This window comes from Sorangium sp. So ce1014 (assembly GCF_051521505.1).
Taxonomy (GTDB): domain Bacteria; phylum Myxococcota_A; class Polyangia; order Polyangiales; family Polyangiaceae; genus Sorangium.
In genome coordinates this window covers 4,072,230-4,187,572 of sequence record NZ_CP150356.1, presented here as the reverse complement: position 1 = coordinate 4,187,572, position 115,343 = coordinate 4,072,230, and the positions used below count along the sequence as shown (strand labels likewise).

Genomic DNA, 115,343 nt, shown 5'->3' with positions numbered 1-115,343 from the left:
CCCGGGTCACATCGAGCAGCTGCTCTCGACGCCGGGCGCCACCGACCAGCTCGGTCATTTCCTCGTCCAATGGTTGCGGTTGCACACGTTCGAGGCCGAGGTGGAGAAGTTCGAGGACGTGTTCCCAGGCTTCGCGGAGGTGAAGGCGGCGATGTTCGCCGAGACGCAGAGCTTCCTCCGTACGAACGGAGGTATGGAGAGCTCGATCGCGAGCCTGTTCACGGCGCCCGTGACCCAGGCCGATCCCGCGCTCTCGGCGTTCTATCGCAGCGACGCCTCGGGCGCGACGGACACCACGCGGAGCGGCCTGCTCTCGCTCGGCTCCGTGCTCGCCAAGACAGCCAAGCAGTACCTCACGTCTCCGACGCTCCGCGGCCTGTTCATCCGCGATCAGCTGCTGTGCCAGCACATCACGTTGCCCGAGAATTTCACGCCGCCGCCGATCGAAGAGAGCGAGCAGCGCATGGCCCCGAAGACCACGCGCGAGCTGTACGAGACGCACGCCGCGCAGTCGGCCTGCAAGGCCTGCCACGCGCTGACCGACAACGTCGGTTACATGCTCGAGAACTTCGACGGCGCGGGCCGCTATCGGACGCTCGAGCAGTACACGAGCCCGTCGCTCACCGCGCCCGTGGCCGGGCCACAGCCGATCAACGCGGCGGGCCGGCTGCTCAACACCGACGTCGACGGCGAGTACGACAGCGCCGCCGAGCTGGGGGAAGCGCTGTCGCGCAGCTCCTGGGTCCGCGAGTGCGTGGCGCGGCAGGCCTTCCGCTTCTATTTCGGCCAGGCCGAGTCCGCGCGCGGTATTCCGCCGGTCGTGCAGGGCACGGCGGCGCTGGATCGCACCGGTCTCCTGCGCGACCTGCTCGTGGCGCTCCTCTCTTCGCCGAGCACGGTGGAGCGCGTGCGTGAATAGCTTCAACCATCGAGGATCGAACATGCCCAGGCCCTTCGACGTATCCAGACGAGACATCCTGAAGACGGCGCTCGGCGCGATGTTCCTGGCGCCGCTGCTGCGCCACCGCGAGGTGCAGGCGCAGACCATCGTGCCCAGGCGGCTGGTGCTGGCCTTCACGCCCGACTCGCACCCGCCCGAGTGGTGGCCGACCGGCAGCGGGTCGACGTTCCAGCTCCAGGAGCCGCTCGCCGATTTCCGCGGCCTCGAGAAGGACATGTTGTTCTTGCGGCGGCTCGACCACGCCTGGACGGTCGATAACCATCACGAGGCGGGCATGGCGCAGCTGTTCACGGGCGCGCGCTTCAGCGACAACAGCTCACGCCACGCGAACGGCCCCTCGCTCGATCAGATCCTGCTCAAGAACTCCGACCTGCGCGGCGGCACGCCGATCGCGAGCATCCACCTGTGCGTCGCCGATCGCGGCGGCGCCGACAAGCGCCACATCATCTCGTACAGCGGCCCTGGCCAGCCCATGACGCACACGGCCGACCCCGCGCGCGCGTTCAGCACGATCTTCGGCGGCGTCAGCTTCGACGGCGCCGGGTCGACGTCCACGCCCGACCCGATGTCGGACGCCGTCGCGGCCGCGAAGCGCAGCGCCGACCAGCGCATCCTCCAGATCAACACCGGCGAGCTCAAGACCATCCAGCGCTTCCTCGGCCAGGCCGAGCGCCAGAAGCTGGAGCTCCACGTGGAGTCGCTGTTCGAGCTGCAGCAGCGCATCGCGGGCATGGGCGGCGGCACGTCGGAGCCGGTCGGCGGGGCGTGCGAGCGCGTGGACACCTCCGGCTACAACAACAGCACCAACAACGCGACAACGATCACGCGCTGGGCGCAGATCCAGGCCGACCTCATCGCCAACGCGTTCACGTGCGATCGAACGCGGGTCGCGGACTACCACTTCAGCTTCTCCGGCGGCCATCACGAGGGCCTGCTCGGCTTCGGCCAGAGCTGGCACGACAATGTCGCGCACGTCAGCCGCACGAACGACAGCGTCCGCGTCGACGGTGAGTCGATGACCACGCGCCAGGCCTTCATCACGTTCGATCGCTTCTGGGCGAGCCACATCGCGTACCTGGCGAAGAAGCTCGCGAGCATCCGGGAGGGCAACGGCACGATGCTCGACAACACGATCATCCTCTGGGGCGTGGAGAGCGGCACGAACCACAATCACAGCCCGCGGGACATGCAGTACCTGGTCGTCGGCGGGAAGAACCTGGGCGTGAACGTGGGCCAGTACATCAACAACACCACCGCGCAGAGCGCGAACAAGCTGCTCACGTCGGTGATGAATGCGCTCGGCCACGCCGCGACCGGCATCGGCATCGAGCCGAACTGCGGACCCCTGCCGGGCTTCCTCGCCTGACGCGGCAGCGCGCCGGCGGCCGCGCGCCACCGAAACGAGGCGCGCCGACCGCCGCCTTCGCCGCCCTGCCCGCGATGGCCCGATGGGAGCGGCGGCCGGGCCGGCGCCCTCAGCGCACGCACTTCACCCATGCGGCCGTGAAGTGGTTCCACTTGCCGCTGGCTCCGGCGTTGAAGCCGGTGAAGCCATCGTCAAAGTTGAGCGCCCAGGCCGCCGGGGCGTTCCCCACGGCGGCATGAGAGCCCCAGTACCAGTCGTTGCTGCGGGCGCCGTACTGCGTGTCCGGGAACATCGTCCGGTGGATCGACGGCGCCACCTGGGCCTCGTCGACCAGGGTCGCCAGCTCCCGGATGCTCGGCAAGCGCCAGGCGTGATCGTTGAGGGCGAGCGTCGCGCAGTAGGTCTCCGCCTCGTCCCAGGTCATCGTGGCCGGCGAATAGCCCTGCTGCCAGACGAGGCCTGTGTAGTTGTCCATCACCTCACGGGGCGATACGGCGGTGTACTGGTCGGGCGGAGGCACGGCCGGGCTGCTCGGCGCCTCCCCCTCGCCGTTGCCTCGCACGCAGCGCAGGCTCGCCGCGGTCGCCTTGGAGTAGGCGTTGCTGACGATCCCGTCGCTCATGTTGAAGGCCCACGCATAGTCGCGACCGGCGCCGGCGCCTGCCTGTCGGATCGTGAGGATCCAGTCGGAGGACGTCTTGTGGAAGCCCCCCCGCGCCCCCGGGAATGCGGCCCTGTCGATGGCCGGGCTCCGGGTGAAGTCCGCGATGGACGTCATCTCGATGCGCGTCGGCAGGCGCCAGTCCGAGAATCCGCCGAGCGTCAGGCCCTCGCAATAGCTGATCGCCTGGTCCCACGTGTACGCCTCGGCGGGAGGGCTCTGCTGCCACTCGAGGCAGGTGACGTTGTCGCGCACAACGCCGTCCCCCACCTCGGTATAGCTCGCGGGGTTGGGCAGGTCGCTGCCCGCCGGATTGGGCATCGGCCAGCACGCCCACTTGTGCGTGCCGCAGGCCGCGGCCCTGCCGCACGTGTCGGGCGCGCCGCCCGCGCCGCCCTCGCCCGCGCCGCCCGGACCGCCGCCGCCCTCCCCCGGCGCGCCGCCCTCCCCCGGCGCGCCGCCCTCCCCCGACGCGCCGCCGCTCGCGGTGCTGCCCGGGCCGCCGGCCCCGGCGCCCGTCTCGGAGGCTCCGCCTGTCGCGAGCGCGCCGCCCATCCCCGACGCGCCGCTCTCCGTGAGCGCGTCGCCCCGGTCGCCGCCGTCCACGCCCGTCCCCGTGTCCCCGCTGGAGCACGCCGCGGCCGCGAGCGCCACGCCGAGCACGACCCCCGTCCTGGCACGCGCTGCCGTGACGGACATCGCCCACGTCGCGTGAAGGACCCACCGCTTGCTTCGATTCACAGGCACCTCCGTACGCTCAAGCCAAAGCCGCAAGATAAAATGTTCGGACCGCGCCAGCCTATCACACGCTGCGCGATGATCGTCGATGCACGCAGCGGAAGCAGGGCCTATTTGGGGCGATCGACAGAAACATCCAGCGCTGTCACCTCAACCCATCTCCGATGTTCCGTGTCGCATGCCTTCCGCGCTTTCCGCACGAACAACGACCCCGAGCGTGGTCGACGGCCGCATCGACGAGCAGCGCACTGGGGCGTTGCGCCCCGCTCAGCGGGCGGCGCCCTCATCGAGCGCCGCGGCGAGGGCCGCGAACTCTTCCTGGCACTCGCCGCAGATCGCCAGGTGTTCCTCGACGAGGCGAAGCGCTTCGGGCGTGGGCAGCCCCGCCAGATGCACCTCGGCATAGGCAGCCACCCGATCGAGACAGGTGTCACAGCCGATTTCCTGCTCACGCGTGACGAGCGTGGCCTGCACGAGCAATTTCAGGTCTGACGGCTTCAAGAGCATGAGATTTTCCTCTCGACGAGTCATTCAAAGGCCCAACGCACGGTCTCCGCGGAGTAGCCCGCCTGCTCGAGCGCTCGTTGCAAGCCACGACGTGCGTCGTGGCACAGTTTGTAAATGGCATTGCGATTGCTTCCGAGCTGGGCTGCGATCTCTTCCTGCGGCATCCCCCGCAGCTCGGCCAGCACGACCTGACGCTGCCGCTCGGTGAGCGTCTCTGCCACGCAGCGCTGCAACAGCGTCAAGATCTCACGCCTCGCGATCGCCTGCTCCGGCGTCGCGGAGGTGTCGTCGAAGGGCTCTGACATGCCGGATGCGCTGGTAGCTTCGATCGGGGACCCGTCGGTGAGCGCATCGAGCGGCACGTCCCCCCAGTGCCGGCGCCGCAAGGCGCTGAATGAAACCCGCAAGGCAATCGCAATGGCCCAGGTCGAAAATCGGCTCTCTCCTCGGAATGAATCGAGCTTGGCCAGGATGCGCAACATGCTCTCTTGCGCGAGGTCCTCGATCAGAGCGCTGGCCTGCGGCCGCCGCGCGAGCCCCCGACGCAGCGCCCGCACGATGAGCTCGCGCAGCTCGCGCTGGGCCAGCGCACCCTTCGGCCCTGGATCCCGCAGATCGAGCCACCACGCGGCGTCAGTTCTTTCGAAAGCGGTCATGCACTCTCCGGGGGTGAGTCTGGCTGATCGTGACCGAGCCTCTCGCCTCTTCGCCTGAGGTGGCTTGTGCGCCACGTCGGTTCGGGTGGCTCGCCGCCGGCGTTCAGGAGGCAGCTCGCGCCGGCCGAGACGCGGCGAGGGCTTCGGCAGCGCTGAGCAGTGCTGCGCCGAGCAAGAACACATCCTTGAGCACGAAGGCGCCGAGCTCGTTCGGCACGCGCAGCGCGAAGCCCGGCACGTCCACCCAGATGCCCGGCGTGGTGAACAGAAAGCTCAACGTCATGACGAATGTCGGTACCGCCGCCAGACTGCCGATCGCGCAGGCCCCGGCCGACCATGGGCGCAGCGCGATCAACGACGCGATGAGGATTTCAGTCACACCTATCACGATGGAGACCCCTTGCACACCCATGAACGCATAGGTCCAGCCGAGCAGCGGGCTCGGCGCGATCAAGGGTTCGATGGCGCGGGCCTCGACCTCCGTGAACTTGAAGGCGCCGAAATACAGCAGGATCAGGATGAGCCCGTACCGCAGCGTCACAAGAGCCGCGCGGCCGAGCCACGCGTCGATCGCCGTTCGTCGCGCGGAACCGAGAGCTCGTCGCAGCGACGCTGCGGCCGTGGAATGTAGAGCGTTCATGCTGGCCTCCTCGACAGGTTGAAAGCGGCACTCACGCCGCCTCCATGAGACGCCGCCAGGTCCTCGGCTCTTACCCTCGAAGTGAGGCAGCGGAATTTTTGGAGTCGGATCTGCCCCGCCCGTACCTGCGCGAGCGTGCCCGCGATCTGCGTCGGCGTCCTCGGCCTCCAGCTCCGAGCCGAGGTGGCGCAGCTCCAGGGTCATCGCTTCGCCCGCGGGTCGGCGGCCGCAAGAGCGTGCTCTATAGGGGGCGGGGGCGCGCCCTGACGACGTCTGGAGCGAGGCGAGCCGACCCCCTCACCGGCCCCGCGTCTCCTCGGCCTTCTGCCGCCGCACCATCTCGGCGATCCAGACCGGCGCGAACGGCGGCGTGCAGCCCGGCGATGCCGGGTAGTCCTTGAGCACCTCGAGCCGCTCGCCGATGGCGATTGCGCGGGCGCGCAACCCGGGGTTGTGAATGCCGATCTCGGCGAGGCAGTGGTTCATCGACCACTGCTTCGGGCCCGGCGCCGCCTTCATCTCCGCCTCGATCTGGTCGAGCAGCGCGGGGAGATCGAGGCCGGCAGGGCTCTTCACGACGCGGTCCGTCGTCAGGCTCCAGCCAGCGCGCCCGACCAGCTCGCTCGCGGAGTCCTTCCAGCGGACACGCAGCTCCTCGACGTGGCGCGACGCTTTCACCACGTTGACGAGGAACCAGTCGAGCAGCTTCGGGTAGCCGATCTCCCGGACCATCGCGTCCAGCTCGTCCGCCGAGAAGGCCTTCGGCTTGAACACGAGCGTCGCCAGGAGGCGGGCGTCGGGGTCCCCGGTGCGCCACAGCTCGCCGGCCAGGGCGTGGTCGGTCTTCAGCTGCTTCGCGAGCGCGCGGAGCTGGGTGAGGTTCACGCCGTGGGCGTCTCCGGCGCGGGCGTTGACCTCGCGCATCCTCTCGTTGCACAGCGCGCCGAGGTCCCGCATGACGTGGGTGAGGTTCATGGACTGGAGCTAGCCGTATCCGCGGGCATCGTCCAGCGCCGCGGCGTCGCCTCGGGTTTGAACTTCCTTCTCCCCAGGCGCGTCTGGTAGGTTCAGCACCGATGCCTCTGGACCCTGTACGAGCGACAGAGCTTGTCAGTCAGCTCGACGCAGCGCATGAGCCACGCCAGCTTGCTGCCTCAGCGGACGAGGCGCTGAACTTCCTGCTGACGCAACTGGAGCAACTCCGTGACCTCGCGAATGGCTACCCGCGGAACCCTATTTCCGTAACGGTTTGGTCGGACGGTCGGGCACTCACGCTTGTCTGCGACGCCCTCACCGACGCACTGGCTGATCGCAACGAGGCCGCTCGGCAGGAGCTCGCGAGCCGCCTCGCCGTCGGGATGGCTTGCCAGGTGATGGGTCACTACCCAGAAGAGATCTTTCCACGAGTTGTTCGAAACGCGCGCCATCGCGAGGCGATTCAGCAGGCTGACGACGCTGCTGGATCGTACCAGGCAGTTGTCGACGATTTCAGGTCCCTCGACCTGGAATACACACTTGACGAAAGCGAACCCCTCCCGGAATCCGAGCGCTACATCCTCGAAGCACTGAGCATGGCACTCGAACGACTCATCGCTCTTCGGAGCGACCCGGACCATCAGCTCAGCGAGCTTCGGCAGAGAGTGTACGCCAGACTCCGAGCGACGCCCCGGTGACCCCGTCGCAAAGCCGCCCAACCAGCCGTCTTCGGACGCTTCTGCGTCCACCCCGGCGGGGCGGCAGCGTCGCCCGGGCCAGCGCCTGACGGGGCGGCACCGAGTCGACGGTAAAGGCGAATCGCCACGCTCACCTCAGGTGACAGAAGGTTCCTTACGCGATCCACCTACCTCGTGGAAGAGTGACGCTGGCCGCCATCGCCTCGGTCGGTGACTACATCGACAACTTCTACAACCTGAAACGACGGCACTCACGGCTCGCCTACATGAGCGCGACCGCGTTCGAAATGAGGACCTACGTGGCCGCGTTCGCGGCATGGTGAGACTGTCCGCGGAAGCGGGGGAGGACCCGTCTTGGCCTGCGATCAGCTGCCCTTGCAGACGTCGGCGCAGGTGCCCGTCGCATCACCACACGCGAAGGACGCGCAGTCCGAATCGGAGGAGCAGGGCGCGCCGGCGGCGCCGAGCGCCGCGCACGTGGCGCCATCGCACGTCGTGCCGGCCGCGCAGTCTCCGTCCGACGCGCATGGACCGCCAGCCTGCTCGCGCGCCTGGCACGTACCGTCCTGGCCGCAGCGAAGCTCCTCTTGGCAGTCGAGGCTTCCCTTGCACGACCCGCCCACGGCGAGCCGTGGCGCGCACGTCCCCGCGTTGGACGGCGAGGGCTGGTCGCACCGGAGCTCCTCGTCGCAGTCGAACGTCGACGAGCATCGCTCTCCGGCCGCCGCCCTCGCTTTGCACGCCGACGTCCTCTGCCCGCTCGCGTCGGCGGTGTACACGCAGCGATCCCGGACGCAGTCCCAGTCCGTGCTGCACGTCCCCCCCTCGGGCACGGAGCCGTCCCACGCATCGAGGCAGGACGGCGTGAATTTGTCGTTCACCCCTAGAAGCACGCCCAGGATTTGAATTTCGGCACAGGGGGCCGCGTCCACCTCGGCGAGGCACGCCTCCGCCTTTTCCGCGACGAAGGTGCCCTTCACCTCGCCTCCGCCGCTGACGGCAACGAGAATCGCTTCGAGCTCCGAGGCGCACGCGTCGGCGGAGCTCGCGTCCAAGTCATGCGCGGCCCGGGTCGCCGCGTCGCAGCACGCGAACGTGCGGTCGCAGAGGGCCTTCGCGTAGCTCGAGAGAAAATCGCTGCCTGTCCGCTCCGGGCCTCCGCTGCTCGCCCGCGTCTCGCCGTCCCCGCATCCGGGCACGGCGGACATCGCGACGGCGAGGGCCGATAGGAGCGTCGCGAACAAGACAGGTCGATGCGTGCGCATGAAGAACCTCCTCGGTCCGATCGTAGTTGGATCACCGGAGCTAAGCCAGCGTGAGTGCCATGACAAACTTCGGATCATTCTCGCCGAAGCGGGGGAGGACCAGACGTCGAGATGATGCGCAAGAGCCTCAGGGAGGCGGAGGTCACGGGAGGTTGTGCCGAGCGCTACCAACCGACCGACGAGGTGCTCCAGATCCTGGAGAACGTCTGAAGAAAATGGGTCGGAGCCTTCCGCACCGAGAGCAGTGAAAGGTCCCACCAGCCCACTCGCCGCACACTGGCGCGCCACATAACGAACCACGACACATTCGTCCCTCGGGTGCCACCGGCAACCCGAGCAGCCGACCGATCGCTTCGCAAACAACCCGGGCCGCCACCTCATCCCCGAGGGCGACGGCGCGGCTCAAGGTGCCAGCAAGCTCGGCAACCACGGCGGCCCGAGGTGACGGGTCGGCCGTCGCGATCTCTCCAGCCTCCGGGCTCGCCGCAACTGACGCCGGCCCCCTGTCACCGGGCCCGCGACGGCGCCACGGATCGGCCCATGTCATTGCCGACGAAGAAGACGTCTATCGGCCTCTCCAGCAACAGCAGGCCGAAGAACAAGAACAAGCGACACCACTGGAAGCGCTACCGAGGCCAGGGCAAGTCGCATCACGGCTAGCCGCCCCGGCGAGCTCCGCGGCTCGCCGGCGGCGACGGCGCCCCCTTCGCCCCTGCGCCCCCCCGTCCCCTCACGATCGCGGCCTGCTCCCCCATGCGCCCGCCGCCCGCCCCACGAGCGCGGCGGCCCCCACCACGGCGCGCGCCCGCAGCGTCGCCCGGGGCAGGCGCGGCTCGATCGGCGGCGCCACGAAGGCCTCCAGCCAGGACTCGGCCGGCGGCCGCGCCAGCACCCCGCCGAGGTCGAACAGCGAGAGATCCTGGACGCCGGCCGCCTCCGCGACGGCCACGTCCTCGCGGAGCTCGGCGACCGAGCGGTAGACCGGCTCGTCGCCGAGCGCCCCCTTCCCCACCGCGCCCACCGAGACGCCTGCCCTCGGACCGAACCGCCGGGCGGCGGCGCGGCACCCCAGGGCGAGCAGCGCGACAGCGTCGTCCCGGCCGAGCGCGCCGCGCGAGTAGCCCTCGAGCAGCGAGGTGTACAGCATCGCGCTGACCCGCCCCCACGGCGGCACCGACACGGGCGTCCCGAGGATCCGCTCCCAGCCGCCCGCCGGCCCATCGGCCAGGACGAGCGGCACGATCGCGGCCGAGGTCGCCACCCCGCGCGCGTGGATCGCGCCCGCCACCTCGACGTACGCGCGCTGCGCGTCGCGCCACCGCGCCCCCCGCTCCCCCGGGCTCCCCCGCGCTCCGCAGGGGCCGCCGCCGAGCAGCTCGAGCGCGCCGCGGCCGCCCGCGAGCGCCCGGCGCACCTCCTGGATCGGCGGCTCCAGATCGACCGCGACCTCCGCCGCGGCCAGGCCGCGGGCGTCGAGCGCGTCGAGCAGCCGCGCGACGAACCCGCCGAACGCCGCCGCGTTGCCGGCGCTCGCCCACCGCCCGTCCTCGTCCGCGATCATCGGCCACACAGCGACCGCCACCCCCGCGTCCGCGCACGCCGCCGCGAGATCCGGCAGGCCCGCGGCCGTCTCCGGCCGCACGGCGATCGCGAGCTCCAGCGCGTACCGCCGGAGGAGCGCGAGCGTCTCAGGCGCACGCACCGCCTCGAGCGGCAGGAGCTCGCTCCAGATCCGGCGGCGCGGCGTCACGCCCGCCGCCCGCGGCGCGGCGGCGGCTGGACGCCCGCGACCCCTGCGCCGCCCGCGCCCCGGCGGCGCCGTTTCCTTCCGAACCCCCGGCAACCGCCGCTACACTCGCGCTTCATGAAGATCCTCTACGGCGTCGTCGGCGAAGGGATGGGGCACGCCATGCGCTCGCGCGTCGTCATCGAGCGCCTGCTCGAGCTGGGACACGAGATCGAGATCATGGCGTCCGGCCGGGCGACCGACTTCCTGTCGAAGCGCTTCGCCGGGGTGAACCGCATTCACGGGCTCCACATGATCTACGAGGAGAACCGGGTCCGCCGCGGCAAGACGCTCTGGTCCAACGTGCTCTCCGGCGCGACGGGCACGCCGAAGAACATCGCCGCGTACTTCGAGCTCATCAAGGACTTTCGCCCCGAGCTCACGATCAGCGACTTCGAGTCGTGGACGTACCTCTACGCCAAGCTCCACCGGCTGCCGATCCTCTCGATCGACAACATGCAGATCATCAACCGGTGCACCCACGACCCCGAGATCGTCGCCGGCCACGAGGCGGGCTTCCAGCTCACGCGCGCGTTCGTGAAGAGCAAGCTGCCGTTCTGCAAGCACTACGTCATCGCCACGTTCTTCCGCCCCCCGATCCGCAAGCAGGAGACGACGCTCGTGCCGCCGATCCTCCGGCCCGAGGTCGTCGCCGCGAACCGCCGCCCCGGGGAGCACCTGCTCATCTACCAGACCGCCGAGGGGAACGAGGCGCTCGCCGAGACGCTCGCCAGGACGGGGCTCGAGTGCCGCATCTACGGGATGCGCCGGAGCATCACCGAGGAGCAGGTCGAGGGGAACCTGCGCTACCGCCCCTTCAGCGAGGAGGGCTTCATCGACGACCTCGCCTCGTGCCGCGCCGTCATCGCCGGCGGAGGGTTCACGCTGATGGGCGAGGCGGTCTACCTGCGCAAGCCGATGCTCGCCGTCCCCCTCGGCCGCCAGTTCGAGCAGGTGCTCAACGCCCGCTACCTCGAGCGCGAGGGGTTCGGCCGCGCCGCCGATTCGCTCGACGACCCGGCGGTCATCACGGACTTCGTGAAGGCCATCCCCGGCTGCGAGGAGAAGCTCGCGGGCTACTCCCAGGACGGCAACCGGCGGCTGTTCGAGGTGATGGACGAGCTGCTCGACCGCGCGCACGCCGGCGTGCTCTGAGCGCGGTCCGCGGCGGCGCGCCCCCTCGGAGCACGCCGCCTCCGCCGAGACCTGCCCTACTTCGGCCTGCAGCCCTTGAGGCTCGACCCGGAGACGCCGTTGCACTCCTGGTCCGCGGAGCAGTCCGTCTGCTCGACGCACGTCTTCAGGCACTCGAGCGCCGCGCTGTCGTCGGGCTTGCCGCAGATCGACCCGTCCTCGCACTCGCCGTCCACGCCCTCCTCTTCGCACGCCTCGCCGAGCGCCGCCTCGCCGCTACAGCCCCAGGCGAGCAGCGCCCCGACGACGAGCCCCATCCCGATCCACGTGGTTTTCATGCCATGACCTCGCATTGTTACATCACAACTGCACACGACAGAGGTGCAGGCGACCGCCGCGCCGCCGCTGGCGACCTGCGCGACGATGCGTCGTCCTTCCTGGCCCCCTCCGACCGTCTCCGGAGACTACCGCGCGTTGCGGCTCTTCGCGCCCTGGCGCTGGCTCTGCGACGCCGAGGCGGTCTCCTCGATCCGGACGAGGACGGCGGTGATGTTGTCGCGGCCACCGTTCTCGTTGGCGCAGTCGATGAGCTTCCCGCACGCCTCGGCGAGCACGGCGTTCTCCTCGATGATGCGCGCGATCTCGAGATCGTCGACGAGCCCGTGGAGGCCGTCGGAGCAGAGGAGGAACACGTCGCCGGCCTCGACGCTCTCGGCGCGCAGGTCGACGTCGACGCTGGGGCTGATGCCGAGCGCGCGCGTGATCACGTTGCGGGGCAGGTACGCGAGGTCGCTCTCGGTGAGGTCGGGCCGCTCGAGGAGCGCGTCCGCGATGAGCGAGTGGTCGCGGGTCAGCTGCGCGAACTCGCCCCCGCGGAGCAGGTAGCAGCGGCTGTCGCCGGCGTGCGCGACGTGGAGCTTCCGCTCGCGCGGCGCGAACGCCGCGGCGACGACCGTGGTGCCCATGCCGCGGTAGAACCGCGAGTCGTCGGCGTGCGCGAAGATGCGCGCGTTCGCGTACGTCACGGCGGCCCGGAGCCTTTCGCCGGTCGACGCCTTGCGGCGCTTGCCGTTCGCCTCGCGGAAGTAGCCGGCGATGGCGCTGGCGGCGATGCGGCTCGCGACCTCGCCCGCCTCGTGCCCGCCCATGCCATCCGCGACGACGTAGACGTTGAACTCGGGGAGGAGGATGTATCGGTCCTCGTTGTGGATCCGCTCCCTGCCGACGTCCGATAGCCCTGCCGCGGTGGCGCGCATTCGCCCCGAGTCTAGACGACGCTTGGCCCCTCAGGGAACTGAGTTAATCTCCCCCGCCATGCCCGACCTGGTGATCGACAACCCGTATACCCTCGAAGAAGCCGTCCGCCGGCCTCTCGCCGGCGAGACCGAGGTCAACCGGCTCCTCGACGCCGCGACCGCCGCCGCGCGGAGCTCCTCGCGCACATCCATCGCCGAGCGCGCCGCCCTGTGCCTGCGCGCGGTCGAGCGCATCGAGGCCAGCGCGCCCTCGATCGCCGCCGACATCACCCGCATGATGGGCAAGCCCCTGCGTCAATCCCGCAATGAAGTCGCGGGGATGGCCAAGCGAGCCCGGCACATGATCTCGATCGCGGAGGGCGCGCTCGCCGAGGTGGTCCTCCCGGAGCTCCCGGGGTTGGAGCGGCGGATCGTGCGGGCGCCGCTCGGTGTGGTGTTCAACCTCCCTGCCTGGAATTACCCGCTCCTCACGGCCGTGAACGTGGTCATCCCCGCGGTGCTCTCGGGCAATGTCATGCTGCTCAAGCACTCGCCGCGCTCGCCGCTCTGCGGGGAGCACTTCGCGGCCGCGTTCGCCGAGGCCGGCGCCCCGCCCGGCCTCGTCCAGGCCTTCCACTGCGACCACGCCACGTCCGAGCGCATCGCGTCGGACCCGCGCGTGAGCTTCGTGGCGTTCACCGGTTCCGTCGAAGGCGGACGGAGAATCTACGCGGCCACGTCGAGGAAGGTGGCCGTCGACGCCGGCCTGGAGCTCGGTGGGAAGGACGGCGCCTATGTCGCAGCCGACGCGGACCTCGAGAAGGCCGTGGACGGGATCGTCGACGGCGCCTGCTACAACGCCGGACAGAGCTGCTGCGCGGTCGAGCGCGTGTATGTTCACCGCGATCTCTATCCGAGGTTCGTGGAGGCCGCGCTGGCGCTGATGAAGGGCTACGTCCTCGGCGATCCGACCGACGAGCGCACGAACCTGGGTCCGATGGCGCAGCCGCACGCGCCGGCGTTCCTGGAGGCGCAGGTGAATCAGGCGCTGTCGCGGGGCGCGCGGGCGCTCTGCGGCGGCCGGGCGACGCAGGTCGACGGGCGCGGGCGCTTTTTCCAGCCGACGCTGCTTGTCGACGCGGCGCCGGATCTCGACGTGATGCGCATCGAGTCGTTCGGGCCGGTGCTGCCGATCGTGCCCGTCTCGTCGGACGAGGAGGCGCTGGCGCTGATGAACGACAGCGATCTCGGCCTCACCGCGTCGGTCTGGACGCGGGATCGCGAGCGCGCGGCGCGGCTCGCGCGCGAGCTCGAGGTCGGCACGGTCTTCATGAACCAGTGCGACACCCTGGATCCGGCGCTCCCGTGGACGGGCGCGAAGAACAGCGGCAAGGGCGCGACGCTCTCGACGCTCGGGTTCCTGCACCTGACGCGGCCAAAGTCGATCAACTTCAAGATCGGCTGAGGGCCCCGGCGCGCGGCGCAGGTGCGCTGCGGGGCGCCCGCGCCCGGCGCCCGGTTCGACGAGCACGCGTCGTTCGGGCTTGCCATGCGCCACGGTCGTGGGGATATCCGGGAGTATGGAAACCCAACAGATCTACCGCGGGCGTCTCATCGATCACATCCAGCTCGTCGTGGCGGACATTGCGGCGAGCAAGAAATTTTACCAGGCAGTCTTCGGCGCGATCGGTATTCCGATGGGCGGCGAGGCCGACGATTACTTCTGGGCCGACGAGCTCTTCGTATCGAGCGTGAGCTCAAAGGCCGCTGCGGGCGTCCTCACCGGCCGGACGCACCTCGCCTTCCAGGCGAACGACCGCGCCACGGTCGAGCGCTTCCACACTGTCGCGCTCGCCGCGGGCGGAAAGGACCAGGGCGCTCCGGGCGAGCGACCGTACCACCCCGGCTACTACGCGGCGTTCGTGCTCGATCCCGACGGAAACAACATCGAGGTCGTCCATCACGGCCCGGCGAGCAAGTCGGCGGACGCGATCAAGATCACGTTCTGACCTGCAAAGACCCAGCTGGTGCCCGGAGAGAGAGTTCACCTGAGAAGAAACCAAGGGCCCAAGCAATGCCATGAGCCCTCTCTCTTCTGTACACTCCTCCTCTCTTCTCCCTTGGCGCCTTGGCGCCTTGGCGTTTTATTCTCTTCTCATCCACACGACCGCGGCGCCGGCTCCCCCTCGATGCAGATCCGCTTCCTGGCGACCGGCCTCGCCGCGATGTCGTTGAGGACCACGCCGAGGATGCGGCGATCGCCGAGCTGCTCGGCGGCCCTGGTGAGCGAGGATGCCCGGGTCAGCGAGGCGCGAGCGACAAGGACGATGCCGTCGGAGGCGTCCTCGATGACGTTGGCGTCGCCCGACCCGAGGACGGGCGGGCCGTCAATCACCACGTAGTCGAAGTAGCGCCGGAGCGTGCGCATCGCGGCCTCGAAGTGGACCGAGTGGAGCGCCGCTGGATAGCTCGCCTCGAGCGACGGCTCCGCCAGCACCGACAGCGAGGGGCTGAGGGCGATGACGCCGAGAGGACGGGACTCGCCGGCCATCCGCCGGCGGAGCTGCTCCGAGAAGCTCGCGTGCGGGGGCAGCCGGAGGCCGAGGAGCGCCGCGACGCGGGGGCGCGCGAGGTGGCCCTCGACGAGCAGGACCCGCGCGCGCTCGGCCTCGGCGAGGGTCATCGCGAGGCGCACCGCGAGCGCGGTCTTGCCCTCGGCCCGGCCGGGGCTCACCACCGCGATCGCGAGCGGCTCGCCCCCCCGCCGCTGATCGAGCCGGTGCCGGAGGACCCGGAGCGCCGCGAGCGCCGGCGCGGGCGCATCCCTGAGCAGCTCGAACACGCCGTACCCCTCGGGGTCGATGTCGGCGCCGAGGATCTCCACCTCGGGCTCGCGAAACCCGGAGCTCGCGGCGTACGCGAGGTGGCGCGGGCCCACGCAGGCGAGCGACCCGCCGGGCGCGCTCCACGACGGCTCGGGCGCGCTCCACGACGGCTCGGGCGCGCTCCACGACGGCTCGGGGCCGACGTCGCCGTCGTCGAGCGCCAGGCCGTCCGGGAGCGTGTCCTCCAGGGCGAACCCGGGTCGGGCGAACCCGGGTCGGGCGGACGCTGGCTCCGCCGGGGCGCCGGGCCCCGCGATGCGGTCCCCGGGCGCAGCAGGGGGCTCCGCGCCGTCTCCGGGCGCGCCGGGCCGCTCTGCTTCGTCGTCGGGCGCGCCGGCCGGCTCGCCGCCGGTGCCCGGCGCGCCGGTCGGCGCGGCGCCGTACGCCGGCACGATCGCGCGCTCGCGGAGCGGCGGGCGCGGCGGGAGCTCCGGCATGGCGGCGAGCAGGGCGGGGCCGCCGAGCGCGTGGATGTCGCCCCCGTCGTACACCGTGTCGTTGAGCAGCACCCGGGCCCCGGCGACGCCGAGCGCGAAGAAGAACGTCACCGCGGCGCCCGCGAAGAAGACACGGCCCCGCCCGCGATCAGGGCGGCTCGGCAGATAGGCCGGATCGAGGACGTCGAGCTCGGTCTCGCTCTTGTTCTCGGCGGCGTCCGCGGAGAGGTTCGCGGCGCGCTCGTTGGCCTGCACGGTCTTCAGGTACTCGCGCGCCCGCTCGAGATCGAGGCGGAGCCGGTGCCACTCGGTCTCGAGCTCGATCACGCGCTCCTCCGCGCCCCCACCCGGCCCCGCCGGCGCGCGCCGCGCCTCGTCCACCACCGCCGTCCTGCCGCCGCCATGGCGCGCGCGCAGGCCCGCGATCTGCCGGAGCAACGCGCTCCGCTCGGCCGCCAGCGCCGCGCGCCGCGATGGCGTGAGCGCGCGCGCCTCGCCGCTCGGCACCTCGGTGAGGCCCGCGCGCACAAGCCGGAGCGCGCTCTCGGCGGCCGCCAGCTGGCTCCTGGCCGTCTCGACGCGGCGCTTCGCGCCGATGGCGTCCGGGTGGATCGGGGTCACGGTCGCCAGCTTCTCGGCGAGCGCCGCCTCGGCCGACGCGACCGCCGCGGCGGCCGCGTCGCGGGCCCGCTGCGCCTCGAGGACGCTCGGCGGCAGCGGCCCCCCCGGCGCCGCCGCCGGCGAGCGCGCGGCCCCGAGCAGCGCCTCGACCCGGGCGAGCTGGCGCTCCAGCGCGGCGAGCTGCGGGTCCGAGGGGCGGGCCGGCTGCGGGGGCACGGCCCGGGCCGCCGCCGGCGCGGGGGCGCCGGGGGGGCCGAGCGGCTGGGGCACCGGCGCGTACGGCGAGTCGTTGAGACCCCACTGGAACTGCGGGTTCCTGGCGAGGAACGTCGCCAGCGCGCGGCTCGCCTCCTCGACCTTGGCGCTGGCCTCGTCGAGCTCCCGCCGCAGGAAGTCGCGGGTCATCGTCGCCGCGCCGAGGCTGTCGCGGCGGTAGTCGTCGACAAGGATCTGCGTGAGGCGGGCGGCGACCTCCTGCGCCGTGAGCGGGTCGTCGTGGGTGAACGAGATGACGTACGTGTCGCTGCTCTGCGCGCGGAACCCGACGTGGTTCTTCATCTCCTCGACCGCCTCGACCATCGAGCGGGCGGACTTCTCCGGGTACAGCCCGAACGCCTCGATGACGCCGGCGAGCGTCCCGCGCGCGATGAGCGTGTCCTTGAGCTTCGGCCCGAGGCGCGCCGCGCGCGCGGTGCTGCTCTGGGGATCGCGGCCGGTCTGGATTGTCTCGCGGTAGAGGATGGTGGCCTCGCTCCGCCACACCCGCTTCGTGGCGAGCGCCAGGGCGAGGGAGATCGAGAGCCCGACGGCGATCATCGCGGCCACGCTGCGCCAGTACATCCGGATCCGGCCGAGGACGCTGATCGCGCGATCCAGGCGCTCCCGGGGTGTGCTCTCCGTGCTCAGGCTGGACATGATGCTCCCCGCCCCCTGGGCAGCGCCTCCGGCGCCGTGCGGCGCAACGGTCGCGCGCAGGGGCGCTCCGCCCCCGCACGGCAAGTCGCGTGCTCGCGGGCGCGTCACCCAGGGACGCACCCGCGCGAGGGGACGGCGCGAGGCGGCGTGGAGGCGTGGAGGGGTGAGGAGGACGAGCGCTGTGGACGTTTCGCATCCGGCGGGCGCGAGGAGCTTCGCGGACATGCGCAGGGGGCTCGGCGGTCCCCACCGGGCGCGGAGGCTCAGCGGTCGAGCGTGCACTTCCACCTCTGCATTCAACCCTTCATCGCACCACACCTCCGAACGCGCCCAAAGCCACGTCCGTGCACATCGGGCACGCGGAGGGGTCATGTGGGTCGCAGGACGTCGGCTCGCCTCCTGAACGATCTTGAGGTCGGGAAACGCTTGACCTAATCTGCACGTTGCGCTCGACTGGCACGGAGGGCGCGGGGGGGGGTCGACGCAGAGCTCTTCTGCAGACCGCTCGTCTGGCGAGTGGCGTCCATGGAGGGTGCGCCGGGGAGCTCGCGCGGCGTCGCGCCGCGGGGGACCGCGCGGTGTTCCATCGAACCCAGGGCGCCGGCGGGAGCATTGTGCGGAGGCGGAACGTGACAATGAAATCTATCGAGCACGTCGTGCTCGTCATCCTCGAGAATCGCTCCTTCGACAGCATCCTCGGGTGGCTGTACGCAGATCCGAGCGAGGGCCCGGCGCTGAACATCCCGGAGCCCGCGCCGGGCGCGCGCCGGTTCGAGGGCCTGGCGGGCCTCGATCTGGCGGCGTTCGCCAATGTCGCGGAGGGGTTCAGCTGCGCTCCCGTGAAGGGGGCATCGGCCATGAACGTGCCCTGCGTCGCGCCGAACGAGGAGTTCGCGCACGTGAACGTCCAGCTCTTCGGAAAGGAGGACGTCCAGCCCGGCGAACCTCCCACCATGAAGGGTTTCCTCCAGGACTACGTGGCGGCCATCAAGAAATCGGGCGTCGCTCACGACAACCCGGACGCGCTCCGGGCCCTCGCGGGCGAGGTCATGGAGAGCTACACCCCCGACCAGCTCCCGGTCATCAACGGGCTCGCAGAGCATTACGCCGTCTGCGATATGTGGTTCTCGTCGGTGCCGTCCCAGACGAACCCCAACCGGGCCTTCACCTTCTGCGGCACATCCCTGGGGCTGACGGACAACGGCTGGCTCGAGAAGGACCCGAGGGCCAAGCTGATCGAGCAGAAGGTAGGGTATGGCCTTGGCGACGACCAGTTCGACGCGAAGACCCTCTGGAACGCCCTCCACGACGCCGGCCACGACGACTGGAAGATCTTCTGGCAGACGAGCACCCTCCCCGAGAAGATCTCGTTCGCCCTCACCGGCGGAAAGACCCGCCTTCAGCCGATCATCGAGCACGTCGTCCAGTTTGCGGAGCACATCGACGCCGATCACCAGAAGTACGTGATCGATCTCTCGTCCGGCGAGCTCCCGTCCTGCTACACTTACCGGCTGTTCCGCGGCCTGCACGCGATCCCGGGCGTCGAGAGCCGCTTCGCGCGCCTGGAGCAGTTCCACGAGCAGGCGCGCGCCGGGACGCTCCCGCGGTTCAGCCTCCTCGAGCCGTTCTGGACCGTCTCGGAGGTGTCGACCGATCTGACGTGGGAGCAGAGCCTCGCCACCGCGATGGGGAACGACTATCACCCGCCAGGGAACCTGAGCGCGGGGGAGGCGTTCTTGCAGAGCGTCTACATGAGCCTCATCGCGAACCGAGAGGCCTGGGAGAAGACGCTGCTCATCGTGACGTTCGACGAGGGCGTGGGCACCTTCGACCACGTGCCGCCGCCCGCCGCCACGCCTCCCTGGGGGCGCGGCAGCCCCGGGTTCGAGACCCAGCATGGCTTCAACTTCGATCGTCATGGCGTCCGGGTGCCCGCGATCCTTGTCTCGCCGCGCATCCAGCGAGGCACCGTGTTCCGATCGACGCGAGAGCAACCGTACGATCACACCTCGATCATCGCCACGATCCTCAAATGGTACGGGGAAGAGCGGCAGCTGCCCACCTTCATGGAGCGCGCGATGGGAGCGCCCACGTTCGAGGAGGTGCTCACGCTGGACGAGCCCCGCCGCGATGAGCGCGACGTCCGGTTCCTCAAGGTGCAGCGCGAGCCGGGGCAGCCGTTCAAGTACCTGGAGCGGTTCTATCTGAGGAGCGACGCCGGCGCGCGCGTCTCGACCTCCGCCAGCAAATCGACGATCCTGGGCCTGCTCTCGCTCTCGGACCCGAAGGTCGCGGAGTACTTCCCGACCCTCGGCGGCGAGGCTGTCCAGCTCTTTCTGGAGAAGAGCGCGCGGGAGGCCAGCTCGGGCGAGGTCCGCGACGGCGACGACGTGGCCCTCGTCTCGACCGAGGTGGAGATCGGCGCCTACAACACGCTGGGCGCGTGGAGCCTCGTCGGGGACTGCTACTACTTCAACGATTACGACCCGATCCTGGACAAGGACAGGTACGAGAAGCAGACCTGGACCCTCGAGGGCGCGGTCAAGGGCCGACCCGTCCGGTTCGGCGACGCGGTGGCCTTCAAGAACAAGCGCTCCGGGGCGTACCTGGCCCCGGACGGGGACGGCGTGACGACCCAGAGGCACGCTTATTGGTGGACCATCGAGCCGATCGCCTCCCCGACCGAGAGGCCGGGCCGGTGAAGATCGCGAGCGTCACCGGGGATCGACGTGCAGCGCGACAGTGCGGCCGCGGCGTGCGCCGCGGATCGTCCATGAACCCGAAACATCCAGGGAGAAGAGCATGAATCGCCTTTCGTCCGACATCGAAGAGATTGACGGTGAATACGACGTCGTCGTCGTGGGATCGGGTTACGGCGGCGCGATCATGGCGTCCCGGCTCGCGCGCGCCGGCATGAAGGTCTGCGTGATCGAGCGCGGGCGGGAGCGGCAGCCGGGCGAGTATCCGAACACGGCGCTCGAGGCCGTCGCCGATGTGCAGATGAACCTGCCGGTCGTGGGCCATGAAGGCTCGCGCACAGGGCTGTTCGATCTGCACATCAACAAGGATATCGGCGTGCTCGTCGGCTGCGGCCTCGGCGGCACCTCCCTCATCAACGCCAACGTCTCGATCCGCGCCGAGCCGCGCGTATTCGACGACCCGCGCTGGCCGGCTCAGCTCCGGGGCGAGAACATGGAGCACCTCAACACGGGATACAGGCTCGCCGAGCGGATGCTCTCGCCGAAGCCCTACCCCGAGACCTACCCGCCGCTGCCCAAGCTGACGGCGCTCCAGCGCTCGGCGGAGGCGATGGGGCAGCCGTTCCGGCGCACCAACATCAACGTGACCTTCCAGGACGGCATCAACGCCGCCGGGGTCGAGCAGAAGGCCTGCAACAACTGCGGCGACTGCTGCTCCGGCTGCAACTTCGGCGCGAAGAACACGGTCTTGATGAACTATCTGCCCGACGCCAGGCGCCACGGCGCCCACATCTTCGCCGAGGTGAGCGTGCGCCACGTCGAGCGCCGGAGCGACGGGAAGTGGAACGTTCATTATCAGGTGCTCGACACCGGACGCGAGGCGTTCGACGCGCCGACGCTGGTGGTCACCGCCAAGCTCGTCGTCCTCTCCGCCGGGACGCTGGGCTCGACCGAGATCTTGCTCCGATCGAAGGAGCTCGGATTACCCATCTCGGACCAGGTCGGCAAGGGGTTCAGCGGCAACGGGGACATGCTCGGGTTCGGCTACAACTGCACGCCACAGCTCGACGGGCTCGGCTTCGGGCACCGCGCGGTCGGCACGACGGCGCCCGTCGGGCCGTGCATCACCGGCGTGATCGACATGCGCAACCAGGCCGACATGAGGGACGACATCATCATCGAGGAGGGCGCGATCCCCGGCGCCCTGGCGCCGTTGCTTCCGCTCATGTTCAAGGTGGCCTCCTGCACCGGCGGCTCGAACACCGCGCCGCAAAACGCCGTCGCCCAGGGGCTGCGCGAGGCCGAGTCGCTCCTCTTCGGGCCGTACCACGGCGCCACGATGCACACGCAGACGTACCTCGTGATGGGGCACGAGGCGAACAGCGGCACGATGAAGCTGGAGAGCAATCAGCTGCGGATCGACTGGCCTGATGTGGGCACCGAGCCGATCTTCGAGCGGATGAACGCGCGCCTCTTCGAGGCGACGGCGGCGCACGAGGGGATCTCGGTCAAGGACCCGATCTGGTCCCCGAAGATCGGCGACAAGCTGATCACCGTGCACCCGCTGGGCGGCTGCATGATGGCCGAGTCGGCCGAGTCGGGCGTCGTGAACCACAAGGGCACGGTCTTCGCGTCGAGCGCGGGCACCGCGGTCCACGAGGGGCTCTACGTGTGCGACGGCTCGATCATCCCCGTCTCGCTCGGCGTCAATCCGCTGCTCACGATCTCGGCGCTGGCGGAGCGCTGTGCGATCCACCTCGCCCGCGACCGCGGGCTCCAGATCGATTACTCGGACAAGGGTCCGATCGCCCCCGAGCCCCAGGCGCGCAAGCCGGGCGTCCGCTTCACCGAGACGATGAAGGGCTACTTCTCGAAGGCGGTCGACAGCGACTTCCAGACCGCCGCCGACCTGGGCAAGCAGGAGGATTCGAGCTGCAAGTTCATCCTCACGATCGTGTCGGAGGACGTCGACGCCATGATCGCGAGCCCCGAGCACGCAGCGAGCACGCTCGGCACGGTGAACGCTCCGGCGCTCTCGGGGCGCCCGCTCACGGTGACGCACGGGACGTTCAACCTCTTCGTGCAGGACCCGGACGCCGCCGACACGCGGCTCATGAAGTACAAGATGAGGATGCAATCGGAGGAGGGGCGCTCCTTCTATTTCTACGGCTTCAAGGTGATCACCGACCGCCCGTTCTGGGACGCGTGGCACGACACCACCACGCTCTACATCACCATCCACGAGGGCGAGGACGAGAAGGGCCCGGTGATCGGCAAAGGCATCCTGAAGATCGAGCCGGAGGATTTCATCCGGCAGCTCGGGACGCTCGACGTGACGAACGCGAAGAACGCCGAGGAGCGCATCGCCACGACGGTGAAGTTCGGGCGCTTCTTCGCGGGCGTGGTCTACGACTACTACGGCGGCGTGGCGGCGCCGCTGGAGTTCGCCGACTCGAGCAGCCCGCCCCAGAAGCGCAGGCCGCTGCGGGTGCCCGGTCCACGCTTCTACCCGTTCAAGAGCAGCGATGGAGTCGACCTCCTCCTGACGCGGTACCAGGGCGGATCGAAGGGCCCGGTGATGCTCGCGCACGGGCTCGGCGTCTCGAGCCGCATCTTCTCGACCGACGCCATCGAGACGAACCTGCTCGAGCACCTCGCGGCGCACGGCTACGACGTGTGGCTCCTCGACTTCCGGGCGAGCGTGCTGCTCCCCGCGTCGAAGACGCAGTACACGGCCGATCAGATCGCGCTCTGCGACTACCCCGCCGCGGTGGCGAAGGTGCGTGAGTCGACGGGCGCGGCGAGCGTTCAGGTCGTCGCCCACTGCTACGGCGCGACGACGTTCACGATGGCGATGCTCGCCGGGCTCGAGGGCGTCCGCTCGGCGGTGATCTCGCAGATCTCGACGCACGTGGTCACGCCCGCGATGGTGCACCTGAAGGCGGGGCTGCACGCGCCCAGCGTGCTCGATGCGCTCGGCGTCGGGTCGCTCACGACGAACGCCTCCTCGCACGAGGGGTTCTTCTCGCGCCTCTACGATCGCGCGCTCACGCTCTACCCCGTCGGGTCCGATGAGCACTGCGACAGCGCGGTGTGCCATCGGATCTCGTTCATGTATTCGCTGCTCTACGAGCACGCGCAGCTCAACCACGCGACGCACGAGCGTCTCTACGAGCTCTTCGGCGAGGCCACGATGCGCGCCTTCGAGGGCCTCGCGCTGATGACCCGCAAGGGCTACGTGGTCGACGCCGAAGGGAAGGACGTGTATCTGCCGCACCTGGATCGGATGGCGATCCCGATCCGCTTCATCCACGGCGCGGAGAACCAGTGTTTCCTGCCGGCGAGCACCGAGAAGACCGTCGAGGTGCTCTCGGCGAAGAACGGCGCGGGCCTCTATTCGCGCGACGTCATCCCCGGGTACGGCCATATCGACTGCATCTTCGGCAAGACCGCGTCGACCGACGTGTACCCGTTCATCGTCGAGCACCTCGACCGCACCTGAGCGCGGAACCTGCAGCTCGGGAGCAGCGCTCGCGCTGACACGCGGATCACCTCCGCGACGTCAGCGCTCTCCGGCGCGGTGAGGCGTGCTCTTCGTCACAGTCGCTGCGAGTAGAACTCGATGATGAGCTGAACCTCGATCGGGAACGGGATGCTCGTCTCGTCCGGCAGGCTGGTCATGCGCGCCTGCCGGGTGTCCTTGTCGACCGCGAGCCACGCGGGGGCTTCCATGTCCGCTCTCGCGAGGCCGGCCACGACGGTCTGGTGGTCGCGGCGCTGCTCGCGCACGCTCACCGTCTCTCCGGCGCTGACGCGGTAGGAGGGGATGTCGACGCGCTTTCCGCCGATGAGCACGTGCCCGTGCGCCACCAGCTGTCGCGCGGCCGGGATGGTGCGCGCGAAGCCCGCGCGGAAGATGACGTTGTCGAGCCGCCGCTCGAGCAGCTCGATGAGCTTCGTCCCGGCGGCCAGCTTGCTCCTGCGCGCCTCGAGCATGAGCGTTCGGAGCTGCGTGTCGGTGAGGCCGTAATTGAGCCGGATCTTCTGCTTCTCGCGGAGCCGCAGGGCGTACTCGCTGTGCTTCTTGCGGGCCTGGCCGTGCTGCCCCGGGGGGTAGGGTCGGCGCTCGGTCTTCTTCGCCGAGAGCCCGGGGAGCTCGACGCCGAGCGCGCGCATGACCTTGACGCGAGGTCCGGTGTAACGGCTCATGTCCGGGCCCTCCCCCGGGACGCGCGCGCGGCGTGAGGATCGAGCTCGGCGCCGTCCGGCGCCGGTGCGTCAACATGTTCCTGAATGTTCATCGAGCTCCTTTGTCTTCTTTCCTGGTCCTGTTCTTGAGGGCTCACACGCGCCGGAGGTGACGGAGGATCGGTAAGTGCGATCTGCGAAGGACGCGAGCGAGCCCGTTCGCGGCCCGGACGCGGGCGTTGAGCGGCTCGGGGTAATCGTCTTCATCGAGGACGCGTAACCACGGGAACGTCTCGACGCCGCCGCCAGGTCGGCGGAGCTCCGCGTGGCGCGCGCCCCTCGCCGTGGCGGGGCGAAGGTGGAGGCACGGTGTCGCGTCGAGCAGGAGCTCCACGTCCTTGGCGAGGCGCAAGGAGGCCTGGGTCAAGAAGGCGGAGATCCGCTCGGGACCGAGCTGGGAGAAGAGGCCGAGGCCGATGATCAACGTGGGGAAGCCCTGCGCCTTGGAGAGCTGATCGATCCAGTGATCGCAGCCAGGGGACGCGGCGGTCAGCGCGTACCGCGACGTCCGGGGGGCTCGGCGGAGCTTCCATGCGATCACGCGGGGGACGTCGAGCTCGACCCAGTGGAGCCGCCCGTTGTCAACGCGCGAGAATCGAGTGCACGGCCCGGAGAAGAGCCCGATGGCCAACCCGTCCGGGTGGCGGCGGAAGAAGTCGTGCACGACGTCGTCCACCAGCCGCGTGCGGGCCGCGAGCGGGCGGAGCTCCTGTTCCGTGAAGCCCGCGCGCTCGACGTCGAGCACGCGGGCGAGATGGCGCGCTTCGTCGTCGTGGAACCCGAGGTCTGGAAAAGCGTCGGTTGCGTAGGCGCACGCGGCGACGCCCGCGAGCTCGCGCCGAGCAAAGGAAGGGGCGGCGTCGATACTGAAAATCATTTTCATTTTCATGACACATTCCTGCGTGCCATGTCAAGCGGAGACGGAGATGGAGCCGTGACTCACCCAGCCGTGACTCACCCAGGTTGGCCCTCGCGACCTCACCCAGGTTGGCCCTCGCGACCTCACCCAGGTTGGCCCTCGGCACCCCACCGCAACCTCACCCAGGTTGGCCCTCTAGGTGCCAGCCACCGGGGCCGCCGCTACCGGCCCCTCCCAGCAAGGGCGACCGCACCGAGGCCTCGTTCGCCCTGTCGTTCACCCCCACTGCGCGCCAGACGCGTCGGACGGGTCCAACGCGACGCGCTGGCCGTCCTTATCGAAATCGCCATGGCCCGGATCGCGCGCAGTTCGACATCGTCGGCGATGCGCTCTTCGAGGAAGCGCATCGGCGAGCCTGGTGCTCGCGCGCTCGTCCAAAGGATCGCCGCCGCCTCCCTCGCCGACGCTGCCGCGCGCGCTCTCGTCCAGCGCGCCGTGAGCTCCGAGACGCAGAGCCCGCGGTAGCTGCACGCCTCGCTCACGAGGGCTGCGTCGAGCGCGCGCGCAAGCCGGCGCGCCGCGCGAGCGTTCGTCAGCACGCGGTCGATGAGGACGCGCAGCGCCTCGCCGGACGGCTCGTCCGCGGCCTCATCGACCTCCGCGCCCGCCACGGCGCTCACCACGGCGCCGATCTCTTCGCACGAGAGCGCGAGCGCGACGATCAGCCGAAGAACGCGCGGCGAGCAGTGCCAAGGGGGCGAGCCGACCAGCGCGAACGGTCTCCTCCCCCCCAGGAGCGAGCCCTCGTGCGCTGCGCCGAGCCGCAGGTCGTCGCTCCCCCAGCGCCGAAGAGCTGCCTCGCGCTCGCGGCCGATCGATCCCGGCGCCGCCGGGCCCTTCACGACCGCCTCCGCCCACCGCATGCGACACCGCGAAATGCACGGCAACCAGCGCCGCGAAACGAAAGCTGCCGCCAGAGGGCGCCAGCGACCAGCCCGCTTTCGGAACCCACCAGAGCGCGCATCGAACTGATAATGATCTTCATTTTCAACAAATGTACGGTGGTACAGCTGTAATCGTCAAGAAATTTCGCGAGCGGCCCCCCGACCGTGGTTGCGCGACCTGACCGGGGTTGGGTCAACCCGGGTCAGGTCGCGCAGATCGACGCCGCAACCCAAGTCGGGCCAACCCGGGTTGGGTCGCTGCTCAACCTGGGTCGGTTCAACCTGGGTCGGTTCAACCTGGGTCGGTTCAACCTGGGTCGGTTCAACCTGGGTTGGGTCGCTGTGGGCGGATCGCCGCTAGGGTCGGCTCAACCCCGGTCGGCTGCTCAACCCAACCCCGGTCGGCTCAACCCAACCCCGGTCGGCTCAACCTCGGTCGGCTCGCTGCGCGGATCGCCGCGCCAACGGACGCCTAGGCGGACAGCAGCGCGCGCATCGCCGGGGTGACGACGTCCGCGATCGCGCGGCGCCTGGAGCCGACCAGCACGGCGCCGTCGGGGCGCCCGTGCGCGGCGAGGGCGCTGGCAGCGGCATCCGCCGCCGTGGCGGTCAGCGGAGGCGCGTCCAGGCCCGCCTCGAAGGCCGCCGCGACCGCCCGGCGCACCGCGTCCCCGCCCGTCTGGAGCGCCCAGGCCACGAAGCGCCACGCGAGCTCCGCGTGCCGGGCCTCATCGTCGGCGATCGTGGCGAGGACGCTCCGGACCGCGGCATCGGTCGCGTGCGCGAGCTGCTCGCTGGCCTGCACCGCGGCGAGCGTCTCGCCGATGCACCCTTCACGGACGGCGCGCGCCGCGAGCTCCGCGAGATCCGAGGTGACCTCGACGAGGCCGCCGAACGCAAACGGCGCCGGCTCGAGCGCCGCGCCGGCGTACGCGCTCGCCAGCCCGAAGCAGAGCGCTGCATGGCGCACCTCGTCGCGCGCGGCCTCGTGCGCGGCCGCGAGCATCTCGGCGGGGGCGCCGACCGCCATCATCTCCAGCGCGAACCGCGAGAACGAGGCGACCGACGCGTGCTCGAGCAAGGCGTCGCGGAGCCACGCCTCGGCCAGCGCAGCGCGGGTCGCCTGCTTCAGCTCCGCGAGGTCCGGACGCGCCGCAGCCCCCCACCCGCCCTCCGCTCTCCGCTGCGCCCGCGCGGTGCGGGCGCGCTCGCCCACAAGGAAGGGGCGGCCCGCGCCGGCGCTGCAGTTCGCGGTGAACTCGTAGCAGCACCACTGGCCGTCGAGAAGGAAACCATCACCGAGGGTGTCGGGCCAGCACCCGGCGGGCTCGAAAGGGATGTTCGGGTCCGAGAGGTCGAGAGGAGGGCACGCCCCCCCGTGCGCGCCGCCGGAGCCCCCTGAGCCGCCGTGTCCGCCGTCCCCCTGGGGCTCCCACGCGACACAGACCCTCGTCGTGTCGGGCGAATCGTAGCTGCCGCCTGCCTCGACCGACGAGGCGGCGTCGTCGCCGCCGTCCCCGCCCAGCCCGCCCAGCACTCCACGCGTTCCCGAGCTCTCGTCGCTCGAAGCGCCGCCGCCACCCTCGCTCGACGCGCCGCCCTGCATGACGCTTCCGCCGCACGCGACGCCTTCAACAGCCAGGCCGAGTGTCGCGGTCGCGAGAATGGCGCGAGTCAACCGGCGACCCAGCGCGCTTCGAAACTGAGACGCAGAATAAGGTGTGATGGTCATGCCACCACTTCGAAGCAGCATGCATACCAGCGCAAAATTCGCAGAATTCAGAGCTTCCGTGCCGGAATGACCGGCACAGCGTGGCACAGCACACCGGCATGGCCCTCCTCCGATTCAGCCCAGGAACCCCCGCGCCCGGGCGATCGCCTCGATCGCCGGCCGCCGCCGCTCCAGCTCGTCGATATCCTTGACGGGGAGGAACCGGGCCGCGAGGCCCTCTCGAGGCACGCGCAGGAACCTGGCCGGGAGGCCGAAGGTGATCTCGTTCAGGATGCGCTCGAACTGGATCGCCTTGCGATCACCCACCTTCTTCTCGACCTCCACATAGACCCAGTCCATCGCGAGCGCGCCGAGCGCCTCGGCGCTGACCAGAAAAGTATTTGTGTTGAAGACGGGCACGACGTTCGGATCGAAGCCGACCGGCAGCCGGAAGTCCTCCGCGATCACCGGGCGGCCGTTCCATCGCATCGGACCGCCCCCCTTGTCGCCGCCCTTGTCGACCACCTCGACCGTGAGGGGCCCGCCCTGGCCGAGGTGCCAGCCGAGGAGGACCGGATCCACTGTCGCGCCGAGGTTGTCGAGGTTGGCGATCCACACGATCTTGCCGCCGCGGGCGATGAAGCGGCCGAGGACGCCGCTCTCCCGGAGCGCATCCGGCAGATCGCCGTGACCGGTGGCGTGGACGCTCGGCTCGCCGTCCTCGTCCAGGAACAGCCCACCTTCCGGGGTCAGACGCAGCGAGACATGCTGCTCGAACGTGGCGCAGAGCTCGCCCGGCTCGTCGAGGCGCGCGCCGAGCGCCTCGCGGATCGGGCCGTTCGTCGCCTCGCTGGTCATCAGCCACAGCGGCACCGGGACGCCCATCGTGCGCCGGAGGAGATCGCTCTCGGCGAGGCGCAGGTCGAGGAACGTCCGGCCGGGCAGCACCTCCACGAGCGCCTTGACCACACCGCCCATCCGGGTGGCCATCCCGCCCGCGAGGACGCAGAGCGCGACCTCGCCGCGGCGGAGCGCGGCCAGGCCCGCCTCGCGGCACCGGGCGTGCTCGGGCGTGCCCTCGGCCGGCAGATCGACGACGTCGCCGGGCGCCGGCGGCTCGACCGTGCCGGGGAGGCGGTTGCGGGCGTCCCGATCCTTGCCGATGGACGCGGCCCACCGGGCGACACGCTCGGGGTCGAACCCGCGAGCCCGGAGGCGAGCGAGCAGAGGGGCAGGGAGCGCGGCGATCTGCTGAGCGAGGGGAGAAGACACGGTACCTTCAAAAGCACGATGCGCCGCGCGGGGCAACGGCATCCATCCTGCAGCGGCTCAGGCGCCGAGCGAGCCTGTCATGGGCGTCGTTCCCGGCGCGCTACCGGGATCCGGGCCGGGCTGAACGCATCGTAAGCTGTTCCCTGATGGGCATCCGGAGATGCCGAGCTCTGGCATCCACGTGGGACGAGCTCTTCGTTGGCCGCTGCCCCATCAAGCCTTGGCCTTGAGGCTGGCGAACGCCTGGGCGATACGCGGAGCCGCATGCGGGCGGTCGTACATTCGCTTCATGTAGGCCAGCAGCTGCGGGAAGCCGTCCAGCAGGTGGACCTCGTTGGCCCAGTCGAGCGTGTAGGCCGCCACGAAATCGGCGACCGTCACCCGGTCGCCGACGATGAACTGCCGCTGTTGCATGTGCTTCTCCAGCACGTCGGCCATGGCCCTGAAGTCCTGGCGCGCGAGGGCGACCTCCCCGGGCAGACGCTTGTCCTCCGGATACAGCGTCGTGTGATGAACGATGCGCCACAGGGGCTGCTCCAGCTCGGTCGCCGTGAACAGGAGCCATTGGTTGACCTGGGCTCGCCCCCCGAGGTCCGTGGGGACCAGACCCTTGTCGGGGTACTTCTCGGCCAGGTAGAGCACGATGGCAACGGACTCGGTGAGCACGAGGTCGCCGTCGACGAGCACCGGGACCTTACCGGCAGGATTGATCTCGAGGAACTCGGGGCCGCGGTGCTCGCCGGCCCTGAGATTGACCGGGATGGCTTCGAAGTCCACGCCCAGCTCCTGGAGCGTCCAGCGCACACGGATCGATCGGGTCGGGGCAAACTCGTAGAGCTTCATTCATTCCTCCATGTCAGCCGCGCTCCATGGCCGAGGCGACGCCGCTCGGCCGCTGGAACAACGCGGTTCTGATAGCCGCTTCGGTTCTCGCCCTGTGACGCGTCGTGCTACCCGTTCGTGGTGAAAGGCGCCATGTGCTCGGCGAGCGCCTTCGCGAATGCCGGCCGCGCCTCGCACCGCAGACGGTACGCATCGAGGGCCGGTATCTCCGCGACGAGCTCCGTATGACGCAGGATGCGCAGCACCGTCGTCATGAGCAAATCCGCCGCAGTGAAGCGATCCTCGAGATAGTCGCGCGCGCCCAGCCAGCCGGACAGCTTCGTCAGCCGCGCCTTGACGGCCTCGACCGCCGACGGCCGGCGCAGCTTCGCCCACTCCTCGTTCGGATGGAACAGGTCGATCTCGGCGAGGTTCTGGACATGCGGCTCGACCGTGTTCAGCGCCGCGAACATCCACGATGTGGTGCGCGCCCGGGCGCCAGGATCGGACGGCATCAGCGCCTCGGAGCGCTCGGCGATATGCAACACGATGGCGCCGGACTCGAACATCACGAGCCCGTCCTCCTCGTAAGCGGGCACCTGCCCGAAGGGCTGAAGGCGACGATAACTCTCGGACGCCTGCTCCTCACGCCCGATCAGCCGCTCCTCGTAGGCGAGGCCCGCTTCGGCCAGCGCCCAGCGCACGCGGAGGTCGCGCACCAGCCCGCGGGCAAAGGGAGGGACCCAACCGAACGCGCAGACCGTGATCTTGGCCATCTCGCTTCTCTTCTTTCCGGGCACCGACCGGTGAGCTGCCGATCAGCGATTCCAGGCCCAGGATTTGGACCGCTCTGCACGAGGCCGTTTCGTCCGGTCCAGTCGATCCGGCTTCGGCCGATCTGTCCAATCCGCCGGCCCGGGAGGCTACCAGCGTCCGGCAGCGCTCGTCCACCGCCAAACCGCCCACCCCGGGACGCGGTCACCCGAGGAAGCGGAGCAGGACGTTGAGCAGCGCGAGCACCGCGAACATCCCGCCGCACACGAGCGCGACCTCCCTGGCGGACACGCGCACCGAGACGCGGCCGTCCTCGGCCCGCGCCGCGCCGTACAGCGCGGCGGAGGCGCCGAACGTCATGTAGAGAACGTCCTTGTAAGCCCACGACAGGAAGAAGATGCCTATCAGCGCGCCGCACAGGCTCACGAAGATCGCCGGCGCGAACCGCCGCGCCGCGGGGCCGACCTCGACGTCGCCCAGCCAGATCGAGAGCGGTACTTTGATCGACGCGTAAAGGACGAGCGCGAACAGGCACATCCCGAGCAGGCCCGTCTCGGACGCGGCGAGCAGGTAGGCGTTGTGGGCGGTCAGGCCGAGCGACGACTCGTCGCCGAACTGCCCTGCGCCGACGCCGATCCCCCGGGTCCGCCGGATCATCTCGAACGCCTCCCGGAGCAGCTCGACGCGCTCCTCCGAGCTCTCGCTCGCCTCGTCGCCGCTCCTGCCGCCGAGCAGGAGCATGGGCGGCCCGATGAAGCAGGCGGCGATGACGCCCAGCGTCCCGCTCCACCGGATGAACGTGAGGCCGAGGACCGCCAGGTACACGATGATCCCGGCGCGCGAGCGCGACATGACGACCATCACGCCGATCGCCACGAGGACGGCCGCCACGGGGAGCGCGCGCAGCGCCGCGGCCGCGCGCGAGAGCAGCCGATCGGTGACCAGGAGGGGCAGCGCAGGCGCAAGGCGCGCCCCGCAGGGCGGCGCGGGCGCGCGCGAGGGCGGCGCGGGCGCGCGCGGGCCAGCGCCGCCGGGCGGGCGCGACGGGCGCGGGCCGCCGCGCCGCTCCGCGAGCGCGATCACGAGCGGGATCGACATGCCGGCCATCAGGGAGAGCTCGTTCGGATCGGCGAGCGAGCCGCGGTAGCGGACGCGGCCGTCGATGGTCGATGTGCCGAGCGGCCCCGGGCGCTCGCAACGGTAGTTGCCGTCGGGCACCGGCGGGTCCCTGCGGCAGTCGAGGTTGGTCTCGCAGGGGCGTCCATCGGGCTCGAGCTCGCCCTTGCCTCCCCAGTCGTCGGGCGCGGCGAGCATGCAGCCGTAGGGCCGGAACGCCTGCACGATCGCAACGACGGTGGTGAGGACGGCGCAGCCGACGAGCGTGATCGCGAGCGCGCGCAGCCCGCGCGGCGAGGCCGCGGCGACCGAGACGGCGAGGAAGACGCCCGCGACGGTCGCGAGCTGCAGGCCGCGCTCCTCGAGCGCGGCCGGGCGCTTGAGCGCGGTGGTCAGGGCCGCCCAGGCGAGGAACGCGAGCGCATAGACGACCTGAGGGGCGAGCGTCGGTCTCAGCCGCCGCCACACGACGTCGAGGGCGACGCAGAGCAGGGTGAGCCCGAATGCCGCGTGAACGAGCGGAATCCCCGAGAGCGCTGGGATGAACTCCTGCGGCTTGATGATGACGAGCGCGCACAGCGCGCACACGACCCACGCTGCCATGGTGTGGCGCGCCGCGAGCGCCGCGCGCGGGCCGCCCGCGCGGCGTCCTCGTGACGGCCGCGGTGAGGCGCCCTGCGCAGGCGCGAGGCGCGCATTCCCCCCTTCCGCGCGACGGATCTAGCACCGTGGGCTCGACGGGCACGCGGGAAGCGCGCCGGTGCGCGCGCGAGGACCAGGCGCGGCGCGCGGCCGCGGGCTCGGCGCTTGCTGGTGCGCGGTCACATCAAGGAGGCTGGAAACCGCATGTGCTCCCGCTGTGTCCGGATTGCCCTGCTCTGCTCCGCGCTCATGGTCCTCGTGGCGCTCTCGGGCTGCGGCGCGAGCGCCCCGCGGGTCGATTTCGAGGCGGAGCGCCGGGCGACGAGCGCCTATGCGGTCGGCCCCGGCGACGTGCTGGAGGTGCGCGCCTGGAAGAACGAGGCGCTGAGCCACCGCGTCACGGTGCGGCCAGACGGGTTCATCACGATCCCGCTCGTCGGCGATATCCTTGTGTCGGGGCGCACCGTCATGGGCATCGCCGAGGAGATCGCGACCCAGATGGCCAAGTTCTATCATGAGAAGCCGGTCGTCAGCGTGGAGGTGGCGGAGCTCCACAGCTACCGGGTCTACGTGATGGGCGAGGTGTCGCGTCCTGGCGAGTTCACGCCGAGGGCGCAGATCACCGTGCTCCAGGCGCTCGCCCTCGCCGGCGGCTTCACGCGCTTCGCCGATCCCGACGACGTGGTGATCGTCCGGCGCGACGCGCTCGGCGAGCGCAGGATTCCGTTCGTGTTCGAGGAGGTCGTCGAGAAAGGCGATCTCCGCGGGGATCTGCCGCTGCAGACGAACGATACGGTGGTGGTGCCGTAGGGCGCCGCAGCAACTCCGGACACACCTTCGGTTGGTGATCAACGCGGCGTATTTTGGCATCCTGGGCAGGATGCGCCCCTGCCCCGCGTTGCCGCTCATCGCCGCGTTGCTCCTCGCGCTCCCGGCGCTCGCGGCCGCGTGTGCGCCCTCCAGCCCAGGCAACCCGGCCCCCGCCGGCAAGGCTGCGGCGCCTCCGGCCCTACCGGTGCCCGCGGCGCCCGGCGCGTCCTCCGGGGGCGGCCCTGCGCCTGCCAGCGCGGCGTCCGCGGGGGCAGCGCCGGCAGGCGGCGCGAAGGGCGATGTCCCCTCCCCGGCTGCGACCCGGCCGGCGCCCTCCATCTCGGCCGACGACGCCGAGGCGCTCCTGTTCCCGGAAGACGCCGCCGCGCACCACGACGGCATCGACGCCTGCCGGCGCGGGGACGCCGGGACGGCCGCCGCCCCCCGGCCGGGGCTCGAGCGCGTCCGCTGCCTGCTCGCGCTCCGCTATCACGCGGATCGGCGGGCCGCCGCGAGCGCGACCGCGCTCTTCGAGCAGACAGGCAGCATCGCCGGGCTGGAGCGGGAACACCTGATGGACGGCGGCTACCGCGGCACGCTCCACCTCGTCCCGGAGCTGCCGGTGAGCGCGGAGCGCCGCCACCTGGAGTGGACGGCCGCGGCGCTCGCCGACTTCGACGCGTTCTTCGCGGATCTCGCGGCTTCCGCCAGCTCGCCCCTGCGCTACCGCCACCGCGCCCTCGCGCTGCGGTACTTCCGATCCGTGCGCGCACGGACGCCCTCCGCCTACGCCTCGGGCTGGACGGTCGCGTACAACCTCGCCGGCTCGCTCCATCGCTCCGCAGACGCGGTGCGGGAGACGCTCTTCCACGAGATCTTCCACCTGAACGACAGCGCGCACAGCGGATGGTCCCAGGCGGCGCTCTCGCCGATCTATGACGGGATCGTCGCGCGCTGCGGGACGAGGATCCCGTGCCTCGCGGCGTACTCACCCAACGAGACGATCGTGAAGGGCGGTACGTACTACGCGTTCCAGCCGGGCAACGGCGTGGGGGAGTACGCCGCCGAGCTCGCGATCCGGTACTACCGCGAGCAGCGGGCGGCGCTCCGCGGCGAGCGGCTCGGGAAGGCGCCGTTCAAGTGCGGGCCGCCGGAGAACGCGCGGGCGTGGTCGCTGCTCGCGGGCGAGTTCTTCGGGGGCACGGATCGGGTGGCGCCCTGTCCGAGCGGCACCGGAGAAAGGTGAAGCCTATCCATCCTCGCTCACCGAGGGGCGGAGCGCTGGCGGCGACCGCGCGGGTCGCGCGTTCACGCGAGCCGCGCAGTCCGTCGAGCGCGTGCGCTATCCTCGGCGCACGCCATGTCCGACGGCGAGCTCGTCTTCGCATCCATGCCTGCCGCGCTCATCGCGTTCGCGTCGTCGCGCGGCGTCCCGCACGGCGATCTCCTCCGCGCCGCCGGCTTCACGCCGGAGACGCTCGCCGCGCCCGACGAACTCGTGCCGTATGCGTCGCTCCTCTCGCTGTGGGAGCTCCTCCTCGAGCGCCTCCCCGGCGAGCCGCTCGGGCTGAGCTATGCGCACTGGGCTCAGGTGTCGGTCGTGGGCCTCGTCGGGCACGTCGTCCGCCACAGCGAGACCCTGCGGGACGGGGTCGCCGTCTACGGCCGCTTCTGCCGGCTCATGGACCCGCACCTCCGCATCCTTGTCGAGGAGCGCGGCGAGGTCGTCCACCTCGGGCTCGAGCACGAGCCGCGGGTCGTCGCGATGGCCGAGCCGATCGAGATGATGATCGCGACGCTCGCGCGCTTCATCGCGCTCTACCTCGACGGCGCCGCGCGGCCGATCGAGGCCGCGTTCCGCCACCCCCGCCGGCACCCGCCCCCGCTCTACGAGGAGGCGCTCGGCGCCCCGGCCCGCTTCGAGGCGGCCACGACCGGCCTCCTCTACGACGCGCGCGTGCTCGACGCGCCCCTCGTCGGCGCGGATCCCTCGGTCCACGGTTACCTCGTGCGCCGGGCCGAGCAGCTCCTCGCCGCGCGCGCGGCGCCGGCCACCACCGCGCCGCTCGACGCGCGCGTGCGCGCCCGCATCGACGAGCGCCTCGATCGCGGCGACGTGGATCAGGAGCGGATCGCGCGCTCGCTGGGCATGAGCACGCGCTCGCTCCAGCGCGCCCTCAGGGGCCTCGGCACGTCGTTCACGGCGCAGCTCGACGAGGCCCGCCGTGGCAAGGCGCTCGATCTCCTCGGCCGGCGCGACCTCGCGCTCCAGGAGATCGCCCTCCGGCTCGGCTACGGCGAGCCGCGCCACTTCTACCGCAGCTTCCGTCGCTGGACGGGCACCACCCCGGGCGAGTACCGGCGCACCCGCGTCCGCCGGTGACGAGCGACGCCGGGTGGGTCCCCGCCGGCCCGCCTCTGGCGCGATCCGTCGCAACGTTGGCGCCCGACGCCGCTGCCGCGGCGCCGCGCCGAGCCCATCGTCGCATCGATCCGGGCGAGGCGCCGCGCGCCACCGGGATCGAGCTCCTGCCGAGGTGCGCTATGAGCCAATTGCCCCGAGGCCCGCAGGGCCGACTGCTGACGACCTACAAGTTCATCACGCGTCCAACCGAGTTCCTGTTCCGGTGCGCCGCCACGTACGGCGATGTCTTCAACGTCCCGATGTGCAGCGGCGACGTCGTGATGGCCGGCAGCCCCGCGTCGGTGCAGGACGTGATGACGGCGCCGCCCGACATGTTGGTTCCGTATGCCACAAAGGCGATCGCCCCCCTCCTGGGGGAGCAATCGATCCTCATGCTGTCGGGCGAGCGTCATCGACACGAGCGGAAGCTGCTGACGCCGCCGTTCCACGGCGACCGCATGCGCGCCTACGCGGCGGCGATGGCGGACGTCGCCGCGCGCCGCTTCGCCGAGGCCGCGCGCGCGCCCCGCGCGGTGGCCCAGGAGATCACGCAGGCGATCTCGCTCGACGTCATCATCCGCGCCGTCTTCGGGGTGGAGGAGCCGTCTCGCTCGAGCGCGTTCGCGCGCGCGGTCGTCGCGATGACCGACGCGCTGACGCCGGCGCTGGCGCTCCTGCCGTTCCTGCAGCGGGAGCTCGGGGGCTTCGGCCCCTACGCGCGCTTCCGCCGGCGGGTCGACCACCTGGAGGCCCTGTTCCGCGATCAGATAGCGCGGGTGCGCGCGGCGCCGGGCGACGACATCCTGAGCCTCCTGGTCGCGGCCCGCTACGACGACGGCTCCAGCATGAGCGATCAGGCCATCTTCGACGAGCTCCGGACGCTGCTCTTCGCCGGGCACGAGACCACCGCCCTCGCCCTCGCGTGGGCCCTGGACCACGCGCACCGCCACCCCGGCGTCCTCGCGCGGCTGCGCGACGAGATCGACGCCCTCGGCCCGGAGCCCGACCCGGAGCGCCTCGCCGGGCTCCCCTACCTGGACGCTGTGTGCAAGGAGGCGCTGCGCCTGCATCCGATCGTCACCGAGGCCCCGCGCATGGCGGCGCAGCCGTTCCGCCTCGGCGAGCACACGCTCCCGCCGGGAACGGGGGTGGCGCCGAGCATCCTGCTCGTGCACCACCACCCCGAGCTCTACCCTGAGCCGTCGCGGTTCAGGCCCGAGCGCTTCCTGGAGCGCAAGCACTCCCCGTTCGAATACCTGCCGTTCGGCGGCGGGAACCGCCGCTGCATCGGCGCGGCCTTCGCGATGTTCGAGATGAAGATCGTGCTCGGCGTGGCGCTGTCGGCGTGGCAGTTCCGCCTGCTCGACGAGCGTCCGCCCCGGCCCGTGCGCCGCAACCTCACGCTGGGCCCCTCGGGCGGCGTCCCGGTCGCCCTGCGCGCCCGCAGCCGCGGCGCCCTCCGCGCCGCCGCCTGATCCCGGGGCGTCGGCGATCCGCCGCTCCGGAGCGTCCGCGCCGCCCTCCCCGCGCTCGAGCAGCTCGGCGTCACGGCGATCTGGCTCTCTCCGATCTTCGCCGCGCCCGAGGGCGACTTCGGGTATGCCGTCACGGACTACTTCAGCGTGCGCTCCGACTACGGGTCGGAGCAGGATCTCCGGGAGCTCGTGGGTGCGCGCCGGGCCGGACGACGAGGTCTTCGCCTACGTCCGTCACGGCGACGACACGTCGCGCTTCGCGCTCGTGGTCCTGAACTTCAGCGAGCGCCCGGCGAAGACGCGGCTCGCCATCCCGGAGCCGTTCGCCGGCCACGCCCGGGGCGGCCTGCGCGACGCCCTGCGCGGCGGCGACGCGCGCCTCCAGGCGGGCTCCCTCCCGCTGGACCTCGCGCCTTGGGACGCGCGCATCCTGGTGCCGCGCTAAGACGAGCCCTGCGGGGCTTCAGAACGCTGTGCCCGTCGCAGACATCTGCTATAACGGATAGACATCCGTCGTTTGGCCTTGCAGCGGCATGTCCTTGCTGGGACGCTCGGCATCGTCGAGATATAGAATTCATATTACATACCAAGCGCTCAGCTCACCCGTGCGAGGCGGCCGTGGTCGCCGCGATGTGAGGAGGATGATTCATGGCTCAGGAGCAATGGTCCGCCGTCGATCGCTACATCACCGATCTGCTCGTGCCGTCCGACGCGGCGCTGGATGCAGCGCTCGAGGCCAGCGCCGCGGCCGGCCTGCCGCCGATCAACGTCGCGCCGAACCAGGGCAAGCTGCTGCATCTCCTGGCGCGGATCCACGGGGCGCGCTCCATCCTGGAGATCGGCACGCTCGGGGGTTACAGCACGATCTGGCTCGCGCGGGCGCTGCCCTTCGGCGGCCGCCTGATCACGCTGGAGTCGGAGCCGAAGCACGCCGAGGTCGCCCGCGCGAACCTCGAGCGCGCCGGGCTGGCCGACCTCGTCGAGCTGCGCCTCGGGCGAGCGCTGGACACGCTGCCCAGGCTCGCCGCGGAGGGCCGCGGCCCGTTCGACCTCATCTTCATCGACGCAGATAAACCGAGCAATCCCGACTACTTCACGTGGGCGCTCAAGCTCTCCCGCCGCGGCAGCGTGATCGTGATCGACAACGTCGTCCGCAAGGGCGCCGTGATCGACCCCGAGAGCCCCGATCCCAACGTCCAGGGGGTGCGCCGCCTGAACGAGCTGCTCGCCGCCGAGCAGCGCGTGAGCGCGACGGCGATCCAGACCGTGGGCACCAAGGGCTACGACGGCCTCGCCATCGCCCTGGTCACCGCTGACCCGTAGCCGAAGCGGCCCGGCGCCGTCCGGGCCCTCCTCGCGTCCTCGCGCGCCGGAGGACAAAAAACAGAGCGCCCATTCGACGGCGGGGGGGGGAAGCCGTCACGGGCGCTCTGCCCTGCATCTTTAGCAGGACGCGGGCCAGGGAGTTGCTGCACGCATTTCGCGCAGTTGCCTGTCAGGAAAGCCCCGAAGCTTTCGATCCTGAGATCGCCGCTTGCAATCGTGACAGCTGACCGGCTTCGCGCAGGCCACCGGAGGCCGGCAGACGAGCCACGCCGCTTGCCTCTTGCTCGCCGGGCGCGCTCTCTACCCCGCGGCGCCCAGCGAGCGGAGGTGGTCATCGAGCTGGCCGGGCGTGCCTGGAGCGGCGAGCCACCCGATGTGGCCGTCGGGGCGGACCAGCACGAGCGCATCGCCGTCCACGTCATAGCCGGCGCGGGCGTGCCCACGCGTGTCGACGAGGGCGAGCCGGCCAGCTGGCTCCCCCGGCCGCACCACGGCCTGCGCGCGCACGGCGGGGCCGTAGCGGGCATTTACCCGGGCGACCGTGTCCGCATGGGCCGCGCCGAAGGCCACCAGCGTGAAGTGCGGGCCACGGAACACATCGAACAGGCGGACGGGTACGCCCGCCGCGTCGTGACAGGGCGCGTCGGCCGCTCGGTCGCCCGACATGACGCGCACCGGCGTGCCCGGCGCGCCGCGGGCCAGCGAGCTGCCCCGGTAGGTGATGCCGAGCTGCTGCGTCTCCGCGCCACGCTGCAGCGCGCCCGGGCTTCCCTCCGCCGCCCGGCGATGCAGCGTCGAGGTGATGCCGAGCACCGCCGCGGCGACCGGCAGCCGCTCCTCCTCGTAGGTATCGAGCAGCGCATCGGGGGCCCCCGCCAGCACCTGGCCGAGCTTCCAGCCGAGGTTGTAGGCGTCCTGGATGCCTGTGTTGAGGCCCTGCCCGCCGGCCGCGGGGTGCACGTGCGCGGCGTCGCCGGCCAGGAACACCCGACCCACCCGGTACCGGTCCACCATCCGCACGCTGGGCCGGTACAGCGACAGCCAGCTCGCGTCGTGCAGCCGGACGTCGGCGCGCCCGGTCCGCTCCTGGAACAGCCGCTGGACAGCCTCCACCGTCAGATCGGGTGCCTCCTCGCCGTGGACCGGCACCAGGATCTGAAAACGATCGGTGCCGGGCAGCGGGCAAAGCGCGATCGGGCCGCCGCGCGCTTTCGGCCAGGCGTGCCAGCGGTCGCGGTCCAGCCCGTCAGCGCGGACATCGCCCACGAGCGCCCGGTCGGCCTCCATCGTCTCCCCCTGGAAGCCGACGCCGAGCGCGCGCCGCACGAGGCTGCGCCCCCCGTCCGCGCCGACCAGATAGCCGACGCGGACCCGCTCGGCCTCGCCCGCGTGCACCAGCGTGGCCGTCACGCCGTCTCCGTCTTGCTCGAAGCCGGTCAGCTCGGTGGCGAGCTCGACACGGACGCCGTGCTCGGCGAGCCGGGCGCGCAGGATCTCCTCCGTCCGCCATTGCCCGAGGAGCAGGATGTTCGGGTAAGGCACGTCCGGAGTCGGCTCGCGGCGCTCGAACATGACCCACTCGCCCAGCACCGCGCCGCCGTCATAGGCGCGAATCGGCGGATAAGGCGCGCCGGCGGCCATCACCGCGTCGATCACCCCGAGATCGTCGAAGACCTCCAGGCTGCGCGGCTGCACCCCTTTTCCGCGAGAGCCGGCGAAATGGGTAAGCGTCTTGTGGACGATCCGGCACGCCACACCACGGCGAGCCAGATCGCACGCGAGGGTCAGGCCGGTGGGCCCTGCCCCCACGATGAGGACATGCGTGCTCAGCGACGGATTCATGGCTGTCTCCTGGGGTGCTCCGGACGAGGGTAGCGGCGAGCATCGCCGCCCACGCCGTGGAGCCCGAGCTGCACCGCGTGTTCCTCGAGCAGATGCCGCGCATCAAGGCGCCCCGGTCCGCGGCGAGCGAGGGCTTCATGCTCGAGGAGGCAAAGCAGCTCCTTCCGGCGTGGGGTTGCACGGCGCCGGACGTGGAGCTCGCGTGGTGGATGATGCAGACCGCGGCGCACGCGGTGGTGCATCAGGCGATCGTCGAGCGGCCCGACGATCTGCGCTCCGGCGCGCTGGCCGAGGAGCTCGTGCGGCTGCTCGATCGCTACCTGCGCGGGGAGCAGGCCCCAGGGCCCCGCGCCGGCGCGGGGCGGGAGGACACGTGATCTGATCGAGGGCGCCGCTGGCTGCTGCCCTGCGTGACCTCCGCGCCCTCAGCCGGGCGTGGCGATCTCGTCGTAGCCGCGGCCGCTGAACTGAAGGAGGCAGACGCCGTGGCCAAAGGGATCGGCCAGGCGGAGCATGCGCCCCCACGCTGCCACCTCGATATCGGCTTCGGGGACCGCGCCTGCCTCCTGCGCGCGGCGCGCGGCGGCCTCGAGATCGTCGACGACGAAGTCGAGGTGGACCGGCGTCCAGTGGCGCCGGTAGTCGCGCGGCGACGCGCCGGCAGCGGGCGCGAGGCCGGCCGGCTTCACCAGAAGGTAAAGCGGGATCGCCGCGCCGAGGAGCTCGACGAAGGAAGCGCCAAAGCGCCTCCCGACGCGCAGGCCGAACGCGCGGGTGTAAAATGCGATAGCGGGCTCGAGCTCCGGCACATCGATGTTGACGAGCAGGTCGGACATCCAACAAGCCTAGCGGCGGGGCATGTCACGAAGCAACATGCGCGCGGACGCCATGACGAAGGCGGGAACGGAAGAGGCCGCTTCGCTCAAACCGTCATCGCGCTTTGGACCGCTCGCTCCGCGCGACCTACCAGGAGCAGCCTCGCCGCCGGCCGCACGATCTCCTCGATGGCGCGCGCGGCCGCCTCGCCGCGCGCCGCAGCACCGAACCGCCCGTGCGCCGCGAGCTGCGCGCCCTCCGCGCCGTCGTCTCCCGCCACCTCCACGCGCCCGAGCCCCGCGAACACCTCTTCCACCGCCGCGCGCACGCGCTCGCCGCCCGCGCGGATCGCCCACGCCACCGTGCGCCACGCGAGCTCCGCGTGCCGCCCTTCGTCCGCGGCGATGATCGCGAGCGCGCTCCGCACCGCCGGGTCCTCCGCGGCGCCGAGCTCCTCGGCGGCGATCACCGCCGCGATGGTCTCGCCGATGCAACCCTCCTTCGCGGCGCGCGCCGCCATCGATGCGAGGTCCGCCTCGACCTCCACCCGCCCGTCGAAGGGAAATGCGCCGGGCGCGATCGTCTCGCCCGCATAAGCGCTCGCGAGGGCGAAGCAGAGGCGCGCGTGGCGGGCCTCGTCGAGCGCCGCGCGGTGCGCCTCCTCCACGAGATCGGCCGGCGCGCCCGCGGCGAGCAGCTCGAGCGCGAAGCGGCCGAACGAGGCCACGGAGGCGTGCTCGAAGAGCGCGTCGCGCGTCCACGCCGCGGCCAGGGTCTCCCGCAACTCTGCGGCCAGAGGCTCGATCCGCGGCGTCATCGCCTCCGCCGCGCTCCATCCGGCGCCACCGCGGGCGCGGACGAACGGCGCCGTCCGCGCTGCCTCGTCGACGAGGTACGGGCGCCCCTCGCAGATCGAGATGACGTCCGCCTGATAGCAGCACTGGTCGTCCTCCAAGGCTCCATCGCTCTTGACGTGGTGAGACGCGACGCCGGGCTGATTGAGGATCTCCTGCGCTTCCGATCGCGATGGGCACACGACAGGCTCGCCCGCGCCGGTCCCTCCGCCGCCGCCCCCGCCGCCAGCGCCCCCCGCGTCGTCCGGCGGCCACGCGAAACAGGCCACCTTGGCGACGGGCTCGGGATCGTCGGGACAGCTGCTCCCGGCGGTGATGCAGCCGGTGGCACCCCCCGCGGCGGGGAGCGCGAGCAGCGCAAAAAGACGATGGGCAAGCGTGCGGCGGAAGGAATACGCGTTCGTCATCTGGCACCTCGTGGATGGCAAGGAGTCGACCTGCGAAAGCGCCCATGCACGGCGCATGCCTCTCGCGAATTCACGTCGAATGCGCGTCCTCGCACAGGCGGGGTGTGGTCGGGAAGTCATGGGTTCGTCGGCGCCGCGCGCCATGTGCATCGGCCGCCGTCCGGCGCCCAGGCCTCGAATCTGCGGCTTTACGCCCTCTCGCGGATAGGGCAGTTCCTCTTCCATGGCGGCCCCTCTACCCCCGACCGACGCGCAGCCCCCCGCCCCCGAGGCCGATCCGCCGGAGTCGCTCGACGCGCTCGTACCGAAGCGCAGGCTCTGGCCGGTGTTCGCGGTGCTCGGCCTCGCGCTCGCGGCGGCGGGCGTCCTCGCCTTCCGCTCGCTCACGGCGACCGATCCGCTGCGCATCCTCGTGGCGATCGATCTCGACGGGTACTGGTGGGAGGGCTCGCAGCCGGCGGCGCGGCTCGCCGACGAGCTCAGCGCGCACCTCGCCGAGCTCGGGTTCGATCCGGTGAAGGGCGGCGACCCGGAGGTGATGAAGGCGCTGGAGAGCGCCAGGGACCCGAGGGAGGCCGCGAAGGCGCTCGGCGCCGGCTTCGTCATCGAGGCGCGCCTCGCGCCCGAGATCGTGGAGCACCCGGTCAAGGAGGGTTACTTCGAGCTCCGGGCCGACGCGCCGGTGACGCTCACGTTCCTCGACAAGGGCACGTCGACCGAGGGGCGGATCCGCGGCTACGCCGGGGCGACGAAGAAGGACCGGGCCATGGCCCTGCTCGCGAACTCCATGGCCTCGCAGGCGCTCGACGCGGTGATCGCGCAGCTCATGGACCACCCCTCGGTGCGCGAGATCACGGAGGGATCGGACATCAAGCTGCTGGAGCGGCTCGCGTCGGCGCGGAGGTTCGTGAAGGACCGCGCCGCGAACCTCGACCGGGCCGCCGGCGCGTACGCCGCGCGCGCGAAGGAGGCCGAGGCCGAGGAGCAGGGGCGCGTGACGTTCCTCTCGCACGCCGCGGCGGAGGACCTGCTCGTGGGCACCGCCGAGGGCGGCTACTTCGTGAAGACGGCGGACGTGTCGGTGTTCCACTCGGCGAGGTCCAAGGACCTGGCCCGCAGCGAGGCGCTGGAGACGGTGGAGTGGCGGCCGCTCGATCAGCAGGCGGTCCCGACGGCGGACCCCGGCGCGGTCAAGCCGATGTGGAGGGGCTATCACGTGTACTCGTATCCGTCGTCGCAGCGCGACGGCGACCGGGTCGCGCTTGTGGAGGACTTCTTCGGCTGGGCGAAGACGATCACGATCGTCGACCGATCCGGGCAGGGCAAGCGCGTGCGCGTCGACCCGGAGCACCGCTTCGTCGATCCGAAGCTCGCACCGGGCGGCAGGTTCGTGGCGGTCTACGACCGCCCGGAGGCCGGCGCGCAGGCCGATCTGATGGTGCTCGACGCGGACAGCGGCAAGGAGGTGTTCGGCCTCCACACCGAGAACGAGTCGCTCGGCGGGTTCGCGTGGCTCGACGGGACGAGGCTCATGTTCATCTACGTGCCCGACGCCTCGGAGGACGACGTGCGGCACCTCGCGGTGGTCGACGTGACCAAGCAGCCGCTCTCGATCGAGCGCCCGTTCCGCGCGAAGCCCGGTGAGGACCTGCGCAACCCGGCGGCGTCGAAGGACGGGACGAAGATCGTGTGCGTCGTCGACGGCGACGAGCCGGGGATCGCGGTCATCGACGCGACGACGTGGCGCCGGAAGGTGTACGCCGCCCCGGGCGGGGCGTCGTGGCCCACGTTCTCGCCCGACGCCGCGCGCGTCGCGTTCGAGGCGCGGGGCGCCGGCGGCACGGACATCGCCGTGCTGGCCCTCGCCACGGGCGAGGTGAAGAAGCTGACGGTGGGCTCCGCCCAGGAGCGGACGCCGTGGTTCTCCGAGGACGGCAAGCGCGTGCTGTTCGAGGTGCGGTACCGCGACCCGGTGTTCCCGCAGAAGCGGTCGCTCTCGCGCATCGCGAGCGCGGCGGTCGAGCCGTGAGCGCGCCCCTCCTTTCTCCGCAGGACGGCGCGGGCGAGCCGCCACAGGCCGGCGCCGCCGCTCCGGCAGCAGGCCCCGGCGCGCCTCCACCAGGCGGCGCCGGCGCTCCTTCGCAAGAAGAGAGCGCCGCGACCGCGATGTTCTATCGCATGTCGGCCGAGCGCCTGCGCGCGCGCTGCCTCCTCGGCGGCCTCGCGCTCGCGCTGTCGGCGCTCGTCCCGTACGAGGTCGCTTACGGGCACGGCATCTTCGTGTGGAGCGTGCTCCCCGAGCTCGCGCCCGCAGCGCAGATCGCCGCGCTCGCGCCCGCGATCGCCGGCCTGTGGCTGCTCTTCCTCGGCGCGCGCACGCAGCGCCGCGCGGGCCTGCTCATCGAGCGGCCGACGTCGCGCGCGATCGCCGTGCTCGCCGCGTTCGTGGCCGTGAACGTCGCTGTGTGGCTCGGCCGCCGGAGCTCGGCGTGGGACATGCTGCCGCTTCCGGACAGCCTGATCACGCGGCCGGCCCCGTTCCTCGCCGTCTTCGCGTTCACCGCGGCGGGCGTGGTGCTGCGCTTCCACGCGCGGGCGCGCAGGAGCGGCGGCGCCCTGCTCGTCGCGTCGGTCGCCGCGGCGCTCGTCTTCTACCTGTGGCCGTCCCGCGGCGAGCTCCCCGCGCAGACGATCGCGCGCGCGGCCGTGCTCGTGGCCACGCTGCCCGACGTGCGCTTCCAGCTCGGGTACGGCATGGTCCTGCTCTTCGTGCTCGGGCCGCTCGCGATCGCGCTCCTGGGCCTCGACTACGTGCGCCGCGTGCCCAGGCGCGAGCACCCGGGCCTCGCGATCGCGGCCGTGTGGGCCATGCCCGGCCTCATGCTGCTCTTCGTGTACCGCGCGTTCCTCGCGGGCGGCTGGGGCGTGGAGGCGGCCACGGTCGCGTTCTTCGCGCTCCTGCTCGCCGCGGTCGTGGCGGTGCTCGCCTCCGCCATCGAGGTGCTCGTGCTCGGCGTGACGGTGCCCGACGCCGAGCTGGATCCCGGCCCGCCCGGCATGGCCGGCGCGCGGCCGATCGTGGCGGCCAGCGCCGCCGCGACCGCCGTCGCCGTGCTGCTCGGCGCGTTGCTCGTGCTCGGCCGCCCCGCGCCGAAGGGCGTCGACTGGGCGCTCGGCGCGCCCACGGCCGCGTGGGACAAGGTCTTCGGCGAGCTCTTGCCGAGCTGGGAGCGGGCGCGCATCACGCGCGACGCGCTCGCGCGGGGCGCGCAGGGCACGGGCGCCGAGGCGCAGGTGCTGACCCGGGCGCGCAGCCGCGAGCTGCTCGCGGCCGCGAGGGCGCAGCCCGACGGCGAGGACTTCCCCGCGGCGCTGGCGGCGCTGGCCAGCCAGGTGGACGATCTCGAGCTCTCCGGCCGCGCGTTCGGCCGGCTCGTCGCCGACGTGAACGACGCGGCGCGACGCGCCGGGCTGGCGTATTACCTCGACGCCTCCGTCAACCTCGGCGTCTCGGCCGAGGGGGCCACGCGGCGGTTCTACACCACGCCCTACCGGGTGAAGGAGGTCCGCGCCTTCCGCGTCGGCGACGACCGCTTCGCGACGCTCCTCGTCGAGCCGATGACGCCCGAGCGCCGCGTCCACCTCGGCTTCTCGCGCGACAAGGACCCTTTTGCGCTCGTCATCGGCTCCGAGGTCCGGGCGTACGCCGAGCGCATCGGCCAGGAGGGCGAGACCTGCCACGCGGCCGCGGGCGGCGCGGCCGGCCCTCACGCCGGCGCCCTGTCGCGGTGCGACGCGGCGCTCGCGAGGCTGCGCGAGCATCTCGGCGCGGCGCTGGAGCGGGCCGTGCTCTCCGGCACCGAGCGGCACGAGCTCCAGCACCAGATCGACGGCCCTCACCTGCCCCTCCCGCCCGCGGTGACCGAGCTGCTCGCCGGCTACTCCGACGACGCGCAGGACCGCGTGGGCCGCGAGCTCTCGGCGTACCTGGCCGAGATGACGGCCGGGGACGCGCCGCCGCAGCTCACGCTCGTGCACCTGTTCCCGTTCGGGGTCGTCGCGCGCGGCGGCGCCGAGCACCGGGTCGCCACGCTCCTCCTGGAGACGCTCTCCGGGAAGAAGCTGCGGCTCGGCGCGCGCGAGGTCGATCCGGAGGCGTACGCGCGGGCGTTCGAGGAGCAGGTGAGCCGCGGCGACGACGCGCTGCGCGAGGCCGCGCGGCGGGGATACCGCGAGCACTTCGGGGCGGACCTGCAGGAGCCGGTGCGGGAGTGACCGTCGCGGCGCAGGTCGGGTAGCTCCGGGGGGACCGGGAGCGGTCCCCCCGGGCAGCTCGACGGCGGCGACCTCCGTTGAACGAAGCGGACTGCGCGCCTCAGCGCAGGACGCGCGTCGCCCGGGCCTCGACGAGCGCCGCCCCGCCGGCCCACGGCTCCACCCGGTCTCCCAGCGAGGCCCGCACCTTCGCCACCTCGTCCCTCGTGATGGCAGGCGCGCTGTTCCCCCAGCTCGACCGGACATAGGTGAGCACCAGCGCGATCTCCTCGTCTGACAGCGTCACGCCGAGGTTGGGCATCACGTCGTTGTACATCGCGCCGTTCACCTCCATCGGGCCGGCGGCGCCGAGCAGCGTGAGCCGGATCGGCGTCTCCTTGTCCTCGAGCAGCCATGACGTGCCGACGAGGGGCGGATACCGCCCGGGCTTCCCCTCCCCCCTCGCCTGGTGGCAGCTCGTGCACGAGCGGTAATAGATCTTGCCGCCCTGCGCGAGATCCGCGTCCGTGACGCCGGAGGCCACCTCGCTGCGGACCTGGTTCCGGGCGTCCAGCTTCCGCAGAACCATCCACGGCAACGCGAGCACGCCGAAGGCCACGATCAGCATGATCACCACGACGTGGGCCGTGTTCTGCTCTCCGCTTCGAGCGTCATCGCGCTTGCCGGTTTCACTCACGGGGCATTCCTCCGCCGCAGATGAAGCGCACGCGATCCCTGCCGTCAAGTCCCCATCCGGCGGCCGCCGCTGACGCCCGCGCTGCGCCCCGGAAACGGGGCCCCGATGGAGCTGGGCCCCGCTGGAGCCGCGCATCGAGATCTACGTCGCGCGGGAGCTCGGGACGTACGGTCCCCTCGCGCGCTCCACCCCGCGCACGCCGAGCCGACGCGCGGTCGCTGTCGTTGGTTTATTTTTACATGGAAGCGCACTGTCGGCATCAGGCGCTGTCGGGCGAGCTGCTGCGCAGTTCGCTTCATCGGTCGGCGCGCGCATCTCCCGGTGGCCGGATGAGGCTCACGGGGCGATGCGCTGCGGCATGGATCGGTTGAAACCTCGCTCCCCTGCGCTCCTTTCCTGTGGCACCATGCGCGCATGCTTCATCATGTCGTGAGGAGAGGTTCTGTCGTCGGTGCGCTGCTGTTGGCGTCGGGGTGCAGCTCTGGCGGCGGCGAGGGGCCGCCCGACGTCCAGCCGGGGCCGGACGGGTCGATCCCCGACGCCGGGCCGGACGCGCAGCCGGACGGCCCGGTGGAGCCGGCGTGCGTGGAGTTCGCGATGCCCACCGACGCGGACTGCGCTGCGCCGATCGACGGCGTGCTGCCGGTGGACCTCCGCTGCACAGGCCTCTACGGGGATTTCGACCAGCGCGAGCTCGCGTGCGGCGTGCTCGAGTACAAGCCTGCGGTGGAGCTCTGGAGCGACGCCGCCGAGAAGCGGCGCTTCGTCTCGATCCCGAAGGGCCAGCGGGTGGACGTGAGCAATCCGGACTCCTTCGTGTACCCCGAGGGGACACAGTTCTGGAAGGAGTTCCGCGTGCAGGGCGCGGGCGGCGCGTCGCGCCTCGGCGAGACGCGCCTCCTGCGCAAGACGGCCGCCGGCTGGGTCTACACGAGCTATGTCTGGTCCGAGGACGAGCGGCAGGCGATCCAGATGCAGAACGACTTCGGCGTGCCCGATCTCCACGGCACCGGCCACGCCGTGCCGACGCGCGATCAATGCAAGGAGTGCCACGTCGGGCGCGTCGATTTCGTCCTCGGCTGGGACGCGCTGATGCTCGGCCCGGGCGCCGAGGGGGTCACGCGCGAGTCGCTTGTCGCGCTCGGGGTGATCGAGGACGCGAGCGCGCTCGCGCTGTCGATTCCGGGCGATGACGTGGAGCGCCAGGCGCTCGGCTACCTGCACGCGAACTGCGGCGTGAGCTGCCACAACGATCACCCCGAGGCGGCGGCCCAGGAAACGGGTCTGTACCTCAGGCTCGAAGCGGGCGAGCTTGGCAGCGTGGCCGCGACAGACGCCGTCCGGACGGGCATGAACAAGCGCCCGGCGGAGAACGCGAAGTACGAGGGGTTGACGAACCCCGACCCCGCCAACTGGTACGCCATCCGTCCAGGGGACCCGGCGCGCAGCCTGCTTGTCGCCCGCCAGGAGCTCCGCGACTTCGAGGGGCAGATGCCGCGCATCGGGACCCGCAAGGTCGACGACACCGGCGTGCAGCTGGTCACGAGCTGGATCCTGGGCATGAAGGAGGGGACCGGCTACCCGCCCCCCGGGCCCTGAAGTACTGCGTCGCCCCGATTCGTCCCTGGTTGGGCGGGAGGTCTTCCCGAGCTGCTCGGGCCTACCCTCTTCCGGAACCAGGGACGAACTCGATGCGATCCTGTGGGTCGGCCACGCCGCGAACCAGATTCCAACCTGTGCGTCGGCGGCGCGGCGAGCAGGGTTACGCTCCCAAAGCAAAAATTCATCTCCGCGATATTCGCTCTCGCGGTGAGCCGATCCGTGGGCGATCCGCTACTGCCTGACGGGTGCTTCGCTGGCTCTTGCTCTCGCTGATCCCTCCCCGTCAGCCGGCCGCCACGGGGCGGCGCGTCCCGGTTCGTTGAGGGCAGATCGGCGATGGCACGCCCGCCGGAACACAGCACGTCTCTCGAGATGATTCCCTGATTTTCTCACTGGAGCATGGATCAACCAGAACAGGCTCCGGCACGTCCTGCACAGCAGCAGGGCCCCTCCGGGGGCTGCGCGATAATTTATAATTACAAAATGAATCCTGTTGTTCGATAATGGGACTTCAGCGCGCCCAAGCGGGCGAAGAGTGAGATCGATGTACAGATCCTTGAACCATGAGCAGGCGCGTCCTCTCAGAGGCCTTCGGTCAGCTGTCCCGATCGCGTTGATCGTGGCCAGCGGTTGCACTGGAAACGTGGGCAACGGGGGCGACGGGGGCGATGCGGGCGAGCCTGGCGCAGAGAATCCCACCACGGTGGACCCGCGCGCTTGCGAGGACGGCGCGGTGCACCCCGGGCGAGCGCCGCTGCGGCGGCTGACGCGCTTCGAGTACAACAAGACGGTTCGCGACCTCTTCGGTGACACGACCGAGCCAGCCTTTTCGCTGCCGAGCGAGGATGTCGGAAACGGCTTTGGCAATGACGCCGACGCGCTGTCGGTCTCGAGCTTGCTGGCCGAGCAGCTGAGCACCGTCGCGGAGGGCGTCGCCCGGCGCGCGACCGCCACCCGGGAGGCGCTCGCGAAGCTCGCCCCTTGCGCGGGCGATGTGAGCGCGGAGAGCGAGGAAGCGTGCGCGCGCACCCTCGTCGAGCGGATCGCGCCGCTCGCTTATCGAAGGCCGCTCGCCGCCGGCGAGGCGGACGAGCTCCTCGCGCTGTACAGCGTCGGGCGGATGGATGCGACGTTCGACGCCGGCATCGCGACGGTGATCGAGGCGTTGCTCCAATCGCCGGATTTTCTCTACCGCATCGAATGGGGCACCTCCGACCCGGAGCACCCCGAGCTCCGCCGGCCCACGGGCGACGAGATGGCGACGCGGCTCTCGTACCTGCTCTGGGGCACGATGCCGGACGAGGAGCTACGCATCGCGGCGCGGGCAGGTGAGCTCTCGACGAAGGAAGGCGTGCGCGCGCAAGCCGAGCACATGCTCGAAGACCCTCGGGCTCGGACCACCATCCGGTTCTTCTTCGACAACCTGCTCCCCATCAGCAACCTCGCGGATCTCGAGCGGAACGCGGAGGCGTTCCCGACCTTCTCTCGAGCGATCGGCGCGCTCATGCGTGAGGAGACGCAGCGGTTCCTCGAGCACGAGATCTTCGAGGGGACCGGCACCTGGGCGTCCATCTTGACGGCCCCGTACACGTTCATGAATGGACCTCTCGCGGCGTTTTACGGCGTCTCCGGCGTGACGGGCGACGAGTTTCAACAGGTGCAGCTCGACACGACCCAGCGCCTCGGGCTCCTCACCCAGGCGGGGGTGATGGCCGGGACGACGCACTCGAACACCACGAACCCCGTGGTCCGCGGCTCGTTCGTGCTCCAGAAGCTGATGTGCGAGAAGATCCCGCTCCCCACCGGCGACATCCTGGAGCGGGTGAAGCCGCCGGATCCGTACACCGGCGCGACGGCGCGGGAGCGCTTCAGCCAGCACAGCCAGGATCCGGTCTGCGTGACGTGCCACCAGTACATGGATCCGGTCGGCTTCACGTTCGAGAACTACGACGCTGTCGGGCTGTTCCGCGCGACAGAGAACGACGTCACGATCGACGCGAGCGGCTCGCTCCCGGGCACGCCGGGCACGGTGAGCGGTCCGACCGAGCTGGTGAAGAAGCTCGCCGAGGCCGAACAGGTGCATGGCTGCTTCGCGACGCGCTGGGCCGAGTACGGCTACGGTCTCACCCTGCGCGCCGAGGACGCTTGCACGAAGCAGGCGATATCGACCGCTTTCAAGGCGTCCGGGTACAACGTGAAGCAGCTCCTCATCGAGCTCACACAGACGGATGCTTTCCACTACATCACGGTTGCCCGCTAGGAGTGATGGTCATGCCCAAATTTCGTTTGAGCCGACGTGCCATGCTGCGCGGTGCTGGCGCGATCGCCATCGCGCTCCCCTGGCTGGAGATCATGGGCCCCGAACGCACGGCGCGCGCGCAACCCGCCCCCGCCAAGCGTTTCCTTGCCATCTACACGCCGGGCGGGACCGTGATCGATCGCTGGCGGCCGACCGGCAGCGAGACGAGCTTCACCCTGGGCCCCATCCTGTCGCCGCTCGCGCCGGTGCAGGACCGGCTGCTCGTCGTCGACGGCCTCGACATGAAGAGCGCGCGCGGTGAGCAGCACCAGAGCGGCATCATCGCCTGGCTCACGGGCAGCCCTCAGGAGGGCTCCCCGAACGGCGGTTACGGGAACGGGCCGTCCGTCGATCAGGTGATCGCCTCCCAGATCTCCGCCGGTATCAAGGCGAAGGCGAGCCTCCAGATCGCGGTGCGCTGGGCGACGGGCAAGTCCCACGGCCTGCTGTCGCCGATGAACGCCGCGAACTTCGAGAACGCCGCGCCGTTCAAGCCGATCCCGCCGCGCCTCGATCCGATGGAGATCTTCACCGAGCTCTTCGGCTCGCTGGATCCCAGCGCCGGCAACGAAGCCGCCCGCCGCCTCGCGCGAAAGAGATCGATCCTCGACTTCCTCGACGGGCGCTACTCCGCCCTGTCCGCGCGGCTCGGCGCCGCCGACAGGCAGAAGATCGACCAGCACCTGACGAAGATCCGCGAGATCGAGATGAGCCTCAACAACGTGCCGGTCGAGACGAGCGCGTGCAAGGCGCCGGAGAGGGTCGACACGTCCGACTACAACCCGCGCACAGGGCTCAACTCCGCCATGGACGGCTCGATCAAGGACACCTCGACCGACGCGGCGATCCCCAAGGTCGGTAAGCTCATGATGGACATGCTGGTGATGTCGCTCGCCTGCGACATCACCGCCGTCGGCACGCTGCAGTGGAGCGACACCGAGGCGAAGCACACCTTCCCCTGGCTCAACTTGACCGAGCACCACCATTTCTACCAGCACGACGGCGGCTTCAGGCCGGACGAGTGCGAGCGCATTTGCAACTGGTATTCGAAACAGCACCTCTACCTCCTGCAGGAGATGGAGAAGGTCGACATGGGTGGACACTCGCTCCTTGACGAGAGCGTCGTCTTCTTCGGGTCCGAGCTCTCGGATCCGCCGAGTCACACAAAGACGAACATGCCGTTCCTGCTGGCCGGCGGCGGCGGAGGCCTGCGCACCGGACGCTGGGTCCGGTACCCGAGCCGCCCGCACAACGATCTGCTCGTCTCGATCTTGAATCTGTTCGGCGACGACCGGACAACGTTCGGCGACCCGCGGCACTGCACCGGGCCGCTCACGAACCTGACGTAGCCATCCCGGGGGGCGGGACACCAGCTGCTTCGATAGGAACGAGACGCCGTCCGGCAGCTCCAGCTTCTACACCGGCGCTCACGCCGGATTGGTATGATATGAGAGTATATCTTTTTACGATCCCGGTGATGATGGTCGCTCTTGCCTGCGGCTCCGATGCCGACCCGCCTCCGACAGACCAGGGCACCTCCAGCTCCGCGGGCGCTGGCGGTTCGGGCGGGGGAGCCGAGGCGGGCACCAGCACGAGCGCCTCCAGCAGCGCGAGCTCCGGCGGGGCCGGTGGCAGCGGCGGGGCCGGCGGTAGCGGCGGCGCCGGCGGCGCCGGCGGCAGCGAAGACCCGCGCGCCGCGGCCGCCAGCATCGACGGCTTTCGCTGGGAGATGCCGTGCGATCACGACCCGGGCGACAGCGACGAGTGTTCGACGTCCGCGCAGGTCGACGAGACCAGGACGTTCGGCGGCTCGCCCGACACGACCTATCAAGTGACTGTCCGCCTACGCGGCGTCGTCGAGACGATGAAGTACCGGGGCGGCACGCCCGACGGCATGCACTTTCGCGTGGGCGGCACGCCCGACAACGCGACATACAATATCTACAGTTTCACTGTCTCTGACCCGCCGGAGGTCTATTACCTCAACGACAGCCCCGACGTGGGTCATGACACGTTTATCATCGATCATACGAAGACCATTTCAGTCCGAGGTGGAGCCACCGTGTCTTTCCTCGGCGATGGCCAGAATGGTATACAGATCGCCAACTTCAAGCATCTGGTCGTGAACGACGTCCCCCCGGCGCCCGAGCCTTATGTCGGTCAGTTCATACAGCTCGACGTGCAGTCCGTCGAGATCGCGCAGCCCTGACCGCGCTCCGTGACGCTGGCAGCTGCTCAGGAGGGGCGCAGGCCCCCGCACGGCACCCCCGTCGCGCCAGTGCGCGACGGGGGTGCCGACCGGTCTGGTGATGCTGGACGACCTGGGTGCCTCAGCGGACGTGGATGTCCGGCTTCGGCACCGGGACCATCCCCTCTCCGATGTGGAAGCTCGGGTGCGGCGGCTGGTTGTAGGCGCCGTTCTGCCACGAGATGGCGACGCGGTACTGCGGATCGTGCATCAGGGTGTGGATCCGGTTCTTCGCGACCTGGCTGGTCGTGAAGATACGGATCGAGTTGCCGCAGCGGAAAATCACCTCCTCACGCCAGTCGCCCAGGATATCGGCGCTGAGGGTCGGGCTGCTCTTCGTGCCGTTGTTCGCGGCGCACCCGTCGGCCGTGAAGTTGCCGCCCTCGCCGTCGTGCTGGCGGATGCCGTTGCCGTCGAGGAGCTCCCGGCTGAGATCCGCGTCCCACCAGATGAGGAAATTGGACGACGAGGGGCGGCTCCCGACGTTCTTGCCGTCCGCGCCGCTCAGCAGCTGGCTGCTGTTGACCCACGCCTCGCTGCCGGGGTTGCGCGGGTCGACGTCCGCCGCCACGCCCCGGCCGGGGCCCTCCTCGCCGCCGTTGTCCGGCCCCTTCCAGATCACCTCGCACGTGCGGGCGTCGCGCATGGCGTAGGCGGCCACGTCGGTGCTCTCGTACGGCATGAACACCTCGAGGCCGGGGCGCGACGGGATGTGATCCGTGACGTGCAGCGCGTCGCCGTGAGCATAGTAGTCCACCGTGCAGAGGCCCGTGCCGTCGTGGTCGAACGTGGCGCCGCCGTTGATGATCTCCTGCTGCGGGTCGTCGTCCACGTTCGCGACGCTGATGGAGTGGGCGCCCTTGCCGCCGTACGCCCCGTTGTCGCGGCTCGAGCTGGAGTCGAACGTCCAGTGGTTCGTGAGCTTGCCGTCGCGGTAGTTCCAGGCCGAGAGCGTGGTGCGCGCGTAGTAGCCGCGACCGAACACCGCGCTCGGGCGGCCTGTGTCGTCGAGGAACGCGATCGTGCCGACAAAGCGGTCGACGCGGTTACCGTAACACTCGTTGTTGCCCCAGCTGCACGGGTCGCTGCGCCCCACCTGGAACTCGGTCGTGGCGAGCTCGGCGCCTGTCTCTCCGGAGAACACGGTGAGATACTCCGGGCCGGTCAGGATGTAGCCGTCGCCATTGCGGTAATCCCTTGAATCGTCGTCGCTCGCCGCGGGCCCGAGGCTCAGCGGCTCGCCCCTCCCGTCGAGCGTCCCGGGCGCGGTCTTGACGGCCACCTCGGCCTTCCCGTCGCCGTCGAGATCGTAGACGAGGAACGGCGAGTAGTGCGCCCCGGCGCGGATGTTCACGCCGAGATCGATGCGCCAGAGCCGCTCGCCGTCGAGCGTGTAGGCGTCCAGGTAGGTCTTGCCGGTGCGGCCAGCCTTCGAGTTGTCCTGGAGGTTCGACGGATCCCACTTGACGATGATCTCGTATCGCCCGTCGCCGTCCAGGTCCCCCACGCTGCCGTCGCCGCTCGAGTACGTATATCCGTCCCCGGCAGGCGGCGCCATCGTCGGGATGGAGAGGTATCCATCCTTCCACACGGACGCGGCCTCCGACTCGCCTTGCTCGACGCCGCCGACGACCGGACGCACCGTGTAGACCGAGCTCGGAGAGCCGCCGCGGTCGACGAAGTTGGTGGAGTCCGCGATCGGCGCGTCGTTGACCTTGGTGCCATCCCGGTAGACGTTGAAGGCGATGTCGTCGGGATCGTAGCCGAAGAGGCGAAAGCCCACGTAGATGCCGCCATCCGTGGGAACGGCCACGACGCCGCGGTCGAGATCCTCCATCTGCGCGAACCCCGTCGGCGCGGGCGCGCCCCCGCCGCCTCCTGTGCCGGGGCCTGCGCCCGCGCCGCCGCTGCCCGACGCAGCGCCGCCTCCGGACGCCGTGCCGGTCGCGCCGCCTCCGGACGCCGTGCCGGTCGCGCCGCCTCCGGACGCCGTGCCGGTCGCGCCGCCGCCGCCGCCCGTGCCCGGTTCGCCGCCACCGGCGCCGCCCGCGCCGGTATCGCCCGACCCGCATGCCACGAGCCCGGCAGCGAGCGAGAAACAGATCAAGAGAACAGGGCGCCTCATAAGTGACCTCGCGTTGCCGCCCCTCCTCCGGTCGGCGGTTCGCCTCCAGGCCGTGAGCGGCATGATGATTTGGTTGCTGGCCTAGGTTGTGACATCAGCGCAAACTCAATCACCTCGAACGCTCAGGTCATGCGTTTTCTCGGTGGGCTGGAAATTTGAACATCCATCGCGAGAACGCGGCTGTGCTCCGAGCAACACCGCGGGGCCAATTGGCATGCCAGCGAAGTTTTATGGTGAGCCGTATCAATCTGGGGTACGCAAGAAGGCCTGACATGCAGCCGTCGCGCACGCCGCACCGCGCCATCACCAGGACGCTCAGCGCAACGGCAATGGCGGGCGGACGCGCGGCGCCCCGCTGCCTGGCCGCGGTCGCGTCGCTCGGGCTCGCGGCCTGCGAGCAGGGGCCGATCGACGCCGTCGAGCTGACGCCGACGACGTTGACCCAGGGCATGGTCGCCTACTGGACGTTCGACGAGGGCGAAGGGACGGTCGTGACCGATCGGTCCGGCAACCGGCGCGACGGCAAGCTCACCGGCGGTACGTGGGTGGAGGACGGCCGCTTTGGGCAGGCGCTGCACTTCGATGAGGGCGAGTTCATGACGGTGGGCGACTTCCCGAACGCCACCTCGAGCTGGACCGTCTCGGCGTGGGTTCGCGTGCTGACCGACGAGCCCCCTGCCGACGACACCCTGAGGACCGTGATCAGCACGGAGAACACCGGCGGATGGGAGCTCAACGTCGACTACGACGGCGAGGCGCGGGGCATCCACTTCGGGTTCTGGAAGGGGCCCGAGATCAGCGACTACCACCACATCCTGTGTTCCTGCCTGGAGCTCCAGCGGTGGACGCACGCCGCCGGGGTCGTCGACGGCGAGGGGCTCTCCATGAGCCTCTACATCGATGGGCGCCTCCACCGCACCGAGCCCATCGAGAGGACGATCTCGCCCGGCCCTACCAGCCTCTACGTCGGTCGATGGCCGCAGGAGGGTCGGCTCCTCGTCGGGGACGTCGACGACATCGCGATCTACAGCCGAGCGCTCGTTCCGGCGGAGATCGCCGAGCTCTCCCAGCACGCCGTCCCGGCGGAGGTCGAGGCGGACATCGCGACGGGCACCCCCTACACCCTGGTCGGCGTCCAGAGCGGGCGCTGCGTGGACGTCGACGCCGCCGTATCCACGGCCGACGACCTCGTCCTGCATCTCTGGGATTGCAACGGCGGCACCAACCAGCAGTTCCGCTTCGAGGCGGTGGACGGCGGGTATTACCGGATCCGCAACGTCAGCAGCGACAAGTGCCTCGACGTCCGCGGCGGGTCGACCGCCGACGGCGCCGCCATCGTCCAGTACACCTGCCACGGCAACCCCAACCAGCAATGGTCCGTCACCGGTCTCAGCGGCGGCGCCGTCCGCATCACATCGCGCCTCAGCGGCAAGGTCATCGACGCTTACGGCTCCCCGCCCGCCGACGGCACCGCCCTCCTCCAGAGGCCTTCCAGCGGCGGCACCAGCCAGCAATTCAGGCTGAACCCGGTCGGAGCCGACACCGGCACGGGCGCCACAAGCGGCCCGGAACCGTGACGCCCGGCGCCTCTCCGCGGGCGTGGGACCTGCTCGGCTGCATCGACCGCCTGCACGCGCAGCGGCGGGCGGCGCGGGCGACAACGCCCTGGAAGATCTCCCGCCGGGCGCGCGGCGCGACGCCGCTCGTCCTCCGATCACAGCCACCCCACGAGGCTGAGGCTGCCGAGCAGCGCCGGGCGCGCGCCGCGCGCCGCCTCGGTCTCGACGAAGCGGACCACCGGATACGGGTGCGCGACGAGCGCGTGCGCCTCGACGACGACGTCGATCCGCCTCACGATCCCGAACTCGACGCCGGCGCCGGCGTCCGCGGCGAACGCCCACTGCGCGCGGTGGACCCCCCGGTACGGCCACGATGCCTCGCCGTCGACGGCGACGTGGAGCGCCCCGAGGCCCACCGAGAACCTCGGGCGTAAGCGCAGCTCGGGCCACGGGAGCGCCGCGAGCTCGACGAGCCCGAACCGCTGCTGCACGGTCGCGCTGCCCTGCGGCCCAGCGACGCGCGGCGCCGTCCCGAGCCCGGCGAGCGAGAGGCGCCCCTCGATCGGACCGAGCGGCGCGACGCGCAGGCGCGCGATGAGGAGCAGCGCCGGGCCGATGCCGCCCGGGCTCGCGAGGAGCCCGCCCCCCAGCTCGGCCCCCCACATCGATCGGCGCGGCGGGTCGAGCGACCGCTCTGCCCGTCGAGACACCTCCCGGCTCACCTCGCTCGGAGGCGATGCGGCAGCGGGCGCCGCGGAGCGCCGCGAGGACATCAGGAGCTCGAGCAGGCTCGCGCGGAGCAGCTCGACGGCGCGCACCGCGAGCACCTCGACGATATGCTCCCGCGCCTCGCCGCGCGTGTCGATCCGCCGCACGAGCGTCTCGTTCGTCCGCGGGTCGACCACCCAGAGCTCGGCGGCCTGACCATCCGGCGCCAGGAACAGCCCGATCAGGGCCGCGGAGCCGGCCTGCTGCCCGGCGTCGTCCATCGTCGGCCGGGGGGCGGAGGCCGACTGCGCATCGAGGAGCACCACGTCGAATCCATCGGCGACGAGCTCCCCGCGGATGCGGATCAGCGCCTCGGAGATCGACGGATCGGCGGCGCCGGGCCGCACGAGGACCACACGCGCAGGCTCCCCCGACGCCGCGGGGCTCGCCGCGCAGAGGAGGAGGAGCGTGAGGGCCCCGGCCAGCGCCTGCGCCCGCGCGAACCTCACGGCGTCCGAGCGAGGGCCCGCGCTGCCTGCGTGTAGGTTCCGCCCGGGAACCGGCGCAGGTACGCCCGCGCGACGGTCTCGGCCTGCGCGTCGCCGTGGAGCCGCTGCACGATCACCATCTTGCGCCCGAGCGCTTCGGAGGCGTACGCCCCCTGCGGAGCCTCCTTGAGATAGGTCTCGAACCAGGCGAGCGCCGCGGCGCCTCCCTCCTGGGTCTCCGCGAGCCGGCCGAGCAAGAACGCCGCCTCCTTGCCCCGTTGCGTCGCCGGAAAGCGCCGGCGCTGGGCGAGGAGCGCCCGCCGCGCGATGTCGTTCCGCCGCGTGTAACGCGCCGCGTCCGCGAGGGCCGAGAGCTCCTCGTTGCTGCTCTGCGCGAGCGAGGCGTCGAGCCCGCGGCGCTGCGCCTCGTCGACGATGACGTCGAGCTTCCCGGCCGCGAGCTTCCCGGCCCAGTCGCGCCTCGGCTCGGCCGCGGGCGCCGCAGCGGGCGTCCCGGGCGGGTCCGGAACCGGCGCTGCGCTGGGCTCCTCGGCGGGGTCGAACGACGACGGGGCCGGCGCCGGCGACGCCGCGGCGCCCTGCTGAAGATCGAGATCGCGCAGGAGCACCTCTCCCGTGCGCTGCCGCAGGGTCAGCCATTGCCCGGCGCGCACCGCGATCGGCTCGCCGGACAGCGGCCCGCTGACGACGACGGCGCCATTCTCGAGCCGCAGATCGAGGCGCTCGTCCTCCGGCGCCCAGGAGAGCGCGAAGGCCGTCCCGGTCACGGTCACGAGGAACGGCCCCGCATCGAACAGCCACTGCGCCTCCGACCGATGGACCACGCGCGCGTGGACCTCTCCCCGGTCGAGGGCGACCCTGGCGCCCTGCTCGTTCACCGACACGATGTGCGCGCGCGCCATCTCGGCGAGCTGAACCTCGGTGCCGTCGGAGAACCGGACCTTCGGACGGCTCGATGTGTCCGCCTGGACGGAGCCGTCCTGCTGCACGGCGCCGCCCTCCACCTCGTAGGAGAGCCGATCGGAGAGCCGATCGGAGCGCGTTCCTCGCTGCCACCCGTTGACGCCGAGCAGGACCGCGGCGGCCACGGCGAGCGCGAGCGCTCCGACCCGGAGGGGCGACAGCCGGAAGCCCGGGCGCCTCGCCGTCCGCTCCGTCAGGCGGAGCAGCCCCTGGACACGCTGCTGGGGAGACATCATGCCGAGCGACAGGCGAGCGAGCTCGACCGCGCGCGCGGCCGTCGGGCTGAGCGCCGGGTCCTTCTCGTCGTCAAGCGTCATCCCGCGCCTCCCCTCTCATGCAGTAAGCGGCGAGGGACATGTCCTTCTCGACCTGGGACGACACGCGCTCCGTTGCCCGACTGAGCCTGCGCTTCACGGTGGCCAGCGAACTCCCGGTGGCCTCCGCGATCTCCGGCAGGCTCATCCCCTCCATGTGGCGGAGCACGAATGCGGTCCGGTCGTCTGCGCTCAGCGTGTCGAGGATCGCATAGAGGCGGCCCAGCGCCTCGCGCGCCTCGCTGTCCGCCGGCTCGACCGCCTGCTCCGGGAGCTCGGCCGTGTCCGCGAGCTGGAGGATGCGCCTCACGCGCCTGCGGCGGAGCTCCCACTTCAGGAGTCGAACGGTCACCGAGAACACGAAGCTCCCCAGCGCATCGGGGTCTCTCAGCCCCGATACTCTGGAGAACACGCGAACAAAGACCTCCTGGGTGACGTCCTCTGCGTCGGCGCCGGGCCCGAGCACGCGCGCGACGATCCGGAACACCTTGGGCGCATGCGCGTTCCACACCGCGGCTGCCGCCCACGGCTCTCCTGCCATGAGCGCGCGCACCACGTCACTTTCATCAGTACCGGCACGCGCTGACGGAACGATGGCAAGGCTGGCTCTACGCACAACGTCATCGCTCCGAGGGCTCGTGACTTCGCAGATCGGTCGTGATGAGCGAGCACAGTACCGAGCCGAGGTTCCCGGCGCAAGGCGGTCAGCGCGCACGGCCGGGGAGGTCGCTCCGGCAACCAGGGCGAGAGCGGCTATCGGCGCGGTGGGGCGCCAGGGCGCGCAGGCCGGTGAGCTCCCGAGATATCTGCTCTGCGACGGTGGTGCGGGCGCCGCCTCAACCCCTCCAGCGCGCGGCTCGCGCGGTAGGGCTCGCGAGCCGCGCGAGGCAGCCGGCAGCGAGGTTTCTGTACACCCGGACTGCGGCAACGGCCCACCAGATGACCTTGAGTGAAGTCGACATCGCTTCGGACGCTCCTGAGCTGCGTTACCCGGATGCCCGGCACGGCGACCACCACGGATGTCCGCGGAGGTCGCAAGGATCTCGGTGGGTACTTCGACCCAGCCAGCCAAGCGCACGTCTGTCAGGCAGTAGCGGCGCGCCCTCGAACCGGCTCACCACGAGAGCAAATAGCGCGGGGACGGAAGATTCCCGTCGTGAAGTGGACCGCTTGCGGTCGGCCGGTCCTGGCACAACGCCATATTGATGAACATTTCCGCTGTAGCCATCACAGGGCTGAGCCTCGCCGTGCTCGCGGCGGGGTGTGGGAAGGAGGAGCGTGCGCTCGCGCAGGAGCGCCCGGAGCAGGCGGCGCCGGCCATGGATCCGCGCGCGGTCGATCCGCCGCTCGTGGCGACCGAGATGGCCGTGCCCGGCGATCTGCCGGCGTTCGTGGTCACCGGACGGGGCGGCGCGTGCCCGCGGATGGTCTTCCTCCACGGCATGTGCGGGCACGGGCTCGGCTACGTGCAGGCGTTCCAGGGCGCGGCGCGCGAGCACGGCGGGGTGCTCGGGCTCCAGGGCGACGTGCCCTGCGGAGGCGACGGCGTGTTCAGCAAGTACTCGCCCGACCCCGAGGCGCAGGACCGGCGCATCCGGAACGCGCTGGCGGCGTGCGGGGGCGAGGCGGAGGACCTCGTCGTCATCGGCTACTCGCAGGGGGCCTACATCGCCGAGCGGCTCGCGGAGCGCTGGCCGGAGCGGTACGCGCGGCTCGTGCTGCTCGGCGCGCCCACGACGCCCTCGGCCGCGCGCCTCCGGAACATCCGGGGGGCGGTGATGATCAGCGGCGAGCTCGACGCGAAGTACCGCATGAAGGAGGGCGCGGGCGGCCTCATGGCGGCGAAGATCCCGGCGGTCTATCGGGAGATGCCCGGTGCGCGCCATGGAGAGATGCCGGACGCCGAGCGGGTCATGGATGAGGCGCTCGACTGGCTTGACGCGCTCGACGCGCTCGACGCGCTCGACGCGAACGCGCCGCCGCGCCCCTGAGATCGGGCCCGCGCGCGTGCTATGGAGCTCGCGCAATGGTCGAGCGCGCGTCCTCCGGGGCGCCGCGGGTGGTGAGCGCGGCGCTGGCCCACACCGACCCGCTCGGCGCCCTCAACAAGGCCTTCCTCGACGCCTACGCCGCGCGCCGGGAGGCCGTCCTCGCCAGCATCGAGCCGATCATCGCCCAGATCGACGACAGCCTCATCCTGCGGCGCGGCGGCCAGCGGTTCGAGGGCCCCGCGCGCACCCGGCGCTACCACGAGCTCAAGGTGGTCGCCCACGCCGCGCTCGCCGTCCACACGCTCCTCTCGGGCCGGCGGGGCGCGCTCGACGGCGACGCGCAGGGCCGGCTGGCCGAGCTCCGGCAGCGCATCGCCGCGGCCGCGGCCGACCTCGATGGCCGCGGCTTCATCCAGGAGCAGCTCGCCCGCCAGCGCCGGATCCTGGACGCGTCGCTCGCGCTCCTCGACGAGGCGAGCGCGGCCGGCAGCGTCGCGCCCGAGGCGCTGTCCGCCTTCACCCGCGCGCAGACCCCGGACGTCCTCCTCAACGCCGAGGACGCGGCGCGCGACCAGATCGAGACGATGCACGCCACCGTCGAGGCCTGGAAGCGGGACATGACCCCCGAGGAGCGCGAGCGGCTCCGGGCCGTGGTCGCGGTCTCGCACATGGCCCGCCCGGGGAACGTGGCCGCGCAGTACTTCTCGGTCACCCTGGGAGAGACCTGGCAAGGCCGCTTCGACCAGGAGGGCCTCCGGCCGGGGAAGCGCGTGCTGACCGCCGAGGCGACGTTCGACGAGGCGGAGGCGTTCGCGCTCCTCGCCACGCACGCGCTCGACGCCGGCGTGGCCACGCGCTTCTTCGGCGAGGAGACCCGGCTCGCGCGCGACATCCTGGCCGACGCGGCCGAGCGGATCCTCGCCGGGATGTTTCACAAGGAGCCGGCGCCGCCGGTACAATCCAGCCCCGGAGAATGACGGTCAGGCCGCTGGCGGGCGAGGAGAGCACCTGTGGAGAGAAAGAACTATTCTGCGCTGGGTGATCCGGTGGGTCCGTACGTTCATGCCGTCAAGCACAACGGCTTTCTGTTCCTTTCAGGGCTGACGGCGTTCGGCTCACCCGCTCAGAAGGGCAGCGTCGCCGAGCAAGCAGAGGCGATCTTCTCCCAGATCGCGAGCATCGCGCGCGCCGAGCAGGTCGGCCTGGAGGCCATAGCCAAGGTGACGATCTTCGTCACGAGCTTCGACGACATCGCGGCGCTGAGAGAGACGCTGTTTCGGATCTATGGCGCCGCGCTGCCGGCCAGCTCCTTGGTTCGAGTGGCTGGGCTTTTCTCCTCGGATCTGAGGATCGAGGTGGAGGCCGTGCTCGCAATCTCGTGAGGTCCAGGCTCCGGCTTCTTCCTGTCGAGGCGCCGTGAGAACCGTCGGAATCCTGCTCACGGCGGTCCATGGACCGCCGGCGCCTCGCCGAACAAGCACGCCGCCCGAGGCTCGGTGAGCTATCGAGAATTGCTCCCGCTCGGGAGTCGAGGTGATTCCATTGGATTACCCTTTCGACTAGGTTGCCGCGCAGCTCGGAATGACCTTCACGACGCCTGTGTCCTCCGCACGTTTTTCCGCTCCGCTGGGCGCGCTCGCGCTCGCGGCGTTGTCGCTGGGGCCAGCGGCGGCCCGGGCAGCGCCCGTGGCGCCCATGCACGGCGCGCACTCGGTCCCCGCCGCTCCAGGGGGAACGGGCGACCCGCCGCCGGCCGAGGTGGCGCCGGATGTCCTTTCCGCGCCGAAGCTACCGGCCACGAGCGGCCCGCGCGCGCTCGCCGGCATCGCCTGGGTCCGCGCCGCCGTGGCCGGGTACCGCCTCGATGTCGGCTGGCAGCTGCCGTGGGTGCACGGCATCGCGCTGCGCGGCTACCTGTCTTCGCTGTATTCCTACGACTCGGTGTCCCTGCCGGAGCTCGGCGGGCTGATGCCGAGCGGAGAGCTGGAGATCCACGAGCTCGCGCTCCTCGCGACCGCGGAGATCGACGCTGCGATCTTCTCCACCGAGGACGGCCGCCTCGGGGCCGGCGGCGGGCTCGGCATGGGGCCCTCCTTCGCATGGGTGAAGATGCCGGACATGCCGTTCCAGCCCGGCGAGTGGGCGCATGCGAGCGCGGTGATCGGGCGGCTGTCCGGACACCTCGAGTACCGCTTCGCGTCGGGCTGGGTGCTCCGCGGCCAGCCGTTCGGGATCCTCTTCTCCGGACAGGAAAACTCGGATGCGGCCTACGAGATGGCCGTGATGGGAGGGTACCAATGGTGAGGCGAGACGCGGGCGGCGCGGCGCTCGGGTGGCTCGGCGCGCTGCTCTGCGTGAGCCTCGCGGCGGGGGCCTGGGGGCCGCTCGGGTGCGGCGCGCGGTGGGAGCCGGCCCCGGACTGCGGGCGCGAAGGAGACGCCTGCAGCGAGCACGGCGAATGCTGCTCGTTCGGTTGCATCGCAGGCAGCTGCGCGTGCGCGCCCGCCGGCATGGCCTGTCACGCGGACGGCGCGTGCTGCTCGGGCGCTCGCTGCGAATCCGGGAGCTGCCGCCCGGGCTGTCGCGCGACGGACGCGGAGTGCGCCCGCGACACCGATTGCTGCGAGGGGCTCGCGTGCGAGGCGGGGCGCTGCGACGCGCCGCGCTGCAACCGCGATGACGAGCCGTGCAGCGACGACGGCGCGTGCTGCGAGGGCCTGACGTGCCAGGAGTCGAGCGACGGGCTCTCGTCCTTCGGCGCCTGCAGCTCGCTCTGCGCGAGCCAGGGGGAGAGCTGCAGCGACGGGGCGGCTTGCTGCAACGGCCTCGTCTGCAACTCCGCCACCTGCGTCCTCGCCTGCCGCGAGCAGGAGCAAGGGTGCAGCGACGAGGCGCCCTGCTGCACCGGGCTCGAGTGCGCGGCAGGCAGCTGCCGCGCCTGCGCGGACGTCAGCTATGCCTGCAGCGCGCCCGGCGACTGCTGCGGCGCGCTCGACTGCGTCGACGAGCGCTGCGCCTGCAAGCCGCCCGGGGAGAGCTGCGCGCGCCCGGACGACTGCTGCACCGGCGGCTGCTTCGACGGGCGCTGCGAGTGCCACCAGACGGGCGGCGCCTGCCAGCGCGCCGACGACTGCTGCGACGGCTGGGCCTGCCGCAACGGGACCTGCGAGCCGGACGCGTGCTTCCGCTCGGAGCACGTCTGCACGGTGGCCAGCGATTGCTGCGGCGGCGTCTGCGCGGACGGGGCGTGTTGCGCCGCCGAGGGCAAGGACTGCTCCGACAAGGACGACTGCTGCTCGGGGCTCGTGTGCCACCGCGAGACCGGCTGTGGCCCTTGCGGGGCCATCGGGACGAGCTGCCTGCTGGGCGAGGAGTGCTGCGACGGGGCCTGTTACCTCGGCCAGTGCTGCGGCGGTGCGCAGGCGGCCTGCGACGCCGCGCGCCCGTGCTGCTACGGCCTCGAGTGCGGGGAGGGCGGGCGCTGCTGCGCGCGCAGCGGCGCGTGCGACGAGAACGCGGACTGCTGCGACGGCTTCGAGTGCAAGGGCGACAGGTGCGTGATCGAGCCGGGTGGGCCCTGCGACGGCGGCGTCGACTGCCCCGCCCCGATGAGCTGCATCTCCGGACGCTGCTGCCAGGACCGCCTGACGACGTGCACGCTCGACACCCAGTGCTGCAGCGGCCGGTGTCACCTGAACGAGTGCCAGTAGCGGGAGCGCGGTGAACGCGGCAAAGAGCTCGGGGAGCGCGGCGCGAAGAGCGCCGCGCTCCCCCGGGCGATTACCCCCGAGGCGCCGCGTCGACCGCGCCGCGGCACCGCTCGACGTCTTCCCAGAACGTCGGATACGTCTTCGCGACGCAGGCCGGGTTCTCGATCGTGATCCCGGGCCGGCACAGCCCCAGGATCGCGAAGCTCATCGCCATGCGGTGGTCGCTGTAGCTGTGCACCAGCGCGGGCGTCAGCGGGCGCGGCTCGATGCGGAGCCAGTCGTCGCCGTGGGTCACCTCCTGCCCCAGGCGGCGGAGCTCCGCGACCGTGGCGGCGAGGCGGTCCGTCTCCTTGATCCGGATGTTCGCCACGTTCCGGATCGTCGTCGGCCCCTCGAAGAGCGGCGCGATCGCCGCCAGCGTCATCACCGTGTCCGAGATGTGGTGCATGTCGACGTCGACGCCGCGCAGGCGCCCGTCGCTGCGCACCGTGGTGGCATCCGCCTGATGGCTCACGCGCGCGCCGGCCTGCTCCAGGAGCTCGACGAACCGGTAGTCCCCTTGCAGCGCCCCCTCCCCGAGGCCGGGTACGGTGATGGCGCCGCCCGCGGCCGCGGCGAGCGCGAACGGGTAGCTCGCGGACGACGCGTCGGGCTCGATCGGGTACCTCCGCGGGCGGTACCCGCTGGAGGGATGGACGGTGAACCCGCCCGTGGCCTCGTCGATTCGACCGCCGAAATCCGCGACCATGCGGCGCGTGATCTCGACGTACGGGCGGCTCACCAGCTCGCCGGCGATGCGCAGATCGATGGCGGATTCGGCGAAGGAGCCGGCCATCATCACCGCCGAGAAGTACTGGCTGGAGCGGTCCCCGCGCATCGTCAGGGTGCCGCCCTCCAGCCGGCCGCCCCGGATCCGGAGCGGCGGGCATCCGGTCGCGCACGCCACGTCCGCCCCGAGCTGCCTCAGGCCGTCGACGAGATCGGCGATCGGGCGCTTGGCCATGTGCTCGTCGCCGACCAGCACCACCTCGCCGGGCACCAGGCACGCGAGCGCCGCCAGGAAGCGCACCGTGGTGCCGCTGTTCCCGATGAACAGCTCGCGCTCCGGCGCGCGCAGCCGCCGCCGACCCCCCTGCACCACGAGCGTCTCGGGCCCGGCGTCCTGGATCCCGATCCCCATCGCTTCCAGGGCGGACCGCATGTGCCGCGTGTCGTCGCTGTGGAGCACCCCCTCCAGCGTGCTCTCGCCCTCTGCCAGCGCCGCCAGCACGAGCGCGCGGTTCGTGATGCTCTTCGAGCCGGGGACACGCCAGATCAGCTCAGGCGGCGAGGAGAGCGGGACGACGGGCAAGGGACCAGCAGGGATCATGGGGCCGGCAGACTAGATCCTCATGGCAGCGCTGGCTACGTGCGCCAGCACGGCCTCGGGTTCTCCGGCGCGCTACACGCCGCTCTCTTCGCCCCAGTCCCCGGCCGCCGCCCACGACATCGTCTCTGTCGACCGCGCCAGCCCGAACCGCCCGCGCCGGTCGATGGCGATGACGCCCCCGGTCACGTCGAGCCGCTCTGCCAGGTGCGCGATGATCCCCCTTGCGGCGTCGGCGGCGCTGCAGCCGGCGCGCATCCGCTCCACGGCGGAGTGCGCCGACGCGAGCCGGATCATCCCCTCTCCGTAGCCGGTCGTCGACACGGCCCCGGCCTCGTCGTCGGCGTACGTCCCGGCCCCGATGAGCGGCGAGTCCCCCACCCGCCCGACCCGCTTGTTCGCCGTGCCGCCCGTGCTCGTGGCCGCAGCGGTGAGCCCGCTCGCGTCCCGCGCGACCGCGCCGACCGTGCTGCCCGCCCAGGAGGTCGCGCGTCCCGCGCCCTGCTGGACCGCGGCGAGCGCCTCCCGCGCGGCCTCGGTGATGAGCGCCGCCTCGCCCACGGGCGAGAACCCCATCGCTCGCGCGAACCTCGCGGCGCCGTGGGCGGCGTAGAGCACGTGCCTGCCGTCCTCCAGCGCCGCGCGCGCGATCGCGATCGGCTCGGCGAAATCCGAGAGCGCGCAGACCGCGCCGGCCCGCAGCCCGCGGCCCTCCATGATCGACGCGTCGAGCTCGACGTGGCCCTCCTCGTTGAGGACCGCCCCCGTGCCCGCGTTGAAGAGCGGATCGTCCTCGAGGACGCGCACCGCGCGCTCGACCGCGTCGAGCGCGCTCCCGCCCTCGGCGAGCACCCGCGCCCCCTCGCGCGCCGCGCGGAGACACCCCGCCGCGTGCAGCGGCCGCCGCCTGGGGGCGACGTTCCCCGCGCCGCCGTGCACCAGGATGGATCGCTCCCCTCCGCGCCCGCCCAGATGATGGATGACGTGCATCACGCTCGCGGCACCCTACCGCGGCGCGCGCCCGGCGGTCCACGCCCACCCGGCGCTCACTCGGGCGGAGGCGCGCTCCTCTTGGCCGTGAGATCGTAGTCCATCCCGCACGGCAGCGCGGCGAACACCGGAGCGAAGCTGAGCTCGCCGGCCACGAGATTCTCGCAGTGCGATCCCGCCGTGGGCATAAACGCATAGGACATCCGCGCCTTGAACCGCGCGACGTCGTCGCCGGCGTCGCCGAGCTCCCCGCTCGCCCGGTCGCGCCGCTCGACGGAGCACGGCGGCCCCGGCGGCGCGTCGCCGGTGCGCATGTCCACGAGCACGCGCCCCTCGATCGAGAAGCTCACCTTGTCCTCGGCGAGGACGCCCTCGGTGACGCTGGCGCCGTTGTCCCAGAACAGCGCGCCCTCGCCGCGCGCGAGCTCGACATCGAACTCCCACAGGCGCGTCGCCCCGAGCGCCCCCTCACCGCACGTGTTCGCCGTCTGCGTCCCGACCACGTGGAAGGTGCCGAGCGCGGTCCCCTGCGCCGCGGTCTCGTCCCCGAAGGCGTCGATGCACGCCGGGAGCACGACCGGCAGCAACGCGAGCAGCAGCATCCGCATCGAGCCCGCCTACCAGAGGGGCGCGGCGAGGGACAAAAAAGCGCGCCTGGCAATGGAAATAAAAAACGGGTCGGGTGCTTCGCTTGCACCCGACCCGTCCCGTGGGCCTCTACCGGAGGCCTTCTGGACCCCGCTTGATCCCGCCTGTGCGGCGCCTCCCCTGCCCCATCGCGACGAGCGATCGACCCCGGAGCCCCGGTGAGAATCGTTTCCGGAAGACCTGAGTCTCCCTCGATTCTCTCTCTGCCGGTCTCGCGGAGGTCGCGATGGCAATCAACAGGTTGTTAGGCACCGGACCTGGCCGAGCGCGGAGGCGTCATCGCAAGGCCCCGATGACCCTGCGTCACGCTCCACGAGGGTCAGCTGTTCCCAGCCTCCGGTATAGAAGAGCCACTGGTACTGTGCATGGTGTCCATCCCTCCTCCGGCGTGCCGGCACCCCGCGCCGGATCGAAAGAGATCGTCCGGCATGGCAAGGGTGTTCGATGCGGATCAGCGGAGAGCCCGCCGATCTGGTGTCGACCCCAGCACCGTGGTGCTCCACGGCAGGACCATCCTGGAGCTGATGCTCCGTCCGAGGCCGAGGACCAGCCTATCATCGCTGTTCAGGCGAGCAAGGGGCTCACGCACCGAAACATCGAAAGCGACTCGCTTCCATTCATTCCTCGCTTCGCGCGCCGGCGCAGCGCGCAGAGCGCTCGGAGCGACCAGGCCGGACAAGGCGCAGCACCCGTCGTCGCATGGCGCATGGCCATGGCGCACGGCGCAAAGCGCGCTTCAGAGGGCTGCGCGCAGAGCGCGGGCGAGCAGCGGACGGAGCGCGTCCGAACACGGGAACACATCCGACGGAACGTGTCCGGCGGAGCGGAACAGCCGCGCGGACGGCAGCGGCGGGCGTGGGCGCGGCGCGCGGCGAGCTCGCCGGAGGCGCCGCGGCGCGCGCGTGGGTCCAGCGCACGCCGCTACACGTGCATGAACCAGCTCGGCTCCTCGGCCTCCGGCAGCGCCGTGGCGAGGACCGCGAGCATCGCGTCGATCTCTTCCTTCGTATGCACGCCGCTGCGCAGGATGGCCGCGGGCCCCTCGCCCGCCGGCACCACGACCGACTCGACGGCGAGCGCCGTCTCGACCCCGTAGCCGTAGGACGCCAGCGTCACGACCGCGGTGGCTTCCCGGTCGTCGAGCAGCCTGCGGATCGTCATCGTGCGCCGCACGCGCTCGCTGTCCTCGGCCCACGACGCGAGCCACGCGCGCGTCGCTTCGTCGAGGCCGACGAGCACGAGCTGAGCGGGGGGCATCGCGTCGGGATCGGCCGCGGCCACCGCGGCGCGGTGGAAGCCCCGCACCTCCCGGCACCAGAGCGGCGGCGCGCCGTCCACCCGGACGAGGAAGCCGTAGGGACCGCGAGCCCCCTCTCGCTCGGAGCCCCCCGAAGAAGCGGAAGAGAAACTATCGTTCGACACGAGGGGAGACGATACACGAGCTCTGCTCGGCGGAGGAAGCCCGCTCAATTGCGCAGCACGTCGAACCGCCAAGGCTCCGCCCAGGTCACACGCGGCGCCTGGGTGCGCTCACCGCCTCCCTTTGCTTCCCCTGCTTCCCATCGCCTCCCGTGCCTCCCGTGCTTCCCGTGCTTCCGGTCGCATCGCGTGCTTCCCGTGCTTCCGGTCGCCTCCCTTTGCTTCCCCTGCTTCCCATCGCCTCGCGTGCTTCCCGTGCTTCCCGTGCTTCCCGTGCTTCCCGTGCTTCCCGTCGGATTCCTGCGCTTCCCTCCCCTGGCACGGTTCCCACAACGAGAACGCCACACTCCCTGGATTTCGGCTAAGGTGGCCCCCGCCTCCCCCGTGGAGCCCGTCCGGGACGGGGTGCGTTCTGCACCTACGGCGTCGCCCCGGCCGACGGGCTCCAGCCCGCAGCGGCGGGTCGGGGCGGCGGCAGCAGCGCTCGTCGCCGGGCGCGCTGCCGCGGCAGGCCGGCGCAGAGGCCCGCCGGCGCGCCCCCCACGTCACCTCGATCCCGATCCCGAACCGCAGGCAATGAAGCTCACGTCACAAGAAATCATCGAGATCGTCACCGCGTTCTGCGCCTACTTCGGCGCCGCGTACGCGCTCAACGCCTTCGCCCCGCCTCGCCTCCGCGTGCTCGCGCGGTACGGCACGGTCGCCGCGGGCGTCGCGCTGTTCTTCTATGGCCTGCACCGGTACATCGACGAGCACGCCCGCGCCGTGGACCTGGCGAAGGTGCTGATCGCGATGGGCGCCGCGCTCTGCGTCTTCTACGAGACGCAGCGCGAGGGGATGCGCCGGCCGATCGCGGAGCGCTGGAAGCGGTACGTCGGCGTGGCCCTCGGGGTCGCCGCCATCGTCGCCTACTTCAACGGCTTCCGCTTCGGCTACGCCAAGTATTACCACCGATGGGATCAGTTCCATTACTACATGGGGGCCAAGTACTTCCCCGAGATGGGGTACGACGGCCTCTACAAGTGCGCGCTGATCGCGCAGGACGAGCTCGGGCTCGTCACGTACACGAACGAGGACACCGGGCGGCCTGTCAAGCTGGACATGGCGAAGGAGGTCCGCCACCCGGACAAGAAGATCCGGAACCTCGGCGGCGACAACCTCCTCATGCCGGCGAGCGAGGTGCTCGGCCAACCCGAGATCTGCAAGGCACACTTCGCCCCGGAACGCTGGGAGAAGTTCAAGGCCGACGTGCAGTTCTTCCGGACGTCCTCCGACAAGGGCTACTGGGAGGACATGCAGAAGGACCACGGCTACAACCCGCCGCCGGTCTGGACGATCATGGGCAAATTCTGGGGGGACCTCCAGCCGGCCAGCACCGGCTACCTCCAGTTCCTCGCCAGCTTCGATATTTTCTATCTGCTCGGCATGTTCGCCGCCATCTACTGGGCCTTCGGGTGGCGGGTCTTCGCCGTCGCGGCGATCTTCTGGGGCTGCCAGTCGTCGGCGCCGTTCTACTGGACCGGCGGCGCGTTCCTCCGGCAGGACTGGCTCTTCTACCTCGTCCTCTCGGCCTGCCTCATCCGCAAGCGCTACTTCAAGCTCGCCGGCGCGAGCATGGTCTACGCCGGCCTCCTGCGCATCTTCCCGGGCCTGCCCGTGATCGGCTGGCTGACCGTCGCGGGGATTTACCTCGTCCGCCACAAGCGGATGGCGCGAACGCACGTGCAGGTCCTGATCGGCGGCGTCCTCGCGGCCGCCGTGCTCATCCCGGTGAGCATGAAGGTCTCCGGCAAGGACTCGTACGTGCAGTTCTACGAGCACACCCTCAAGGTGCACGACCAGACGCCGCTGACGAACCACATGGGCCTCCGCGTCCTCGTCGGCCACAAGCCCGGGACCGGCGTCGAGTCCGGCCGGATGAAGTACACGAAGGACACGAAGCTCGTCGATCCGTTCGAAGTCTGGAAGCGGATGCGCAACGAGCGCTACGCGAAATACCGGTGGATCGCCTACGGGATCATCGCCGCCAGCTTCGCGGGCTTCGTCTACGTGTGCCGGCGGATCCGCTCGCTGTGGGTGGCCCAGTGCCTGGCCCAGATCTTCGTCATTCTGCTCTCGCAGCTCACCTGTTATTACTATTCGTTCATGATCCTGAGCGCGCCGCTCACGCGGCTGAAACGGCAGATCGAGGTGCCCCTGTTCGGCCTGGCGGCGCTCAGCCAGTTCATCTGGATCACGTTCCACTACAACGACGACAAGTACACGGCGCTCACCGCGGTCTCACTCGCCTTCTGCTGTTACCTGCTCTGCCTCTTCTCGGGTAAACCGATGCCGTGGGCGCGGCGCCACGAGCCGGCGAGCGCCGACGAGGCGAAGCCGGTGGCCCAGAAGGCCTGAGGCGCCGCCCGTCCGCGTGCCCCCCCTCGATACAGAACCAACGACGCCTGGAGAGACGCCTGGAAGCGAACGATGACGGACGTAGAGCGAGAGCATCCTGAAGAGACCGGCGACCTCCAGGGAGACGAGGGCCGCCCGAGCGACCCCGGGGCGCCGGCGGAACGGGAGCACAGGCCCGCCCAGCGCGGCGAGGAGCGGGCGGTCCACGCCTTCCGGAAGGTCCCGCGGACGGGCGTCATCTACGTGACGGCCGAGGCCGCGCGCCTCGGGTTCAAGCCGGGCGTCGACGAGGGGGCGGCGGACGGCTGGTGCAACCTCGGGCAAGGTCAGCCGGAGACGGGGCCGCTCCCTGGCGCGCCCGAGCGTTGCTTGGCGGTGCCGATCGCCGGCGACGACCAGGAATACGCGCCGGTGGCCGGGCTGTGGGAGCTGCGCGAGGCGGTCGCCTCGCTGTACAACCGTGCGTACCGGCGGGGCATGCCGTCGCGCTACACGGCCGAGAACGTCGCCGTGTCGGGCGGGGGCCGCATCGCCCTCACCCGCGCCGCGGCCGCGCTCGGCCAGATCAACCTCGGCCACTTCCTGCCCGACTACACCGCGTACGAGGAGCTGCTCGACGTCTTCCGGCTGTTCTCGCCGATCCCGATCCTGCTCGAGGGCGAGCGGGGCTACTCGTTCTCGGTCGGCGACCTCCGCCGCGAGATCCTCGGCCGCGGCCTGAGCGCGATCCTCGCCTCGAACCCATGCAACCCGACCGGAAAGCACGTGCGCGGCGAGGAGCTCGCCGCCTGGGTCCGCACCGCGAAGGAGCTCGATTGCGCGCTGTTGCTCGACGAGTTCTACTCGCACTACGTCTACGGGATGGGCGACGTCGCCCCGATGGAGAGCGCCGCGCGCTACGTCGAGGAGGTCGACCGCGATCCGGTGGTGATCTTCGACGGCCTGACGAAGAACTGGCGCTACCCCGGCTGGCGCGTCACCTGGACCCTGGGGCCGCGCGAGGTCATCGAGGCGGTGGCGAGCGCCGGCAGCTTCCTCGACGGCGGCGGCTCGAAGCCGATGCAGCGCGCCGCGGCAGAGTTGCTTACCATCGAGCACACCCGCGCCGAGACGACGGCCATCCACCGCGCGTTCTCGCGCAAGCGCGAGCTCATGCTCGCGGGGCTGCGCAAGATCGGCGTTACCATCGACGTGGCGCCCGAGGGCACGTTCTACGTCTGGGGCTCGGTCGCCGAGCTGCCGCCGGGGCTCTCGGACGGCCACGGCTTTTTCCGGGCGGCGCTCGGGGAGCGGATCATCGTGGTGCCGGGCGAGTTCTTCGACGTCAACCCGGGCAAGCGCCGGGCGGGCCGGCCGTCACGGTTCCGTCACCACGTCCGCTTTTCGTTTGGCCCGAGCGAGGACGTCCTCGTCCGGGCGCTCGGGCGGCTCGAGCGCATGGTAGGCGAGCGTCGCCGGGCCTGACACCGGAGGCGCCGCGCAGCGGAGCGGGAAGACGGGGCCGAGCGCCAGGTCTTGTCGCGCTGCACGTCTTCCGACATGGTGGGGGAGCGCGTGGCCAAAGATCCGTGGAGTGATTGGAACGACGACGACCCCGGTAACTTCCAGCCGGGGGATACCATCGGCCCCTACGAGCTGCTGTTTCCTGCGGCCGTGGGCGGCATGGCCGCCGTGTGGGCTGGGCGGCTCAGGCGGCCCAACGGCACCGTCCAGATCGTCGCCGTCAAGCTGCTGTCGGACGCGATGCGCGGAGACGACGACGCGCGCGCGATGTTCCTCGACGAGGCGTGCACCGCGTCGCGCATCCTCCACCCGAACGTGGTGCACATCCTCGCGTACGGCGAGGTCCGCGATCGGCCGTACCTCGCGATGGAGTGGATCGACGGCGCCCCGATCGCGAAGATCTTCTCGAACCAGAAGGCGAAGCGCGCGCTCCTGCCGCTCAGCTGGGTGCTCCACGTGATGATCGACGCGTGCGCCGGCCTGCACGCGGCGCACGAGGTCCGCGACGACACGGGGGAGCTGCTCAACCTCATCCACCGCGACGTCACGCCCGAGAACGTGATGGTGACCTTCGACGGCATGGTCAAGGTCGTCGACTTCGGCGTCGCGAAGACGCGGGCGCGCGCGCAGATCAGCCGCGTCGGCGCGATCAAGGGCAAGACGGGGTACTTCTCGCCCGAGCAGGTGATGGGCGGCGCGCTCGATCGCCGCAGCGATCTGTTCTCCATGGGCGTGCTGCTCTACCTGCTCGTGACGGGCCACACGCCGTTCCGCGGCAAGGGCCCGCTCGAGGCGATGCAGCAGATCGCCAACCGCAACCCGCAGCCGCCGCGCGAGATCATGCCCGAGGTCCACCCGGAGCTCGATCGCATCATCATGCGGGCGCTCGCCAAGAACCCGAACGAGCGGTACCAGACGGCCGCGGAGCTGCGCCGCGATCTCGAGCAGGTGAGCATCGCCATCCGCAACAGCACTAACGACAAGCAGGTGGGCCAGCTCGTCCGCGAGCTGCTCCCCGGGGTCGCCGAGGCGCGCAAGGAGCGGATCGACCAGGCGATCGACGAGCTCGATCGGATCCTCGCCGAGCGCGCCCACCCGCACAAGCCGCAGGCCGCGCGCCCCGAGGACGCGACCGAGGTGATGCTCCGGCGCATCTCCATGCTGCCGATCCTGCAGGACGGGCCGGAGGCGCCGGAGGACGCGGCCGACGCGGCGCCGCCCTCCGCCGGGGCGGGCCCCGCGAGCTCGCGCATGTCGGGGCCGGCCAGCTCGCGCATGTCGGGCCCCGCGAGCTCGCGCATGTCGGGCCCCGCGAGCTCGCGCATGTCGGGGCCGACCAGCTCGCGCCGCTCGAACCCGGATCCGATGCGCAAGTCGAACCCGGACGCGACCCGCAGGTCGCATCCCGACGCGACGAGCTCGCCGCTCGAGTTCGCGGCAGGGCTGCCGCCCTTGCCGATGATCCCGCCGCCGCTGCCTGTGGGCCGGCCGGCGGCGCACGTCGGTCCGCTGCACGTCGGGGCGGCGCACGCGAACGCGCCCACGAGCGCGGTCGCGCCGACGCTCGAGCAGCGCGCGCGCCCGGCTTGGACGAAGGGGTCGCTCGTCCGCGTGGCGCTGATCACGCTGATCGTTCTGGGTCTGGCCGCGGCGGCAGCGTTCCTGCTGGTCCGGCGTTCCGGCGGCCTGCCGTTCGGCTCGCTGGGGTTGCCCTTCGCGCGTCCAAGCGCGTCCGGGCCGACGCTGGCTCCGCCCGACGCCGGGGTGACGCAGGACGCAGCCGCGGCGCAGGACGCAGCCGCGGCCGCGACGACCGCGATCGACGCCATCGCTGACGCCGCGGCCCCGGCCGACGCCGCCGCGGCGGAGCTGGCCGCCGACGCGGCCACCCCGGCCGACGCAGACGCCGACGCCGCGGTCCCCGCCGACGCAGCCGCGCCTCTCCCGAGCGGACAGCCGGCGTATGTGCCCGGAGGCGCCGCGCCCGCGCCGGGGACGCCGTACCCGGCGCCCCCGATCGCCCCCGTGCCGCGCGTCCCGGGGCCCTTGCCGGCGCCGCCCGTCACCGGCGCCCCCGTGCCGCGCGTCCCGGGGCCCTTGCCGGCGCCGCCCGTCACCGGCGCGCCCGTGCTGCGGCCTGGATGGCCGTCGAACCCGCCTCGCCCCCCGCCGCCTCCGCCGCGCGCCCCCGCGCCCAGCCAGGCTCCACGGCGCTCGCCCGGGCCTGCCTCGCCGCCCCCCCTCGACCTGGCGCCGCGGTAAGCGAGCGCCGTCGGACCGGGTGCGGCAGCGGTCTCCGCAACCCTCCGCGTACCGGTGCATCCGCCGCGAGCTTCGCCGCCGCGGGCGCGCTCAGTCCTTCTTCGGCCTCTCGGCCTGCGGCTTCTCGGGCAGCGGGGTGGCGCGAGACGCAGCTTTCTTCAGGGACGACTCCGCGAGCGACACAAGCATTGCGAGGTTCACCGGCTTCGAGAGCAGGAAGATCGCATGCCGCCGCAGCGCGCGGATGCGGGCCTGCTGCGACTCATCGGCGGTCACGACGAAGACGGGCGTGTCCCGGTTCAGCGCCCCCTTGGCCGAGAGCGAGTCGAGCACGCTGAAGCCGTCGACCAGCGGCATGTGCAGGTCGAGCACCACGAGATCGAATTTGCGCGCGGCGAGCCGGCGCAGCGCCGGCGCCCCGCCGTTCGCCTCCTCGATGTCCCCGAGCGTACGGAGCGCGCGCCCAAACATGCCTCGGATCGCGGTGTCGTCATCGATGACGAGGATGCACGTCACAGCATGACGATGTTTGCATGGATACGGAAGCGCAGGAAGCCCGCCGCCGGTCTCCGCATCGCGCGGAGCGAGCGTCCACAAGGCCGCGCGCCGCGGTTCTCCATTCGGGACGTCGCCGGCGTCGACTCGGCCCAACCCGGATCCCGCGTCCGCTTCGCGCCTTCGCTCGCAGGCAAACGCTCGGCCGGACCTCGCGCTCGACGCAGTGAGCGCGAGGTCCGCACAGCGAAGACGGACGCCCCGTCATCGCATGTCCTGTGTTCAGCGGCCCCGGGCGAGGCGTGGACGCCACGGACGGGCCGCGGTAGACGCGGAGCAAGACCACATCCGCACCGCAAAGGAACGATCCATGGGCAAGTTCACCGTCACGAACGAGATCAACTGCAACGTCGACACCTTTTGGAAGCTGTTCCTGGACAAGACCTTCAACGAGGAGCTCTACCGCAAGGAGCTCGGTTTTCCCGAGTACACCATCACGGAGCAGGTCGAGACGGCGACGGAGATCATCCGGAAGTCGGCCGGGAAGCCGAAGATGAACCTGCCCGGCCCCGTGGAGAAGCTGCTCGGCTCGGGCTTCCGCTATACCGAGGAGGGCAGGCTGAACAAAGCCACGAAGGTGTGGAGCTTCAAGCTGACGCCCAGCACCCTGGCCGACAAGATGCGCAACGAGGGCGTGGTGCGCGTCGAGGCGATCGGCGACAACAAGGTGCGTCGGATCGCCGAGCTCATCATCGAAGCGAAGGTGTTCGGAATCGGCGGCTTGCTCGAGAGCAGCGCCGAGAAGGAGCTGCGGCAAGGGTGGGAGGAAAGCGCCGTCTTCATGAACAAGTGGATCGCCCAGGGCAGAGCGATCTAGCCGCCCAGGCATCCGCCGATCGGCCGGACGCCGCTCGCCTGCCGCCAGGCAACCGGAAGCGAGCGCCGCCAGGCGAAGGGCGGGCCATGTCACCGGGCGAGGAGCGCGAGCGACCGTCTTTCCGCCCAACCCACGCCCGGTGGATGGATCGACCCGCTCGTCCAAGGTCAAAGCGCGCGATTTTATGTAATCCCGCTTGCTGATACGGCTCACAGGGAACAGGGCCACGGCATGGAGCACGTGGTCATCCTCGGCGCCGGCTTTGGCGGTCTCTACGCGGCGAAGGCGCTCCGGCGCGCGCCGGTGCGGGTGACCGTGATCGACCGGCACAACCACCACACGTTCCAGCCCCTCCTGTATCAGGTCGCCACCGCGGGCCTGAACCCGAGCGACATCGCAGCGCCCATCCGGCGCGTGCTCCGCAAGCAGAAGAACGCGAGCGTGCTCCTCGCCGAGGCGACGGCGATCGACCCGGCGCGGAAGCGGGTGATCTTCGAGGACGGCGAGCTCGGCTACGACAAGCTGATCGTGGCGGCCGGGGCGTCGCACTCCTACTTCGGACGCGACGAGTGGGCGTCGTTCGCGCCCGGGCTGAAGACCGTCGAGGATGCGCTGGAGATACGCCGGCGCGTCCTCCTCGCCTTCGAGGCGGCCGAGCGCGAGCCCGATCCGGCGCGGCGGCGCGCATGGATGACGTTCGTGGTGGTCGGCGGGGGCCCAACGGGCGTCGAGCTCGCCGGGGCCCTCTCGGAGCTCGCGCGACACACGCTCCGGCACGAGTTCCGGCGCATCAACCCGCGCGACACGCGCATCCTCCTCGTGGAGGGCGCAGGGCAGGTCCTGCCATCGTACGTCCCGGAGCTCGGCGAGAAGGCGCGAGAGCAGCTGGCGGCGCTCAAGGTGGAGGTGCATACGCGCTGCCTCGTCACCGAGATCGACGACGAGGGGGTCTCGATCGGCGACAAGCGGATCGAGGCCAAGACCGTGCTCTGGGGGGCCGGCGTCGCAGCGTCCCCCCTCGCCCGCAGCCTCGGCGTGCCGCTCGACCGGGCAGGGCGCGTGCTGGTCGCGCCGGACCTGACCGTGCCCGGCCACGAGGACGTCTACGTCGTCGGCGATCTCGCGTCGCTGAAGCAGGAGGACGGGACACCCGTGCCGGGCGTGGCGCCCGCGGCGATCCAGGCAGGCCGCCACGCTGCGCGCAACATCGCGCGCACCGTGCAGGGGCTGCCGCGGCTGCCGTTCCGGTACCGCGACAAGGGCTCGATGGCGACGATCGGGCGGGCCGCGGCGGTCGCCGACTTCGGCAAGGTGAAGCTCTCGGGGTTCCCGGCGTGGCTCGCGTGGCTCTTCGTCCACGTCCTGTTCCTGATCGGCTTCCGCAGCCGGTTCCTCGTGCTGTTCTCGTGGGCCCTGTCGTACCTGACCTACGAGCGGGCCTCGCGGCTGATCACGGGAGAGACCCCGCGGCTCCTGGAGGACCACCACGCGCCGGCGCTCGAACCGCGCAAGGACGGCGGCGCGCTCGCGAGCCAGCCGCTGGAGCACGCGCGCACGCGCGCCTAGGCGCCGCCGGACGCGCCGCTGCGTGGCCCGTTCCGCCGGTCGACCGCGCGCAAGGCACGGCGGGGCGCCTCGCTCGGCCACCGCGGGCCCAGGCCCCGCTCGCGGCGTCGCTCGGGCCGGGCCCGGGATGGAGGCCGCGCGGCGCCCGAGAGCACATGTACGGCAGAGCGGTATCCTGCGCTCGTCTGGACCTTTGCGCGCGAGCTGCGTTAGCGTCGTAGACCATGCACATCTATCCCGGACAGGGCGCCTCGGCGCACCCATCCCGAGCCCTCTTCGCCAGCGCAGCATCTCTCGCCGCAGTCCTGCTCGGCGCATCCTCCACCTTCGCGCAGGCGCCCCCTCCGGCTGAAGCGCAGCCGCAGGCCGCGCCCTATGGATCTCCCCCGCCGTACGGCGCCCCCGCCACCTACGGGCAGCAGCCCGGTTACTACCCGCCGCCCGGATACGCCCCCCCTCCTGGGTATGGCCCGCCGCCCGGATACGGGCAGCAGTCCGGCACGTATCCCGTCGGCCCGAGGATCATGAACTACGAGGAAGGGCAGGCGGTCCCCGAGGGCTACCGCGTCGAGGAGAGGGCGCGCCGCGGCCTGATCATCGGCGGCGCCGTGACGTTCGGCGTCACGTACATCCTCTCGGCGATGGTCGGGCTCGTCGCGGAGAGCGCGGATCGCGCGAGCGGCGGCACCGGACAGAGCTACATCCCGCTCTACATCCCCCTCGCCGGCCCCTTCATCACGATCGGCACGTCCGACGCGAAGGGCGGCGGCGTCTTCGTCCTCATGGTCGACGGGCTGGCTCAGGTCGCGGGCGCTGCCATGTTCATCGGCGGCCTCGCCGCGCCGCAGAAGAAGCTCGTCCGCAACGACGTCGCCCTCTCCGTGAAGCCGATCGTCACCGGCGACACCCTCGGCCTCGGCGTCTCCGGCTCGCTCTGAGCGCGCGCCGCCGGCGCCCCGGCGTCACGTCACGACCGGGGCCCTCGCGTCACGTCACGACCGGCGGCGTCTCGTCCATCGTCTTGACGGCGCGCTTGGCCCTGCGGCGCACGTCGACGTGCAGCGACTCGTCGAAGTTGATGGCCGAGAACGCCGCCCGCGCCTCGATGTTCTTGCCGAGGGCGGCGTAGGCCTCGGCCTCGTTCCAGCGCAGCTTCCAGTCGCGCTTCGAGAGATCCGAGAGCTTCCCGGCGTCGGCGATGATCTCCTGGTACCGCTGCTGCTTTCCGAGCTCGCTCCAGTGCTCGGCCCTGAGGTCGTCGTCCCCGGGCGCGAGCGCGACGGCCGCGGCGAAGCCGGCGAGCGCGTCGTCGATCCGGCCCGCGACAAGCTCGGCGCGGGCGAGCGAGCGGCGCGCGCCGGCGCTGTCGGGGTGCGCGGCGACGAAGGTGGCGAGCGCGGGGATCGCCGCGTTGACCTTCTGGATGTCCGCGGGGTCGCTCGGCCAGAACCGGAGCGAGAGCGCGGCGAGATCGCCGGGGTCGCTCTCGAGCGCGCGCTCGATCGCGGCGGGCACCTCCTCGCCGCGGCCGGCCTGGGAGAGGCACTTCGCGAGCTCGACCCACGCGCCGGACGAGGACGGCGCCGTCTTCAGGAGCGCCTCGGCCGCGGCGAGCGCCTCATCGATGCGCCCGAGCGATCGGAGGGCGGCGATCCGCGCGAGGTGCGCTCGCTCGACGCGCTCGCCCTCGCCCGCGCCCGCGACGGCGCGGTCGGCGGCGGCCAGCGCGACGTCGTGGCGGAGCTCGCGCTCGTGGTAGGCGAGCTGCTCGAGATAGAAGGCGCTGTCGCGCGGCGCTGCGTCCCACTGGCCCGTGAGGTAGTCGAGCACCGCGTCGGAGCGGACGTAGACGAGCGAGGCCGCGTCGCGCGGGTTCTCGTAGATCGGCACGAGGACCCCGAGCTGCACCATCGCGTCGAGCGCCGGCTGGCAGTCGGGCTTCGCCTCGAGCGCGAGCACCATCTCGTCGAGGGCGGCGTCCTTCTTCTGCATCGCCAGGTGCACCTGCCCGACCGCCACGTGGTAGTCGGCGTCCCCCTGGAACGTCTTCCGGATCGCCTGGAAGCTCTTCAGCGCCGCGGGGTGGTCGCCCATGTTGGCCTGCGCCGAGGCGAGGTTCAGCCGCGCGGCGTGGTCGTCGGGGTCCATGGTGACGATGCGCTTGAGCGCCGAGATCGCCTTCTCGTAGTCGCGCTCGCCGAAGGCCTTCTGCGCGCGCTCCCAGACCGGGGTCTTGTCGAGGAAGGCCTCGAACTGCGAGACGAGCGTGCTGTTCTGCTTGCGCCAGACGCCGCTCTTGCCGGGCTCGGAGTTCGTGAGGAAGTCCTTGATCCACTTGCGGGCGGCGTCGATGCTGAGGCCCTTGTCGGCCAACCCCTCGAACTCGCCCCGAGGTACCGGCATGCGCGCGGGGATCCCCTGCCGGCGCGCCATGTTCTCGTCCAGGCCGATCAGCACCCAGTCGCCTTGCTCGCTCATGATCCTAGGACGGTAGCCGCCGTGCCCCACCGGGATCAAGCGACGTCTCGGCGCTGCGCGCCCGCGCAAGAGCGGGCTCCTCGGCGCGCACGCGCGCGCGACAGCGGAGCTCCGAGGGCGCGCGTCGCGCCTGCGCGTCAGGAATAGAGCCAGGCCAGCAGGACGAAGGCCATGAAGGCCGCCGCCGCGACCGCGAGGGCGAGCGCGCGCGGTACCCCGAGGAGCATCGGCCGGAGGCTGGCCTGGAACGCGACCGCCTCCACGGAGCTCGGCGGGTTGGCCCGCGTGTCGGGGCCGGACGCGTCGCCCTGGACAGCGAACGCGGCGGCCGGCGTGCCCGCGGCGCCCCCGTTCGCGCCGGCCGCTGTCGCGATCTGCGGGGCCGCGCCGGCGTCCCGGCGCCCCGGAGGGAGCCCAGGCGAGGGTGCGCCGAGGGCCGGGGGCGACGGCGCCGCGGGTGACGCCAGGTGCTCGAGGCCGAGCTGGGCGAGGATGACTTGCCGCTCGTTGCCCCACGCGACAGGCAGCGCGGTCGCCTCGGGCGCGAGCGTGAGCGGCGCCAACATGACCTTGTGCATCGCCCGCTCGAGCGCGAGCGCCTCGTCGAGGCGGCGCTGCGCGCTCTCTGCGCCGGCGCTCGCGGAGAGGCGCAGCACCTCGGCGGCCATCTCGGAGATGTGCGCCGCCACCTTGGCCAGCGCCAGCTTGCGCTCGGCGTGCGCGACCGCGAAGCGCGCCTCCTCGCGGCTCCGGATCGCCTCGGTCGTGAGCCGGTCGACCTCCGCGTGGAGCTGCTGCGCGCTCTCCGGCGCGCCCTGCGCCAGGGGAGCAGCCCCGGCGTCGTGCTCCAGGGAGAACGCGGCCGCGGCGGTGATCGAGGGCGGCGGCTCGGCGTACGTCGGCGTCGTCGTGGACGTCGAGCGCGGCTCGGCGTCCTGCGAGGTGATGGAGCCGTACGAAGGCTGGCTGCCGCGCTGCCGCCCGCTGCCGGACGCGGGGTCGCCGCGCCCGCGGCCGCTGCTCCCGACGACGACGGTCTTCTCGTCGGCCGTCTCGGAGGGCAGCGTCCCGCGCCGGCGCGAGCTGCCGTCCACCGTGTCCGTTCCGCGCGAGCCGGGGCCCGACGGCAGCGGCGATGACGTGCCGCCGCCGCGCGTCTCGAAGTCGGTCGCATCGTCGTCAGGGCCGCGCGCCGCGCCGTTCCGGCGGAGCCGGTCGGCGGCGTTCGTCCCCCTGTCTCGCGCGACGTCGGCGGAGGGCCGGCGCGGGTGCGTCGTCGTCGTGGCCGAAAGCGAGGGGCGCGGCGCCTTGGCGACCCCGGCGAAGCCGCCGGAGACGGCGCGCTCGAACCAGCGCATCTGCCTCATCGCGTTGCGCCGCACGAACCGACCGAGCGCCTCCTCGTTCCCCTCGAGGTACCCGTGGCTGCGCAGCCAGCCCTCGAGCCGCGCGAGGATCTCGTCCGCGCTCTGGAAGCGCGAGGGCGCGTCCCGCTCGAGACAGCGCATCACGATCGCGACGAGCTCCTTGTCGATCTTCGGCCGGAGCTCCCGCAGGTCGGCCGCGGGCTGCGTCGTCATGTTCCGCAGGAGCTCGTAGTCGCTCGACGACGGCCACGGGTGCTTGCCCGAGAAGAGCTCGAACAGCACGACGCCGAGCGAGAACAGGTCGGAGCGCCTGTCGGCGGGGCCCCCACGGGCCTGCTCCGGCGCCATGTAGGTCGTCACGCGCCGGCGCGCCCCGACGGCCGTGGTCATCACGCGGAGCGACGATTTGGCGAGCCCGAAATCGGCGACCTTCACCTCGCCCTGGAACCCGACGAGCACGTTGCCCGGCGTGAGATCGCGGTGCACAAGGTTGAGCAGCTCGCCGCTCGGCGAGCGGAGCTCGTGCGCCGCGCCGAGCCCGCGGCAGAGCGTCGCGCCGATGTGGACGACGAGCCGCTCGGAGAAGACCTCGCCCGTGTCGAAGACGGTCTTCATGAGCCGCGCGAGGCTCACGCCCTGCACGAGCTCGACGGCGAAGTACGAGCCCTGGTCGTCCGTCCCCCAGCCGGCGACCTCGACGACGTTCGGGTGCTTGAGCGCCGCGGTCGTGCGCACCTCGTCGAAGAACCGGGTGGACACCGTCCGGTCCTCGGCGAAGTGCGGGTGCAGCCGCTTGACGGCGAGCAGCTCCCCGGGCCGGTGCGGACCTACCGACCTGCAGAGATCAACGCGGGTGGTCGCTCCGGACGCGATCTCGGCAAGGAACTGAAGCGAGAGCGCAGCCGGTGAGGGCTCGGGGAGCCGAGACATGCGCGATGAAGTCTAGCGGGCGACAACCCCTACCGGAAAGACCCTCAGACGCCCGCGCGCGCCGCGGCGATCGCGGCGGCGACTCCGGAGGGGGTGGCCTTGAGGTGCACGTCCAGGTGGTCATCCTTGGTCTTCAGCGCACGAACACCGAGCACCGGCGCGCAGATGCGCAGCGCCCGCGCGACCGCCGGATTCCCGCCGACAGCGGGAATTTTGAGCAGATCCAGGGTGATCCTGTCATCTTTCGCGTCGATCAGCGCGGCGGGCCGCTTCGGCATGAAGGAAACGAGGTTGCCCGGTTTGTCGAGATCGATCGTCCCCGAGTTAATGAGCCCGGCGATCGGCGAGCTCTCGTCGCCCATCACGTGGAGCTTGAGGTCGGCGATCCGCAGGCCGACCTGGATGGCGTCCGCGCGCACATCGAGCTCCTCGGCGTAGACGGCGAACGAGGCCCGGATCGGGGCGCCCATCACCTTCACGGTGAGCGCGAGGCGCAGGCCGGGGGGCGCGGCCTCGATCACGATGTCCTTGGGCGCGCGTTTGCCGCCGCTGAGCTCCCGCGCCAGGTAGCGCAGCGCATCGATCGGGACGCCGAAGCGCAGGCCGAGCGCGCCGCGCAGCGCCCTCACGATCTCCTCCGGGTGAGCCTTGAGGTAGTCACCGGCCTGGCGGAGCAGCACCTTCGGGTTGGGCTTGGGCATCGTTGGGGCAGCTACGATTGCCCGGAGTCAGCTCCGCGCGCAAGGGGCGAGCGCGATCCGCCGCGAGGTCTTGCGCGGTCGTCGATCACCGGAAAGGTCGTTGTTCGGACGGGGTCGACTCGGTCACACTCGGGCGCGATGCAGACCAGGATCCTTCTTGTCATGGCGACAACAATGCTCACGATCGGCTGCGGATCGGCCGACGCGACGCTCGGGTGGGCGCCGGTCGACGAGCCGCCGGGCGGCGGCTCATCGAGCCAGGGCGGCAGCGGTGATGGCCAGGGCGGCAGCGCCGATGGCCAGGACGGCAGCGGTGATGGCCAGGGCGGCAGCGGCGGCGACCCATCGAGCGGTGAGGGCGGCGACCTCTCGAGCGGCGGCGGGCCGCCGGGCCCCCTGTGCGACCTGGTTCGCGGGTGCGATTCCGCGCCGCCGGATCCAGGCGAGGAGCTCTCATGGAATCACACGTCCTCGTACATCATCACGGCTGCTGGGTTCCCCAACCACCGCGGACGCGATCTCTACCTGACCCCGGATGAGCCGCAGTGGATCATCGGTAAGTTCGCCTACGGGCTCACCGACAAGGATCTGAAGGGTGAGCGGGTCGACATCTATGTGCTCCGCGGCTGCGGTGGCGTGTGGGAGCGCCTCGGCTCGACGACCACGACGGAAGCGGACGCGACGCACGCCGAGGTCGAGGGCGTGAGCGACGACGGCGGCCGGGTCTACTTCGAGATCCCTGCGGCGCAGCGGCTCGGTGTGGGCAGGCACCGGGTCCACATGGTCGTCCGCGGCGACCTGTCGAGCGCCGACCTCTTCCTCGAGGTCGTCCCCCGGGGCGCCGCGATGTTCGTGAGCGACGTCGATGGGACGCTGACCGGCACGGAGACGGAGGAGTTCACCTCCCTTCTCGTCGGCGAGCTGCCCGGCGTTCAGCCGCACGCCGCGGCGGCGTTCCACCGGCTCGTCGCCAAGGGCTACCGCCCGATGTACCTGACCGCTCGGCCGGAGTGGCTCGTCCAGCGCACGCGCGATTTCCTCGATGCCTACGGCTTCCCGTCCGGCATCGTGCACACCACGCTCGGCCTGACCGGCGCGACGGGTGAGGACGCTGCGGAGTACAAGACGGCGGAGCTGCAGCAGCTCTTCGACAGGAGGGAGATGCTGCCCGCGTGGGCCTTCGGCAACACGGCGACCGACGCGGAGGCTTACGAAAACGCCGGCGTGCCCCTCACGCGGCGCGTGCTCTACAAGTTCGACGACGACGCCCGCGGGGGCCGAACGATCGAGGACTACGCCGAGCTGCTCGCGGAGATCGACGAGCTCCCCAGCTTCTGCGATTGATCCGGGCGCGCCGGCGCGTCAGCCGGGCGCCTGCTCGGTCCGGGCGCCGCTCGCCGGCGGCTCCGAGGCGGCGCCGGCGCCGGCGCCGGTCGACGCCTCGACGCGACCGCCGATCGACCGGAGGAGCTCGCTCACGGCGGCCTGGGCGCGCTCGCGGAGATCGCTCACCCGCGCCGCCTCGCGGCCCTCCGGGCACACGGAGATCGGCGCGCCGACCCGCACCTGAACGAGCCGCTGGGTGCCGTCGCCCGAGTCGATCGCCCCCTTCTTCATGAGCAGGTGCGTGCCCTCGATGGCGACCGGCACCACGGGCACGCCGGCGCGGACGGCGGCATAGAAGCCGCCGTTCTTGAACTGCCGGAGCACGCCGTCCTCGCTCCGCGTCCCCTCCGGGAACACGAGCAGCGGCGCGCCTCTCCGGAGCACCTGCTCGAACCGCGAGATCGCCTCGACCGCGGCGCGGGAGCCGACCGTGCGATCCACCGGTACATGGCCCGCGAGCTGGAGGTGCCAGCCAAGGAACGGGATCTTCAGGAGAGAGCGCTTCGCTGCCCACTTGAAGTCGCCCGGCAGCACCGCGCCGAGCACCAGGATGTCGAGCACGCTCTGGTGGTTGGAGCAGTAGATAAAGACCCCAGGAGGAACGTTCTCTAGGCCGCTCGCCTGGATATCGATATCGAGCCCGCGTGCGCTCGCCTGGCACCAGCGCCGCATCGCCCAGAGGCTCGCAGAGCGCTGCGGTGTGAGAGGCCCCAGCGTCAGCGATACGGTGCCATAGAACATGGTCCTCAGGGTGAAAGGAACCCACTGGCGCGTTATCAGCCAGGCGCTCTTGAGATCCATACTACAGCGCTTACCACTCTCTATGTCGGGCGAAAACGCGTAGCACCTTGCGCACCTGCGTCGCGCGCCGGCGTGCTCTATCGGGTTGCGCGGTGGAGCTTCTCCCTGGCTCGGGTCGACGCCGCGCCCAGCGTGGCCCCTCGATCCGCAGCCGCGCGCGCGGCTATGGATCGAGCGGCGGCGTGAGCAGTCCCCAGCCGACCGTGACCGGCCGCCCGGCGCGCTCGAACTTGACGGTGTACAGACCCGTCTCCTCGGCGCTCTGCACGACCGCGGGGCGCAGCGCACCGACCCACTCGGCCCAGACGCTCGCCCCGACCTTGAGCCGCGGCTTGACCGGGAGCGGGCGCAGCGCCGATTCGTCGGCGAGCAGGGCGGCGCCGCCATAACCGAGGGCGAACCACCGCGCCGAGCTGCTCGGCAGCGATGTCAGGACTGCGCCCGGCTCCGCCGGGGAGCCGCCGAGCCGCGACACGAGGAGCACGTGGCGCCACGTCTCGCCGTCCTTCCATGCGGCAAAGTTGCCGGGGGCGAGCCCCTCGGTCTGCACGACGAAGCGGACACCCTTGAGCTGCGCGAGCGGGGTCCGCGGGTCCATGTCGGTGTAGCGGACCTCCATCTTGTCCTTCACGAAGCGGGTGATGACGGCGTGCTTCATCACGCCGTTCCACTCCGTGAGCACCGGCTCGTGCGGCCGGAGGCGCGGCGCGTCGGGCACGGGGACGACGTAGCCCGGGTGGACCTTGTACGACGGTCCGCCCCTCCCCTCGATGATGAGGTCGTCGCCCTCGAAGCCGACCACGGTCGCCGCGTAGAGCACGAGCGTCGATCCGAGCTTGGCCCCGGCGAGCATCCGGTCCGAGAAGGTGAACACGCGGCGGCCTAGATCGAGCTTGACCGGGTGCGCGGGGAGGCCGAGCGGGTTCGACGCCTGCGCGGCGCCCGTCGGCGCCCGGGTCTCCGCGACCGCGGGACGCGGCAGCGCCGCCAGCCGCGCGATGGGCGGACTCTGGGAGGACGTGGGTGTCGGGGGCGACGTCGACGTAGGCTCGCACGCTGCCGCGAGGCCAGCTGCCAGGAGGCAAGCGAGCGCGCCGGCCGCGCCGCGGGAGCGCGGCGCGCCGGTCCCGAGGTGTCGCGTCGCGCACCTGTCGCGGTCCTTCCCGGTCGCGCGACCCAGCCTGCGGGACCCGGGCCCGAGGCCGCCGGGACATCGGTCAGCCATCGGGGCGAGCATGGACCGCGAAAGGGACGGCGGCGAGCAGAAAGGGACGGAACGGCCACGTGACACCGGGCCGGCTGCCCGCCGGGACCGGCCGCGCCGGCGCGTGGCGATGCGGCAGCGCGAGGCGCCGCTCCCTGCAGCGCGCCGCTTGCTCGTGACGCGCGCGGCGTCTCCTGCGCTAGCTTGCAGCGCGATGAAGCGCGCCTTCAGCATCGATGAGCTCAAGCAGACCGCGCCCCGCCTCGCCGTGGAGCGCCGCGCCGTGCGCTTCCAGGACGTCGACGCGGCCGGGATCGTCTTCTACCCGCGCGTCCTCGAGTACTTCAGCGACGCGTACATGATCGCCCTGAAGGAGCGGGGCATCGACCTGCCCGCCCTCATCGCGGGCGGCGCGATCAAGCTGCCGCTCGTCCACGCCGAGGCCGATTACCTGCTGCCGCTCCGGTTCGGCGACACGATCGAGGTCGAGGTGCTCGCGCCGAAGCTCGGTGACACCTCGTTCACGGTGGGCTACCGCGTGACGACCGCGGGCGGGATCGCCGCAATTGGGCAGACGGTGCACGTGTGCATCGACGGCGCGCGCTTCATCCCGTGTCCGCTCCCGGACGGGCTGCGCACCGCGCTCGGGTGACCGCGGCGAGCGCCGGCCGCCGGCGCGCTAGCGCGCGGGGAACGGCGCGAGCGCGGCCGCGAGCTGCGCCGCCGCGCCGGCGCGATCGAGCTTGCCCGCTGAGGTCAGCGGGAGCGCCGCGACGGCGCAGAGGCGCCGCGGGCGCTTGTGCGGGGCGAGCCGCGCCGCGACGACAGCCGCGAGGTCGTCGAGCAGCGCAGGCGAGAGCGCGGCGCCCACCGGCGCGCCGGGCGCGGCCTGGTCGGGGACGATCGCCGCCGCGACGACGTGGCCCCACCGCTCGTCCGGCACGCCGAACACCACGGCGCCGGCGACGCCCGCGCAGGACGCGAGGACCTGCTCCACCTCGGCGGGATAGACGTTCTCGCCGCCTGTCACGATGAGGTCGCTCCGGCGCGCCGCGACGTGGAGCCGCCCGGCGGCGTCGAGCGCGCCGAGATCGCCGGTGCTGAACCACCCGGCGCCGTCGACCAGGAGCTCCGGCGCGCGCTCGGGGCCGCGGTAGTAGCCGCGGAACAGCACCGGGCCGCGGATCTCGATGCGGCCCACACCGTCGCCGCCGGCGCCCTCGATGCGAAGATCGATGCCGGCGATCGGCGCGCCGGAGCCCGGCTCGCGGGCGCGCGGATCGCGCGGGCGCTGCACCGTGACCTGCGAGCACGCCTCGGTGAGGCCGTAGGTGGTGAGCGCGGGGACCCCGCGGCGCGCGCACTCGTCGAGCGCCCGCTCCGGAGCGCCCGCGCCGCCGACGAGCACCGCGCGGAGCCGGGCGAGGACGTTGTCACGATCGGCCTCCAGCAGCGCGAGCAGCATGGTCGGCACGACGGAGAGCAGCGTCGCGCGGTCGCGAACGATCGAGGCGAGCACCGACGCGGGGTCGAAGCGGGGCGCGAGGATGACGGCACGCCGCGCGAGCAGGCAGCGCGTCACGACCGAGAGGCCCCCGACGTGGCAGAGCGGCAGGCAGAGCAGCCAGCGATCGTCGTCGCGGATGCCGAGGTTGGCGGCGCTCCCCGCGGCGGCGGCGAGGAACGCACGGCGCGGCAGCACCGCGCCCTTGGGGCGCCCGGTGGTGCCCGAGGTGTAGACGATCGCGAGATCGCCGGAAGGGTCCGGCGCCCGGAGGCCGGCCGCCTCGACGGGGCGCGGCCCGCGATCGCGGAGCGCGGCGATCTCCGGTCCGACCTCATGGAGCACGGCAGCGAGCGCGGGCTCGCGCAGCACGAGGTCGGGCCGCGCGTCGTCGATCAGAACGCCCGCCTCGTCGGCGGTGAGCCGCGGGTGAATCGGGACGAGGACGGCGCCGAGCGCGAGCAGCGCGTGGAGGACGACGACCGTCCCGAGCGCGTTCGGCGCGACGAGCGCCACGCGAGCCCCCTGCCCTACCCCCGCGCGGGCGAGCCGTGTGCACACGGCCCCGACCGCGAGCGCAAGGTCGCCGAAGCGGAGGGCGCCGCCGGGGCCGACGCCGAGGCCGGGGACGTCGATCTCGCGCGGGGCGTCCGCCTCGACGCCGCCGTGGACGAGCGCCGTCCGCGCGGCGACAGCGGGATCGCGCACGGCCTCGAGGAGGCTCAGGCCGTCCATGTCCAGGGTCGGATGCCGAGGCCGGGCTGCTCGCTGGCGACGACCAGGCCGCCCCCGCGGAGCTGCGGGATCGAGATCTCGGGCCACGCCTCCAGGCCGGCGTGCGCGTCGAGGCCGCACGCGAGCGGCGGGCGCGGCAGCGCGAGCGCGAGCTCGCACGAGGCAGCGAGCGCGACGGGGCCGTCGAAGAGGTGCGTCACCACGGCGCCGAGGCCGCGCTCCTGCGCCCTCTGGCCAAGCTCGTACGCGCGCAGGAGGCCGAGCATCGCCGGCTTCAGGATGAACGCGGCGCAGCCTTCCGCCTCGAGCAGGCGCTCCGGCATGCCCTCGACGGCGAGCGACTCGTCGGCCGCCCACGGGACCTCGTGCGCGCCAAGGAGGTGGAGGAGCTCCGGCGCGACCGGCTGCTCGACGAAGCGGGGACCGAGCGGCGCGAGCAGGGCGAGCCGGCGGGGCGCGTCCTCCAGCGACCACGCCGCGTTCGCGTCGAGCCGGAGCTCGATGGCCGGGTGCTCCCGCTGCAGCGCGCGCAGCGCCTCGAGGTCGCGCGCGAACCCCTCCTCTCCGCGCGAGCGGAGCTTCACCTTGATCACCCGGACGCCTCGCGCGACGAGCGCGCGAGCGCGCGAGAGCATCTCCGGCAGGGCGACCGAGGTCGTGAGCAGCCCGTTGACCTGGACCTCGGCATGGCGCCGGTGTCCGCCGAGGCACGCCGACACGGGGAGGCCGAGGCGCTGGCCGAGCAGATCGAGCAGCGCCGTCTCCAGGGCGAAGCGCGCCGCCGGCAGACCGCGCAGCCGCGACGACAGCGGAGCGATCGCGCGCTGGATCGCGGACGCCGTCGCCGTCACGTCCTCGAGCGGCAGGTCGATCGCGCCGAGCGCCCCGGGCAGCTCGGCGAGCGCGCGCTCGTCTTCATCGGCCGTATCGGGTGAAAAGCCGGGGAGCGGCGTGGCCTCGCCCAGGCCGACGCGCCCCTCGTCGTCGGTGAGCGACAGCACGAGGCCCCGGCGCGCGCCCTCGATGTCCCGTTGCGCAAGGCTGGCGGCGACGACGCGCATCGTTCCTACAGCCGGGCCGCGAGACCCAGCGAAAAGATCAGCGCGTAGGCGAGCAGCAGCTTCGCCGTCCCGGCAAGGCAGTCGTTGAGCGGCCGGCCGTCGGTGGTCGCCAGCACCCGGAGCAGGCGCACCGCGCGCGGGAACGTCGCGAGGACGAGGAGCGTCCACCGCCGGCCTTCGCCGACGGCGAGGGCGACAGGCACCGCGTAGGCGACCGCGAGGAGCATCGCGTATTCGAGGACACCCGCCCTGCGGCCAAAGCGAACGGCGAGCGTGCGCTTGCCGGCGACGACGTCCGTGTCGCGATCGCGGACGTTGTTGACGACGAGCACGGCGGTGGCGAGGGCGCCGACCGGCACGGCCGCCGCCCAGGCGAGCGGCGGCACCGAGCCGAGCTGGACGAACGCCGTCCCGCAGACGGCGACGAGGCCGAAGAACACGAACACAAACACATCGCCGAGGCCGTGGTAGCCCAGCGGGTACGGGCCGCCGGTGTACGCGACGCCGGAGAGGATCGAGACGACGCCGATCACGACGATGGGCCACCCGCCCACGAGCGCAAGGTGCACCCCGAACGGCACCGCGAGGGCGATCGTGACGAGGAGCCCGACGCGCACCTGACGCGGCGTGAGCAGCCCCGCCTGCACGGCGCGCGTGGGACCGAGCCGCTCGTGCGTGTCGGCGCCCTTCTCGTGATCGAAGACGTCGTTCGCGAAGTTCGTGGCGATCTGGATGAGCATCGCGCCCGCGAGCGCCGAGAGCGCCGGGCCGAGCCGCATGCCGCCGAGCGCGTACGCGACCGCCGTCCCGACCATCACCGGCGCGAGCGCGGCCGTGAGCGTCGCCGGCCGGCACGCGAGGAGCCACGCTCGGAACGAGCCGGGGCGCACGCCGCCCGCTGCCGCTGCTCCGGCCGCCTGCGAGGCCGCCGCGGCGCTCACGATCGCCTCCCCTGCTTGCGGACGCCGCGCCCGCGCGCGGCGACGCGATCGCGCGAGCGCCGCGCGATCGCGTCGCCTGACGCCGCCGGCGTGGGGGACTCGGGTCCGGGGCTTCTGTTCGCGTTGACCTGGCTCATGACCGTGGATCCCTCTCGGCAAGCTCGGGGTTCTCTGCGCGCGCGCCGCTCACGAAGGCTCGAGATCGGCCGCCGCCCCTTCCGCCGCCGGCGCGCTGCTCAGGGCGGCGACCTCGCGGCGGACGTCGGACCAGAGCCGCGCGACGCGGGCGGCGCCGTCATGGGGCGGCACCACCGCCTCGATCAGCGTCGCGCCGGGCCGCTGGTACGCGGCGGCGAGGGCGCCGGCGAGCCCGCAGGCGGTGCCGGCGCGCTCGTAGGCGAGCCCGAACATCGCGGCCGCGGGCGCGAAGTCGAGGTGCTGCGGCATGGTGAAGCACCGCTCGAGCAGATCGGCGCCGCGCCTGGCGACGGGGAGGTGCTCGAAGATGCGGCCGCCGTCGTTCTGGACCACCACGATGACGAGCGGCGCACCGCCGTCTCCCGCTGCCCGCGCGGCGAGGAGCAGCCCGGTCAGGTCGTGCAGCAGGCTGAGATCGCCGAGCAGCAGCGTGAGCGGCGCGGCCGCGACCGCGCGGGCGCCGGCCGCCCCCGAGACGAGGCCGTCGATCCCGCTCGCGCCGCGCTGGTGCAGGACGCGCAGCGCGCGCGCCGACGGCGGGCAGTACGTATCGAGATCGCGCACCGGCATGCTGTTGCCGATCGCGAGCAGCGAGCCCTCCGGGCACGCGCTCGCCACCGTCCGGGCGACCGCGCCCTCGGTGAGCTCGTCCCCGGCGCACGCGCGCGCCGACTGCGCCGCCGCGACGTCGCCGGCGCGCGCGAACGTCGCCGCCCAGTCCCGCCGCCCGCGCCCGAGGTCCAGCGCCGCCCCGGCGAAGCGCGCCGCGAGCGCCTCGCACAGCTCGGCAGGCTCGGCCATGATGAGGGCGGCCGCGGCGCTCGTCGGATCGTTCCAGCCGTGCGCGGCCACGACGAACCGGCGGCAGCCCGCGTGCTCGGCGATGTACGTCGCGTACCCGGCCGACGTCGGCGGGGCGCCGAATTCGAGGATGAGATCGGGCGCGTTCGCCGCGCGGAACTCGGGCGCGCGGAGGAACGAATCGAACGAGGCGGGCATCACGACGCCCTCGGCCACGCCGCCGAAGTAGATCTGGCTCGTGCCCTCGGCGAGCACCGGGAAGCCGGTCGCCCGCGACAGCGCGAGCACCGCGCGGCGCGCGCGCGCGTCGTCCTCGCGGCTCGGGGCGGGGCCGCAGACGATGAGCCCCCGCTCGGCGCGCGCGCACCGCGCCGCGATCTCCTCGATCGTGCGCGCGTCGACCCCGGCGCGCGCCGCCACGACCCGCGGCCCGGCGCGGCGCATCTGCGCCTCCCACTCGGCCTGCCAGGCCTCGGGCCCCGCCGCGTCGACCGGCTCGAGCGGCTTGCGGAAGCGCGCGTTGATGTGGACCGGGCCAGGTGTCGGCGCGAGCGCGCGCGAGACCGCCTGCGCCGCGATGCGCGCCACGGCGCGCATCGCGAGGGGCGACGGATCCGGCAGCCCGAGCTCGGCGAAGTGACGCACATGGTCCCCGAAGAGCTTCGTCTGATCGATGGTCTGCGAGGCCGCGGCGTCGGCGAGCTCCCACGGGCGGTCAGCCGTGATCGCGACGAGCGGGGTGAAGCTGTGGTGCGCCTCGATGATCGCCGGCAGCGCGTGGGCGCCGGCGGTGCCCGAGGTGCAGACGAACACGCTGGGCCGGCCGGTGACGCGCGCCTGCCCGAGCGCGAAGAACGCCGCGGCGCGCTCGTCGACGACGCTGTGGCAGCGCACCTCCACGCTCTCCACCGCCGCGATCGCGAGCGGCGTGGAGCGCGACCCCGGGCAGAGGACCACGTCGCGCACCCCGGCCTGCGCCAGCGCGCGGACGAACAGCTGCGCCCAGGCCGAGTGGAGGTTCGAGCCGCTCATCACCTTCCCCGGCTGCCCTCGACCGCGCGCACCTCAGGCCCCCTCGGGCGTCGCGACGAACAGGCACACGACGCCCATCGTCAGCGGCTCCACCTGCAGCACGCGCAGCCCCGCGCCCCGCATCAGCTCCGCGAACTCGTCCGGAGGGGGGAACCTCGCGATCGAGTCCTGCAGGTACCGGTACTCGTCCCGCCCGGAGATCGCGCCGCCGACGTACGGGACGACCGTGTGAATATGAAAGCGCGCGAGCTTGCCCATGATCCCCCCGCGCGGCTCGCTGAGCTCCAGGATCGCGATGCGCCCGCCGGGCCGCGTGACGCGCGCCATCTCGCGGAGCGCCCGCGCCCGGTCGGGGACGTTGCGGATCCCGAACGCCATCGAGATGCCGTCGAGGCTCGCGTCGCCGAACCGCAGCTGCTCCGCGTCGCCGACCTCGAGCTCGATCCGCCCGGCGAGCCCCGCGGCCTCCACCTTCCGGCGGCCGACGCCGAGCATCCCCTGCGACGGGTCGACCCCGACGACCTTCACGTCGTGCGTCCGGGCGATCGCGATGGCGAGGTCGGCGGTGCCGGTCGCCAGGTCGAGCACCGTGGCGCCCGGCGCGAGCTCGAGCGAGCGCACCGCGCGCCGCCGCCAGCCCTGATCGAGCCCCAGCGAGATGACCCGGTTCAAGAGGTCGTACCGCTCGGCGATGCCGTCGAACATCTCCCCGGTGCCGAACCGGCGCCCGCCGCGCGGCGCCTCGCCGTGATCCGTCTGGCTCATGTCCCGCCCTCCGCGTGCTGCACCGCGCGCGACGCCTCGGCCCGCTCGGGCGCGAACCGCTTGCCCTCGCCGGACGGCGGCGCGGTGGCCTCGTCGCTCCCCGTCCCCGTGACGGCGAGCGCGCGCTTCCGCTCGTGGAGCCGCATGTGGCCCCGCTGGATGCCCTCGCTCGCGAGCGCGCGCAGGGCCGCCAGGTTCGAGGCGAGCCCGACGGAGGCCAGCACCACCGCGAGCTCGCGCGCGCTCTTCGCGCCCACGAGCTGCAGCGCGGCGCGCACGCCGGCGTGCACCTCCGTCGAGCCGCCCACCGTCCCGACGGCGAGCGGCAGCTCCGCGCGGCCCACTAGCCCGCCGGGGACGCGCTCCCACGTGCTGAGCGGCCGGTACCGGCCGCTCAGGGATGCGTACGCGTGCGCGCCCGCCTCGATCGCTCGGAAGTCCTGACCGAGCGCGACCGCGGCCGCGTCGAGCCCGTTCATGAAGCCCTTGTTGTGGGTCGTCGCGCGGTACGGATCGAGCTCCGCGAAGCGGCTCGCCCGCGCGATGCCGCTCGCCACGTCCGCGCCGCCGAGCGCGTCGTCGCCCACGGTGGCCGTCACGCGCACGAGGCGGCGGACGCTCAGGTTCGAGAGGATCCGGAGGCCGATCGTCCCGCCGGCGATGCGCTGCACGAGCGGCGCCACCGCCTCGGCCACAGTGTCGACCAGGTTGGCGCCCATGGCGTCGCCGACCTCGACGTAGAGGTGCACCACGAGCACGCCGAGCTCCGCCGACAGGACGCGCACCTCGAAATCGCGGCAGCCGCCGCCGCGCGCCACCATCCTCGGGATCGCCGCGTCGCCGGCCGCGAGCAGGCTCGCGCGCGCGGCCTCCAGCCGGCCCGCGGCGGCCCCCGTGTCCGGCACGTCGTCGAGCTGGACCTGGGCGGTCATGATCGGCGGGTCCGCCTCGCCGGAGAAGCCGCCCGACAGGCGGACCATGCGCGCCGCGTTCGACGCCGCGGCGATGACGCTCGGCTCCTCCACCGCCATCGGCACCAGCACGTCGCGCTGGTTCACGCGGAAGTTCAGCGCCAGGCCGAGCGGGAGCGCGTGCGTCGCGATGACGTTCTCGCACATGCGATCGGCCACCGCCGTCGGCAGCCCGCCCCCGCTCGCGAGGTGCGCGAGCGCGTCCTCGTCGAGCAGTCCGAGCGCCTGGATCGCGCGGAGCCGGTCCTCGACGCACCGCTTGTAGAAGCCGCTGATCCGGCTGGACACGTTCTGGCTCATCGGCCGCCTCCGCGCGCCGCGCGCGCTCGCGAGAGCGGCGCGCGCCCTCCGCATTGCACCGGGAAATCCGTCATCGCCGCTCACCGCCTCCGCCGGGGCGTCGACATCGCGACCCCCTCCAGCGCCGCCTTCGCCGGGCTCTCCGGGAGCGGCTCGATGCTCCGCACCGCGTCCCCGCAGAGCCGCGACGCGAGCTCCAGACAGTCGTCCACGACGCGCTGCTCGACCATGATCTTCGCGATGCGTCGGCCGAGCTCCGGCGGGGCCGTCGTCTCCTCCGACGCGCAGTGCGCCTCGAGGGCGGGCGTCAGCTCGTTGTCGCGCTCCATCGCGAGGAGCAGCGGGTACGTCATCTTGCCTTCGCGCAGGTCCGTGAGCAGCGCCTTGCCGGTCGCGTCCGGATCGCCCGCGAAGTCGAGCACGTCGTCGACGAGCTGGAACGCGACGCCGAGGCTCGTGCCGAAGCTCTCGAGCGCCTTGCAGAGCGGCTCGCTCACCCCGCCCGCCCGCGCGCCGGCGAACATCGCCCAGCGGAACAGCGAGGCCGTCTTGCCGTCGACGATCTGGAAGTACTCGCTCGTGCTCGTGCGCACGCGGCCCCGCGACGCGAGCTGGAGCGCCTCGGCGACGACCATCTCCTTGATCACCTGGAGCACCCGCTCGAGCACGTCGGGCATGCCCACCGCCTGGATCTTGCTGAGCGCCTCGACCAGGAGGTAGTCGCCGCCGAAGATCGACGCGGCGTTGCCGTAGATGACGCGCGCCGCGTCCGCGCCGCGCCGGCGGTCGCCGAGGTCGACGACGTCGTCGTGGAGCAGCGTCGCGTTGTGGACGAGCTCGACCGCCACGGCGAAGATCCGCGCGGCCTCGTTGAAGCCGCCCCCGATGTGGGAGGCCAGCGCGACACAGATCGGCCGCAGCCGCTTGCCGTTCAGCCCGAGCAGGTGCCGCGCGCTCCGGTGCGCCGGCGTCTCGCCGTCCAGCCCGACCTTCGCGATCTCGCGCTCGACGTCGTCGAGGTCCCCGTCGAGCAGGCGCCTGAGCTCCGCGAGGCGCGCGGCGAGCGGTTCGAGCCCTCGCCCAGCGCACATGCCTCCGAGGCTCGAGACGACATCGCTCCGCTGGACCGTCCCAGTAAACGTAGTTGTCGCAGTCATCCCATCTCCACCTGGAAGCACGAGCGCACGCGCTCCCCGCACCGCGCGGGGCCCACGGGCGGCCGAGCTCTCCGAAATCACGAGCCCGCTAGGCGCCTCGCCGGGACCGAACGGCCCGGATCGGGAACCGGACCAGGTCTCCGAACCGCGAGAAATCCACGGTCCTGCTCTTGATGAACCCGTCGAGCGCCGTCTGCGCGACGATCACGAACGAGAGGAGCCGCTCCACCCGATCGAGGCTGAACCGGGTGGCGTCGGTGGGAGGCAGGCCCTCGAGCAGCGCGGAGGCCCGCTCGAGGCGCTCCCTCACGGAGTCGGCGATGAGCCGCTCGCGCTCGGCGAACACTTTGGAAATCATCTTCCAGAAGTCCGTTTCGGCCTCGAAGAACTCCTTCCGCTCTCCCGGTTTCCATACTCTTCGTACTACACCCCACCTCTGAAGTTCTGTCAGCGACATACTCATGGCGCCCGACGAAACCTGCAGCCGTTCACCGATTTCCGCGGCGGACAGGGCGCCGCCGGCGATGAACAGGACGGTCCAGATCCGCCCGAGCACGCGGCGGAAGCCCCAGTGCTCGATGACGTCGCCGATCGCGTCCGCGGCGAGCAGCTCCGCCTGGCGCTGGATGTCGTTCGGAGGGCTCATTAAAGTTTCAAAATTCTTTGAAAGAACTGTGTGGGCCGACCTGTGCCGGCGTCAAGACATTCCCGACCGTCCTCATCAGAGAACGGACGAGCGCGGCCGCGACGGCTTTCTGTGGACTTCTGACCGCGAGGCCGTTTCTCTCGGGGCTCCCGGCACGGCGCGCTCGCCGCGCTCGCGTCGAACAGAGCGCGCTCGCCTCGGACAGAGCATCGCCGCGGCGGAGGCCGCTCCGGTCGGGGGCGGCGACCTCAGGCGCGGTGCCGCTCCAGGCCTCGCGGGTGGCGTGGGTCGGATGAATCGCTCGGGGGGACGGCGCTAGCTCACGCCTGCATCCGGGCCACGAGATCCCGGTTCTCCCGGAGCAGCGCCTCGGGCATGCGCGCGCCGAACGACTCCAGGAACGCCTCGCGATCGCGCGCTTCCTCCAGCCATGCGTCGCGGTCGATGGCGAAGAGCTCGCGCATCGCCTCGTCGTTCAGGTCGAGGCCGCTCGTATCGAGCTCGCGGTCCGCGGGCATGATCCCGACCGGCGTCTCGCGTCCCTGCGCCTTCCCGTTCACGCGCGCGTGGATCCAGCGGAGGGCGCGGAGATTCTCGCCGAAGCCGGGCCAGAGGAACTTGCCCGACTCGCCCTGCCGGAACCAGTTCACGTGGAAGATCTTCGGGAACGCCGCGCGGCCCTGGCCGAGCTCGATCCAGTGCCGGAAATAATCGCCCATGTTGTACCCACAGAAGGGGCGCATCGCCATCGGGTCGCGGCGGACGACCCCGACCTTGCCCGTGGCCGCGGCGGTCGTCTCGGAGGCCATCGTCGCGCCCAGGTAGACCCCGTGGGCCCAGTCGCGCGCCTCGCAGACGAGCGGCGCGAGCCGCGCGCGCCGGCCGCCGAAGACGATGGCCGAGATCGGCACGCCCGCCGGGGCCTCGAACGCCGGCGAGATGGACGGGCACTGGCGGGCCGGCGACGTGAAACGGCTGTTCGGGTGCGCCGCCGGCTCCTTGCTGTCCGGCGTCCACCGGCGGCCCCTCCAGTCGGTGAGGACCGGCGGCGCAGGACCGTCAAAGCCCTCCCACCACGGCGTCCGCTCCGGCGTGAGCGCCACGTTCGTGAAGATCGAGTTCCTGGCCAGCGTCGCCAGGGCGTTCGGGTTCGTCCTGGAGCTCGTCCCCGGCGCCACGCCGAAGAAGCCCGCCTCGGGGTTGATCGCCCAGAGCCGGCCGTCCGGACCGATCCGCAGCCAGGCGATGTCGTCGCCGACCGTCCATACCTTCCAGCCCTTCTGCGACGCCGGCGGCACGAGCATGGCGAGGTTCGTCTTCCCGCAGGCGCTCGGGAACGCCGCGCAGACGTACGTCACCCGGCCCTCCGGGTCCTCCAGACCGAGGATGAGCATGTGCTCCGCGAGCCAGCCCTCGTCGCGCGCCATCGTGCTCGCGATGCGCAGCGCGAAGCACTTCTTCCCGAGCAGCGCGTTGCCCCCGTACCCCGAGCCGATGCTCCAGATGAGCCGCTCCGCAGGGAAGTGGCACACGAAGCGGCGCTCCGGGCTCAGGTCTCCGAGCGAGTGCAGCCCCCGGCAGTAGTCCTCGGAGCTGCCCAGCGCATCGAGCGCGACCCGGCCCATACGGGTCATGATCCTCATGCTCGCGACGACGTAAGGACTATCGGTGATCTCGACTCCAACCTTCGCCGAGGGCGACCCGACGGGGCCCATCAGGTACGGGACAACGAACATCGTCCGCCCCTTCATCGCCCCGTCGAACAGCCGCCCGACCCGCCCCGAGGCCTCCTCCGGCGACATCCAGTTGTTCGTCGGGCCCGTATCCTCCTTATCGCGAGTGCAGATGAACGTGAGGTGCTCAGTCCGGGCGACGTCGGTCGGGTCGCTCCGGTGAAGATAGCAGTTGGGGTACTTCTCCTCGTTGAGCGCGATGACCGTGCCGTCGCTCAGCATCCCCTGGATCAGCGTCCGGTTCTCCGCCTCCGAGCCGTCGCAGAAGACGACCCGATCGGGCCGCGTCTGGCGCGCGACCTCGTCTACCCACGCTGAAAGATTCCGGTTTTGCATACAGCTGGGAGCCTAGCCCGGGCGAGAAGCCCCGCCAAGGGACAGTGCTGCTGTAGTATTGCAGCAAATCTGGACGATCTGGCAGATTGCAAGTGAATCGGCAGCCGGCCGGCGCGGCGTCTCCGCTCGGGCTCAGTTCGCGCGAGGCGAACGCAGGGACGTTCGGCTATGCTGGAGACGTGCAGCGTGTCGTCGACCTCCCTGATCGGGGCAGACTGATCGTCGCCACCGACTTTCAGGGCAATGTCGCGGACTTCGAGCGAATCGCCGAGGTCTTCGACCAGGCGGCGGCCGGCCCTGACGGCGCGGTGCTCGTCATTACGGGCGACCTGGTCCACGGGCCCGAGCTCGACGAGGGTGAATGGCCCGACTACCTGGGCTCATTCTACCGGGGCGACTCCGTGACCTTGTTGAAAAAGGCGAGGAGCCTCGCGGAACGGCACCCCGGCAGGGTTCATTACCTGCTTGGCAACCACGAGCACGCGCACGTGGGGGGTCCGGTGGTGGCGAAGTTCTTTCCGGACGAGGCGCAGCGGCTCGAGGAGCTGCTCGGTCCGGAGGACACGCTGGCGATGCGGAGCTGGTTCCGCGGGTGGCCGTTCGTCGCGGTCGCACGCGCTGCCCGGCTGGTCATGCTCCACGCCGCGCCGCACGCGCGCATCCAGAGCCGGGAGGACCTGGAGCGGCTCCCGCTCGACGGGTTCCTCGACATACCGCTCTCGGAGATGAGCCTGCAGGGAACGCTCGGCGCGCTGCTCTGGGCGCGGAGCACCTCGAGCGAGCGCGCCCATGCCTTTCTGCGCGCGCTCGACCGGGACGCTCGCGTGGCGGTCTACGGGCACGACGTCGCGCGCACGGGGTACGCCATCGAGCGCGAGCCGATGCTCTGCCTCTCGACGAGCTTCGGCTGCTACGACGGCGACAAGCTCTACCTGGAGTGGGATCTCGCCGAGCCCGCGGAGAGCGCGACCGACGTCGCGTGGCGCGGGCTCCGGTCGCTGTACCCCGAAGCGCCGCGCGTCCACAGCGACCCCTGAGCGCCCGCGGCGAGGACCTCGCCGCGGGCGCCGCGACGAAGAAGGCGAGATCCCACCGGTCGGCGTCGGAGAGGAAGGAGAACGGGACCATGAGCCGCCGTCGGGGACGGCGCTAGCGGCCGAGCTCCTCGAGGAGGGCGGCCACGCCCGCGTCGATCTCGGTGTCGGTGAGGTAGGGCGCAGGGCCGACGCGGAGCACATCGCGGCGCGCGTCGACGAGGACGCGCCGGGCGCGGAGGCGCCGCACGACGTCGCCCGCCTGCGCCGCGCGCACGGCGACGAAGCCGCCGCGGCGCTCGGGCTCGCGCGGCGAGACGACGTCATCGCCGCGGCCCGCGGCGTCGAGGTGGCCGAGGATGCGCCCGGTCTGCCGGAGCGAGATCGCGCGCAGCCGCGGGACGGTGAGGCCGAAGCGATCCCAGTGCTCGAGCACGGCGGCAGCGCGGTAGAGCGCGGACGGGTCGAACGTGGAGCCCGCGAAGCGCGCGCCCCCCGGCGCGTACGCGACGCCGCCGCCGCTTCCCGCGAGCGAGTCGAAGTCGGCGAACCAGCCGGTGAAGACCGGGCGCAGCGCGCAGCCGCGCGGGACGCGCATCCAGCAGATCCCCTCGCCCATCGCCGCGTACTTGTAGCCGCCCGCGACGGCGAAGACGTGAGGCGCCGCGCCGCCCCACGCGATCGGGACGACGTTGAAGGCGTGGTAGGCGTCCACGAGCGGGACGGCGCCGATCTCGGCCGCGCGCGCGACGATCTCGTCGAGCCGCGGCACCACCGTGGCGCTCTCGAAGAGCACGGCCGAGATCGCGAGCATCGAGGTGCCCGGCTGGAGCGCGGCGAGCAGCCGCTCGGGGAGCGAGCCGCGCGGCTCGACGCTCACCCAGGCGACCTCGACGCCGTCCTCGCCGAGACGCGCGAGCTGGCGCCTGAGCGAGTGGAACTCGCCCTCGGTGGTGACGATCCGCCGCCGACCGCGCCGGGGGAGCGAGGTGATCAGCCGGTAGACGAGCTCGTGCGTGTTCTGGCCGAAGGCGATGTCGTCGCCGCGCGCGAAGCCCATCCGCTCCAGGATCGCCTCGCCGACCGCCGAGCGTCTCGGGAACACCGCATCGTCCCACTTGCCGTCGACGAGCCGCGCGGCGTCGTCGAAGCACGCGGCGAGCGCGTCGCGCGCCACGTCAGGCCAGGCCTGATGGGAGTGCCCCGTGAGCAGGATGCGCGGCGCCGCGTCCTCGGCCGGCGCGAGGAAGCGCGAGTATGCGGCACGGAACGCGTCGAGGTCGAACGAGAAGCCCGGTTCCACGTCTCCTTGCATTCCAGCTCTTCGGTGCGGTCCCCGCGCGACGGACGCGCAGGGCGGCAGGGCTCCGCGCGCGCTCCCGCTTAACCCACTTCGGCGTTCACTTCCACCCGCTCGATCCGTGTCATTCCGCGCGCAGGTGGCGCGGATTGCGTCCTCGGCGCGAGCGCGGCGCGACCGGAGCGCTGTCGCGTCCGCCGACGGCCCAGGCGGCCGGACGCGAGGGGATCCGAGCCTGCCCACGCATCGAGCGACGACCGCGCCGGCACGTCGGCCTTGTCCACGACGTGGTCCCCGGGCCAGGCAGCGGAAAGTGCGGCGAGGGCGCGCCCTCGGCAGGTCCGATCATCGTAGGGGGAAGTGGCTCTGTCGGAGCCCGGTGGAGCGGCACGCGCTCCGGATCGAGGTGGGAGGTTCCATGACGCGCGAGGATTGCGGCGGCGTGGGAGGGGGGCCGGCGCGCCGTCGCGCTAGACTGCGCCATCTGTCGATGCGACCGCGCGCGGAATACCTCGAAGGGCTCGTCGATCTCACGTCCCACGACGACCCGAACGTCCGGCGCGGGCTCTTCCGTCAGTCGATCGCCTCGCTCGCCCTCGTCGACGCGCTCGATGGCTCGACCCCGCTCGACGCCCTCAGCCCGGATGGCCTGCTCCGGAGCGTCCAGACCGCCATGGCCGACGGCCTGCTCGACGATCTGAGCTGGCTCGCGCCGGCCGCGGCGAGCGTGGCGCTCTACGAGATCGCCGGAGCGCTCCCGCTCGGGCCCGAGCGGCGCGAGCTCGGCCGGCGCGTGCTCAACCAGCTCTATGCCGGCAACGCGGCGACGTTCGTCGCCCTCGCCACGCGCATGGCCGCCGGCTCGGCCCGGGGCCTCTCCGGGGCGGGGATCCGCGCGCGCGTGATGCTCTCGCTCTGGCTCCCGGCGGGCACCGACATCCCGGTCGATCCGCTCGCGCTCCTGCTCGCCTCGCGGCGCGAGCTGTCGCGCGACTGGATCGCGGCGCCCTCGACCGGCTCTCTCCCGGAGCGGCGCCTCGCCGCGCGCCTCCTCGAGCGCGCCGCCCGCGACGCGACCCGCCGGGCCATGCAGGGCGACGACCTCCCGCTCCGGCTGTTCCGCAACGTGAGCGACGGGCGCCGGCGCGATCTCGACCGCAGCGCCGACGGGATCGCGCTCGCCTGGCAGACGCTCCTCGCCGATCGCGAGCCGCTCGTGTGGCGCCACATCGCCGCGGCGCGAGGCCTCCTCGCGGGGGCGCTGCCCGACTTCGCCGAGGAGGTGCGCGCCCTGCTCGTCCAGGATCTCTCCCCCACCGAGTGGCGGCGCGGCGCCGCGTCGCTCGCCGCGAGCCTCGCCGTCGATCCGGACGGCGCGCTCCGCCGCGCCGTCGAGCTCCTCCGGGGGCCGCTGCTCGCGCAGGACCCAGGCATCGCCACGGCGATGGTGTGGGGGCTCCCCGTCGCGGCCGACGCGGAGCCCGAGGCGGCCGACGCGCTGCTCGACGAGATCGCGCGCGCGGCCCCGATGGCGACGGCCGAGGCGATCGTCGAGCTCCGGCGCGACCTGCGCGGCGTGATGAGCCGGGGCGAGCCGTTCGGCGCCCGCGCGGCGGCGCGGTGCGCCCGCGCGCTGGAGGACGCGCTCGAGGCGCCGCCCAGCGCGCATGTCCGCGACGACGGCCTCGCGGCGCTCGCGCGCGTCGTCCACCGCGACCTCTCGATGGACGGCGCCGGGGTCGCGCTGCTGCGCGGCGCGCTCGACGGCGCCGTCGCGGCGTTCGTCGAGACGGGGCCGCGCGAGGCGCACGGCCGCGCGCTCGAGGCGTACGCCATGGCGGCCGAGGTCGTGGGCGCGCTCGAGGAGATCGAGCTCTGCGATCTCGACGACGCGCAGAGCACCGCAGCGCGCAGGGCGGCGGTGGGGCTCGTGCGCGAGCTCGACGCCGAGCTGCTCGGCTCCGGTCTGCTGAAGGGCCTCTTGCTGCTGAACCGCCGGCCGAGCGAGGACTCGACCGGCGTCGCCTCCCTGGACGACCTCGATGAGCGGCTCGCGCGGTGGCTGCTCCGCGCCGAGGGGTCCGCCGCGCGGACGAGCGCCTCGCCGCCGCTGCACGTGACCGTGCACCAGCGCAACCTCCGCGCGCTCATCCACCTGATCGACGGCGAGAACACCGACTTCGGCGGCGAGCCGGAGCTCAAGGCGCGCGTGCTCGCCCGCTGGACGGGCGCCATCGGCGTGCTGCTCGACCGGCTGCGCGCCGACCGCGGCTCCTCGCTCCGCCGCGCCATCGCCGCGTCCGTCGCCCGCGGCCTCGACGCGCTCGTGCGGGAGGGGGCGGCCGACGCGGCCGACATCTTCCTGCACGCCGCGATGCGCGGCGGCGACGCCGACGACCTCGACGTGCTCGGCCAGGCGAGCATGCACCCGGACGTCGCCCAGCTGCTGCGCGCGTACGCGCGGTTCGCGCGCGGCGGGCGCGAGGGCGGCGCGCGCGCGCGGGACGACGACGCGGCGGTGTCGCTCCGGTCGACGCGGAAGGGGGCGCTGGACGCGGAGCTCGCCGAGGCCGAGCGCGCGCGCGCGGCGCTCGAGCGCATCGCCGCCCTCGACGCGCTCGTCACGGCGCTGCCGGCGGGCGCGTCGCAGCGCACGGAGATCGTGCGCGGCGCGCTCGCCCGCCTCGCGCGCGCGCTCGGCGTGGTGAACACGGCCCGCGCGCTCAGCGCGCTGACCGCCGCGGGCGACGGCGACGCGGACGCCTCGCCGCTGAGCGCCCTGGAGGACGCCCTGACGCGGCTCGCGCAGCTGACCGCCGGCGCCCGCCGGCGCTGCGGGGATCACCCGCCCTCCGCGCCCTCTGGCGCGACGGAGCCGCTGCGCCTCGCCATCGAGGTCGCGCTGCAGGAGGAAGAAGAGGACGTGGAGCCGAGCGTCGCCGCGCCCGTCGAGGCGCTCGTCTCGGCCGCGCGCGCGAGCATCCCGGGCGCGCTTGCCGACGTGGTCGCCCTCGTCGTGCCGCGCGTCATGCTGCTCCCGGTCCGGCGGCCGAGCGCGCCCGGTGGAGTCGCCCTGCCCGAGCAGCCGCTGCCCGCGTGGCTGCCGAGCCGCCGCACGCTCGGTGGCTTCTACGTGCACCGCCAGCTCGGCGGCGGCTCGCTGGGCACGGTGTTCGTCGTCACCCGGACCGAGGAGCGGCACGATCCGTCGGCCGAGCGCTTCGCGCTCAAGGTGCCGGAGTACGATCACACGGCGGCCCGGAGCGTCTCGGAGGCCGACTTCCTCCGCCTGTTCCGGGAGGAGGCGGGCGCGCTCCTCTCGTTGCCCGATCACCCGAACATCGCCCGCTTCGTCACGTTCGACGCCGGCGCCCGCCCCAAGCCGATCCTCGTGATGGAGCTCATCGAGGGCATCCGCTGCGACAAGCTGCTCGACGCTCGAGGCCTCACCTCGCGCAGCGCGGTGGCGCTGCTCGACGGCATCCTCGCCGGGCTGGAGGCCATGCACGCGGTCGGCGTCGGGCACCTCGACATCAAGCCGACCAACGTGATCCTGCGCGGGGGACGGGAGCCCGTGCTCGTCGACTTCGGCCTGGCCGGTCGCCACATCCGCCCCGGCTGCGCCACCGGCTGCTACGGCGCCCCGGAGATCTGGGGCGTCGTTCCGCCTGGCGTCACCGCGACCCCGCTCACGGCCGACATCTACAGCTTCGGCTGCCTCGCCTACGAGATCCTCACCGGCAAGACGCTGTTCGACGCGCCCACCGAGGTCGCGCTCATCACGGCGCACATCACGCACGACGGGCTCCCCGCGCCGGTCAAGCGCCTCGCCGACGATCCGAGGACCGCGGACATCGCGGCGTTCATGTACGCATGTCTACGACATAACCCGCAGGACCGCGCGACGACGTCTTCCCTGCGCGAGATGCTGCTCCGTATTACCGGTCAGCTCGCCGATCTGAGGTGGCCGCTCGACGACGGGCGGGCCTCAAGGCACGGCGCCGGTGGACCCCGGAAAAGTTATACAGGAAATTCCTGATGCGTTTTTCCTTTCAATCCTGTGGGCGCAAGGAGGGACTTAGGCAGTAGGCTCTCTCTTGGCGGCGCGTTCGGGGGGGCCGCGTGTATTAGGCCGCCATGGCCCCCGGGTCAGCGCTGCTCGATTCCCATCGACGTTCCGGCGCATCCCGGCGGCCAACCTATCTCGATCGCGGCCGAACGCTGGAGTCGGGCCGCGCAATGCTCTAAGGCGGCGTCGTTGATCCCCGCGCTGGAACCGCCTCGCGATGAAGCCCAGCTCCGATGCCGGGCGTCCGCGCTCGCCGGCCTGACGCTCGCCGATCTCGCGCGCGCGCTCGGACGCGCGGTGCCGCGAGGCGGCGTGCGCACGAAGGGAGCCGCCGGCGCGCTCGTCGAACGCGCGCTTGGCGCGACGGCTGGTTCGACGTCGAGGCCCGATTTTCCGCACCTCGGCATCGAGCTCAAGACGATCCCCGTCGACGGGGCCGGGGCGCCGCAGGAGTCGACGTTCGTGTGTTCGATCTCGCTCTCGGACGCCGATCGTGCGGAGTGGGAGACGTCGCGCGCTCGCGCGAAGCTCGCCCACGTGCTCTGGGTCCCGATCGTCGCCGCTCCCGGCCAGCCGAGCGAGGAACGGCGGCTGGGCGCCCCGCGACTCTGGCGCCCGACCGAGGCGCAGGAGCGCGTCCTGCGCGCCGATTTCGAGGATCTCATGGGGCTCATCGGCATCGGCGCCATCGAGGCGCTCACCGCGCACGCGGGCCGCTGGCTCCAGGTGCGACCGAAGGCCGCGAGCGGGCGCTCGCGGACGCTCGCCTTCGGGCGCGACGGCGAGATGATCGCGGCGCTGCCGCGCGGCTTCTACCTGCGCCCCGGCTTCACCGGCGCCATCCTGCGCGATCCGGCTGCGATGCCGGCGTGATCGGGGCGCGGACGCGCGTCACTTGCAGGGGACGACCTTCTTGGTGCCGTCCGGCATCGTCGCGGTGCACGTCTCCATCGAGAGATCGCTGTTCACGGTCGAGACGGGGCGCGCCGGCTCCGGGTCGCTGGCGGGCGACGGGCCTGTCGTCCCCGTCGTGCGCGGGCGCCCCCGCCCGCCCGTGCTCCCGCGCTGCGGCTTGCCCGCTCCAGCGCTCGGCGCCGCTGTGCCTGCTGCGGACGGCTCGGCCCCGCCATCCGCCGCCGGCCCGGTCGCGCTGACGGCCGCGTCCGCGGCGCCCGCGTCCGCTGCGCCCGCGTCGCCCGCGCTCGCGCCCGCGTCGGCGGCCCCGGGGTCGTCCGCGGGGACGACCTTCGGGAGGATGATGGCCGTATCGGACGCCTGCTGCTGCGGCGGCGGCGCCAGATCGACGGGAGCCGCAGTGTCGCCCGGCGGAGATGCGCCCGCCGGCGAGCCCGCGTCGCCCGTTCCCATGGCGAACCGGCTCTGGAACTGGAGCGCCCCCCACGCGCCCACCGCGACGGCGACGGCCCCGACCGCCACATAGAGCAGCGTGCGCCCACGGCGCGGGGCCTCGTCCTCCGCCGGCGGCGCAGAGCCGACGGTGCGCGCCCCCTTGTCGCTCACCGACGGGCCGCCGCTGCTCGCGCGCGACGCGCGCGACGTGGTCCGCGACATGGCCGCGCGCGAGGCCGGCGGCGGCAGGTCGAGCTCGGCGGCGTGAAGCCGGAGGATCCCCGCGATGGTCGTGCGCGTGCCCGGCGCGGCGAACGGCGCGAGCGCCTGCACGAACTCCGAGATCGACTGGTAGCGATCTTCCGGCTCGCGCGCGATCGCCTTCTCGATCACCTCGACGAGGCCCTCCGGCACCTCGGGGCGGAGATCCTCGAGCGACTCGGGCGGCGACGTGTAGATCTTCGCGCACAGCTCCGGGAAGCTGTCGGCCACGTACGGCGGCCTGCCGCCGATGATCTCGAAGAGGCACACGCCGAGCGCATAGATGTCGGTGCGGGGATCAACGCTCTTCGACGAGCGCATCTGCTCGGGCGACATGTACAGCGCCGATCCAAGGATCGTGGTCGTCTGCGTGAGGGAGACGTTGCCCGTGTCGCCGGTGAGGATCTTCGAGACGCCGAAGTCGAGCACCTTGATGAGCGGTGCGCCGTCGGGGCGCCTCGTCAGGAACAGGTTCGCCGGCTTCAGATCGCGGTGGACGATGCCGAGCGCGTGCGCCTCCGCGAGCGCCTCGCACGCCTGGGCGATGTGATCGATGCACTCGCCGATCGCGAGCGTGCCCGTCTCGGCCGCGTGGGCCGCGAGGTCCTCGCCGTCGAGGAGCTCCATCACCATGTACGGCTCGCCGCTATCGAGCGCGGCGACGTCGAGCACGCGCACGACGTGGGGCGTCTGCAGCTTGGCGACGGTGCGCGCCTCGCGCATGAACCGCTCCGCCGCCTCGGTGTACGACATGAACTCCGGGAGCAGGAACTTGATGGCGACGCGCGTATCGAGGTCGAGGTGCAGCGCCTCGACAACGAGGCCCATGCCCCCGCGGCCGATCGTGCGCTCTACACGGTATTTGCGCGCAATGACGGTGCCGGGCGCGATCGTGTAGACGTTGTCAGCCTTGGGTTCCCCCGCGCCGAGCGGAAACGCAGCCGTCTCCGGACCGACGGAGTCCACTCCTTCGGTCGAGTCCGGCTCACCAGAGGAGCGCGCCATCGAGCTAAGGTATACACGTCGCGCTTCTCCGAAGCGATTCCCCTCACGCCGCAGGAATGCAAAGTGTTGCGAAAAAATGCCTCCAAGGTGGGATGAGCGTGCGGAGGAGGTGGAAGCGAGCGCGGCTCAGGGCCTGCCTGCGCTCGTGACGCACCGCGAGCACAGCGCTCCGCGCGGCTGCAGGCGCGGACGTCCCCTGCCGCCCGTCCGGCTCGACATCGGCCCGCGCTCGCGCGATGCCGGTTGACAGCGAGCTCAGCGGGTGCGCGCTGGCGGGGTCCGGGAGCGGCGCATGTTGGCCGTCGAGGAGGTCCGGTGCGGCCCCTCGGTGCCGTGCGCCGGGGTCTGCCGCGTCGCCTTGAGGTTGCCGAGATCGGCCTCGATCTCGATGCCGAGCGCGCGGCAGCGCCGGATGAGCCGCTCCAGATCGACCCCCGCCTCGATCAGCAAGCCCGAGGGGGGCGACGGATCGACGAACATCTCGGCCGCCGGCCTCCGCGTACGGAGCAGCTCGCGGATCTCGGGATCCTCGATCCAGAGGAAGCCGGAGGCGCCAACGAAGCTCGCCTTGCCGATGACGACGCTCGCCTGGATGAGCATGCGCGAGATGGTGTCCGGCAGCGGCGCGACCGCCTCGATGCGCACGCGCAAGGCGTCGCTGTCGAGCCCCACCGACAGCGCGCGCGCGATCGAGGGCGGAGTGAGCAGGAGATCGACCTGATCGCCGACGCGGCCGATCTCGGCGAACGCCGAGAGCCCGAGCACGGCCGAGACCTTGGCGCTGGCGCCGACGCGCAGCGCATGCGCCTCCACGAACTTGCTCTTGCCGTTGTCCGAGCTCGGCGCGGAGCCCGCGAGCAGCGCCCGACCGCGCGGCGTCAGCCGGAGCGCCAGATCCGCGCTGGCCACGTCCTCGGCCCCGCCGAGATCGATGATCCCGAGCGCCGGCAGCGACTCCAGCGCGATCCGCCGCGTGATGTCGGGGACCTCCGGCGCCTCGACCGAGGCGCGCTCGGCCCAGCGACGGACCAGCCGCTCGACCCCGGCGATCCGCTCGTCGGCCGCCAGGTAGCCCTGCAACGACTGCCACGGCACCCAGCGGCCCTCCCCGAGGTCGTGCAGCGCGTCGAGCACCATCTCGCGGAGCGCGCCGATCGGGCTCGCGTCGCGGTTGTCGGACGCGACCCGGAGCACCTCCCGCTCGGCTCGCGCTTCGTCCCACGCGCCGCCGCGGCGCCACGTCGTGAACAGGAGCGGCGTCAGCTCCTGCACCTGGAGCGAGCCGGGGGGCGTGGCTGGCGACGCGGCCGAAGCGTCCCAGAGCCCGACCGCGCGCGACAGCGCGGCGACGAGCGCGACGCCATCGACGTCACGCCCGAAGCGCTGCGCCAGCCGGACGAGCAGCGACCGCGGCGTCCCGACGCCGGGGCGCACGTCGCTCCCCGGCTCGCGCACGCAGTACGCGAGCGCCAGCGCGAGCATCCCCGGATCCGAGGCGAAGCGGGCGCGCCGCGGGGCGTGGTCCTCCTCGAGGACGAACGACCGGATCTGCTCCCGCCGCTTCTCGCGCATCCGGCGGCGATCCGCGCCCACGATGGCGGCCACCTCGGTCGGCACGACGTGGCGGTTCGGGTGGATCGGGATGAGGAAGGCGCGGCGCTCGAGCGCGAAGCCCGCGCCACGGCGGCTCGCGGTCACGCCGCTCGCGCTGCGAAGGCGCATCGGCTCCCGCTCCAGATCGAGGAGCTCCTGCGTGTCGACCTCGCCGCCGACCGACTCGATGGCCTCGAGCAGACGGCGCTCGACCGGCGCGAGGCGATCGATTTCCTCGCGGAGCCGGTCCGGATCGCTCAGCGACTCCCACGCGTTCTCGAGCGACAGGGCGATGGGCGGCGTGGCAGGGCGGCCGAGATAGTGCGTCGCGATCGCGCTCATCGTCTCGAACGGTGCCTGCGCGAGCAGTGCCCGGATCGCCCGGGGGTCCTCGCTCTCCCAGCTCTTCAGCTGGACGAGGAACGCAGCCGGAAGCACGAGCTCGATGCCCTCGTCGGTCTTGCGCGCGTAAACCACGCCGCGCGCGATGAGCGGCTCGAGCCCGGCCGGGAGCGAGGGGACGACGAGCACGCCGCCCGTCTCCGCAATACGGTGGAGCAGCTCGCGGCTGGCGGTCGGGAGCCGCGACGGATCGCGCACGTCGGGGAGGCCGACCAGAGCCCGCGCCGCCTGAGAAGGCGCGTCGATGCGCTTCGCGGCGTCGATGCGGATCCCCATGCGGGTGATGAGGCCCTTGAGCTCCGACTCCGGGAGGGCGCGGAGGATCGCGTCGAGCCGCCTCGGCGACTCGTCGAGCTCAGCATCGCCACTGCTCGCCATGCCTCCCGATTCGCGTGTCACCCGACCTAGCTCCTCATCTGCAGGATGCCCCCGCCCCGACTGTCGTCCGTTGGTCGTGGTCATGCGCTCGACCTATCTCCCGGATATCCGATGACCCACATTAACCAGCGGAATAGCCAGCCTCCTAACGTACACCAGGATGCTCGTCCAGCTTCAAGAAATCGAGCACTTTCCTACTCCGTTCACAATTTTCTCCGTTCACAATTTCGGTCACAGGCAGCGCGCATCGCCGGTTTCGCCGGCTTCGCCGGTCTCCCTGATTCCCGATCCCGATCGCCGCGTCGCGCTTCACCTGAGGCGTCCTGAGGCGTCTCGAGATCTCGTCGGTCTCGCGTCGTGTCGTACGGCGCAGCCGCAATCGCACGCCCTCGTACGCGCGCATGCGTCGGCGCGTTCGCGGTGCCGCGCTGCGCGACGCGCGCCATGACGCGTTATTACGTTACGCTCGAAGTCCCCGCATCATTCCGCGTCGGCGCGCCTGGCCCCCACCGCGGGGCTTCCGTCGCGGGCCGCGCGCTCCCGACGCCGCGGTGTCGCGCGAACGTCTCGTCGCCGGGGGAGCTGAGGGGATCGCTGGATCGCTCACGAGGAACGCTCTGCGACGAGCCGCGCTTGCCTTCCCGTAGGCTCGCGTGGGAACGTCGCGCACCTCCTTGATTTCCCGCCCCTGTCTGACGTGCATCCTGCTGTGCTCCACGCCGCACGCCCGGAGCGACGCGTCCTCCCCGCGCACACGCCCGCAGCTGGACGCCATCAGGCAACTCCTGAGTGACCCGACTCCTTTTGCGCCCATGGGGTCGCGTGGAGATCCATCTTGATCCTGCGCGACCCGGTCCACGGCCTGATCGAGTTCGAGAGCGGCGAGGCGGCCATCGTTCCGCGCCTGCTCGGCACCCGCGAGGTGCAGCGGCTGCGGCGCATCCGTCAGCTCGGGTTGACGTCACTGGCGTTCCCGGGCGCCGAGCACACCCGCTTCGCGCACGCGCTCGGGGCCGCCCACGTGATGCGCCTCCTCATTGCGAGGCTGCGCCAGATCGACCGCGACCTTCCATTCTGGCAGAGAGTGACCAGCGACCGCGCGCGTGACGCGATCGCCGCAGCGTTCCTGCACGATCTCGGCCATGGCCCACTGTCCCACCTCTTCGAGGAAGCCATGCCGGGCGCGCTCCACCATGAGCGCTGGACCGAGCGCATCCTGCTCGACCCGGCCTCGGACGTGCACCAGGTGCTCGTTCGCCAGGATCCCTACCTGCCGCAGCGGGTCGCCGACCTCATCGGCGGACGACACGAGCTGCCGTATCTCGCCAAAGCGGTGAGCGGGACCTTCGACGTCGATCGCTGCGACTACCTGCTGCGCGACGCACACGCGACAGGCGTCAGGTACGGCGAGTACGACCTGCCGTGGCTGCTGCGCAGCCTCAGGTTCAGCGACGTCCAGGTGGAGATGCCCGGCGGCGGCGCCGCGTCTGCCCCTCCCGCTCCCGCGCTCGCCATCGACGGAACGAAGGGGATGAGCGCGATCGAGTCGTTCCTGCTCGCCCGCTTCTTCATGTTCCAGCAGGTCTATTTCCACAAGACAACGCGGAGCGCAGAGTGGATGATCGGCGCCATCCTCCGGCGCGCCGTCGCCCGCCTCGCCGCCGGCGATCGGATCCCCGAGGTCCCCGCCGCCGTCGAGGCGATGGCCGTCGGCGAGATGCCCACCCTGGAGCAGTACCTGGAGCTCGACGATCAGGTCCTGCTCGGGGCCATCCACGCCTGGGAGGCGGCGTCCGATCCCGTGCTGTCCGATCTCGCCCGCCGCCTGCGCGTGCGTTCGCTCTTCAAGTCGGTCGAGCTGTTCCCCGAGCCCGGCGAGACGCCGGCCGGGTGCGATGCGCGGCGCACGGCGGCGCTGGAGGCCGTGCGCGAGATCGCGCAGGGCGCCGGGCTCGACCCGGAGGTGTACGTCGGCGTCGACATCGCCGAGGACACGCCCTACGCCGAGGACGAGTCGCTCCTGGTCGTTTACCCCAGAGGACGCCCGCGACGCCCCGCCGAGGTGTCCTTCTTGCTGGATCGGCTGCGCAACGAGACCATGACGCGCACCCGGATCCTCTTCGCGCCCGAGCTGCGGGACGCGGTGCGGGAGGCGCTGATACGCTGATGATCACCACGAACAAGCCAGCACGGGGATCGTTCGAGCCCGCGCGCGGACGTCGCGCCGCCGCCAGGGCGCTCGCCGGCGCCGCAGCGCTCGCGACGGTCGCGGTGGCGTCCACGGCGCGCGCGGACGGCGACGGCGCGTACGGCCGCCTGGACGGAGATCTCGCTCTGCGCGCGGGCGCGGGCGCCTCGCTCGCGAACGGGGGTCCGGCGCTCTGCGCGCATGGCGCCGCGGCCTACCTCTCGACCGCCGGGCTGTATGCGCACTACACCGACGCGATCGGCGCGCAGGGAGCGACCGTCGCGCGCTCGATCGCGGGCGGCGTCTTCATCCAGCCGCTCTTCCTCGGCCGGTACGCGAGCAACCTCGAGCTCGGCACGCCGTGGCTCGACCTGTTCATCGATTCCGTCGCGCTCGGCGTGGGCTCGTTCTGGGAGGCTTCGCCGGGAGCCGGGCTCGCGCCGGAGCCCGGGGTCGAGCTCTCGCTGTCGCTCGACGTGCCGCTCCTGGGCCACGCCACGGGCCCGTTCCTCGGCGTGCGGGGCGCGCTCCGCTGGCGCGGCTCGGAGCTCGCAGGGGACGTGAGCCCGCGCGACGAGCAGCGGGCGCTCGTGTCGGTCACGCTGAGCTGGCACCACGTCGTCTGGGCGCACATCGTCGACGCTGGCGACCGCGCCCCCGCCCAGGTGGCGGCGAGGCGCAGCGAGGCCGGCGCGAGGAGCCGTTGAGCGGCGCGCTCGACGGGCTGCGCGCGGCGCTGGTGTCCGCGTTCCGCGCCGGGCTCGTGGAGCTCGATCCCGCGGGGCTCGTCGAGCGCGCGCTCGACGCCGAGGCAGGAGCACGCCGCGGCCGCGTGCTCGCGATCGCGGCGGGCAAGGCGGCGCTCGGGATGACCCGGGGCGCGCTCCGCAGCTGGGGCGACCGGATCACCGGCGGGCTCGCCGTCACCGTCGCGGACGCCGCGACCTCCGCGCGCGATCGGCAGAAGACGCCGGCCGATCCCGAGGAGGCCGCGCTGCGCCCGCTCCGCGTGATGCGCGCGGCGCACCCGATCCCCGACGCGCGCAGCGTGGAGGCGGCCGAGGCAGCGCTCGCCGCGGTGGCCGCGCTCGGCCCCGACGATCTCCTGCTCGCCCTCATCTCCGGCGGCGCCTCGGCGCTCCTCGCGGCGCCGCCTGCGGGCGTGTCCCTCGCGGACAAGCAAGCCATCGTGGCGGCGCTCCTGGAAGGAGGCGCCCCGATCCAGGAGGTCAACCTCGTTCGCCGCCATCTCTCGCGGATCAAAGGCGGGCGGCTCGCGGCGACGGCGGCTCCGGCGCGCGTCCTGACGCTGATCATGAGCGATGTCGTGGGCGGGCTCCCGCACGACATCAGCTCGGGCCCCACCGTCCCGGACCCGACGCACGTCGACGACGCGCGAGCCGCGCTCCATCGCCGGGCCCCTCAGCTCGCGCGGCTCGCGCCCGCGTTGAGCGAGTCGCTGAAGCCAGCGGACGCGCGTCGCCTGGAGGCGCGCCTGCTCGCCGATCCGGACAAGCTCGCCGAGCGCGTGGCGGCCGCTCTCGCCGACAGGGCAGGGCTGCGCGCGGTCGCCGCCCCCGCCGAGGATGGCGACGCGCGCGCGATCGTGGCGCGTCGCCTCGCGCTCGCCCGCACCCTCGCCCCGGGTGACGCGGTCGTGATCCCGTGCGAACCGACGCTGGCGCTGCCCGCCCAGCGCGGCGCCGGCGGCCG

The 115,343-nt window shown here is 71.9% G+C and carries 91 protein-coding genes and 1 pseudogene (2 of these 92 cut by a window edge); 44 read left to right on the top strand and 48 right to left on the bottom strand.

Annotated elements, in window-relative coordinates; all coding sequences use genetic code 11:
• Both WME75_RS15910 and WME75_RS15905 read left to right on the top strand, forming a co-directional pair.
• Nucleotides 1-919, top strand: partial view of a DUF1588 domain-containing protein gene (locus WME75_RS15910; protein ID WP_437491554.1) — the 3' portion only. 764 nt of this gene lie to the left of the window's left edge; 919 of the gene's 1,683 nt are visible here — the last part of the coding sequence; its start codon lies beyond the left edge, outside the window; it ends in the stop codon at nucleotides 917-919.
• Between the two features lie 22 nt (nucleotides 920-941).
• A complete protein-coding gene (locus tag WME75_RS15905) occupies nucleotides 942-2,327 on the top strand; it encodes a DUF1552 domain-containing protein (RefSeq protein WP_437491551.1) in 1,386 nt (461 codons plus the stop codon).
• Nucleotides 2,328-2,436: 109 nt separating this feature from the next.
• Here the strand turns inward: WME75_RS15905 and WME75_RS15900 are convergent, their stop codons facing one another.
• From WME75_RS15900 to WME75_RS15880, 5 genes are all read right to left on the bottom strand, one after another.
• On the bottom strand, nucleotides 2,437-3,729 hold the full coding sequence (locus WME75_RS15900) for a DUF1566 domain-containing protein (RefSeq protein ID WP_437491549.1): 1,293 nt from the start codon (nucleotides 3,727-3,729) through the stop codon (nucleotides 2,437-2,439).
• Between the two features lie 264 nt (nucleotides 3,730-3,993).
• On the bottom strand, nucleotides 3,994-4,233 hold the full coding sequence (locus WME75_RS15895) for a hypothetical protein (RefSeq protein ID WP_437491546.1): 240 nt from the start codon (nucleotides 4,231-4,233) through the stop codon (nucleotides 3,994-3,996).
• Nucleotides 4,234-4,253: 20 nt separating this feature from the next.
• A complete protein-coding gene (locus WME75_RS15890) occupies nucleotides 4,254-4,889 on the bottom strand; it encodes an RNA polymerase sigma factor (protein ID WP_437491543.1) in 636 nt (211 codons plus the stop codon).
• Nucleotides 4,890-4,992: 103 nt separating this feature from the next.
• Complete coding sequence (locus tag WME75_RS15885) at nucleotides 4,993-5,529, bottom strand: DUF417 family protein (RefSeq protein ID WP_437491541.1); 537 nt, start codon at nucleotides 5,527-5,529, stop codon at nucleotides 4,993-4,995.
• Nucleotides 5,530-5,826: 297 nt separating this feature from the next.
• Nucleotides 5,827-6,504, bottom strand: coding sequence for a DNA alkylation repair protein (locus tag WME75_RS15880; protein ID WP_437491539.1), 678 nt, complete (start codon nucleotides 6,502-6,504; stop codon nucleotides 5,827-5,829).
• Nucleotides 6,505-6,605: 101 nt separating this feature from the next.
• Here WME75_RS15880 and WME75_RS15875 point away from each other — a divergent pair, with 101 nt between their 5' ends.
• Both WME75_RS15875 and WME75_RS15870 read left to right on the top strand, forming a co-directional pair.
• Nucleotides 6,606-7,202, top strand: a complete 597-nt coding sequence (locus WME75_RS15875; protein WP_437491536.1) for a hypothetical protein — start codon at nucleotides 6,606-6,608, stop codon at nucleotides 7,200-7,202.
• Nucleotides 7,203-7,384: 182 nt separating this feature from the next.
• Nucleotides 7,385-7,525, top strand: coding sequence for a hypothetical protein (locus WME75_RS15870; RefSeq protein WP_437491533.1), 141 nt, complete (start codon nucleotides 7,385-7,387; stop codon nucleotides 7,523-7,525).
• 42 nt (nucleotides 7,526-7,567) lie between these two features.
• Here the strand turns inward: WME75_RS15870 and WME75_RS15865 are convergent, their stop codons facing one another.
• Together WME75_RS15865 and WME75_RS15860 are read right to left on the bottom strand one after the other, a co-directional pair.
• Complete coding sequence (locus WME75_RS15865; RefSeq protein WP_437491530.1) at nucleotides 7,568-8,467, bottom strand: hypothetical protein; 900 nt, start codon at nucleotides 8,465-8,467, stop codon at nucleotides 7,568-7,570.
• Between the two features lie 730 nt (nucleotides 8,468-9,197).
• Nucleotides 9,198-10,217, bottom strand: coding sequence for a hypothetical protein (locus WME75_RS15860; protein WP_437491528.1), 1,020 nt, complete (start codon nucleotides 10,215-10,217; stop codon nucleotides 9,198-9,200).
• 114 nt (nucleotides 10,218-10,331) lie between these two features.
• Here WME75_RS15860 and WME75_RS15855 point away from each other — a divergent pair, with 114 nt between their 5' ends.
• Nucleotides 10,332-11,408 (top strand): MJ1255/VC2487 family glycosyltransferase, encoded by a 1,077-nt coding sequence (locus WME75_RS15855; RefSeq protein WP_437491525.1) that lies wholly within the window; start codon nucleotides 10,332-10,334, stop codon nucleotides 11,406-11,408.
• 56 nt (nucleotides 11,409-11,464) lie between these two features.
• On the opposite strand, the gene WME75_RS15850 is transcribed toward WME75_RS15855, so the two are convergent.
• Nucleotides 11,465-11,725 carry a hypothetical protein gene (locus WME75_RS15850; RefSeq protein WP_437491522.1) on the bottom strand — a complete coding sequence of 87 codons (261 nt, stop codon included), beginning with the start codon at nucleotides 11,723-11,725 and terminating at the stop codon, nucleotides 11,465-11,467.
• A 126-nt stretch (nucleotides 11,726-11,851) separates the two neighbouring features.
• Nucleotides 11,852-12,643, bottom strand: coding sequence for a Stp1/IreP family PP2C-type Ser/Thr phosphatase (locus tag WME75_RS15845; RefSeq protein WP_437491519.1), 792 nt, complete (start codon nucleotides 12,641-12,643; stop codon nucleotides 11,852-11,854).
• A gap of 58 nt (nucleotides 12,644-12,701) precedes the next feature.
• Here WME75_RS15845 and WME75_RS15840 point away from each other — a divergent pair, with 58 nt between their 5' ends.
• Together WME75_RS15840 and WME75_RS15835 are read left to right on the top strand one after the other, a co-directional pair.
• On the top strand, nucleotides 12,702-14,087 hold the full coding sequence (locus WME75_RS15840) for an aldehyde dehydrogenase family protein (RefSeq protein ID WP_437491516.1): 1,386 nt from the start codon (nucleotides 12,702-12,704) through the stop codon (nucleotides 14,085-14,087).
• A gap of 115 nt (nucleotides 14,088-14,202) precedes the next feature.
• Nucleotides 14,203-14,631 carry a VOC family protein gene (locus WME75_RS15835; RefSeq protein ID WP_437491513.1) on the top strand — a complete coding sequence of 143 codons (429 nt, stop codon included), beginning with the start codon at nucleotides 14,203-14,205 and terminating at the stop codon, nucleotides 14,629-14,631.
• A 146-nt stretch (nucleotides 14,632-14,777) separates the two neighbouring features.
• On the opposite strand, the gene WME75_RS15830 is transcribed toward WME75_RS15835, so the two are convergent.
• Nucleotides 14,778-17,480, bottom strand: coding sequence for a hypothetical protein (locus tag WME75_RS15830; RefSeq protein ID WP_437491511.1), 2,703 nt, complete (start codon nucleotides 17,478-17,480; stop codon nucleotides 14,778-14,780).
• Nucleotides 17,481-18,115: 635 nt separating this feature from the next.
• On the opposite strand from WME75_RS15830, the gene WME75_RS15825 reads away from it, so the two are divergent.
• Nucleotides 18,116-20,182, top strand: a complete 2,067-nt coding sequence (locus WME75_RS15825) for an alkaline phosphatase family protein (RefSeq protein ID WP_437494833.1) — start codon at nucleotides 18,116-18,118, stop codon at nucleotides 20,180-20,182.
• A gap of 100 nt (nucleotides 20,183-20,282) precedes the next feature.
• A complete protein-coding gene (locus WME75_RS15820; RefSeq protein WP_437491508.1) occupies nucleotides 20,283-23,681 on the top strand; it encodes an alpha/beta fold hydrolase in 3,399 nt (1,132 codons plus the stop codon).
• A 95-nt stretch (nucleotides 23,682-23,776) separates the two neighbouring features.
• Here WME75_RS15820 and rpsD read toward each other — a convergent pair whose 3' ends face one another.
• The 3 genes from rpsD to WME75_RS15805 form a co-directional block, all read right to left on the bottom strand.
• Entirely contained in the window at nucleotides 23,777-24,388 is a 612-nt protein-coding gene (gene rpsD, locus WME75_RS15815) for a 30S ribosomal protein S4 (protein WP_437491505.1), read from the bottom strand.
• Between the two features lie 133 nt (nucleotides 24,389-24,521).
• Nucleotides 24,522-25,316 carry a class I SAM-dependent methyltransferase gene (locus WME75_RS15810; protein WP_437491502.1) on the bottom strand — a complete coding sequence of 265 codons (795 nt, stop codon included), beginning with the start codon at nucleotides 25,314-25,316 and terminating at the stop codon, nucleotides 24,522-24,524.
• A 191-nt stretch (nucleotides 25,317-25,507) separates the two neighbouring features.
• A complete protein-coding gene (locus WME75_RS15805; protein ID WP_437491499.1) occupies nucleotides 25,508-25,957 on the bottom strand; it encodes a hypothetical protein in 450 nt (149 codons plus the stop codon).
• Between the two features lie 438 nt (nucleotides 25,958-26,395).
• On the opposite strand from WME75_RS15805, the gene WME75_RS15800 reads away from it, so the two are divergent.
• On the top strand, nucleotides 26,396-26,737 hold the full coding sequence (locus tag WME75_RS15800) for a hypothetical protein (protein WP_437491497.1): 342 nt from the start codon (nucleotides 26,396-26,398) through the stop codon (nucleotides 26,735-26,737).
• Here the strand turns inward: WME75_RS15800 and WME75_RS15795 are convergent.
• The 5 genes from WME75_RS15795 to WME75_RS15775 all read right to left on the bottom strand — a co-directional run bounded on the left by WME75_RS15795 (nucleotide 26,703) and on the right by WME75_RS15775 (nucleotide 32,528).
• Entirely contained in the window at nucleotides 26,703-27,836 is a 1,134-nt protein-coding gene (locus WME75_RS15795; RefSeq protein WP_437491494.1) for a ferritin-like domain-containing protein, read from the bottom strand. The genes WME75_RS15800 and WME75_RS15795 overlap by 35 nt on opposite strands.
• 240 nt (nucleotides 27,837-28,076) lie before the next feature.
• The gene (locus tag WME75_RS15790; protein WP_437491491.1) at nucleotides 28,077-29,213 is read right to left on the bottom strand and encodes a UTP--glucose-1-phosphate uridylyltransferase; all 1,137 of its coding nucleotides are present in this window, start codon (nucleotides 29,211-29,213) and stop codon (nucleotides 28,077-28,079) included.
• Between the two features lie 213 nt (nucleotides 29,214-29,426).
• Entirely contained in the window at nucleotides 29,427-30,056 is a 630-nt protein-coding gene (locus WME75_RS15785; RefSeq protein ID WP_437491489.1) for a glutathione S-transferase family protein, read from the bottom strand.
• A 107-nt stretch (nucleotides 30,057-30,163) separates the two neighbouring features.
• A complete protein-coding gene (locus tag WME75_RS15780) occupies nucleotides 30,164-30,811 on the bottom strand; it encodes a glutathione S-transferase family protein (protein WP_437491486.1) in 648 nt (215 codons plus the stop codon).
• 202 nt (nucleotides 30,812-31,013) lie between these two features.
• Nucleotides 31,014-32,528, bottom strand: a complete 1,515-nt coding sequence (locus WME75_RS15775; protein ID WP_437491483.1) for an O-antigen ligase family protein — start codon at nucleotides 32,526-32,528, stop codon at nucleotides 31,014-31,016.
• A gap of 243 nt (nucleotides 32,529-32,771) precedes the next feature.
• Between WME75_RS15775 and WME75_RS15770 the strand changes: the two genes are divergently transcribed.
• The 7 genes and pseudogenes from WME75_RS15770 (at nucleotide 32,772) to WME75_RS15740 (ending at nucleotide 38,579) form a co-directional block, all read left to right on the top strand.
• Nucleotides 32,772-33,377, top strand: coding sequence for a polysaccharide biosynthesis/export family protein (locus WME75_RS15770; protein ID WP_437491482.1), 606 nt, complete (start codon nucleotides 32,772-32,774; stop codon nucleotides 33,375-33,377).
• A 34-nt stretch (nucleotides 33,378-33,411) separates the two neighbouring features.
• The gene (locus WME75_RS15765) at nucleotides 33,412-34,623 is read left to right on the top strand and encodes a hypothetical protein (RefSeq protein WP_437491480.1); all 1,212 of its coding nucleotides are present in this window, start codon (nucleotides 33,412-33,414) and stop codon (nucleotides 34,621-34,623) included.
• Nucleotides 34,624-34,737: 114 nt separating this feature from the next.
• Nucleotides 34,738-35,760, top strand: a complete 1,023-nt coding sequence (locus WME75_RS15760) for an AraC family transcriptional regulator ligand-binding domain-containing protein (protein WP_437491478.1) — start codon at nucleotides 34,738-34,740, stop codon at nucleotides 35,758-35,760.
• 161 nt (nucleotides 35,761-35,921) lie between these two features.
• Complete coding sequence (locus WME75_RS15755; protein ID WP_437491475.1) at nucleotides 35,922-37,256, top strand: cytochrome P450; 1,335 nt, start codon at nucleotides 35,922-35,924, stop codon at nucleotides 37,254-37,256.
• Nucleotides 37,257-37,334: 78 nt separating this feature from the next.
• Nucleotides 37,335-37,394: pseudogene (locus tag WME75_RS15750) on the top strand (hypothetical protein); the annotation flags it as partial.
• 55 nt (nucleotides 37,395-37,449) lie between these two features.
• Nucleotides 37,450-37,701, top strand: coding sequence for a hypothetical protein (locus WME75_RS15745; RefSeq protein ID WP_437491472.1), 252 nt, complete (start codon nucleotides 37,450-37,452; stop codon nucleotides 37,699-37,701).
• 203 nt (nucleotides 37,702-37,904) lie between these two features.
• Entirely contained in the window at nucleotides 37,905-38,579 is a 675-nt protein-coding gene (locus WME75_RS15740; protein ID WP_437491470.1) for an O-methyltransferase, read from the top strand.
• A 303-nt stretch (nucleotides 38,580-38,882) separates the two neighbouring features.
• Here WME75_RS15740 and WME75_RS15735 read toward each other — a convergent pair whose 3' ends face one another.
• Nucleotides 38,883-40,424, bottom strand: coding sequence for an FAD-dependent oxidoreductase (locus WME75_RS15735; protein ID WP_437491467.1), 1,542 nt, complete (start codon nucleotides 40,422-40,424; stop codon nucleotides 38,883-38,885).
• Nucleotides 40,425-40,438: 14 nt separating this feature from the next.
• Here WME75_RS15735 and WME75_RS15730 point away from each other — a divergent pair, with 14 nt between their 5' ends.
• The gene (locus WME75_RS15730) at nucleotides 40,439-40,801 is read left to right on the top strand and encodes a hypothetical protein (RefSeq protein ID WP_437491464.1); all 363 of its coding nucleotides are present in this window, start codon (nucleotides 40,439-40,441) and stop codon (nucleotides 40,799-40,801) included.
• A gap of 48 nt (nucleotides 40,802-40,849) precedes the next feature.
• On the opposite strand, the gene WME75_RS15725 is transcribed toward WME75_RS15730, so the two are convergent.
• Both WME75_RS15725 and WME75_RS15720 read right to left on the bottom strand, forming a co-directional pair.
• Nucleotides 40,850-41,260, bottom strand: coding sequence for a VOC family protein (locus tag WME75_RS15725; RefSeq protein WP_437491462.1), 411 nt, complete (start codon nucleotides 41,258-41,260; stop codon nucleotides 40,850-40,852).
• Nucleotides 41,261-41,346: 86 nt separating this feature from the next.
• Nucleotides 41,347-42,501, bottom strand: a complete 1,155-nt coding sequence (locus WME75_RS15720; RefSeq protein WP_437491459.1) for a ferritin-like domain-containing protein — start codon at nucleotides 42,499-42,501, stop codon at nucleotides 41,347-41,349.
• 223 nt (nucleotides 42,502-42,724) lie between these two features.
• On the opposite strand from WME75_RS15720, the gene WME75_RS15715 reads away from it, so the two are divergent.
• Nucleotides 42,725-44,530, top strand: a complete 1,806-nt coding sequence (locus WME75_RS15715) for a hypothetical protein (RefSeq protein WP_437491456.1) — start codon at nucleotides 42,725-42,727, stop codon at nucleotides 44,528-44,530.
• On the top strand, nucleotides 44,527-46,776 hold the full coding sequence (locus WME75_RS15710; RefSeq protein WP_437491453.1) for a hypothetical protein: 2,250 nt from the start codon (nucleotides 44,527-44,529) through the stop codon (nucleotides 46,774-46,776). Before WME75_RS15715 ends, WME75_RS15710 begins: the two co-directional genes overlap by 4 nt.
• Nucleotides 46,777-46,876: 100 nt before the next feature.
• Here WME75_RS15710 and WME75_RS15705 read toward each other — a convergent pair whose 3' ends face one another.
• Complete coding sequence (locus WME75_RS15705; protein WP_437491450.1) at nucleotides 46,877-47,452, bottom strand: c-type cytochrome; 576 nt, start codon at nucleotides 47,450-47,452, stop codon at nucleotides 46,877-46,879.
• A 429-nt stretch (nucleotides 47,453-47,881) separates the two neighbouring features.
• Here WME75_RS15705 and WME75_RS15700 point away from each other — a divergent pair, with 429 nt between their 5' ends.
• From WME75_RS15700 to WME75_RS15685, 4 genes are all read left to right on the top strand, one after another.
• A complete protein-coding gene (locus tag WME75_RS15700; protein WP_437491447.1) occupies nucleotides 47,882-49,051 on the top strand; it encodes a hypothetical protein in 1,170 nt (389 codons plus the stop codon).
• 706 nt (nucleotides 49,052-49,757) lie between these two features.
• The gene (locus WME75_RS15695; protein WP_437475778.1) at nucleotides 49,758-51,314 is read left to right on the top strand and encodes a DUF1592 domain-containing protein; all 1,557 of its coding nucleotides are present in this window, start codon (nucleotides 49,758-49,760) and stop codon (nucleotides 51,312-51,314) included.
• A gap of 41 nt (nucleotides 51,315-51,355) precedes the next feature.
• Nucleotides 51,356-52,702, top strand: a complete 1,347-nt coding sequence (locus WME75_RS15690; RefSeq protein ID WP_437494831.1) for a DUF1552 domain-containing protein — start codon at nucleotides 51,356-51,358, stop codon at nucleotides 52,700-52,702.
• 98 nt (nucleotides 52,703-52,800) lie between these two features.
• Nucleotides 52,801-53,562 carry a hypothetical protein gene (locus tag WME75_RS15685; RefSeq protein ID WP_437491444.1) on the top strand — a complete coding sequence of 254 codons (762 nt, stop codon included), beginning with the start codon at nucleotides 52,801-52,803 and terminating at the stop codon, nucleotides 53,560-53,562.
• Nucleotides 53,563-53,683: 121 nt separating this feature from the next.
• On the opposite strand, the gene WME75_RS15680 is transcribed toward WME75_RS15685, so the two are convergent.
• Entirely contained in the window at nucleotides 53,684-55,726 is a 2,043-nt protein-coding gene (locus WME75_RS15680; RefSeq protein WP_437491442.1) for a rhamnogalacturonan lyase, read from the bottom strand.
• 272 nt (nucleotides 55,727-55,998) lie between these two features.
• Between WME75_RS15680 and WME75_RS15675 the strand changes: the two genes are divergently transcribed.
• On the top strand, nucleotides 55,999-57,303 hold the full coding sequence (locus WME75_RS15675; RefSeq protein WP_437491440.1) for an RICIN domain-containing protein: 1,305 nt from the start codon (nucleotides 55,999-56,001) through the stop codon (nucleotides 57,301-57,303).
• A 137-nt stretch (nucleotides 57,304-57,440) separates the two neighbouring features.
• Here the strand turns inward: WME75_RS15675 and WME75_RS15670 are convergent, their stop codons facing one another.
• The 3 genes from WME75_RS15670 to WME75_RS15660 are packed head-to-tail and all read right to left on the bottom strand — an operon-like array spanning nucleotide 57,441 to nucleotide 60,335.
• On the bottom strand, nucleotides 57,441-58,502 hold the full coding sequence (locus tag WME75_RS15670) for a hypothetical protein (RefSeq protein ID WP_437491437.1): 1,062 nt from the start codon (nucleotides 58,500-58,502) through the stop codon (nucleotides 57,441-57,443).
• Nucleotides 58,499-59,782, bottom strand: a complete 1,284-nt coding sequence (locus tag WME75_RS15665; protein ID WP_437491434.1) for a FecR domain-containing protein — start codon at nucleotides 59,780-59,782, stop codon at nucleotides 58,499-58,501. Before WME75_RS15665 ends, WME75_RS15670 begins: the two co-directional genes overlap by 4 nt.
• Nucleotides 59,772-60,335 carry an RNA polymerase sigma factor gene (locus WME75_RS15660; protein WP_437491432.1) on the bottom strand — a complete coding sequence of 188 codons (564 nt, stop codon included), beginning with the start codon at nucleotides 60,333-60,335 and terminating at the stop codon, nucleotides 59,772-59,774. Before WME75_RS15660 ends, WME75_RS15665 begins: the two co-directional genes overlap by 11 nt.
• A gap of 649 nt (nucleotides 60,336-60,984) precedes the next feature.
• Here WME75_RS15660 and WME75_RS15655 point away from each other — a divergent pair.
• The 5 genes from WME75_RS15655 to WME75_RS15635 all read left to right on the top strand — a co-directional run bounded on the left by WME75_RS15655 (nucleotide 60,985) and on the right by WME75_RS15635 (nucleotide 65,480).
• Nucleotides 60,985-61,770, top strand: a complete 786-nt coding sequence (locus WME75_RS15655; RefSeq protein WP_437491430.1) for an alpha/beta hydrolase — start codon at nucleotides 60,985-60,987, stop codon at nucleotides 61,768-61,770.
• Between the two features lie 35 nt (nucleotides 61,771-61,805).
• Nucleotides 61,806-62,747, top strand: coding sequence for a hypothetical protein (locus WME75_RS15650; RefSeq protein WP_437491427.1), 942 nt, complete (start codon nucleotides 61,806-61,808; stop codon nucleotides 62,745-62,747).
• A 33-nt stretch (nucleotides 62,748-62,780) separates the two neighbouring features.
• Nucleotides 62,781-63,152 (top strand): RidA family protein, encoded by a 372-nt coding sequence (locus tag WME75_RS15645; protein WP_437491424.1) that lies wholly within the window; start codon nucleotides 62,781-62,783, stop codon nucleotides 63,150-63,152.
• Nucleotides 63,153-63,465: 313 nt separating this feature from the next.
• Nucleotides 63,466-64,074, top strand: a complete 609-nt coding sequence (locus WME75_RS15640; protein ID WP_437491421.1) for a hypothetical protein — start codon at nucleotides 63,466-63,468, stop codon at nucleotides 64,072-64,074.
• A complete protein-coding gene (locus WME75_RS15635) occupies nucleotides 64,068-65,480 on the top strand; it encodes a hypothetical protein (RefSeq protein WP_437491419.1) in 1,413 nt (470 codons plus the stop codon). The genes WME75_RS15640 and WME75_RS15635 overlap by 7 nt, the downstream gene beginning before the upstream one ends.
• Before the next feature lie 70 nt (nucleotides 65,481-65,550).
• Here WME75_RS15635 and aroA read toward each other — a convergent pair whose 3' ends face one another.
• The 4 genes from aroA to WME75_RS15615 form a co-directional block, all read right to left on the bottom strand.
• On the bottom strand, nucleotides 65,551-66,849 hold the full coding sequence (gene aroA / locus WME75_RS15630) for a 3-phosphoshikimate 1-carboxyvinyltransferase (protein WP_437491416.1): 1,299 nt from the start codon (nucleotides 66,847-66,849) through the stop codon (nucleotides 65,551-65,553).
• Nucleotides 66,850-66,921: 72 nt separating this feature from the next.
• On the bottom strand, nucleotides 66,922-67,836 hold the full coding sequence (locus tag WME75_RS15625; protein ID WP_437494829.1) for an isoaspartyl peptidase/L-asparaginase: 915 nt from the start codon (nucleotides 67,834-67,836) through the stop codon (nucleotides 66,922-66,924).
• Between the two features lie 56 nt (nucleotides 67,837-67,892).
• On the bottom strand, nucleotides 67,893-68,444 hold the full coding sequence (locus WME75_RS15620; protein WP_437491413.1) for a hypothetical protein: 552 nt from the start codon (nucleotides 68,442-68,444) through the stop codon (nucleotides 67,893-67,895).
• Nucleotides 68,445-69,405: 961 nt separating this feature from the next.
• The gene (locus tag WME75_RS15615) at nucleotides 69,406-69,906 is read right to left on the bottom strand and encodes a hypothetical protein (protein WP_437491411.1); all 501 of its coding nucleotides are present in this window, start codon (nucleotides 69,904-69,906) and stop codon (nucleotides 69,406-69,408) included.
• Between the two features lie 573 nt (nucleotides 69,907-70,479).
• On the opposite strand from WME75_RS15615, the gene WME75_RS15610 reads away from it, so the two are divergent.
• The 3 genes from WME75_RS15610 (at nucleotide 70,480) to WME75_RS15600 (ending at nucleotide 76,065) form a co-directional block, all read left to right on the top strand.
• On the top strand, nucleotides 70,480-72,300 hold the full coding sequence (locus tag WME75_RS15610; RefSeq protein WP_437491408.1) for a hypothetical protein: 1,821 nt from the start codon (nucleotides 70,480-70,482) through the stop codon (nucleotides 72,298-72,300).
• Nucleotides 72,301-72,372: 72 nt separating this feature from the next.
• On the top strand, nucleotides 72,373-73,764 hold the full coding sequence (locus tag WME75_RS15605) for a pyridoxal phosphate-dependent aminotransferase (protein ID WP_437491405.1): 1,392 nt from the start codon (nucleotides 72,373-72,375) through the stop codon (nucleotides 73,762-73,764).
• A 90-nt stretch (nucleotides 73,765-73,854) separates the two neighbouring features.
• Nucleotides 73,855-76,065 (top strand): protein kinase domain-containing protein, encoded by a 2,211-nt coding sequence (locus WME75_RS15600; RefSeq protein WP_437491403.1) that lies wholly within the window; start codon nucleotides 73,855-73,857, stop codon nucleotides 76,063-76,065.
• A gap of 90 nt (nucleotides 76,066-76,155) precedes the next feature.
• Here the strand turns inward: WME75_RS15600 and WME75_RS15595 are convergent, their stop codons facing one another.
• Nucleotides 76,156-76,581: a response regulator gene (locus WME75_RS15595; RefSeq protein WP_437491400.1), complete on the bottom strand. Its 426-nt coding sequence runs from the start codon at nucleotides 76,579-76,581 to the stop codon at nucleotides 76,156-76,158.
• 349 nt (nucleotides 76,582-76,930) lie between these two features.
• Here WME75_RS15595 and WME75_RS15590 point away from each other — a divergent pair, with 349 nt between their 5' ends.
• The 3 genes from WME75_RS15590 (at nucleotide 76,931) to WME75_RS15580 (ending at nucleotide 79,941) form a co-directional block, all read left to right on the top strand.
• Entirely contained in the window at nucleotides 76,931-77,437 is a 507-nt protein-coding gene (locus WME75_RS15590) for a DUF2505 domain-containing protein (protein WP_437491397.1), read from the top strand.
• Nucleotides 77,438-77,668: 231 nt separating this feature from the next.
• Complete coding sequence (locus WME75_RS15585) at nucleotides 77,669-79,003, top strand: NAD(P)/FAD-dependent oxidoreductase (RefSeq protein WP_437491394.1); 1,335 nt, start codon at nucleotides 77,669-77,671, stop codon at nucleotides 79,001-79,003.
• Nucleotides 79,004-79,227: 224 nt separating this feature from the next.
• On the top strand, nucleotides 79,228-79,941 hold the full coding sequence (locus WME75_RS15580; RefSeq protein ID WP_437491393.1) for a hypothetical protein: 714 nt from the start codon (nucleotides 79,228-79,230) through the stop codon (nucleotides 79,939-79,941).
• Between the two features lie 49 nt (nucleotides 79,942-79,990).
• On the opposite strand, the gene WME75_RS15575 is transcribed toward WME75_RS15580, so the two are convergent.
• The 3 genes from WME75_RS15575 to WME75_RS15565 form a co-directional block, all read right to left on the bottom strand.
• Nucleotides 79,991-81,481: a tetratricopeptide repeat protein gene (locus WME75_RS15575; RefSeq protein ID WP_437491391.1), complete on the bottom strand. Its 1,491-nt coding sequence runs from the start codon at nucleotides 81,479-81,481 to the stop codon at nucleotides 79,991-79,993.
• A gap of 137 nt (nucleotides 81,482-81,618) precedes the next feature.
• Complete coding sequence (locus WME75_RS15570) at nucleotides 81,619-83,778, bottom strand: serine/threonine protein kinase (RefSeq protein WP_437491388.1); 2,160 nt, start codon at nucleotides 83,776-83,778, stop codon at nucleotides 81,619-81,621.
• 44 nt (nucleotides 83,779-83,822) lie between these two features.
• Complete coding sequence (locus WME75_RS15565) at nucleotides 83,823-84,479, bottom strand: hypothetical protein (protein ID WP_437491385.1); 657 nt, start codon at nucleotides 84,477-84,479, stop codon at nucleotides 83,823-83,825.
• A 162-nt stretch (nucleotides 84,480-84,641) separates the two neighbouring features.
• Here WME75_RS15565 and WME75_RS15560 point away from each other — a divergent pair, with 162 nt between their 5' ends.
• Nucleotides 84,642-85,823, top strand: a complete 1,182-nt coding sequence (locus WME75_RS15560) for a lipin/Ned1/Smp2 family protein (RefSeq protein WP_437491383.1) — start codon at nucleotides 84,642-84,644, stop codon at nucleotides 85,821-85,823.
• Between the two features lie 18 nt (nucleotides 85,824-85,841).
• Here the strand turns inward: WME75_RS15560 and WME75_RS15555 are convergent, their stop codons facing one another.
• Nucleotides 85,842-86,666, bottom strand: a complete 825-nt coding sequence (locus WME75_RS15555) for a lysophospholipid acyltransferase family protein (protein WP_437491380.1) — start codon at nucleotides 86,664-86,666, stop codon at nucleotides 85,842-85,844.
• Nucleotides 86,667-86,829: 163 nt separating this feature from the next.
• Nucleotides 86,830-87,891 carry a hypothetical protein gene (locus WME75_RS15550; protein WP_437491377.1) on the bottom strand — a complete coding sequence of 354 codons (1,062 nt, stop codon included), beginning with the start codon at nucleotides 87,889-87,891 and terminating at the stop codon, nucleotides 86,830-86,832.
• Nucleotides 87,892-88,084: 193 nt separating this feature from the next.
• Here WME75_RS15550 and WME75_RS15545 point away from each other — a divergent pair, with 193 nt between their 5' ends.
• Nucleotides 88,085-88,522, top strand: coding sequence for an acyl-CoA thioesterase (locus tag WME75_RS15545; RefSeq protein WP_437491375.1), 438 nt, complete (start codon nucleotides 88,085-88,087; stop codon nucleotides 88,520-88,522).
• Nucleotides 88,523-88,549: 27 nt separating this feature from the next.
• Here the strand turns inward: WME75_RS15545 and WME75_RS15540 are convergent, their stop codons facing one another.
• The 9 genes from WME75_RS15540 to WME75_RS15500 form a co-directional block, all read right to left on the bottom strand.
• Nucleotides 88,550-90,109 carry a class I adenylate-forming enzyme family protein gene (locus tag WME75_RS15540; RefSeq protein WP_437491372.1) on the bottom strand — a complete coding sequence of 520 codons (1,560 nt, stop codon included), beginning with the start codon at nucleotides 90,107-90,109 and terminating at the stop codon, nucleotides 88,550-88,552.
• The gene (locus WME75_RS15535; protein ID WP_437491370.1) at nucleotides 90,097-91,170 is read right to left on the bottom strand and encodes a mandelate racemase/muconate lactonizing enzyme family protein; all 1,074 of its coding nucleotides are present in this window, start codon (nucleotides 91,168-91,170) and stop codon (nucleotides 90,097-90,099) included. Before WME75_RS15535 ends, WME75_RS15540 begins: the two co-directional genes overlap by 13 nt.
• Nucleotides 91,171-91,175: 5 nt before the next feature.
• Nucleotides 91,176-92,111, bottom strand: coding sequence for a 1,4-dihydroxy-2-naphthoate polyprenyltransferase (locus tag WME75_RS15530; protein ID WP_437491369.1), 936 nt, complete (start codon nucleotides 92,109-92,111; stop codon nucleotides 91,176-91,178).
• Between the two features lie 186 nt (nucleotides 92,112-92,297).
• Nucleotides 92,298-94,142, bottom strand: coding sequence for a 2-succinyl-5-enolpyruvyl-6-hydroxy-3-cyclohexene-1-carboxylic-acid synthase (gene menD / locus WME75_RS15525; protein ID WP_437491366.1), 1,845 nt, complete (start codon nucleotides 94,140-94,142; stop codon nucleotides 92,298-92,300).
• A gap of 33 nt (nucleotides 94,143-94,175) precedes the next feature.
• Nucleotides 94,176-94,907 (bottom strand): bifunctional demethylmenaquinone methyltransferase/2-methoxy-6-polyprenyl-1,4-benzoquinol methylase UbiE, encoded by a 732-nt coding sequence (gene ubiE, locus WME75_RS15520; protein WP_437491363.1) that lies wholly within the window; start codon nucleotides 94,905-94,907, stop codon nucleotides 94,176-94,178.
• Complete coding sequence (locus WME75_RS15515) at nucleotides 94,904-96,178, bottom strand: hydroxymethylglutaryl-CoA reductase, degradative (protein WP_437491360.1); 1,275 nt, start codon at nucleotides 96,176-96,178, stop codon at nucleotides 94,904-94,906. The genes ubiE and WME75_RS15515 overlap by 4 nt, the downstream gene beginning before the upstream one ends.
• Nucleotides 96,179-96,258: 80 nt before the next feature.
• On the bottom strand, nucleotides 96,259-97,269 hold the full coding sequence (locus tag WME75_RS15510; protein ID WP_437491357.1) for a polyprenyl synthetase family protein: 1,011 nt from the start codon (nucleotides 97,267-97,269) through the stop codon (nucleotides 96,259-96,261).
• A 154-nt stretch (nucleotides 97,270-97,423) separates the two neighbouring features.
• A complete protein-coding gene (locus tag WME75_RS15505) occupies nucleotides 97,424-97,981 on the bottom strand; it encodes a GbsR/MarR family transcriptional regulator (protein ID WP_437491354.1) in 558 nt (185 codons plus the stop codon).
• A gap of 320 nt (nucleotides 97,982-98,301) precedes the next feature.
• Nucleotides 98,302-100,050 (bottom strand): phosphoenolpyruvate carboxykinase (GTP), encoded by a 1,749-nt coding sequence (locus WME75_RS15500; RefSeq protein ID WP_437491351.1) that lies wholly within the window; start codon nucleotides 100,048-100,050, stop codon nucleotides 98,302-98,304.
• Between the two features lie 179 nt (nucleotides 100,051-100,229).
• Between WME75_RS15500 and WME75_RS15495 the strand changes: the two genes are divergently transcribed.
• A complete protein-coding gene (locus WME75_RS15495; protein WP_437491349.1) occupies nucleotides 100,230-101,087 on the top strand; it encodes a metallophosphoesterase in 858 nt (285 codons plus the stop codon).
• 112 nt (nucleotides 101,088-101,199) lie between these two features.
• Here the strand turns inward: WME75_RS15495 and WME75_RS15490 are convergent, their stop codons facing one another.
• Nucleotides 101,200-102,387 (bottom strand): aminotransferase class V-fold PLP-dependent enzyme, encoded by a 1,188-nt coding sequence (locus WME75_RS15490; RefSeq protein ID WP_437491346.1) that lies wholly within the window; start codon nucleotides 102,385-102,387, stop codon nucleotides 101,200-101,202.
• Nucleotides 102,388-102,874: 487 nt separating this feature from the next.
• Here WME75_RS15490 and WME75_RS15485 point away from each other — a divergent pair, with 487 nt between their 5' ends.
• Together WME75_RS15485 and mutH are read left to right on the top strand one after the other, a co-directional pair.
• Entirely contained in the window at nucleotides 102,875-106,423 is a 3,549-nt protein-coding gene (locus tag WME75_RS15485; protein WP_437491343.1) for a protein kinase domain-containing protein, read from the top strand.
• Nucleotides 106,424-106,642: 219 nt separating this feature from the next.
• The gene (mutH, locus tag WME75_RS15480) at nucleotides 106,643-107,326 is read left to right on the top strand and encodes a DNA mismatch repair endonuclease MutH (RefSeq protein WP_437491340.1); all 684 of its coding nucleotides are present in this window, start codon (nucleotides 106,643-106,645) and stop codon (nucleotides 107,324-107,326) included.
• Nucleotides 107,327-107,344: 18 nt separating this feature from the next.
• On the opposite strand, the gene WME75_RS15475 is transcribed toward mutH, so the two are convergent.
• Together WME75_RS15475 and WME75_RS15470 are read right to left on the bottom strand one after the other, a co-directional pair.
• A complete protein-coding gene (locus tag WME75_RS15475; RefSeq protein WP_437491338.1) occupies nucleotides 107,345-109,069 on the bottom strand; it encodes a serine/threonine protein kinase in 1,725 nt (574 codons plus the stop codon).
• Between the two features lie 255 nt (nucleotides 109,070-109,324).
• Complete coding sequence (locus WME75_RS15470; RefSeq protein ID WP_437491335.1) at nucleotides 109,325-111,442, bottom strand: hypothetical protein; 2,118 nt, start codon at nucleotides 111,440-111,442, stop codon at nucleotides 109,325-109,327.
• Nucleotides 111,443-112,277: 835 nt separating this feature from the next.
• On the opposite strand from WME75_RS15470, the gene WME75_RS15465 reads away from it, so the two are divergent.
• The 3 genes in view from WME75_RS15465 to WME75_RS15455 are tightly spaced (each overlapping or abutting the next) and all read left to right on the top strand, a layout consistent with a single transcriptional unit that may run on beyond the window.
• Complete coding sequence (locus tag WME75_RS15465; protein ID WP_437491332.1) at nucleotides 112,278-113,609, top strand: HD domain-containing protein; 1,332 nt, start codon at nucleotides 112,278-112,280, stop codon at nucleotides 113,607-113,609.
• Nucleotides 113,609-114,337 carry a hypothetical protein gene (locus tag WME75_RS15460; protein WP_437491330.1) on the top strand — a complete coding sequence of 243 codons (729 nt, stop codon included), beginning with the start codon at nucleotides 113,609-113,611 and terminating at the stop codon, nucleotides 114,335-114,337. Before WME75_RS15465 ends, WME75_RS15460 begins: the two co-directional genes overlap by 1 nt.
• Nucleotides 114,334-115,343, top strand: partial view of a DUF4147 domain-containing protein gene (locus tag WME75_RS15455; protein ID WP_437491327.1) — the 5' portion only. Its footprint extends 292 nt past the window's final position; 1,010 of the gene's 1,302 nt are visible here — the first part of the coding sequence; its start codon is at nucleotides 114,334-114,336; its stop codon lies beyond the right edge, outside the window. The genes WME75_RS15460 and WME75_RS15455 overlap by 4 nt, the downstream gene beginning before the upstream one ends.

Excerpts from the sequence above, each read along its gene's own strand:
- WME75_RS15865 (WP_437491530.1), bottom strand. The coding sequence starts at position 8,467 with ATGCGCACGCATCGACCTGTCTTGTTCGCGACGCTCCTATCGGCCCTC.
- WME75_RS15895 (WP_437491546.1), bottom strand. The coding sequence starts at position 4,233 with ATGCTCTTGAAGCCGTCAGACCTGAAATTGCTCGTGCAGGCCACGCTC.
- rpsD (WP_437491505.1), bottom strand. The coding sequence starts at position 24,388 with ATGAGCCGTTACACCGGACCTCGCGTCAAGGTCATGCGCGCGCTCGGC.
- WME75_RS15685 (WP_437491444.1), top strand. The coding sequence starts at position 52,801 with ATGAGAGTATATCTTTTTACGATCCCGGTGATGATGGTCGCTCTTGCC.
- WME75_RS15835 (WP_437491513.1), top strand. The coding sequence starts at position 14,203 with ATGGAAACCCAACAGATCTACCGCGGGCGTCTCATCGATCACATCCAG.
- WME75_RS15780 (WP_437491486.1), bottom strand. The coding sequence starts at position 30,811 with ATGGCCAAGATCACGGTCTGCGCGTTCGGTTGGGTCCCTCCCTTTGCC.
- WME75_RS15515 (WP_437491360.1), bottom strand. The coding sequence starts at position 96,178 with ATGAGCCAGAACGTGTCCAGCCGGATCAGCGGCTTCTACAAGCGGTGC.
- WME75_RS15875 (WP_437491536.1), top strand. The coding sequence starts at position 6,606 with ATGCCTCTGGACCCTGTACGAGCGACAGAGCTTGTCAGTCAGCTCGAC.
- WME75_RS15580 (WP_437491393.1), top strand. The coding sequence starts at position 79,228 with ATGCACATCTATCCCGGACAGGGCGCCTCGGCGCACCCATCCCGAGCC.
- WME75_RS15625 (WP_437494829.1), bottom strand. The coding sequence starts at position 67,836 with ATGCACGTCATCCATCATCTGGGCGGGCGCGGAGGGGAGCGATCCATC.
- WME75_RS15590 (WP_437491397.1), top strand. The coding sequence starts at position 76,931 with ATGGGCAAGTTCACCGTCACGAACGAGATCAACTGCAACGTCGACACC.
- WME75_RS15635 (WP_437491419.1), top strand. The coding sequence starts at position 64,068 with ATGGTGAGGCGAGACGCGGGCGGCGCGGCGCTCGGGTGGCTCGGCGCG.
- ubiE (WP_437491363.1), bottom strand. The coding sequence starts at position 94,907 with ATGAGCCAGACGGATCACGGCGAGGCGCCGCGCGGCGGGCGCCGGTTC.
- WME75_RS15510 (WP_437491357.1), bottom strand. The coding sequence starts at position 97,269 with ATGTGCGCTGGGCGAGGGCTCGAACCGCTCGCCGCGCGCCTCGCGGAG.
- WME75_RS15810 (WP_437491502.1), bottom strand. The coding sequence starts at position 25,316 with ATGAAAATGAAAATGATTTTCAGTATCGACGCCGCCCCTTCCTTTGCT.
- WME75_RS15825 (WP_437494833.1), top strand. The coding sequence starts at position 18,116 with ATGAAATCTATCGAGCACGTCGTGCTCGTCATCCTCGAGAATCGCTCC.
- WME75_RS15485 (WP_437491343.1), top strand. The coding sequence starts at position 102,875 with ATGCGACCGCGCGCGGAATACCTCGAAGGGCTCGTCGATCTCACGTCC.
- WME75_RS15585 (WP_437491394.1), top strand. The coding sequence starts at position 77,669 with ATGGAGCACGTGGTCATCCTCGGCGCCGGCTTTGGCGGTCTCTACGCG.
- WME75_RS15905 (WP_437491551.1), top strand. The coding sequence starts at position 942 with ATGCCCAGGCCCTTCGACGTATCCAGACGAGACATCCTGAAGACGGCG.
- WME75_RS15880 (WP_437491539.1), bottom strand. The coding sequence starts at position 6,504 with ATGAACCTCACCCACGTCATGCGGGACCTCGGCGCGCTGTGCAACGAG.
- WME75_RS15610 (WP_437491408.1), top strand. The coding sequence starts at position 70,480 with ATGAAGCTCACGTCACAAGAAATCATCGAGATCGTCACCGCGTTCTGC.
- WME75_RS15655 (WP_437491430.1), top strand. The coding sequence starts at position 60,985 with ATGAACATTTCCGCTGTAGCCATCACAGGGCTGAGCCTCGCCGTGCTC.
- WME75_RS15560 (WP_437491383.1), top strand. The coding sequence starts at position 84,642 with ATGGCGACAACAATGCTCACGATCGGCTGCGGATCGGCCGACGCGACG.
- WME75_RS15740 (WP_437491470.1), top strand. The coding sequence starts at position 37,905 with ATGGCTCAGGAGCAATGGTCCGCCGTCGATCGCTACATCACCGATCTG.
- WME75_RS15845 (WP_437491519.1), bottom strand. The coding sequence starts at position 12,643 with ATGCGCGCCACCGCGGCAGGGCTATCGGACGTCGGCAGGGAGCGGATC.
- WME75_RS15715 (WP_437491456.1), top strand. The coding sequence starts at position 42,725 with ATGGCGGCCCCTCTACCCCCGACCGACGCGCAGCCCCCCGCCCCCGAG.
- WME75_RS15885 (WP_437491541.1), bottom strand. The coding sequence starts at position 5,529 with ATGAACGCTCTACATTCCACGGCCGCAGCGTCGCTGCGACGAGCTCTC.
- WME75_RS15770 (WP_437491482.1), top strand. The coding sequence starts at position 32,772 with ATGTGCTCCCGCTGTGTCCGGATTGCCCTGCTCTGCTCCGCGCTCATG.
- aroA (WP_437491416.1), bottom strand. The coding sequence starts at position 66,849 with ATGATCCCTGCTGGTCCCTTGCCCGTCGTCCCGCTCTCCTCGCCGCCT.
- WME75_RS15760 (WP_437491478.1), top strand. The coding sequence starts at position 34,738 with ATGTCCGACGGCGAGCTCGTCTTCGCATCCATGCCTGCCGCGCTCATC.
- WME75_RS15690 (WP_437494831.1), top strand. The coding sequence starts at position 51,356 with ATGCTGCGCGGTGCTGGCGCGATCGCCATCGCGCTCCCCTGGCTGGAG.
- WME75_RS15775 (WP_437491483.1), bottom strand. The coding sequence starts at position 32,528 with ATGGCAGCGTGGGTCGTGTGCGCGCTGTGCGCGCTCGTCATCATCAAG.
- WME75_RS15850 (WP_437491522.1), bottom strand. The coding sequence starts at position 11,725 with ATGAAAACCACGTGGATCGGGATGGGGCTCGTCGTCGGGGCGCTGCTC.
- WME75_RS15575 (WP_437491391.1), bottom strand. The coding sequence starts at position 81,481 with ATGAGCGAGCAAGGCGACTGGGTGCTGATCGGCCTGGACGAGAACATG.
- WME75_RS15665 (WP_437491434.1), bottom strand. The coding sequence starts at position 59,782 with ATGACGCTTGACGACGAGAAGGACCCGGCGCTCAGCCCGACGGCCGCG.
- WME75_RS15720 (WP_437491459.1), bottom strand. The coding sequence starts at position 42,501 with ATGACGAACGCGTATTCCTTCCGCCGCACGCTTGCCCATCGTCTTTTT.
- WME75_RS15460 (WP_437491330.1), top strand. The coding sequence starts at position 113,609 with ATGATCACCACGAACAAGCCAGCACGGGGATCGTTCGAGCCCGCGCGC.
- WME75_RS15640 (WP_437491421.1), top strand. The coding sequence starts at position 63,466 with ATGCACGGCGCGCACTCGGTCCCCGCCGCTCCAGGGGGAACGGGCGAC.
- WME75_RS15650 (WP_437491427.1), top strand. The coding sequence starts at position 61,806 with ATGGTCGAGCGCGCGTCCTCCGGGGCGCCGCGGGTGGTGAGCGCGGCG.
- WME75_RS15795 (WP_437491494.1), bottom strand. The coding sequence starts at position 27,836 with ATGCAGGGCGGCGCGTCGAGCGAGGGTGGCGGCGGCGCTTCGAGCGAC.
- WME75_RS15545 (WP_437491375.1), top strand. The coding sequence starts at position 88,085 with ATGAAGCGCGCCTTCAGCATCGATGAGCTCAAGCAGACCGCGCCCCGC.
- WME75_RS15680 (WP_437491442.1), bottom strand. The coding sequence starts at position 55,726 with ATGAGGCGCCCTGTTCTCTTGATCTGTTTCTCGCTCGCTGCCGGGCTC.
- WME75_RS15620 (WP_437491413.1), bottom strand. The coding sequence starts at position 68,444 with ATGCGGATGCTGCTGCTCGCGTTGCTGCCGGTCGTGCTCCCGGCGTGC.
- WME75_RS15855 (WP_437491525.1), top strand. The coding sequence starts at position 10,332 with ATGAAGATCCTCTACGGCGTCGTCGGCGAAGGGATGGGGCACGCCATG.
- WME75_RS15505 (WP_437491354.1), bottom strand. The coding sequence starts at position 97,981 with ATGAGCCCTCCGAACGACATCCAGCGCCAGGCGGAGCTGCTCGCCGCG.
- WME75_RS15470 (WP_437491335.1), bottom strand. The coding sequence starts at position 111,442 with ATGGCGAGCAGTGGCGATGCTGAGCTCGACGAGTCGCCGAGGCGGCTC.
- menD (WP_437491366.1), bottom strand. The coding sequence starts at position 94,142 with ATGAGCGGCTCGAACCTCCACTCGGCCTGGGCGCAGCTGTTCGTCCGC.
- WME75_RS15735 (WP_437491467.1), bottom strand. The coding sequence starts at position 40,424 with ATGAATCCGTCGCTGAGCACGCATGTCCTCATCGTGGGGGCAGGGCCC.
- WME75_RS15570 (WP_437491388.1), bottom strand. The coding sequence starts at position 83,778 with ATGTCTCGGCTCCCCGAGCCCTCACCGGCTGCGCTCTCGCTTCAGTTC.
- WME75_RS15755 (WP_437491475.1), top strand. The coding sequence starts at position 35,922 with ATGAGCCAATTGCCCCGAGGCCCGCAGGGCCGACTGCTGACGACCTAC.
- WME75_RS15725 (WP_437491462.1), bottom strand. The coding sequence starts at position 41,260 with ATGTCCGACCTGCTCGTCAACATCGATGTGCCGGAGCTCGAGCCCGCT.
- WME75_RS15500 (WP_437491351.1), bottom strand. The coding sequence starts at position 100,050 with ATGCAAAACCGGAATCTTTCAGCGTGGGTAGACGAGGTCGCGCGCCAG.
- WME75_RS15555 (WP_437491380.1), bottom strand. The coding sequence starts at position 86,666 with ATGGATCTCAAGAGCGCCTGGCTGATAACGCGCCAGTGGGTTCCTTTC.
- WME75_RS15785 (WP_437491489.1), bottom strand. The coding sequence starts at position 30,056 with ATGAAGCTCTACGAGTTTGCCCCGACCCGATCGATCCGTGTGCGCTGG.
- WME75_RS15840 (WP_437491516.1), top strand. The coding sequence starts at position 12,702 with ATGCCCGACCTGGTGATCGACAACCCGTATACCCTCGAAGAAGCCGTC.
- WME75_RS15550 (WP_437491377.1), bottom strand. The coding sequence starts at position 87,891 with ATGGCTGACCGATGTCCCGGCGGCCTCGGGCCCGGGTCCCGCAGGCTG.
- WME75_RS15535 (WP_437491370.1), bottom strand. The coding sequence starts at position 91,170 with ATGCGCGTCGTCGCCGCCAGCCTTGCGCAACGGGACATCGAGGGCGCG.
- WME75_RS15605 (WP_437491405.1), top strand. The coding sequence starts at position 72,373 with ATGACGGACGTAGAGCGAGAGCATCCTGAAGAGACCGGCGACCTCCAG.
- WME75_RS15820 (WP_437491508.1), top strand. The coding sequence starts at position 20,283 with ATGAATCGCCTTTCGTCCGACATCGAAGAGATTGACGGTGAATACGAC.
- WME75_RS15890 (WP_437491543.1), bottom strand. The coding sequence starts at position 4,889 with ATGACCGCTTTCGAAAGAACTGACGCCGCGTGGTGGCTCGATCTGCGG.
- WME75_RS15675 (WP_437491440.1), top strand. The coding sequence starts at position 55,999 with ATGCAGCCGTCGCGCACGCCGCACCGCGCCATCACCAGGACGCTCAGC.
- WME75_RS15830 (WP_437491511.1), bottom strand. The coding sequence starts at position 17,480 with ATGTCCAGCCTGAGCACGGAGAGCACACCCCGGGAGCGCCTGGATCGC.
- WME75_RS15565 (WP_437491385.1), bottom strand. The coding sequence starts at position 84,479 with ATGCCCAAGCCCAACCCGAAGGTGCTGCTCCGCCAGGCCGGTGACTAC.
- WME75_RS15475 (WP_437491338.1), bottom strand. The coding sequence starts at position 109,069 with ATGGCGCGCTCCTCTGGTGAGCCGGACTCGACCGAAGGAGTGGACTCC.
- WME75_RS15540 (WP_437491372.1), bottom strand. The coding sequence starts at position 90,109 with ATGGACGGCCTGAGCCTCCTCGAGGCCGTGCGCGATCCCGCTGTCGCC.